The following is a 115,343-nucleotide window of genomic DNA, read 5'->3' on the forward strand; positions in this document are numbered from 1 at the left end:
AAATTTCCGCAATTTCCAGCGTTCGGTTGTCGCTTAAGGAAGGCACTCGCATGAGCTGCAGGTAATCCACCATGATCATGCTCAGTCCGCCCCGCTCCCGGGCCAGCTTTCTGGCACGGCTACGCACGTCCATGGGCGTCAGACCGGACGAGTCATCCACATAGATGTTGTCTTTTTCTTTGAGCATGGCCATGGTGTTTGAAATGCGTGCCCAGTCTTCGTCGTCAAGCTGCGCGGTTCGGATTTTGGTTTGATCCACCCGGCTGAGTGATGCCAGCATACGCATCATAATCTGTTCGGAAGGCATCTCCAGACTGAACACCAGCACCGGCTTGTCTTCTGCCAGCATGGCGTTTTCCGCCAGGTTCATAGCAAAGGTCGTTTTTCCCATGGAGGGCCGTGCTGCAACGATGATCAGATCGGAAGGCTGCATACCACTGGTTTTTTTATCCAGATCGGAAAACCCGGTGGTCACCCCGGTCACTTCCCGGTTGTCTTTAATGAGCGCCTCAAGACGGTCGATGGTCTTACCCAGTACCGACTCAATACTCTGCGGCCCTTCCGAAGCCCCGGTGCGGCGCTCAGCAATTTCAAACACCTTACTCTCGGCCATATCCAGAATATCGGCGCTGTCGCGTCCTTCCGGATTGTAACCCACTTCGGCGATTTCGTTAGCCACGCCAATCAGTTCGCGGGTGATGGCCCGTTCCCGAATAATTTTCGCGTAGGCGGTAACGTTGGCAGAACTTGGCGTGTTGCGGGCCAGCTCACCTAAATAGGCAAAGCCACCAGCGTCTTCGAGCTGGTCGTTATTTTCGAGTAATTCAGATACGGTAATCAGGTCGACTGGCTGACTTTGCGCCAGCAAATCAAGGATCGCCTTAAATACGATTTGATGTGAGCGATTATAAAACTCTGCATCGGTAACCAGCTCAGATACCTTATCCCAGGATTCCGGATCGATAAGCATACTGCCCAGCACAGCCTGCTCAGCTTCTATGCTGTGCGGCGGTACTTTGAGTTTTTCTACGCTTTTATCGGAACTGGCCGGAACAACTTTCACCTGACGATATACCTGAATAATTTGCAAGGGGGTTATTATGCGATATTTAGCGCTCGCTTGCATCGTTTGTTGGGGGAAAATGATCCTTAATCATGGCTAAGCCGATATACTAAAGATCAAGACTAAGGCCGCTCGCCAAACAGGAATGTTATGAAGAAAACCTCGTTATTACTGCTAATTCCCGGGCTTGTTTCAATGAGTGTGAATGCCAGCGAGACACTGGTAGCGCTAGAGAGTTATCCTGAGCCAGGCGCATCGCACCCCATGCCAGAATTTAAAGTAGATGCCAGCTGGCCTGATTTACCCGATACCTGGATTATTGGCCAGGTGCCGGGGCTGGCGGTGGATAAGGCCGATAACCTGTGGTTACTGCACCGCCCCAACTCGCTGAGCCCGCTGGATCTGGCTCTGGAACAAACGCCCCCCACCGGAGTCTGCTGTGAAGCGGCTCCCCATGTGGTGCAAATCTCACCGGCCGGAAAAGTGAAAAACAGCTGGGGCGGCGAGTCCATCGCACCGGAAATTGACGGTATTAACCAGTGGCCGCAAACCGTACACGGCTTATTTGTTGACGATAACAACACGGTTTGGCTGGGCGGCAACGGCAAAGGCGATCATGTGGTACTTAACTTTACGGCGGAAGGTAAATTTATTCGCCAGTTTGGTAAGCGCAACAGTACGCAGGGCAATCAGAGCAAGCAGTCGCTGGGCAACCCGGCTGATATTTATCATGACGCGCAGACTAATGAAGTGCTCATCGCCGACGGCTATATCAATAAGCGTATTATTGGTTTTAACAGCAACGACAATGCCTTCTCACAATACTGGGGCGCCTACGCATCTATCCCAGGTGGCGGTACCCGCGCTGGCGATTTTGATGTATCGCAGGCCACCGCGGGTGCCGATAGCATTAATACCGAAGCGCCCAACTTTGGCGATATTGTGCACTGTGTTACAAAGTCAGATAACGGCCTGATTTATGTGTGCGACCGGCGCAATAATCGCCTGCAGGTGTTTAAAAACGATGCCAATGGCCAGATGACCTTTGTGCGAGAATTAGCAATTGCTGGCAATACCATGGGCCTTGGCACCGCCACCGATGTCGCTTTCTCTCCTGACAATCACTACATGTATGTGGCCGATATGATGAACGGTCGTATCTGGGTACTCTGGCACGATACCTATGAAGTACTCGGTAGTTTTGGCCGCCCCGGCCGCTACCCCGGTCAGTTTACCTGGTTGCACAGCGTGGTGGCCGATAGCAAAGGAAACCTCTACACCTCTGAGGTCTCTACCGGCCGACGGGTTCAAAAACTGGTTTTGGTTTCAGAATAAGCCAGCGGAGCGGTGCCAGCTTACGGCGCCGCAGCAACCGGAAAGTCTGCTAATACCCCCGCCAGAGACTGATCGCACTGACTAAATACATTACCTTGGGGGCGGTAGGCGATGGATTCCACACCGGTCATGCCCAGCAGCATATCGAAAACATTATCATGAGAGATGTTTTGTGAGGCGAATTTTCCATCACAATCCCGGTTAACCCCAGCATAATCAGACTGCAGGTTTTGCCAGTACAACATGGGGACATGGGTTTGCGATTCAGGTGCCAGGGCATAGGGAAAGCCATGCAAATACAAGCCTGACTCGCCCAGTGATTCGCCGTGATCAGAAACATATAACAGCTGGGTATTACCGATGTCACTGCGCTTCAATACCTCGATAATTTCGCCCAATACATAATCGGTATACGCAATGGTGTTATCGTAAGTATTAATCAGTGCCTCATTGCTGCAATTTTGAATATCACTTTGCTGGCAATCGGGCGTGAAACGTCGAAAGGTTGCAGGGTAGCGTTGATAGTAGGTCGGGCCATGCGAACCAATCATATGCAGCACCAGTAGTTTGTTGGGTCGGTTTGAATGGGTAATATATTGTTTCACTGCGGTTACCAGCACGCTGTCGTAACAGGTGTCTTTATTACACTCACCGGAGTCCTCGCGCGGCTCAACAGTAAAACTGGGCACGCGCTTACAAACGCCTTTACAGCTGGAGTTATTATCAACCCATGCCACCTCAACGCCGGCACGCTGGATAATATCCAGCGCGTTATCCTGATGATCAGCGGTATAGTGGTCGTACTCGTCACGGTTTAAGCGCGAAAACATGCACGGCACAGAAACCGCCGTTGCCGTGCCACATGAGGCAACCGAGTTAAAGTAATGCACATGTTCACGATCCAGATTAGGTGTTGTTTCCCGGGGATAGCCTTGTAACTGAAAATGATCCGCTCTGGCGGTTTCCCCTACCACCATTACCGTGAGCGTTGTCGAGTTGGCGACATAAGGGTTAATTCGCGGAGCCGGATCAAGCACTTTAAACGGCGTAGGCTCAGTAAAGTAAGTATCACGCACATATTTATAGGTAGAATCATAAGCAGTTGCCGGCGTAATGTATTTGGTAAGTTCTTTGTGATTACGAAAAAACGCCGCGTAATCTTTATAAAACAGCGCAGCAATAGCAATAACGCCCAGCATTCCCACAACATTTACAGCAAACACCGACACGACACGTTGCTTAAAGGTATCGCTAAACCGAGTCCTTGCCAATATTACCATGGGCAATACCACGGTTAGCAGCACATAGCCGACTATCGATATGTTTAAATAACTGAGCGCCTCTTGAGAATTGGTTTCAAAAATATTGCGTAGCATTTCCTTATCAAACACAATGCCGAATGAAGACGTGGCATAACTCACCAGTGCAGCAAACAAAAAATTAATCATGATTGCCAATCGCAAGCCCACGACCATTGAGAGCAAAGACGTCAGCAGGGTCATTACAATGACCATAAAAACCGGCACACTCAGAACAAACAGCATGTCATGCACCGAGCTGATATTCACCGCGGCCCAGAACATGGTCAGAAAGGTTTGATTAAACAAAAAGATATTCACCACACTTACCAGCAGTAGCAAATGTACCGCTCTGCATTGAAATTGTGGGATGCCAGGCAATCGGAATACAGGTTGAGTTTTCATTATAATTCACTTTGTGGTGTTAAAAGGATTGTTTTACTTGCAGACGCCACTGCCAGCTATCAACGTTTTCGCCATTGCTGAACGGGAAAGCCATATCCACATGGATAACATTGCGGTGACTGGAACGATTAGAGTAAAACCGGGCCCCAAGCCCGGTGCTGGCGAGAATGGCGCTATCTTCGTTGTCGCGGCTGCTTTCACCGGACCAGGCTTTACCCGCATCCAAAAATGCCACCATGCCCATATCGAGCACCCGATAGATATTGATCTTTGGATAGTAACGAAGCTCCACGGAAGTCAGCGCCCGGTTGTCGCCATGCTGATATTGCAATGGATAACCACGGACACCGCTCTCGCCCCCCAGCGTAACCGGTAAATCTGCAAACGGATGACGACTGGCTGATAAGATTCCTGAGGTATAAAACGCAAATTTACTGTTGAGCCGGTTAAAATACTCACCATGCAGGCTGACACTAAAGTAATCATCCTCCAGCACCCCTAGCGCTGACGAGATATCAGCTCCCAGCAGCAACAGGTTACTGCCCCACAAAAAGCCCCGTGAAAGCGAGCCTTGCAGATGGGTACCGAATGCACTTTGTGGCGATTGGGTCTCGATCCCGAGTTTGAGCGTGGCCGCCCACCCCAGGTTAATATCTTCATTCTGATTGGTAAGGTAAATATCCTGCAATACCTGAAAATCGTTTTGCAAATACTGGTATTCCAGCCAGGGATAAACAAAATCGCGGGTGAGCGGTAGTTGTTGGTTAAAACCCGGTTCCGCATTATCTGGCGGCCAGTCAAATTCATCAGACTGATCGGTCACTCCCAGCGTGAGTCGGTGTAAATGATCACCTTGCCGTTGCAATAAAAAACCATAGGCTAAATCGTACTGATGGCCTTTATGGGCAAATACACTGCGAGTACCACCGTTCTGGAAGATTTCATCCACCCGCTGGTAACTCAAATAATTGGCCAGAAAACGGTTTTCGCCAGACAACTGATAAAACGGTTTATCAAACTGCAATTGCACAATGCTGCCGTCATCATTGTCTTCAACATCCAGAATCACGTTACTGTGCGGGATAAACGAGAGCGGAGCACGTACCACAAAGCGGTATCCGGTTCGTTGCTCATCACTTTTATATTCAACGCTGGTATGAATTCCCCGGCCAAACAGATTGTCTTCCTTAAAGCCCACCTCGAAGCGGTTTTTGCCGCCTTTTCGGCCAAAACTCACCGCTGGTAATAATGACCAGTTATCCCAGGTCTCCACCTGAATTCTGGCCATATCGTCTATGTTACAGGTATCAATATAGGTGACTTTCGCATCACGAATATACATTTCACGGCGGATAATTCGTTCTGCTTCAGCGAGTTGCTCAGGAGTAACAACCTGCCCCTTTCTAAAGGGCAGTCGCTCGGCAATGACATCCGCTCCAGTAGTAATATGCAGACGATTGGCCAGACGATGAATAAACCCGGTATCCTGTTTCGACTCGTCAAAAATATCCCGGCTGTTAATAACAATTTCAGCCACCTTTTGCGGTTGTTCGTGACGAACGTCCGAACCACAGCCTTCTTTCGGGAACAGCACTTCACAGACAGCGTATTGACTGAACAGGCTGTATACAAAGAAGGCAGTACAAAGCCGCTTGTAATGTGTAGAACGTCGCATAAACCTTACCGCACGATTCGGCAACAAAATTCAGTTGCACTGAGGATATGGTGATTTATGCCACAGGATTCTTAAGGCAGGCTTAACGCTTTTACCGGGCCGGCGTATACCTCGGCGAATACGGCTTAGCCTGTTGCAGCATACTGTCGATAAATACGCGGACCTTACGCGGGATATACTGACGGTCGGAATAGAGCATCTGCACCGGTTTTTCCGGTGCTTGCCATGCGGGTAACAGGCGGTGCAGTCCGGCATCTGTCAGGTTTTTTGGCAGCATATAATCAGGCATCAGGCTCACCCCCATGCCCCGCTGTACAGCTTTTAACAAAGTACTCATTTCATCAACCACCAGGCGGCCGCTAACATCAATAACAAACAGCTCACCATTTTGATGGGTCAATTGCCATGTAGAAAGGCTACGGGCTGCCAACAAGGGGAGTTGGTGCAACTCATTCGGATGCGATATCTCGGGTAACGTAGCCAATCGGTCGGTCGCAGCAATTAATGAGTAGGACGATGAAAACAAGGTACGTACCACCCAGTCTTGTACCGCCTGATTACCAATCCGAAAAGCAACATCGACCCCCTCCTGCTTGAGATCTATTTGTTTATTCACCAAATTAAGCTTTAGCGCGATATTCGGGTAAACATCCATAAAGCTGAAAAACCAGTTATCCAGCACTTGCGCGGACAACCCAATGGGCGCGGTGATGGTGAGTTCACCAGAAGGCGAATGCACCTCCTGCTCAACACTAAGCGAGATATTTTCCAGTTCGTTGTAAAGCGCCTGACTGCGCTGAAAGAGCAGACTACCGGCCTGGGTTAAACTCAGGTGTCTGGCCGTACGGCGAATAAGCCTTGTGCCTACTGCGGATTCCAGATATTGAACACGACGACTCAATGTGGAGGTCGACATATTCAATCGTTTGGCGGCTTTTGAAAAGGAACCGCATTCAACAACCTTTATCAGCAGGTAGAGGTCCTGATAATTCATCATTAATCCCATTTTTGGGATCAATGATTGCATTTTTACACTTATTTTTACAATTCGATATTCGTTAAACTTTTCACAGTGAGTTTTTACAGGTGTTAAATGTGATGAGTGATTTAAAAGTCAGTATTGTCGATCAGAGTCCGGTGCACGATGACCAGGGTCAGGCACAAGCCTTACGCAATACGCTGGAGCTGGCCAAGCAAGCTGATGAACTGGGCTATCACCGATACTGGATTGCCGAACATCACGCCACCCCCGGCTACGCAAGCCCGTGCCCGGAAATTGTCATTGGCCAGATTGCCGCTCATACCCGGCGCATTCGGGTTGGCAGCGGCGGCGTAATGTTGTCGCACTACAGCCCCTACAAAGTGGCAGAGGTATTTAAAACCCTGGAGGCTTATCATCCCAATCGAATCGACCTGGGGTTTGGCCGTGCCCCTGGGGGCAATGAAGCCTCCTCTCAGGCACTCGCTTATCCTCATGCACCAACACATGCCCAGCAGTTTCCTAACCAGGTGGCACTGCTCACCGGTTTTGTGGATGGCGATAGTTTTTCCGACACCGTGTTTGAGGGATTAAAAACTACCCCTCAGGACAGCCATGCGCCGCAACTGTGGACCTTAGGTTCCAGCGATGGCAGCGTCGATCTGGCGGCTCATTTTGGCCTTGGATTTGTACTGGCATTATTTATTGGTACTCATGAGCGCCCGGCCTCCATCATCAGCCGTTACAAAGCACAATTTAAAGCTCGCCCTGAAGGCTTTCAGTCACCGCAGGCCATGATTGCCCAGGCGGTTATTTGTGCCGACAGTAAAGAAGAAGCCGAGCTGTTGGCGGCATCCCATACCTACTGGAAAGTACTGGCGTTTCGTCATGGCATTCGTGAGTCACTGCGACCGCCCGAACAATGTATGGATTTGTACAAGCAACTCTCGACCTCTGACCAGGCTTATTTTAGGGAAACCCGTGACTCCATGATCACTGGCACCGCAGAGGAATGTGCCAGTGAACTGCACCGCCAGGCGGCATTTTACGACGTGGATGAAGTACTGGCCGTGGCGGTAACCCACAGCTTTAAGGCCCGCTGCCAAAGTTACCAGAAATTGGCTAATGTACTGCAACTTGGCGGCAATTGATCCGGGGGCTTTTAGCCCTCGGATTATTGAGATCAGCCTATTGAGACGTTAAGGATGTATCATGAACCCTTCTCTGCTCAAGGATTACCCTAAGATCCGGTAGCGTTTGCAAATAGGCCGACACGGTCTGAAATAAATACTCTCCGGCCAGATTGTGCCGGCCCTCACCTTCGGTGAAAGCGGTAAACCCGTCCCCACCATCCGCTAAAAAGTTATTTGTGGCCACCTGATAGGTTCTGGTTACATCCAGCGGTTGGTTGTTAAGCAATATACCAGTGACACGCTGCCCTTTTGGCAATGAACTATCGTACTGATAATACATGCCCGAGGACGTTTGCAGTACACCGTTTGTCAAACCAGCCGCATGTTCCAGCACAGCCCTGATTTGTGAGCCTTTCATAGTCATCAGCACCGGATAGTTCTGAAATGGCAGGGCGTCAATCACCTCGGCGACAGAAACCTCACCGGCGTTGATATCGGCGCGAATACCGCCACTATTTGTAAACGCCAGTTGCGCACCAGGAAACCGGGTCAGCAGTGCATCGGCAACCAGGTTACCCAGCGGTGAGGATTCACCATAAGAACGGGTTAACGGCGCCGGAAACGTCGCAACCACCTTTGCTGTACGTTCAGCCATTTGCTCATCCCAGTGTTCGATAACCGCCTGGGTTGCCGGATCGGCCTGCCATTCATCGTCCCAGATGGTTTTAAGCTCAAACTGGTACCCGGTAATACTCGCAGTGGCAGTGTCAAATGTCAGCGCTAACCTGCCCACATTAATGCCGTAAGCATCGGTCGACACGATCAGCGTATTATTCACTTCAATAGGAGCAGGAGTGCCTACATGCGCATGCCCGGTGACTAGCACATCCAGTCCCTTAAGCTGTTCAGCCATCCGAATATCTTTATCCAGTCCGCGGCGCACATCGGCATTGCCGTAACTGGACTGCCGTGCCGGAGTACCCTCATGAACCAACAGTACGGTAATATCTACCAGCGGACTAAGTTCATTAATGAACTGCTGCGTTAGCCTGACTTCATCGCGGGCTTCGATGTGCTGACGCATTTCTGCAGACACCGTATCGTAAAATGCAAACACGCCGTGCATGCCTATCACACCAACTTTCAGGCCGCTGCGCTCAACAATGGTGTAAGGTTTGTCCCACAGAGGTTTATCTGATCCGGCGTAGAAGACGTTACCCAGCAGTACATCATACTTTGCCCGGCTCAATTGAACCAACATGTTGTCCCAGCCATAATCAAATTCGTGATTGCCAATAGACACCGCGTCGTAACTCATCTGATTCATAATATCGATAATCGACTCACCCTGACTCAGAGTATCCATAGTGGAGCCAGCAAAATAATCTCCCGCATCCAGAAACAATGTGCCCGGATATTCGCTTTTGTATTGTTTTACGTAGCTGGCAATGTTGGCGAAGCCGCCTACTTTTCGGGAAGCATCAACATAGCGCACAATATGTGGATGCACTCTGGCGTGAATGTCATTGGTATACAACAGGGTCAGCTTTTTTTCCTGTGCAGCTGCGGAGACGGCTACCAGGCTGAAAGTGCAACACAATAATACGAACACATGTTTTATCAAGGTAGGACCTCGCGAGATGTCAAACCACCGGGATCGGTCGCCGACTAAAAACTAGTGAGTGTACGTCAATCTTTATAGTCGGGCTGGCAAAATCAGTGAAAGTAACAAGCTGTCAGGTTCAATAGCAGATTAACCGCGCTTACCCTTTTACAACATGCCGCCCGATACAGGTATGATTAATGACTAAGCGGACGTTACTCAGCGTTCATCCTTCAGCCTATCGGGAACAATCTATGCGTACTATCACATCATTATCCAGGGCTCTCATCGTTATGGTAATGGTCAGCCAAAGTCTCATGGTGCAAGCTGAACAACTCAGAGCTCGTGAGCTGGATGTTAAACCAGGCGTACTACAGACCGGGCCGCTCAACGCTATTACTGACGTTGCCGGGGTGAAAGTAGGCCAGGTCACCCTCAGTGACGGCGTAGCTCAGCATACCGGCGTAACCGCGATTATTCCGGCTCCGGGCAACCTGCGCAAGAATAAGGTACCGGCCGCGGTGTACGTGGGAAATGGCTACGGCAAGATGGCGGGCATCAGTCAGATCCTGGAATTAGGTGAGATAGAAACGCCCATTATCCTGACCAACACATTGAATGTGGCAGAAGGCATTGCCGGGGTTGTGGAGTGGACACTGAGCCAACCGGGAAACGAAGACGTCCGCTCGGTGAACGCCGTAGTCGGAGAAACCAACGACGGTTTCTTAAATGATATCCGTAGCCGTTTTGTGAAGCCCAGGCATGTTATAAGGGCAATTGAACAGGCAGCCAGCGGCCCGGTTGCAGAGGGCAATGTGGGCGCCGGAGCGGGCACCCGGGCCTTCGGTTTTAAAGGTGGTATTGGTACCAGCAGTCGTAAATTGCCACAGAGTCTTGGCGGCTATACGCTTGGGGTTCTGGTGCAAAGTAATTTTGGAGGGATCCTGCAAATAGATGGTGAGCCGGTAGGCGTTAAGCTTGACCAGTATTATCTGTCTAATGCGTTGAATAACGACTCAGCGGCAGATGGCTCGATTATGATTGTTATTGCCACTGATGCGCCGCTATCAGACCGAAATCTTTACCGACTTGCTAAGCGGGCTATGGGCGGAGTGGCCAGAACCGGCGCCAGCCTGACCAACGGTTCCGGCGATTATGTCATTGCATTCAGTACAGCCGAGGCCCTACGCCGCAGCGAAAGTGAACAGCTTCACCATACCCCTTCTCTTTCGAACAATACTGTTTCGCCGTTGTTTCAGGCTGTTATCGAAGCGACCGAAGAAGCTATCTATAACAGCTTGCTGATGGCTGAGGACGTGAAGGGATTTCATGGTGAAGCAAATGCTTTACCCATCGATAAAGTAAAAGCGCTGCTTAGCCAGTAACCCGCCGAAAACTTAAACCGCCTCACTTCATGTGTACTTTACCGCCTATCATCTTATAGGCGGGCACGCCCCGAATAAGGGTTGCCCGGGCAAATTCCTGACCACAGCCCGGGCAGTGGCACGGGGCTGTGGTGTGATCTTCAACAATTCGCTCTTTAAAGCACTTCACCAGTGCACCTTTACCGCCCTTTCGATACTTAAAGAGCGGTGCTTTACAGTGTAAACAGGCTATCTGGACAGTTTTTACCGGCCCTTTTTTATTCGGTTTTGCCATGAAATTGTGGAGTGGTTAACAGGCTGGTCAGAGTAACAAATATTTCCGTGGAGATCCCGGGAGACATTTCTTACCGTCATACCAGCCTCCGAGCCAGTATCTCCTTAATAGCCTGGCTACCTGCAAATGTTCTTTTGGATGAGTAACACTTTTGGGGAGATACCGGATAGATACTGCGTATCTTCCGGTATGACGGCAAAAGAGATCCCGGATGATTTCTTTCGAAATCTCTGGGATGAATGAGTGACTGTGTCACTCATTCACTTACTAACCGTTACCCGGCCGTTTACTGTGGAGACTCTTACCCGGCTGTTGCCGCCACCTTCGGTGAAATCGATCCACTGGCCGGGCCGTATTTGGCCTTGCTGACTTTGCTATCGTTGATGTTATGACGAATGCTGCCACCCGCGTGTGCTTCCAGCTCAAAGCGGGCAGACACATCCTGTTTAAAGATAAGTGTAATACTGCCGCCTACGGTATCGACTTCTACGTCAGCACTATCAGACAGGCTCATCGATACCCGCGCATCACCGTTTACCGACGTCATTTCAAGACCGACGACCTCGCCCAGCTCCAGCGTTGAATCGCCATTTACCGTTTCGACACTCACTTCACGACTACTGCTCTTTAGTTCAATTTTACCATTTACACAAACCACACTGAGTGGCTCAGGATTGTCATGTTCTGCTTCAATATCGCCAATGGTTTGCGGGCGTTCATTACTACCCGTTGCAGGATTACAATCGCTGACAGGCAGTGATTCGCCAGAGGCAGAAAAATGAATAAGCGCGCTGCATAGACATTATTTTGATGTATAGAACGCCGCATAAACTCTAACCGCACATTTTTCGCAACAAACACAGGCTGCGTTGAGAATAGTGCTATTTATGCCACAGGTTTATTAAGCCAAGCTTAACGACAGTAAGTAAGTTTATTGGTTGTTTTTATAAGCCAACATTAAGCGGAATAAGTTTGCCATTTTTAATGCGAATACAGACCACTGCTTTCTGCTTAGTAATGAATAATCAATATCTTTGCCTTAAAATGCGGTCCGTTTGTGCTATAAAGAGACAGCCAGTTAGTCTCTCGCTCGAAGTATAAACTGGGCAATTGAATTTACCAGCTTATACTCTAAAACTAATGATATATATCGTTAATTTTATGAAATACGATTAATACTTAAGTTGTTAAAATTAGCGATTCTAAACCTAAGAACCTGGTATTTATCTACTACAGGAAAAGCCGATGCCCCCATTTGTGTCAGTTGTCATGCCTTTACTAAATGGCAATCCAGTGCATCTCAAGCAATCCATAGAAGGCATACTCAATCAAACTTACAATAACTTTGAATTCATCATAATCGACGATGGCAGCAATCAGACGACGAAGCAAATTTTGATGGCATACGCTGAATCCGACGCCCGCATCAGATTAATAACTAACGAGCAAAACTTTGGCGTAGGTTATTCGCTTAACAAGGGATTAGCGCTAGCCAAAGGAGAATATTTCGCAAGAAACGATGCTGATGATATTTCTCACCCTGACCGACTAGCGACATTAGTTGATTATCTCCAGGAAAACCCACAATTGACTTTCTGTGGTTCGGATGTCAAATACATTGATATGGAAGGGAATTGCATTGGCGAACATCCAATTAGCACGGATTCTGATATTCTAAAGGCTGAACTATTACTGAATAGCAGGATTTGCACACCGAGTACGATTGTCAAAACTGAGGCAATAAGAGATGTTGGCGGCATTCCGCAAGTAAGAAATGCGGAAGACTACCTCCTTTTCCTCAAGCTAGTTGAACGAGGCTTTATATTTGGTGGTATCAAAAAGCAACTCTTGAGCTACCGTATTAATGATAGCAGTCTTACCCGTAAGTATCGAAAAGAACAACTCAATATCGCGATAGAAGGTTCATATGAGCATGTCTGTCAAATGATACAGAATATCGACAAGCCCGCTTTCGAGCGATTTTGGCTGAGTGTAGCAAGTCAAGGTGAAAATCAAATGATATTGCCGGATCTGATTAAGATCCGTCCTATCTTGAATTTTATAAGGAAAAGACCAGCTTATTCTTTGGCTTGGGGGGGCATTCTCAAGTGGGTGTTTTGGGCTAAACCAGGCAAAAAATCGTCAATCAATGATGTCATTATCGCTTATTATTTTCGATTCTTTTTTAGATCACATTAATCGCTTTCAACGAAGGAAGATGTAAGCCTATGAAACTTTTTTATTGGGAGTCCACACATGGCAACGTTGGAGACGATATAAACCCGTGGCTTTGGAAAAGAATGCTTCCCGATGAGTTTAACGACGATGATAGTACATTATTTATTGGTATAGGTACGTTACTCAATCATCATATACCTGAAGCTAAACGCTATATCGTAGCGACTTCAGGCTTTGGATACGGTGAAAAACCTAATATAAATAACCAATGGGAGTTTATTGGAGTTAGAGGCCCGAGAACAATAGAAGCGCTTGGGTTGCCCAAAGAGACACTTACTTTGGACGGTGCATATTTACTCTCTAAGTATTTAGACATTTCAAACATTGCCAAAAAACATGAAGTTAGCTATATACCTCACGTTTTTAGTATGAATAATGCGGACTGGGAGCATTTTTCTGCACTCACAGGTGTCAATGTTATTGACCCAAGACTATCTGTCGAAGCATTCATCACCGCACTAGCACAATCTGAACGGGTTATTTGCGAAGCCATGCATGGTGCTATTATCGCCGATACCTTTGGCATTCCTTGGCAACCAGTCAAAATGTACGACCATATTAATGAAAACAAATGGTTTGATTGGACCGAATCTTTCTCATTACCGATTCAATTTTCTTACGCAGAACCTATCTGGATAGGAGACAAAAAAAAATCTTCAAAGATTAAGCTAAAAAATACAATTAAGCGAACCTTATCGAATTTGAATGTATTCACCGCTAAATTTGACGCTCCTCCTCCGAAAACGTCTTCTAATAAGAGTTTAAAAATGCTGGCCGAGCATCTTAAGCAACTTCAACAACGTCAGTTTTATTTAACTGATCGAATTATGATGGAAGAAAAATTAGATAAGCTCATAGAAGTGATTGAAAAAAAATTCGGACACAAAGTTTGCTTTGAAAAAACTGCTCTATAATTCAAAATATCTTAGAAACAATAAAGTTAAGACACAAATATAACAAGTCCACGCTGAATGACGCCCGAATTCAGATAATAAGTGCACCACTCATTGATAATGGGTGACAGTTGGCTCATGAGCTAACTGTCACCTTACCGTTTACGGTAGACACTCTTACCCGGCTGTTGCCGCTGCCTTCGGTAAAGTCTACCCACTGACCAGGGCCATATTTGGCTTTGTTTACTTTGGTATCGTTAATATTGTTAATAATTTTGCCACCAGCATGCGCTTCCAGTTCAAAGCGGGCAGACACATCGCCACTGAAGTTCAATGTAATGCTACCGCCTACGGTGTCGACCTCAACATCCGCATTATCAGCCAGGCTCATGGACACCCGGGCGTCACCGTTTACTGAAGTCATCTCCAGATCATCCACTTCCAACAGTTCCAGGGACGAATCACCGTTCACGGTTTCCACACTGACTTCCCGACTGCTACTCTTCAGCTCAATTTTACCGTTAACACTGACTACCTCGAGTGGTTCTGTGCTGTCGTGCTCTACTTCAATATCGCCATTAACCGCTTCAACAGTCAACATGCCGGATATCCCTTTGAGCTCTATGTCACCATTAACTGACTCAACGTTGACCTTACCGCCCAGATTACGGCCCTCAATATCGCCGTTAACCACTTCAATGGATGTGCCGCCCTGTGGTCCTTCTATCTTTACGTCGGCATTCACCGTTTCATAGGCAAAGCGGCTGCCTACCGGTACAAATACGGTTAAATTGTCCTTCGCTTCGTCTTTATCTTCCCAGCGATAGTGATTATTTTTGACCTCCACATCAATCACCACTGAGTTACCGCGTTTTTCAAAGGTAAACTCCTCCGTCAGCTCTCCCAGGGTACCGGTTATTCTGACCTGATTTTTATCCCAGGTTTTGATATCGGCTTTGCCATACACGTGTTCCATTTCCACAAAGGGCTTGCTGTCGGTATCCAGCACCCGGTCGATTTTTTCCTGTGCCAGCGCACTCGCAGACAGTAGTACGCCTGCCACTGCTGCGCCCCAATAAAATTTCTTCATAAAATGTGTCGTCGTTAAAGATTGCATAATTCACCTATTAAATTTGTTGCCATTTGGGCGCGTGCACTCGCTCAATCAGGTCAATCTGTTGTTGATACACGCTTTGCAGCATTCGCAAGAGCGCCATGTTATTCGGATCGTTTTTCAACGCGGCCTTTATTGCATCGGCCGCCGACTCAAGTTCAGCCAGCTGCCCCTGCCAGTTATCAGCCACGGCGTTCTGGTCGCGGTAAGCCACCAGTAATGAAGCCTTCTGCGATTCAAATTGTTTACTCATCTGGGCTACCACCGTTGGATTGGTAGAGCCCACCGGTGGTAGCCCACTACTCATAAACAGCCATACCAGAACTGCCGGTAAAACCAAGCCAGCGGCAGCCGCCAGCGGCCACCAAGAACGCACCGGTTTTGCCGGCGTATCATGGGTAATGGCTAGTTCGATGCCCTGCCATAGATCCCGTGATGGCTTAATATCATCGGATAGCGTATCGAGTTGTTGCTTTAACTTGTCTGAGTGGTTATTCACTACCATCTCCCAACCATTCTTCTAATAACGTTCTGGCCCGGTGGTACTGGGCTTTACTGGTACCGGTGGCCATATTCAGCATACGACCAATCTCCTCGTGTCGATAACCTTCAATCGCGTGCAAAACAAAAACCAGTCGCGCCCGTTCGGGTAACCTCACAATACATTTATCCAGTTGTGTCAGATCGGTTGCCGGTTCTGCCAGTAACTGCTGTTCGGTTTCAGGCTCCATAGAGAACATCCGCTTTAACCATCCTTTTTGCTTTCGCAGATAGCTAATTGTGATGTTGGCTGTCACGCTGTGTAACCAGGTGGCGAACTGGCTCTTTCCTGAAAAATTGCCTAACTTCTGCCATACCTGAACAAACACTTCCTGGGTGGCATCTTCTGCCATCGCAGCATCGCCGGTTAACCGATAACTCAACGCATATACCTTGCCTACAAACCGGTCGTACAATTGCCTGTAGGCAACCATATCGCCCTGCTGTGCCGCTTCAATTTGCTGCTGCAGTTGATGTTGGGTAAATGCCGCCTTGGCATTTACTACATTTCCCTGTTCTACCGTCATACTGAGTGTGTCTGCTTACTTATCATTAGTGTTGTCAAAAGCTTTGTCGCCGGCTTTTATCAAAAGGTTTAAACGACTTAATAATATTTCTTGTATTTCGTTTAAAGCGAATTTCGCTACAATACGGAGCGCCCCGCTAATAAAAAGGAACTGTTATGAAAGTCGCCGCTCTGTATGCCGGAAAACCCGCCCCGCTCGGGCCCAGAAAGGCTCTCTCAGCCATCTGTAAACAGCCGGTCTATTTTCTTACCGTTCATCAGGACAGAACCGACGAAGACTCGCAAGCCAATAAGCGCTTACACGGCGGCCCGGAAAAAGTCCTTCATCAGTACAGTCTCGCAGGTTACGAGTTGATAAAGCAACAATACCCCGCTTTGGCTGATCAGGCTATCGCTGGTAGTATTGGCGAAAATATCACAGTCGATGGTATGACCGATCAAAATGTGATGATTGGTGATGTGTACGCCTTTGGCGAAGTCGTCGTACAAGTGGCTGCTCCCCGAGCACCGTGCAATAAAATTAACCACCGCTTCGACATGCCCAATCTCGATCGTTTTACTGGTAACCATGGGATTACCGGCTGGTATTACCGGGTGCTGAAAACAGGCATCATTCACACCGGCGATAACGTTGCTCTTGAACGTCGGCCATCTCATACAGTTAGCGTCGGCAACTTGATGCGTAGCGTTTACAACCCGGATTATTTTACCAAAGCCAGTGACTACCTGAGCCTGGGAGTACTGGATGATGAATGGCGTGGTAAATGTGAAAAAGCCACGGCTAAAGGCCGGCGCTGACACCCTGGCCGTGCCACACACATCAACAGCTGTATTTTGTTACGGTACATTGCTGCTCCCGCGCTACCAGCGCCGCTTGTTTGGTGACGGTGCCCTCTTCTCCGGCGGTTTTATACGGATGGCGCTTGCGCATGGGTGACGAAGGCTATCGGTTTATTCAACCATCGCCGCACAACACCGTGCGCGGTTCAGTTATCTGGTTAACCCGCCTACAACTCAACACGACAAACAACTGGGAGGACATACCCTATTATCAACGGGAACGTGTTCGTATACGTTCACGTAATAAAGCCATCCAGGCCTTGGTCTATACACGTCGGCAGGGCAAAGACCGCCTATGCCAGGCGCAACTGATTACCACCCACACCAGTGTCCGCCTGGTGTTGCGAGCATACCGCCTCCTGTTCCAGGCTTAATCGTCCACCAGCTGTATATTAATTAACCGCAAAAGTGGCAAACTACCCGGTTTATGTGTTTAATTATTAATCAGCACGCGACAACCTAAAGCCGGAGGCAACATGGATGTAGAGACTATGATCGACGAAATCCTGGTTAAGGAAGGTGGTTTTGTGAATCATCCGGCAGATCGTGGTGGGCCGACTAATTTCGGCATAACCCAAAAGACGCTCTCCCGCTACCTGGAAGTCGCTGTAACCGCTGACATGGTAAAAGCGCTGGATGTGGAGACGGCCAGAGATATTTACGAACTCAATTATTACCGTATCCCTCGCATCGATAAATTGCCGCCCGCTATCCAGCCTTTCCTGTTCGACAGTGCTGTGAATCACGGCCCCCGACGAGCCATAAAATTTTTGCAGGAAGTCTGTAACGATGCAGGCTACGGCCCACTGGTCGTGGACGGCCTGATGGGCCCTAAGAGTAAAGCTCAGGCCTATGCTTGTTTACAAGAGCTAGGCGACTGGATGATTTTAGCATTAGTGGAAGAGCGCCAGATGTTTTATGCCGACATTGTGACGAACGATGCCAGTCAGAATGTCTTTCTTAAGGGCTGGCTGGCCAGGGCCAGAAGTTTTCTGCCTGATTACCGTGTGGCCTAGGAGAGTCGGGTATGAGCAAATTGTTTGAAAACCCTATTTCAGCCATCACCGACTCCGTCTCCAAAGGCGTAGAAACCGTGGCCGGCGTTTTCACGTCCAACAAAGAAAAAGACGCCCAACGTGCTGCCGATGAACAGATGGCACTGTTAAAAGCCTACCAAGCCGAGTTTAACGCCCGTCAAAACCGCACCTGGGCTGACTCTCTGGCTGATGCCTTCAACCGCCTTATCCGGCCCATGATCGTCTCGCTGATTCTGTTTATTTTTGTGATTGCCTATATTTCGCCAATCCATCTTGCCGAGATCACGCTGGCATTGAGTTCGATCCCAGACGGCTACTGGACACTGCTCAGCGTTATCATTGCCTTTTATTTTGGCGGCAGAATGCAGCTTAAAAGTCAGCAATTTAAGTTTAATGAAACCCAGGCGCAGGCGGTTAAAGCACTAATTGAAACCAAAGCTGAATTCAGAAAGCTGGAGATGAATAACGATGAGCCCGATAGAGTATTTGGCGATACCCTGGCCAAACAATCCGACTTTGACACCTCTCGGGCTAATCAGGTCAACCCTGTGGTTGAAGCGGCGTTGATTCACCTGGAGAAAGGCGGCGAAACGAACGATCCCGACAGTAACAGCCAACAGGTACTGAAGGCCAAAATTGCTGAGATGCAGCGGGAAGATGAAGAGCAAGTGATTTCTCGTCGACGCTTTGGACCACGAAAATTAGGCCGCAGATAGGCTCACTAATGTTGACTTATGCATAATGCTACTGAAACGGCGTATGTTTTTTTTCAGTTAATAATACCTCGATATAACCAGCCAGAGTTTGTGCTGCATTAGAGGCCGTTCCGGCGATCAGGAGATACGACTCTACACTACCCAACGCCGGAAGATCATCAACAACCTGTATAGTGGCCTGTCGTTTTCTGATAAGCGATTCTGGCACAGCAGCGACTGCAAGGTTAGCTTCTACCGCCGCCAGTTGCCCCATGGAAGTATCACTGGTATAGGCAATTCTGTAGGGAATGTTGGCGTTGTCCAATGCTTCTAGCGCCAGCTTTCTCCAGGAGCATCCAGGCTCGGCAAGTGACAGAAGCAATACGTTATCTGCAGCAATCGTACTGCCTTTTTGACAGACCCAATAAAGAGGCTCTGAGCGCAAGAACTTGCTACTTTCTTTTAGCATGGCGGTCTCATTGGTTGATATAATTCCAATATCGATCTCACCGCGGTTAAATTTATGGCTAATGTCAACGCTGCGCCCCAGCTCGACATCCAAATTAACGTGGGGAAAACTCAATCTAAATTGAGACAGAATAGCGGGTAATTCCGTTACCCCAAACTGTTCAGGAAGACCGAGCCGTATTGTTCCCTCAAGCTGCGGGGCAATAAATGCATCCATTAAGGAATGATTTAGTGCGAGCATTTTACGGCCGAAACTCAGTAGCACTTCGCCATCACTGGTGAGGTTGATCGAACGGGTGTTTCGCTCCAGCAAACTTTTATCCAGCAATGTTTCCAGTTTTTTGACCTGCATGCTGACTGCAGCAGGTGTCCTGAATACCATTTTTGCGGCCTTTGTCATACTGCCGGTTTCTGCGATGGCAATAAAGGAACGCAGCATATCCAGATCAACGGTTGGGCTGCTGAGCAAAGACAGGCTATTTCCGGATTTGTTGCTATTCATCAGTGCCCCAATTATTAAGATTAACTTAAAACAGGAAAAAGAATTATTAGATTAAATAAATAATAAAAGATTATTAAGCTTTAAGCAATTAAAGCTAACAGGTCAACGCGATGACAGATAAAAAGAACGAAGACAGCACTCAGGTTTACCCCAAACGACATACCCAGAAAAATTTACCTATGCCGTATATGCCTGCAATGCCACCGTTGTTGTTATGGCAGGATTTAAAAGCTATCTACCAGCACATTACCCGACTTTGGCGAAATAAAATAAAGACAAAAAAAAACCGCGCCTGAGCGCGGTTTTTTCTATATCACTTAGCGCTTACGCCTGAGCGATGATAACTACTTTAGCAGTTGCCATTACATCAGAGTGTAATTGCAGGTCGATGTCGTACTCGCCAGTTTCACGCAGTGTACCGGTAGGCAGTTTAACTTCTGCTTTCGCTACTTCAACGCCAGCTGCAGTAATCGCATCAGCGATATCCTGAGTACCGACAGAACCGAACAGTTTGCCTTCTTCACCTGCTGGTGCAGCAATAGTTACTTCGCCAAGCTCAGTAACTTTGTCGGCACGCGCCTGAGCAGCAGCCAGCTGTTCAGCGATTTTTGCTTCCAGCTCTGCGCGACGCGCTTCAAATTTTTCAACGTTTGCTTTGGTTGCAGGAACCGCTTTACCTTGTGGGAAAAGGAAGTTACGTGCAAAACCAGCTTTAACAGTGACAGTGTCACCCAGACCGCCTAAGTTGGCGATTTTATCCAGTAGAATGATTTCCATCGATGCTACCCCTTATTCTTCGCCAAATTACTTATGAGAGTCAGTGTACGGAAGCAGTGCAAGAAAACGTGCACGCTTAATAGCACTAGACAGTTGGCGCTGATATTTAGCGCTGGTGCCGGTAATACGGCTAGGTACAATTTTACCGCTTTCAGTTACGTAGTTTTTCAACGTAGCGATATCTTTGTAATCAATCTCAACAACACCTTCTGCAGAAAAACGGCAGAATTTACGACGTCTGAAAAAACGAGCCATGATTAATTCTCCTTATTCTTCGCTTGCTGCAGGTTTTTCTGCACGCTCGCCACGAGGGGCAGAATCTTCACGACGTTCACGACGCTCTTCCTTCATCATAGGAGAAGCTTCGGTTACCGCGCCTTTAGTACGCATAACCATGTTGCGCAGGATAACGTCGTTGAAACGGAAAGCAGTTTCCAGTTCTTCAACCGCAGCAGCAGTTGCTTCAGCGTTGATCAGAACATAGTGTGCTTTGTGCAGTTTTTCGATTGGGTAAGCCAGTTGACGACGGCCCCAGTCTTCCAAGCGATGGATTTGTCCGCCATCTTGCTTCAGGATAGTGGTATAACGCTCGATCATACCGGGTACTTGTTCACTCTGGTCAGGGTGAACCATAAAAACGATTTCGTAATGACGCATTTAAACGCTCCTTACGGTTGTAGCCTCGCGCAGTACAGCCATCTGCATGGAGACAAGGAACTTAATTTGGGCGGCTGTAAGGGCGCGCATTATATAGAGCTTCTTATCACTGTACAAGCTTTATTCAACGAATATTGCAGACCTCCCAGCCTTGTCTGATCCACTCGCGTGCTTGCCCGTTAATCCTAATTCAGCATCCCAGGTAGAAACCGGACTACTGCATCCCCATACCATCAGGTACGGACACTATTTTTCTTACTCATCTCAGGAGGTTTTATGAGTCGTATATTCTTTATCGGTGCAACCGGTGGTGTTGGTTATCGTCTTCTGCCGCAACTGATTGCTCAGGGGCACGAAGTAACAGCGTTACACCGTAAGCCTGAACAGGCCGATTCACTCAATCAGCAAGGCGCGACACCTGTTGAAGGCGATATAATGGAACTTGACCGAAGTGAGTATAAAAAACTGCTCGACGGACACGACACCATTATATTTAGCGCCGGCGCAGCAGGCAGCGGTAAAGATCGCACCAACAAAATAGATGGCGACACCCCGGCACTACTGACAGAGCTGGCCGAGGAGCTAGGCATTAGACGCTTTTATTTAGTCTCCGCCTTCCCAGAAGCAGGACGTACCAAAGGGTTGGGCGAAGGGTTTGAACATTACATGCAGGTCAAGAAAGCGGCCGATGCCAGCCTGGTTAAATCATCACTGGACTGGGTAATATTACGCCCGGGCACTCTGCTCGATGAGGATGCCAACGACAAGGTCAGTCTCGATTATGCACTCACCTATGGTTCGGTTAAACGCGGTAATGTGGCGAATACCCTGGCAGCGATTATTGCTAACCCTACCATCCGCAGGCAGATCATTGAGCTTACCGATGGTAACGACACTATTCGTGACGCAGTTGAAACACTCAGCAGGAATATCTGAATTCTACTCGATCTCAGTGCCGCCCCCACGCAGCAGGCTCAAGTTCTTAATGAGCAATGGGATCAGGCCCAGCGTGGCGGTGGCTATACTTAGCAGTGAATTCAGAGAGCTGCCGCTTGAATAAATAAAGATGGCCAGTAGTACCAAAAGCACTGCAAAAATAGGAATACGCAGCACGCTCCATACGCCACTGCTCGAATTGTCCATCCAGCCCTTAACGACGGAGTCTGGTTCAGCCGTTATTATAAACTGTCTAAAACTCTCATTAACAATATGCCAACCTTTATCACGGAATAAGTAACAGCGCCGAACCAACCGTTCTATGGTCACTGCACTTTCTGGATTAATACTCGCACCATGCGCCATTTTCCACAAGATCAACTTTTCTTTAACCGTACATTCTTCCCATTTACGCCGGTATAGGGGCCCCGCATGAACCAACATGAACTCAATCAACTGCTCTGGTTCCCAACATTCATTATAAACGGGGGCTTTTAAGTCTCTCACTCTAATTTGTTTGCTTACCCGTTGATTAAAGTTACTTTTAATCGTGTGGGTTATGAATGCCTCTTTAAGCGCTACAATTTCAGGCCACGCCCAGCACTCGTGATGTAGAAGTTGTTTAATATCAAAAGGATTCCCCACGCGCTGTTTACACACTGGTGACCACGCGTAGTGTTTTTCACATTCAGAAAAAAGTTTAGTCCAACCGGTCTTTTCATCTATATCAGGCGCTGCCTGACATGCTTCGTAGGCTTCCGGATGGAGCAGTCGGTATAAAGGTGCCGTTTCAGCCACAATCACCAGCAAAACCCGGCTATGTAAGTGCAGCTCATAGAGCAGTCCGAGAGCGTCTTTTCGTAATTCCTCGTTGCGGCTGACCTGCTCAAGGCCGGAAATGGCAACGACAACGGTTGGCTCATTATGGTTAACCAGCCACTTCTTAAGCTCCGACATAAAATAAAAAACATCACCGTGCTGTGTTGAGCTGTAATATTTATTCAGGCTGTCGACGACTCTGAACACATTATTCTCATACAACATACAAGGGGTGGATGATGCTGCTTTTTTTAGCTCACGTTCGGCGCAAAGGCGAGTTGTATTGAGTACCAGTAAAGAGTGTCCATTAGACGATACGTTAAACCGCGGAAATTCCCTAGCATATAACGTATCGTTATCGCACCCTTTTCGCACTCTGTATTGATCCTGAATGTGTTCCCCTAACAGGCGCTTGACAATAAGTTGGCGCGTTACCATATAAAGACCGTAAGGCAAGCCAAACATCATCAGTAACATGATCATTGCACCAGAATTGTTGCTAATGGCACTCATCATCAATAGGTCTGTTCGATAGCGTAATTCATAGTCGTCTGCATCGGTATGAACCGCTGAATGACTATCTTGTTTTACTTTCAAATCCTGTTTCGCTGCATAAGACAGGTGACTGATAAACTCTGTTTCGCTGGGTGTTTTACTAAATAACAAGTCAAAAACATTATCGGTGTTCTGCTGAATAGTTTTCGACATCTTCTCGTGTTTATACAAGCCAGCCCAGGCAGATTTGCAACCTTCCAGATCTTTTGGGCAAAATGCCCCGCGCGGAAAATAGGTTCTCAACAAATCGTTGAAATCTATTTTGAGTGTTAAATTGCATAGCGTATGATTATCAGGCGATTGGCATACGCCTCTCGTGATGAATTTTATATACTCTGCAAAGCCCTGTTCTTTCTGTTCTATTTCACTGCGGATGTGTGCTTCTTCAAACTGTGATTGGCGCTGCAGTAAATAATCATGGGCACTGTAGGCAACTAATGAAGCCGGTGTCGAGGCTCCGAGGTACACCATGCCTGTCAAAAAGAAAACATAACCTTTAGAAAATCGGGTCGATTCCCTTCGATATTTTTGCGTTTTCGTATGATCGGATGACTCTGCTTGCGCAACTACCATCGCATTATTAGTTGGGCTGATTAGATCTATCGACTTTTTCGTCGCTTTTATTTTTTCAATCTTTTTATACCACTTTTCTGCCTTCAGGCTGGCAACTAGAACGACTATCAAAAAGCCAACCCAAATGAATATCTTAAGTAAACGCCAAACAAATTGGATCACTGCACTCCAGTCAGTCTCCATATAAATGCACACAATCAAACCACAGACGATTGAGAATAATAGCGTTAAAACAAGCTTGTACTTCGACTTTACCCCCATCCATGCCGACAAGAGCGCCACCTTAATCCTAATCCATAGCCATATGCGCACTGCGCTTGTCGATTCTATTTTTCGCAAAAAAAATGCAATACTTCCAATAAGGAATAATCCACCTAAGCCGGCACTGACCCAGTTTACAGTTTCTTTCTTAAAATTAATGCCGGAGTCAAATAACCAGTTCATTGTAATTAATGGCAGTAATAACAGTGAGAATGCTAGCAAGGGCTGTCGCCACCAATAGAAAAAAACAAGACGAAGTTTAAATACAGCGACCAGCAAATAAGCTATAACCGCACACAGAATAGCCCAGAGCAACAAGCGGCCTAAAATACTCTGCACCCATCCCATTTGGAATTGCGTAAATACGCTGGCAGCAAACAATAGAAAACCAAGCGCAAGATAGTATTTTTCCCTTTCAGTATCATAACCACAGACTTCCTGCCAAAATCGTTGATGGGTAACATAACGCAACAGTATAAAAGACGGGATAAGCACTACTAAAAACAACAATACCGCCACAAATACCAGTACCATATTATTAGTTTGAAGTCCTTGGGGATTAAAGTAGATAATGAGTTTCCACGGGATACCCGAGACTACGTTTGAGTACGAGTCTTGCTCCGCCAGCGAACCTATCACCAGCTTAATCGGTTCGCCCTTGTATTCAACATTTATCAGTGTGGGCGTGGCTGAATGCTCATGTTTGCTGGCAAGCAAAAGTTCAGGATTTTGGTTTGATTCGGCAAAGAAATTCTCGATCAAACTTAAAGAATCGTCACTATGGAAAAGAACATCCCCATCTTTTTCAATCACTGCATAACCAAAGCCGATAGGTAAAACTCTGTCGATCAGCGCGGATAACCGGGTGCCAGCAATGAACATATGTGTTGGTTTTTTAGCGCCTTCATGAGCGACTCCCAGGCCTGGGTTAATCGCTTTATCAAGAGCGAGCATTAAATTTCGACGACCATCCTCAATGTTGAACACACGTTGAAGATATAAATGATAAGTGTCGACTGACTTTACCGGCGTCGCGCAAAGATTGCTATAAAGCGCAGGATAATAAGTGTCAACAAGCCAATTGAATAGTGAGACGATGCCTACCGGGCAGTAAAACAATGAACAATAGGGCAAATTGTCATCTAGCAATTTTGTTCGTTCGTACATCTCCCATACCGGTGTTTCACAGAAAGGGCGTGTTTTCGAAAATTTCCAATAGTCCCCATTCTGGCCAGCTTTTACATATTCTCGAGGGGTTAAATCTATGTTTTGAGTATACTTAACCACCTCAGACATCATTATAATGGGCTTCTGTTCTGTATTATTTATTTCGCCGTCTTTATCCAGGCTGGTAATTGATTCCACAAACGCTTTTCCTGGAGGGCTATCCTTAAGAAAAATGAGCGGTTCAGGATCTAAAACACTTTTATAATGTGCGCTAAATTTTTCCTCGCTTTTTTTATCTGACTTTACTTCTGAAATTCCTGTTAGCAACGTACCGAGTTCGGTATTAAACTCCTGTTTAGTATTTGCGAATATACGGGCTAATTGCCTCTCTTTTACGCTCATGAGGTAATCAAAGAAAAAGTGCTGCGAGAACCCAATGGTAATAACCCCAACAGACACCATTAAGCCCAGGACTATCTGACTTTTATCTCCCTTTTGAATTGCAGATGTAGCACTGATAAAACGCAATTTGATTAAAGGTATAACGGCAATCAACAGTAATAGGACTAAAATTAGCCACATCAATAAATCCGGCGCCAGCTTGAGCTTTTGTTCGTTGACTTCGCTTTTCTTGAGCACTCCCAGTAAATAGTAACGCGTTTTATCTGCACTAAGCCCTTTACTCGTTACCGGATGAAGATAAACCCGGTAATCACTATCATTTAACCGAACATCTTCGAAACGCGTACCTTCTAACTTCAGTTTAGCGTCAGCTCTATCTTCCAGGCTTTTAATTTGTGCGTTGGCCAAGCGCGCCCCTGAATTTTCTGATTGCGCAACCACTGCACCATTCTGACCTTGTGAAATATTCAAAACGTCCCTGATAAATAGCTCACTGGCGTTGTTCAGATTACCGGAATGATTGACCACTGACTTCACTTCGCCGTTGCCGTTTACCAGAGCAACCGTTTGAAACCGGTTTACTCGTTGTTTTAAGGAATAATGAATGCTACTTTCTAAGGTTAGCACTAAAACCTTATGCTCATTGGGATAGTGCTTCGAAAGCGTAAAACGGACGGTATTAAACTCGGGGATAGTAAACGAAAAAACACCTTGCTCCTGACCTTTCTCCCCGCAGCTGTAGCTTTCATCAACGCTATGTACTTTAATATCGGCAAGGTCTGATGAAGAGTTCTGCAATTTATTAAAGTTGGCCTTGCTAGCTTCTTTTAACACTTTCAGACGTGCTTCACGGTCAGTTAAAGTCCCTGTTTTACTCTCCTCAGCACCGGCTTTTTGGTAGTCAACATACTTTTCCGGCAACGTATATTTAGCGGTTGCCTGTACCTTTTCCAGGCTACGCTGAATCGTGCCTTCAACTTGCTGGAGTTCACGAAATAACAGAGTATTGAGAGTATCCTCGTTACGATCCATCTTGAGGTAATAAACAACACCAAAAATGGCACCGCCGAGGGTGAGTACAAGGGTGAGAAACAAAAGCCTGGAAAGGTTTCGTTTTAGTGGTGTCATAAAAGCATCCTGCTTTAATAACGTTGCATCCTATCGATATCGAACTTCAGTAACCACTAAACGTTATTGGTTTACATTTGTTTATTTTTTAAACAAATAATAGCCATGTATTGTAACAACTTCAACTGTTAACATTAACATAACAACCTTCCTTGACGGTTATTATGCACTGGCCAGCCCCAGTTTCACGGCGAAGTACACAAACAGGCCGCCTGCCGCTTTGTTTAGCCAAAAGCTCACCCTGCTTATACCAGCCAGACGTTTTCGTAACCACACTGTGCCGATTACGAGTAGCAGGCACCAGGACGTGCCGGTGAGTGTAAAGATTCCTCCCAGAGCCAGAAACATCTGCGTTTTGTCCGCCACTTCAGCGGGAATAAACTGCGGCACAAAGGCCAGAAAGAAAAGCGCCACCTTGGGGTTTAACACATTGGTGAAAAAGCCGCCGGCAAATATCCGTTGCAGGCTTGTGGGACGGGGTAACTCAATACTCTGCGCTTCAGCGGGCTGGATTTGTTGTTTTGCTATTAACATGGAAAAGCCCAGGTACAGCAGATAAGCACAACCCGCAATCTTAACCACCGTAAAAGCCCAGGCAGAGGTAGCCAGTAAGGCGCTTAACCCCAGCGCGGCTGCCACAATATGCACGCTAACCCCCGACATGATCCCCAATAGCGCCACCACGCCGGCACGAGCGCCCTGGGTAGCACTGCGGGCAATAATGTACAGCGAGTCCGGCCCTGGCAAAATGTTGAGTAATAAGCAGGCGAAGATAAACGGGATAACATTGATATCATCAAACATGGTGCGGTCCGAAAGAAAAGTGATGTAATTAAATTACTCCAGCCACACCAACATAGCAATCCCGGCGACAGCAAGAGCAGACCAGACGCCCGCTCTGTGATTGATTTTGTCTCCCAACATCCAGCCAATAGCGAGGGAGAGCAACACACTGGCTGCCAGCAAAGTTTGCGCAATTGCGGCTTTGGTATGACTGAAAGCCAGCATTTGTAAGGTCAGCGCCATAAAGGTGCCAATCAACACAGCAAGCGTAAACAGTCGCCAGGTTTTGCCTTTGTTGGCAGTTGTTGGCAGCCAGCGCTGTTTGGTAATCACCATAAGAAGACAGATGATCAGCAACCCACCGAGCAACCTGATCAGGCTGGCATTAAAAGCATCAATCTTAAAAGAAGTCAGCACATCGCGACTGATAACAGCACCAGTTGCCTGGCAAAGTGCTGCCAGCGCGGCATACACATATCCGGTTGGCGAAAATAAGGTTAACGCCGCACGCTTATGGAGCTTAACAATCATATCCACTGAGATGATCACCAGCGCTACGGCCAGCCATTGCTGCCAGCTCAGCCACTCACCAATCCATGCCATGGCGATTAGCGCGGTTAACACCGGGGCGAGCGTTTCAGCAATTAAAATTGACTGGGCATCGCCAATTTTATTCAACGCCTGAAAGAAAAAGGTATCTCCCAGGCCAATACCGATAATCCCGCTAAGCAACAGCCAACCCCAAGCCGGCACCGGTACTTCCATGGGTGGTATAAATACCAGGGAAACAGTGAACAGCAAACCGGCGGACAACAGTCCCTTCCAGAAATTGAGCGCCAGCGGTGTAAACGCACTGCCCAGCACTCTGAATAAGCGGGCAGACACCGCCCAGCATAACGCCGCAGCCAGGGCAGCGAATTCGCCAATCATAGTCGGATCCAATAATTCATAGCAAAAAAATACCCGGCGGAGCCGGGTATTATGTAGCGCTATTTTGACAGCTTAGAGTTCGCGTAGCCAGATATTCCTGAAGCTCACCAGGTTATCATGGTCCTGTAGCTGAATCGGCGCACAGCCATGGGCTTTATATTTTGGCGCACCAATCCACTCGGTTGTGCCCTGGAGTTCCACGTGGTTCTGTACCACCACACCATTGTGAATAACCGTCACGTACCCTGGCGACTCGAGCGCTTCACCGTCGAACCTTGGCGCGGTAAAGATTATGTCGTATTCCTGCCACTCGCCAGGCGGACGGGTAGCATTCACCAGTGGAATGGTTTGCTTGTAAACCGAAGCAGCCTGTCCGTTGGGATAGGTTTTATTCTGGTAAGAGTCAAGCACCTGAATCTCATAGCGTTCCTGGAAGAATACGCCACTGTTGTTGCGTAACTGTCCGTCCATACCGTCTTGAGGCTGTGGTGCACGCCACTCAACGTGTAACTGCACATCGCAGAAAGACTGTTTGGTGCGGATATTACCCGTTCCTGGCTTCACCGTGACCGTGTCACCACCAAGGGTCCAGGCCGCTTCACCACCTTTCACTGACTCCCAGGCTGACAGGTCTGTACCGTCAAACAGCACAACGGCATCAGACGGTGCTTTGCCTACCGGCGTTGCTACCGCTTCTGGTACAGGTTCCCAGACTTCGGTTTTTTGTGCCTGTTGCCAGGGTTCCAGCTTTTCTTCCTGGGCAGCACAAGCCGCCAGAGCCGGCGTTAACAACGCCAGGCTGACGATTGTTGCTAAACTTTTGTTGCGCATAAGTTGTATCCTTTTGTTTGGCAATGGGTCAACGACATGAAATCAGGTCGCCCAGGCTCTGTCGCCTTTCTCATAGGGTAGATCGCCATCGTACTTGCCAGGAATACCAACGTATCGAAGGACTTTGGTAGCCCCCACTTCCGACGTAAAGAAGGTAAACAAGGTTAGCTGTTTAAACATCGTGAAGTAGTGCGGTAACGGGTCAGTATCGCTTTCATCACGGCTGTTTGGACGCTTATTAACCGCGCCCCACAGGTTACGCTCAGTATTATATTTCTTTGCTTCGGCATCCAGGTCAGTCAGCAATTCAAAACGCTGTGCATTGCTTAACGCAAGGAACGGCGTGTCGAAGCGTTCATCGCTGGCCAGGTTCAGTTTACGCAGGCCGTCTTTAAACGCCTGTTGCTGAACGGGCGTGTAACAATCCGCTACCAGCACCGCCATCATATGCGCACACTGGGCATCTTTCGCTCCCGGCGTGTCAGTGCGTGGCATGATGGTTTCCGCCACTTCGCTGATTAAGCTGATGTCGTCCTTACTGAGGCCCACTTTAGAAGGGTCCGTCGCGGGTACCTTTAAACCCCAGGCCATCGCGTTACCGCCCACAAAGGCCGCACCGGTAGAGGCCGCAATCATTTTAAGAAGGTCGCGTCTATCCATCTCAGATATTCCCCTTTTTCAGTTCTTCAACAGCAAAGTTAGCAGCTCGGGCGGTTAATGCCATGTAAGTCAACGACGGGTTAACACAGGAGGCCGAAGTCATTGCCGCACCGTCAGTTACAAATACGTTGGGCGCATCCCATACCTGATTGTTTGCATTTAGCACTGAAGACTTAGGATCGCGGCCCATGCGCGCACCGCCCATTTCATGAATACCCATGCCCGGCGCGTAATCCGCGTCGTACCCTTGGACATTTTTAAGGCCCATTTTTTCGAACATTTCCACCGCGTCGTTCATCATATCTTTACGCATGGCAAATTCGTTCTCTTTGATCTCAACGTCCATCTCCAACACAGGTAAGCCCCACTTGTCTTTTTGCGCTTTGTTGAGATAAACCTTGTTGTCGTGGTTAGGTAACATTTCACCAAAGGCCGTCATACCAATAGACCAGTTGCCTGGTTCGCTCAGGATGTTTTTCAGATCGGCACCAATGCCCATTTCGGCCACGTTGCGATTCCACCCCTGACGACTTGCAGAGCCCTGATAGCCGAAGCCACGCAGATAGTCACGCTTATCATCGCCCCAGTTACGGAAACGCGGGATGTAAAAACCAGACGGACGGCGCCCGTAATAATACTTATCTTCAAAGCCTTCGATGTCGGCCGACGCGCCCACGCGGAAGTGGTGATCCATAATATTATGACCCAACTCGCCACTGCTGCTGCCCAGACCGCCGTCCCATACGTCGGTGGCTGAGTTCATCAGCATCCACACTGAGTTAAGCGATGACGCGTTGAGGAACACAATTTTACTCTTGAATTCATATGTCTGATTGTTTTCTGAATCAAGGATTTCAACACCGGTAGCACGCTTTTTGTCTTTGTCGTACAGCACACGGGTGACGATAGAGAAAGGACGTACGGTTAGATTACCGGTTGCCATCGCCACTGGCAGTGTTGACGACTGTGTAGAGAAGTAACCACCAAACGGACAACCCAGCCAGCACTTGTTACGGTACTGACAGTTCACCCGGTTTTGCTCTGGCTTGGGCTCAGTCATGTTGGCACTACGACCATTGATAATATGACGGGTGCCTTTAAACGCTTTTTGCAAACGCTTGGCGAGGTCTTTTTCCACCACGTTCAGTGGTATTGGCGGCTGGTACTGACCATCAGGCAGCACGTCCAGGCCATCTCGGTTACCACTGATCCCGGCAAAACGCTCTACATAATCATACCAGGGCGCTAAGTCGCTGTAGCGAATTGGCCAGTCTACACCAACACCTTCTTTGGCATTGGCCATGAAGTCAGTCTCATTCAGACGGTAGCTTTGACGACCCCATAATAGTGAACGTCCGCCCACGTGATAGCCGCGATACCAGTCGAAACGCTTTTTCTCCACATAAGGCGAGGTCTGGTGACTTTCCCACATACCATAAGTGGATTCATTGAGTGGGTAGTCACGTTTGATAACCGGCTCCAGCTCTTTCATTTCCTGAGTAGCCAAATCACGGTGCGGGTAATTCCACGCTTCATTATGAGCGTTCACGTAATCCTTGATATGTTCAATATTACGGCCACGCTCCAGCATCAGAACCTTTAGCCCTTTTTCAGCCAGCTCTTTAGCTGCCCAACCGCCGCTGATCCCTGAACCAACTACGATTGCATCATAGACATTGTCTGCCATTACTTGTCCCCTTTAATCGTGTCTTTTGTAAGCCCGATTTTGTGTGTTGCCCAATCACACATCACAAATCAGAATGGCTTCGCGCAGCGATTCAATCTGATCCTGAATGGTTTTTGGGGTTGGTAAAAACTCCTGAGCTACATATCCGCTAAAGCCGGTTGCATTAATCGCTTTGATAATCGCCGGATAAAACAGCTCCTGGGTATCATTTATTTCGTTTCTGCCGGGAACGCCGGCAGTGTGGTAATGACCAAAGTACTCATGGTTCTCCCGGATGGTACGAATAATGTCACCTTCACTGATTTGCATATGATAAATATCATAAAGCAGCTTAAAGTTAGCTGAACCAAGCTGTTTACAAAGGGCTATCCCCCATGCGGAGTTATCCGCAAAGTAATCTGGGTGATCCACCTTGCTGTTAAACAGCTCCATTTGCAGAATAACGCCGCGTTTTTCAGCCTGTTTAATAATTCGCTTTAAGCCGGTAACAGCATGTTTCAAACCCTGCTCCGGACTAACGCCCCGTTTGTTACCGCTAAAACAAATCAGGTTGCGGTAACCAGCATCGGCGACTAAATCGATATGCTTTAAATAGCGCTCCGTCAGTTGGTCATGAAACGTTGGATCGGCCCAACCATCTTCAAGGTTGAGCTCCGCGCCATTACACATCGAGCTATCGATGCCGTACTTTTTCAGTGTCGGCCAGTCAGCGGGACCAACCAAATCAATGGCGTTAAAGCCTATGGCTTTAGCGGCAATACACAGTTCTTCAATGCTTAACTCGCCATAAGTCCAGCGAGCGACCGAATGATTAATATTCCCTTTTAGTTTTAACCCTGCAATGTTATCCGGCAATGCCGCCAGCGTCGACGAACTAAAACTGGCACCGGTTACCCCGAGCACCATTTTCTTGAGCAGGTCGCGACGCGCTATCAGCGCGTCGGACAAAGCAGAATCCACCGCTTTATCAGGCATCTGCCTTAACCTCTTCTTTCTTAAAGATTAACAGGAACAATACCAGTACCACTGCCGCGAACGCCGCCGGGAACAACCAGATTTGCTGCCAGGCGTGGCCTGCATCACCAGCATAGTTGTCGGTAATCTGACCCGCCACCCAGAAACCTACCAGCATACCTACACCGTAAGTCGCCAGCGTAATCAGGCCTTGAGCGGCACTTTTCACTTTGTCACCCGCTTTGGCATTGGTATAGATTTGACCTGACACAAAAAAGAAGTCATAGCAGATACCGTGCAGGGCAATACCGATGATCAGCAGGAATAAGCCGGACTCGGCGTCACCAAAAGCAAACAACGCATACCGCAATACCCAGGCCGCCATACCCAGCAACAGCGTCATTTTGATACCAAAGCGATTGAGGAATACCGGCAGTGCCAGCATAAATAATACTTCAGACACCTGACCCAGCGTCATTTTACCGGTCGCGTTTTCAACGCCGATTTCGGTAAGAAACGGGTTGGCATTCTGGTAGTAGAAGGCCAGCGGAATACAGATCAGAACGCTTGATGCGAAGAACACAAAGAAGTTACGGTCTTTTAATAGTGCCAGGGCGTCCAGGCCCAGTAACTGACCAAGGCTGGCCGCTTCTGAACCTTTTGCGGCCGGTGGCGTGGCAGGCAGCGTAAAGCTGTAAATTCCCAACGCAAGTGATGCTATTGCACACAGCATAAAGGTGTTGCGGAGCATGCCATCAGCAATACCTTGCTGAGAATCCCACGAGAACACATAGCTGATTACCAGACCAGCAACGATCCAGCCGATAGTACCCCACACACGAATTTTACCAAACTCTTTAGACGGGTCAGACATTTGCCCGAACGACACCGAGTTAACGAGTGCAAGTGTTGGCATGTAAGCAATCATGTAGCCCAATACGTAGGGGTAGAAGCCGGCAAAGTCGGTCGACATGTACATCATGTACATTAATGCCGCGCCCACCAGATGCAGAATACCCAGGATACGCTCAGCATTAAAGAACCGGTCAGCAATCAGACCAATGATAAACGGCGCAATGATCGCTCCCCAAGACTGAGTTGAGAACGCCATACCAACTTCACTGCCCGATGCACCGAGCGTGCCGCCAAGAAACGTTCCCAGCGTCACAAACCAACCACCCCAGATAAAAAACTGGAGAAACATCATAATACTCAGACGTATTGTTATTGTGTTCATAGGCTCCTCGCCAACTGTCTGTACTATTTGTACTAGCTACTTGTTGTTATTAATCTGTTAAACCCAGAATCCGGCGGTTGCGCTCTTCGCTCGCTTCAGCGCCGGCAAAATCATCAAACGCATGCTTGGTAGGTTCAATGATATGGCTGGCAATAAACGGCGCCCCCTCGGCGGCACCCTGGGCTGAATCTTTCAGGCAACACTCCCATTCCAGTACTGCCCAGCCATCAAACCCGTACTGGGTGAGCTTGCTGAAAATACCCTTGAAGTCCACTTGTCCATCACCCAGCGAACGAAAACGCCCTGGACGGTCCACCCAGTCTTCGTAGCCACCGTACACGCCAGAACGACCGGTAGCGTTGAATTCGGCATCCTTAACGTGAAACATCTTGATACGGTCGTGATAACGATCGATAAAATCCAGGTAGTCCAATTGCTGCAGTACAAAGTGGCTTGGATCGAACAGGATATTGGCACGCGGGTGATTATCCACCGCTTTCAGGAAGCGCTCGAAGGTGGCGCCATCATGCAAATCTTCTCCTGGGTGAATTTCGTAGCAAACATCTACACCAGCCTCATCAAACGCATCCAGAATTGGCTTCCAGCGTTTGGCCAACTCGGCAAAGCCTTGTTCTACCAGACCAGCCGGACGCTGTGGCCATGGGTAGACAAGATGCCACAGTAACGCACCGGAAAAGGTTGCATGAGCTTTCAGTCCCAACCGTTCGCTTGCCTTAGCGGCAAATTTTAATTGCCCAACAGCCCATTGAGTACGTTCCTGCGGTTTACCATGCAGGTGTTTGGGTGCAAAGTTATCAAACAGCTCGTCATACGCTGGATGCACCGCCACCAGTTGACCTTGCAGATGGGTTGAAAGTTCGGTGATTTCAATGCCGGCATCGCGACAGATGCGCATCACTTCATTACAATAGTCCTGACTTTTAGCAGCCAGTTCTAAATTAAAAATATCGTCGTTACCGGTAGGCATTTGAATGCCTTTGTAGCCATTCTCAGCAGCCCACTTAACAATGGTATCAAGCTTATTAAATGGCGCTTTATCACTGACAAACTGGGCTAAAAAGATAGCCGGGCCTTTAATCGCAGACATGGTTTACTCTCCTGCTTAATTCGTTAATTAGGTGCGTGTTATTCAACGTCGAAAAAATCGGTCCATTTGGCGTCACTGGCGGTGCTCGCCAGCATGGTTTCGATAAAGGCATTACCACGCAAACCGTCTTCCAAACCCGGCACCCCATCGGCTTTACCTGTTTGCCCGCTGCGAACCGCTTTGGCAAACAAGGTATATAAGTTAGCCATGGCTTCCAGATAACCTTCCGGGTGACCACCCGGAATGCGGCAGCGAGCGTTGGCTTCTTCACACAGGCCAGGCATACCGCCACCTGCACGCAGAGTAACCATTGGGCCGGTTAACGAGCGTACCAACAGTGAGTTTGGATTCATCTGCAACCACTCTAAACCACCTTTTTCACCGTAAACGCGGATTTTCAGGCCATTTTCTTCACCTGCACACACCTGGCTGGCCATCAACACACCAGACGCGCCGTTTTCAAAGCGCAGCAGTGCTGCGCCATCATCGTCCAGACGGCGTCCTTCAACGTGGGTATGCATGTCGGCGCACAGCTTGGTTACCCTGTCGCCAGCAACAAATTCAGCCATGTTTAGCGCATGCGTACCAATGTCGCCCATGCAGCCGCTGCCGCCGGATTTGCTCGGATCAGTACGCCAGCCAGCCTGCTTATTGTCCTGCAGTTCGATGCCTTCGCTCAACCAACCCTGCGGATACTCCACAAATACTTTGCGAATTTTACCCAGCTCGCCGTTAGCGACCATGTGCCGCGCCTGCCATACCATGGGATAGCCAATATAGGTGTGCGCCAGGCCCAGTAATACCGGTTTTGCCTGCAACACCGGCTTGAGTGTTTTGGCTTCGTCCAGAGAAATAGCCAGTGGCTTTTCGCAGAACACGTGGATACCGGCTTCCAGCGCAGCCTTGGTGACTTCAACGTGCAGGTGATTCGGCGTAACCACCGCGAGCACCTGTATACGTTGGTCTTCAGGCAGTTTGGCCTCCTGTTCGATTAAAACCTGCCAGCTCTCGTACGCACGGTCCGCTGAAATACTCAGCGATTCGGCAGTTTCAAGGTTATTTTCCTGGTTGCGGCTAAACGCACCACACACCAGTTCGTAATGTCCATCCAGCCCGGCTGCATGACGGTGCACCGCACCAATAAAAGCGCCCTGACCGCCGCCGATCATGCCTAAGCGAATTTTCTCAGTTTTTGCCACGTTCAAACCTCGATTTGCGATTTTAGCCCAAAACGCACTTGTGTACTTTTTGTTAATCATGTAAAAATGTAACGGATTACATCGGAGTATATCAAGATTATTCTCCAGATCTAGTCCAAATTAATGACAAATATGTTAACAGAGTCGGATGATTTTTGTTTAAAGCGCGAATAACACGCAATTTTAGCTAGCTGTAAACAAAATTTTTGTTAACATAAAAAACAACAAATGTTATCGGTTACATCACTTTTCCAAATGACGTGAGGGCGATTAGTTGTCGAATATAAGAGCAGTTGCTGACCTGGCAGGCGTGTCGGTTGCTACGGTGTCGCGTACGTTACAGCAGCCAGAATTAGTATCGCCAAAAACCCGGACCAAAGTGACCCGGGCCATTGAACAGCTCAATTACAAGCCTAATTTAATGGCGGTTAAATTTCGCTCCGGCAAAACCCACAATATAGTGGTACTGGTGCCCACGGTCGCTAACGTATTCTTTGCCCGTGTGATCCGCGGTATGCAGGAGGCGGCAGCCGCTGAGGGTTACTCTTTATTACTGGTGAATACCATGGGCGACGATGCCACTGAGCAAAACTACGCCCGAATGATCCATACTTCGCAGGCCGATGGTGTTGTACAGCTGCGCGCCTTTAACCCCTTTAATGAAAATGATACGAATACTCAGGGCTTGTTACCCATGGTCAACGCATGCGAAATTCTCGATACACCGCAATGTCCAACCGTGTCGCTGGATAACCGCCTGGCCGCCACTGCGATGACCGAACATTTGGTTAAGCTTGGCCACCAGCATATCGCTATGATCAAAGGGCCGGCGGCCAGCCCGTTAACCCGTGAGCGTATGCTCGGTTTCAAGGATGCTCTGCAGGCCGCCGGACTCAATTATTGTGACCAACTCATGTTCGATGGAGACTTCACCCTGCAGTCCGGCTATGACGCTGCCGATCGAATTCTCAGTCAGTCACATCCGGTCAGCGCGATTTTTTGCGAAAACGACGAGATGGCTCTGGGCGCCATCAGCCGCCTGAAAACTGCCGGATTGCGCGTTCCCGAGGATATTTCGATTTCCGGCTTCGACAATATCGCGTTTTCAAATTTCAGCGATCCGCCATTAACGACTATCGCCCAACCGGCTGAAGAGTTTGGCGAGACCGCAATTAACCTGCTCATTGATGTATTAAAGGGCAAGGCCAAACGGGCAGTAAAAGTCATTCTGCCGTACCAGTTAATTACCCGTAGCAGCACAGGGCCAGCCCCCATGCAACCGGTCAACTTAACCCAGTAAGGCTGTATACATGCCAGTAAAAGGGAGAAAAACTATGTCGCAACACCGTAAAAACGGCTCTATCGTCCCCCCCGTCTCTGCCAGCTCACTAAGCCGTCGTCGCTTTATGCAAATGTCGGCCACCGGCGTTAGCGCGCTCTTTGGTGCCGCAGCCTGTGGCGGAGCATCCACAGTGACCACAGCCGCCAAAGACAATCGCGTTGGTCTGCAACTTTACACGTTGCGCAGCATGATGGAAAAAAGCGTTACTGACACCTTAAAACTGGTTGCCAGTGTCGGCTACAAAGAGCTGGAGTTTGCCGGTTTCTACAACAACGAGCCGAAAGACGTTAAAGCATTAATGGACGAACTGGGTTTAACCGCTCCTTCCTCACACGTGTTACTCAAGTTTATGTCCACTGATGCTGACGTTGAAAAGCAAATCGAAATTGCCAACACCATGGGCCACAAATACGTGGTAGTACCATATATCTTCCCGGAAGATCGCAGTTCTGATATCGCCGGTTATCAGCGCCTTGCCGAGCGTTTGAATAAACTTGGCGAAACGTTCAAAGCGAACGGTATTCAGCTCGCCTATCACAACCACGATTTTGAGTTTGAAAACATGAACGGCCAGGTGCCTTATGACGTGCTACTCGATGAGTGTGAGGCCGACCTGCTCGCCATGGAACTGGATTTATACTGGACTGTGAAAGCAGGCCTTAATCCGGTGGATTATTTCAAGCGTAACCCCGGTCGCTTTAAGCTGTGGCATGTTAAAGATATGGATGCCCAGGGCGAGTTTGCCGATGTAGGTAAAGGTACAATTGACTTTGATGACATCTTCGCCCACGGCGAGCTGTCAGGTATTGAACATAAGTTTGTTGAACGCGACAAAACCAACGATATGGTGGAAACCATTAAGCAAGGTTACCTGGCGGTCAGTCGTCTGAATGACAAATACTAGGATTGCTGCTGTGTAAACGTTAAAAACGGGCCTTAGCCTAATGCCAGTCAGTTAAGCTGACTGGCATTTTTCTTTTTATGGGGATAACGACTCACTTTTGGCTTTATACATCTCGGGTAGACCCTGCCTTCTCGTCGAGCTGGAAGTTCGTTAAACCCTAGCTGATCAATGAGTGAGTTATAGATTACCGGGAGTTTACCCGGGCTGGTGAGTTGGAGTGTCATCAGGAACGCAACAACTGCACTTGAACAACCGCTGAAGCTAAACTGGTTAGGCTATATCCCTTTTCTGCTAGCGGCCTCTGTCATTGCTGAACGAATAAGATTATAAGCGAGTAATACCCCCCCATATTTCCTGCTCAACCATTTCAGGTAGCTTACTTCTGAAGGTATATTCGCTGTTCAGCAGTGTTTGTTTTATTTCTCTGAACCCAAGCTCGATTTCCCATCGATAGCTATATAGCTCAACGATTTCATTCCCGGGGAAGCGCATAGCATCGACCATTGAAGTAAGCACTTCACAGGTTTTCCCTTTTATCGACTTCGTTATCAGTCGTGCTTCTACGTATTCTGGCAGGTCATCGAAGCGTTTACGCGCTTGCGTTGTTGTTGCTAACCTGACTAATTTATCTTTTCGACCCAGCGCACGTATTGCTTCGAACTGAAGGTCCTTTCTGGCGGGAATTAGCCAGTGACGCTCTTCGCCCCGACTGTTCCAACGGTTTAATAAGCCCAGTGAGTAGTAACCTTTATCAAACAGGGTAAGTGAATGGTTAGGCGTATCATCAATAAGCTGTTCCGCCAATACCATCTCATTCGATTTGTATTTATCAAAGACACTGTTGATTAGCTGATGGCTAGTCAACGCCATATGACAAACCATCCTTATTTGAGGGAAGCTTGTATCACCATACTGTGTGCTGGCTGAGCCATATTTCTCACGGTTTTCAGGCGTATCCGTTGTACGCCAAACCACGCCATCCACTGCTAACAGATTAAGCCCGTTCCACGTTTCGAATTGCTGTGACTGATATCATTGCGCTGCCATTTTCATAAATACTGATTTAACAGCATCAACTCCCAACCTCTGTCGGGCCTGTACCATCGCACTAGGAGCAACCAGCGGATTCTTACCCGGTAACGCAATATCCATTTTGGTCGCGATATTCCAGACAGATTCCTGCCTAAACAAGCTCATTCCAACGACCGTCCACATAACCGCTTCGAGTGGAAGCCTGCGTTTTCTAACTGTCGCTACGCCAGCTTCAACGAAAGCTTTATCGATAATCGCCGGGTCGAGAAATGAGGACAGTTGCTCAAACGAACTGCACTGGGTGCTGGCATTGAATGCTGTATTAAGGGCTTGTTGAAGTTGCATAAAAAAATCCGATGACCTTACGATCATCGGATTTTGATCCTCTTACAGCTACTGTCAATCTCTTAACTGATCGGCATTAGGCCTTAGCCCCTTTTTTATTACGCTACTTACGCCTTAAGATACTCCCGGATCACATAGTGCAAGATCCCGCCATGCTCATAATAAGTGAACTCATTGGCGGTATCGATGCGCACCGTTAATTCAACAGTCAGGCTACTGCCATCCCCCTTGGTAACGGTCATTTGCGTGCTTTTTTGTCCGCGTTCCACCGGTTCGATGGAGAAGGTCTCATTCCCCTCCAGCCCTATAGCGTCGGCGCTATCGCCCTCGCTGAACTGTAGTGGCAGGATCCCCATACCAATCAGGTTTGAGCGGTGGATACGCTCAAAGCTTTCAGCAATGACTGCTTTTACGCCCATCAGCGAGGGGCCTTTGGCCGCCCAGTCACGGCTCGATCCGGTGCCGTACTCCTTACCACCAATAACAATAGCAGGCACGTTTTCTTCCTTGTAGCGCATGGCAGCGTGATAAATTGACATCGCATCACCACTTGGGAAGTGCGTAGTAGCACTGCCGCTGGTGCCGGGCGCCAGCTGGTTTTTAAGGCGCACATTAGCGAAGGTGCCTCGCATCATCACTTCATGGTTACCACGGCGTGAACCATAAGAGTTAAAGTGTTCCGGCGTCACGCCCAGTTCCTGCAGGTATTCGCCCGCCGGACTTTCCGGCGCAATGGCACCCGCCGGTGAAATATGGTCGGTGGTGATGGAATCGCCCACTTTCACCAGACAACGGGCGTCTTTAATGGCTCCAATGGGATCCGGCGTAGTCGACATGGTCTCAAAGAATGGCGGATGCTCAATGTAGGTTGAATCCGGCCAGTCATAGACCGACGTATCAGCAACTTCGAGTTCGTTCCACACACCGCTGCCCTTAAATACGTCGGCATACTTGGCCTTGAACAGCTCGCCGGACACATTATCTTTTATGTATTGCTGCACTTCTTCAGGCGTTGGCCACAGATCTTTGAGGTACACATCGCTGCCCTGAGAATCTTTACCGATCGGGCTGTTAGCGATATCCATTTTCATGTTACCTGCCAGTGCATAGGCCACCACCAGAGGTGGTGAGGCAAGGTAGTTGGCTGCTACATCCGGATGGATACGTCCTTCAAAATTACGGTTACCGGAAAGTACTGAGGTCACTGACAGTTTGGCTTTGCGGATGGCGGTTTCGATGGCGTCAGGCAGAGGTCCCGAGTTACCAATGCAGGTAGTACAACCATAACCGACCAGATTAAAGCCCAGCTGTTCCAGGTAAGGCATCAGGCCAGCGTCTTCCAGATACTGCGTGACCACCTGAGAACCCGGTGCCAGTGAGGTTTTAACCCATGGCTTACGGGTAAGCCCTCGTTCAGCGGCCTTCTTGGCTACCAGACCAGCAGCAATCAGAACCGATGGATTTGAGGTATTGGTACAACTGGTAATCGCGGCGATCACAACCGCGCCATCTTCCAGGTTAAATGTGTTATCACCGAGTTTTACATAAGACGCGTGATCTTCGTCGACCACCGGCGCATCGCCGCCTTCGGCAACAAAGTTGGCCTCTTCCGTTACATCAGCAACGTCGATTTGCTGCGACAACCATTCATTATAGGCCGCTGCGGCGTTATCCAGCGCGATACGGTCCTGCGGGCGTTTCGGCCCGGCGACAGAAGGAACAACTTCACCCAGATCGAGTTCGAGGGTTTCATGATATTCCGCATCTTTGCAGTTATCGTCGTGCCATAAGCCGGTTTGTTTAGCATAAGCCTCCACCAGCTCAATTTGCTGTTCATCACGCCCGGTCAGGCGAAGGTAATCCAGCGCAACATCATCGAGCGGGAAAATACCACAGGTTGCGCCATACTCAGGAGCCATATTGGCGATGGTCGCGCGGTCAGCGGTAGTCAGTGAGCTGAGTCCCGGGCCGTAAAACTCAACGAACTTGCCAACTACACCATGCTTACGCAATTGCTCGGTAATCGTGAGCACCATATCGGTGGCAGTAACGCCTGCGGGCAGCGCGCCGGTTAGTCTGAAACCGACTACCCGGGGCAGTAACATTGTCACGGGCTGCCCCAGCATCGCGGCTTCGGCCTCGATACCGCCGACCCCCCAGCCCAATACGCCGAGACCGTTAATCATGGTGGTGTGTGAATCGGTTCCTACCAACGTATCAGGGTATACCAGGGTTTCGTCCCCCTGGTCTTTCGCAAAGACGCAACGCGCCAGATATTCAAGGTTGACCTGATGCACGATCCCCCGGCCGGGTGGCACAACCTTAAAGTTGTCGAAAGAGGATTGTCCCCATTTTAAAAACTGATACCGCTCTTTGTTACGCTCTACTTCAATGGCGGTGTTCTTTTTAAGCGCATCCTTTTCGGCGAAGTAGTCTACCATCACCGAATGGTCAATCACGAGTTCCACCGGATTGAGCGGATTGATCGCCTGCGCATCACCACCTAATCGATTAATGGCGTCACGCATGGCTGCCAGATCGACAATCGCCGGCACGCCGGTGAAGTCCTGCAGGATCACTCGGGCCGGTACAAAGGAAATCTCATGGTCATCGCCATCGCTGGTATCCCACCTGGCAATGGTTTCAATATCGGCGTCGCTAACAAAGTCTGTGTGCTCGTGCCGTAGCAAGTTTTCGAGTAAAATTTTGACGCAAAAAGGTAGTCTTGCCAGATCGTATTGTTCGGAAAGCTTGTCAAAACTGATCGCAGAATAGGAATGGTCATTCACCTTAAGCGGTGAATAGGTTTGATATTTCATTTTTTACGCTTCCTTTTTCATTGCTGTGATTACTTGTCTTAAACCGTTCATGCATTTTTCTAACCAGACAATAACTCTATTAAATACTTACACTTACAAATTTAACACTAGTATATTTGAACGGCTTGATGAAATTTATACGTACCAGGGTGTGTAATAAGTTCAAATCCTTATTTTAACCCCAATTCCGTAGCAATAAATTAACAATATTTTAATAAAAGTGATGCACATACCGTTTCCCTTATGTATGCTTAATTCTTAATCAAGCCGCTACGGCCTGTATTTAAGACTTTTCTGCCAATAATGGGAATATTGGTCATGTCCCCCAGTGGAGTAATAAATGCATCCTTTAGTTAATAAACTCGGTCTGGAACCTCATCCGGAGGGTGGCTATTTTCGTCAAATCTACCGCTCTACAGCGGAGGTCAGTTCGCCCAAGCACGGTTTGCCCCGTCCTGCTGTCACGCATATTTACTTTTTGCTTTTGAAAGGTCAGGTCAGCCGCTTTCATAAAGTACTGCATGACGAAATCTGGAATCACTATGATGGCGCACCGCTTACGCTGTATCAGTTGCACCAGCAACAGCTACATGAGAAACGCATTGGCGGTCCGGAGGATGAAATGGCGACGGCCGTGCCTGGTGGTCACTATCAGGCGGCCACAACCACCGGAGGCTATTCTTTGGTGGGTTGTTCGGTTGCGCCAGGTTTCGACTTTGCTGACTTCAGCTTTATTGATGAACCGTGTTTGAAACAGTGGATCGAGCTGGCACACCCTCACCTGAGTAAATTTGTTTAACCTATCAGCCCATTAATTGATCACAAACATCTGATGCATGTACGCGGTTTGAAGCTGGCTTTTCCGACCGGGTAAGCGAGCCCGTGGAACGGGCTAAAGCTGTTAGAGCAACTGGCCGGCGACTCGCACAACCCGACACCTGATGTTGAAGCCGGGAAAAAGGGAGTAACCGCCCATCCACTCTCCTTGAGCAGCATACCCTGTCGCATCGCTAGCACCCTGTCGCATCGCTAGCACCCTGTAGAACTTTTGCTCTGAAGCTGGCGGGCCAGGATTGGGTAGGCGCTGACCAAAGCAATAAACACCGCTACCGGATTTTCATGGCCTCTCATCAGCCAACTGCTCGTTAGTATCGCGGCGGCAAACACCAGTGAGATAATTAACCGGCTTTTAGCCTTACATTTTAGGTTGTACATTAATTTCTCCGCTTGAGAATAATCATTCGTCCTGAAATATTTCTTCGATAGTTAATCCAAATAATCGAGATGCTTTAAATGCCAGGGGTAAGCTGGGATCGAACTTTCCTTTTTCGATAGCATTTATAGTTTGCCTGGACACGTCCAGCCGCTCAGCTAAATCGGCTTGGGTCCAGTCGTGCTCAGCTCTAAGCACCTTTAAACGGTTTTTCATTGGTACTTCTTCACTCCCTTTACTGTGCCAAACAAATACGTCAGCGACATCAGTACGGCAAGATGTGAAATTTGCGGCGCAAAAGGCAATATGCCGGTCTGGCTCAATGCAGAGTAAGCAAACCCTGCAACCAACCCTGTTCCCAAAGAGAACGCCATGGCCTCAAGCTGAACCTTCTGTTCCAGCTCATCCAGCCCGGACAACATTTTCTTATTTGCCCAAAGCATTGACACGCCCGCTATCAGGTTAATAACCACCATTCCTACAGTGAGCATTTCGGCGCCATTCCACAGGTAGCGGTGGCCAAAGTAAACCAAAGCCAGGGTTATCAACCATATAAAAGTTAGTCCTGCGAGGCGGCGACGATTTATCTGATTACGTTGCCTTCTGCTTAGCTGTTGGGGATCATTCATGTCAATATAACCTTCCTTTATGTAAAGCTTGCTTTACCCAAAGTAGCATAAACAAGACAAATGTAAAGTTTATTTGTCTTTTTCAGTAGTTGAGAGTGAACAATAACCTTAGCGTTGTGAGTGCAATTGTGCCCTGGTAGCTTGTTCTATTGGCCTGGTCGACTGTTAAATTTCCTCACATACCTGCTCAGGGATACGATCGATGAAGCGCTTCGGCCGGGCAAAAGTCCCCATGGGAAGACCCCTTCGACGAGATTCGGTCATTCAGCGAAAATCCACCTTATCTGTTTTACTCGCCGCTGATTGGCCAGCTAATTAACCAGCCATCGCCTCCTGCCATCACGCCATGGTGGCAGGACGTTGACTAACGCCTAAGTTTCTCAGCCAAAGATCAACGCGGTAGGAGCATAATCTGTGAGATCCGTAAACCAAAACAACGCTTGTTGCACCAGCATCAATACCCAGTAAAGAAAATCAACCATTCGCTGCTCCTTTACTGGCACTAGTTGAAACTAACATCGAGTTCGTCATTCTTTCCTCCAGTTGGGCTCATGCTGCCGTGGCGAATAACAAGGCACTCAGAGTGGCACTTACTGTTCGTATATGATTAAAAAATTGCCAGCGTCTGAGGTAGCGGCGCCAGGTTGCGGGGATCTCGCTATCTTTGGCCTGTTGCAACTGATTGTTTAAAGGCACATTGACCAGTGCCGTTACGCCCAACATACCGGTCAGGTAAATAGCGCCCGCAAGCATAGTCCCCCCTGAATGACCGGCCACCAACAAAATCAGACTCAGTAGACTGGAAGCCCAGAACATTGGCATAAACAAGGATCGCAAAATAACCCGGTTAATTTGCTGCATTACCCTGGCCCCCTGCTCATCTCCAAGGCACTGCAGAGAGGGCATTACTACCACAGAAAAAGCAAAATAAATTCCCGCCATCAGGGCAGAAAGTAAAGCGGCGAGCATCGTCAGATAAAAAAGCACTAGCACTCCTCCACCGTTTTTGGCGGCTGTCCGGCGTTTGCGTTTGCAGTGCTTGTCCCGAAAGCGCAGCCTGCATAATGACTAAAAGACACCGGCGGCCTACCCAGCAATGTCTCCAGCGTATCGGTTGTATAACTATTGCGGCCATCGAGCACCTCACTGAGCAACTGTTGCCAGTTATGGGGGCTGTCATGCCAGTGAAAAACCGGCCTGGTGGTTCTGAAAACCCCGCTGACCATTTCACCTTTTCGGTGTAACTGTTCAACAACCCGTCGGCCGGTTTTACCCGAGCCACCAAGTACCCTAAAAGGTCTAAGGGAATTAACAAGCTGTGTCATCTGAGCTCCTGCTACGGCAATACCATTTATGTCGAGCTTATAGTATGAACAGACCGCCTTAGCGGACATAGCCAGGTGTCCGCAATACCTGACCGTTCGTCCAGCGATGGGGAAATTAGACTTGGGCAGCCAATCAATCGTATAGTTAACAGGCAACTTGCAAGGACCCAGCTGAGACGCGCCCATGACTAACCCGATAAACTCACCGGAGTTCCCCGCCAACAAAGACCCTTTTGGTCCGTTCATCGAGCAATTGAAACCGCAAAATAGCCTTTACTGTTTTTCAACCCTTGCCGCGCCCTGGGGATTAGCCTTACCCGCCATGCCGGGACGGCTGATGCTGCATGTGGTAATGAGCGGTAACTGTCTGATCACCACCGACACATCGCAAATTACCCTGTCTGCCGGGACACTGGTGTTAATCCCTCACGGTAAGGGGCACAGTCTTAAATCTTCTGCTCACGTCAGGGATGTGCCGTTTTTTGACTCCGGTGTAAAGCAGCTATCCCCTAACCTTGAAGTGCTGACGATCCCCGGTCAGGGTGAAACCACACAACTTATTTGCGGTGTTGTGTCCTTCGATCCGCTGATTGGCCATTATCTGCTTGATCAGTTACCCGAAATCATTTGTTTAACGGCTGATGATTATCAGGATCTGGCCTGGCTGACATCCACCCTTGAATTAATCAAGCGTGAAGCCTCAGACCTGATGGGAGGCAGTGAAACCATTCTTACCCGGCTGGCTGAAATTATGTTAATTCAATTACTCAGGTACTGGCTGAACAACGATCCACTGGCAAGTGAAGGCTGGTTTGCAGCCATGCGCGATAATCGAATCGGCGCCGCGCTTAAAGCCATTCATCAGCAGCCGGAAGAAAAGTGGACGGTAGCAAGTCTGGCTGCCATTGCCTGCATGTCGCGCTCAGCATTTGCGGCAAAATTTACCGAACTGGTTGGCACCAGTGCCAAAAACTACCTCACCGAATGGCGCTTGACTCTGGCCTATTACCAGCTTAAAAGCGCTAAAATCCCGCTTATTGAGCTCGCTCTGAAATGTGGCTACGAGTCTGAAACCGCCTTCTCCAGGGCGTTCAAACGAGTGATAGGCATGTCCCCAAGTCTGGTAGAGCGAACCACGTTTTTATAATTTCAAGCCACCCCGACATCACATCAATTTTAATACAGATTTGTATACCTCACTATCTAAACAACACTAATTAAATTAAATAGCCATAAAAACAAAAGCAGACAGAAAAGTATATTTTCTGAAAAAACAAGCGCTTCCCCTTGCTCTGCAATTTTTCTTGCCTCTGCCCATTGCACAAAGTAGACAGATCTGTGTATTTTAAATAACACCACTTGAACGGTCGCTCAAAAGCGCCTCAGGTTTATCTACAGTTTCAATTTGGAGAAATGTTATGTCAGTGTCAGGTTTACATGTACCCGCTTCTATCGATGATGCACCAGCTGCTTCGCAAACCCCATTACAGGGCGTACTTAAGCAACTCGGTAGTGTGCCTAATTTATTTCGCATGATTGCGAATAGTCCAGCCGCCCTTAATGGTTACCTTGAAATGTCTCAGTCACTGAGCAAAGGCGTGCTGCCAGCCTCCGTCCGCGAAGCTATTGCGCTACTGGTTGCACAGCTCAACGAGTGTGATTATTGCCTGTCCGCGCACGCTTTTCTGGCCACGAATTTGGTTAAGGTGGAAGACAGTGAAATTACGGCTAATCGCAAAGGGCTGTCCCGGGATCGGCAAACGCAGGCGATATTGCAGTTTACCGGCGAAGTGGTTTCGCAGCGGGGTAAAGTTAGCCAGGACAACCTGGCAAAAGTGCGTGAAGCCGGTCTTAACGACGCAGAAATTGTTGAGGTGGTGCAGCATGTCGCACTGAATATCTTTACCAACTACCTCAATAATACCGGCCGTACTGAGGTTGATTTTCCTCTGGTTCACCCCGTTTAACACTGGCGAGGATACGCAGATGAACAACACCGAGCAAACTCGTCCGCCACTGCCGCCGTTCACGCTGGCAACGGCGACTGAAAAAGTGCGACTAGCCGAAGATGGCTGGAACAGCCGTGATCCGGTAAAGGTCGCCCAGGCTTACAGTATCGACACCCAATGGCGTAACCGTGCGGAGTTTATTCACGGCCGCGATCAGGCTGCTACGTTTCTTGCCCTCAAATGGGACAAAGAGCTTGAGTACAGATTGATCAAAGAACTGTGGGCCTTTACTGAAAACCGCATTGCAGTGCGTTATGCCTATGAATGGCGTGATGATTCGGCTAACTGGTTCCGCTCTTACGGCAATGAAAATTGGGAGTTCAACAACCAGGGCTTGATGGTTAACCGCCACGCCTCATTGAATGATCTGCCGATCACGTCGCAAGAGCGTTTATTTAAGTGGCCACTGGGACGACGTCCCGATGACCATCCGGGTTTGTCTCAACTGGGACTCTAGCCCCTTGTTGCGGGGCAACACTGCCCCGCTTGTTAAATTTTAATCGTTATAGCAAGCGTTGTAAGTATGGCATTCAACTTAGTTTGGTGCTCACAAACCCACGTTTTCTATACAGAACTGTTTACTTTTTAAGATAACGGCTGTCACGCTGTGATTCGTTTCCGTCTCTCAGCGCTGAGGTTATCTCAACACACCTGTAAACCGGTAAAAAGAGATATCACATGGACAATTTAAGCGGCATTCTTAATCAACATTCATTTGCGACTACCATTAATCACAGCGGCCCGCTGAGCGGCATTAAGCACTTTGGCCAGCATGGCCAGTTACACTTACTCGAGTCAGGCACCGTCCGGCTCAACCGATCAGGACAGCGTGAAATCCTGATGGATCGCCCTTCAGTAGTTTTGCTGCCTAAAGGCGCCTCGCATTATCTGGAATCGGTTGGCGAGAAACCGGCCAGACTCATCAGTGCCAGCGTTACATTTACCATTACCAGTTCGTCACTGCTGATCAACGCCTTGCCGGATATCGTGTATCTGCAGGTTTCACCGGAGTGCTCTTTGTCATGCACCGTGCAATGGTTATTCAATGAAGTCTTTGAGCAGCGTTTTGGCAAAGACATTATGATCAATAAACTCGGTGAAATTTTCATGTTGCAGGTACTGCGTCATGCCACCGAACAAGGCAGTTTGCATCAGGGGGCCATTGCCGCCCTCAATCATCCGCAAATGCGTAAAGTCATCGAAGCCATCCATAACGAACCGGGTCATCACTGGACACTGAATGAACTTGCAAGTATTGCCGCGATGTCCCGGTCCAAGTTTGCTGAATGTTTTAAAGCACTGGTAGAGCAAACGCCAAACAACTACATCACCGATCTGCGTCTGGCCGTTGCCCAACAACTGTTGAAGCACAACAAGCCGGTTAATTTTGTCGCCGGTGAAGTGGGCTACGAGCACGGATCGGCGCTGGTCAGGATTTTTAAGAAAAAACTGGGGGTTTCGCCACGCCAGTGGTTGCAACAAAGTCGCGGTAATCAGGCGTCAGTAGCGGGGGCGGTGGTTTAACGGCCTGTCGATTAAGAGGAATCAGATGGACAACATAGCCAATATCGTTAGACGGATTTCATTAAAAGCCGAGGTATTTTTCAGTGGCAAACTATGTGGGATCCAGTCGTTCAGCAACGACGAGAAAGGTCACCTGCACCTGCTAAAATCCGGTTGTTTAACCATTGTTATGAAAGATGGCAGTAAACGGGTTATCGACAAGCCATCAGTGATTTTTATACCAGGTCCGATTGAACACCGAATTCTGGCAGAACAGTCAGCCGGTGCTGAAATGGTCTGTGCCACGATCAGCATGGAATCGGCACATCAAAAGCTGCTGCTTGAGGCTTTCCCGCCGCTAATCACCCTGGCGCTGGATACCGAGCAATATATCGGGCAAACCGCACAGTGGCTGTTTGATGAAGCGTTTAGCCGTTCGGTAACTCGTGGCGTGATGATCGACAAGTTAAGCGAAATATTTCTGCTTCAGGTCCTGCGCTACATTCTGGAAAACAACCTGGCAAAAGGCGGGGTACTGGCAGCGTTGAGTCATCCGAAGATGGCAAAGGTGATCAGTACGATGCACAACCAGCCCGAGGTCAACTGGACTGTGGATTCACTGGCTGACATTGCGGCGATGTCGCGCTCCCGGTTTGCTGCCACGTTTAAAAGTGTGGTGGGTCTGACACCCAACGATTACTTAACCGATATTCGCATTGCGCTGGCTCAGGAAATGTTACAGGACAACAAGCCGGTAAACCTGGTGGCCAACCTGGTAGGTTACGAGCACGGCTCCGCGCTGGCCAGGCTATTTCGCAAGAAACTCGGCATCTCGCCTAAGCAATGGCTTAAGCAGCCTGCAACCGGTCACAATGAACCGCTTAAAACGGCACATCAGCTCGCCACGGATAAAAACGAATAGATACAAAGCGCAGACGATTGGTCGCTTTTGCCCGCGTTGGATCCCTTACAGTTATCTCAATGGCAACAGGCCAGAACTTATTGATTAGCTTATTAACGTAGGAAGACCATTGTGAAACCATTAGCCTTAATGTTTGGCCGCTTAAGTGCCATCGCCGCCAACCTGTTTACGCCCTTACAGTCAGTCCTCTCCGTAGCCGGACGACTCTATGTCTCCTGGGTGTTTTTTGCTTCAGGACTCACCAAAACCAATGACTGGGAAACCACCCTCTTTTTGTTTGAATACGAGTACCACGTGCCGCTACTCCCCTTCGCGCTGGCAGCTTGTCTGGCAACCATCGCCGAGCTGCTGCTACCGGTTTTAATCAGCCTTGGCATTGTCAGTCGGTTAAGTGCCCTGGGACTGGGCATTGTGAATGTTGTAGCCGTGATAAGCCTGGAAGAGATTGCGCCGGCCGCCTTGTATGGCCATGTTATCTGGGGACTCATTTTACTGCATATCACTGTTTGGGGGTCTGGTAAACTGTCGTTGGATCACGTTATTACCCGCCATAAAGCCCAGCCACTGGCGGTTAATCCCACCGTAGCGTGAGACATTTTTCTTGACCAAGCTGCATTTATCCGGTGAAACACCCCTACCCGGCGCTCCGTCTGTCACGTTAGACAGCGGAGACCGCTGCATTCCACAGCACTACCTGGCCTATGCCCATACTCGCCAGACCGTCGAACAGGTTATCCGTGATTGTTACTTCGACGATGATTACCTGATTATGGCTGGCGAGGACCAGCAGGGATTATTCATTCAGATTGGTGTTATCGGGTTCGATACTTACCGGCCACGCCGGCAGCAAACAAAACGTAAACTGGTGTATGGCCGACGGTGGCGAATCGAACCCCATTTTCCGACTTCTGAACTCATACAAACCATTTTTCTGGCTGTCAAAAAAGCCCGGGAACATGAAGTTCGCGAGCGCTTTAAACTCACTATCAACGGGCAGTTAAGCGCGCCGTTCAGCACCCATCAGGATTTACCTTTATTTGTCCGTCAGGCAGATGCCTTACGCCACCGGCAAAACGGCCAGGCACTGAGTCAGTTTCATAAGGAAGCCGTCGCCTTGTGCGAGCAATTGCGTTTTGACCACGCCGCGATCTCGATACTCAATATCGAACAACGCCATAATAGCCATCTGCTTGTTGATTTTGCACTGCGACCGACAGCTCATTCCGAGCTACCTGAAACACAGGTGACTACCGATACACTGCTACTTAAATCGCCCTCAGCTAACCAACTGCTGTTTTCCCTGATGGACTTATTGATTAAACGCAGCGATGACTGGGTAACCGAACACTTTACCTACCAGGGCATAGCGCGCTTTAGCCCCGCCTACTGTGCTGCCAGCCTGGCTAAACTGTCGCAGCAAACCCGACAACGCAGCAAAGAAGCCGGACTCAGTGAATTCTATCGCCGCTTAGCAGCACATAATGAATGTATCGATCGCGATCGTGCCCCCTTTGTTATCGGTCGTAAACTGCACGCCGACGTTGAGACCCGCCTGAGCAGACAGTGTGACATCGAGGGATTTATGCCGGCGCCAGCCGATGATGATTAGTCGCGACTTATCGCGCTTACTTTGCCAGGCAGATAGGGCGATATCCATTGTTTGGCAGCATCATCGGAGGCCTCTTCCCTGCCATTCACCCGGTATTGATAAATGACTTCACCATAAGAGGCACTGATAACCAGCTGCCTGCCGTCGTTCTCGCTTCTCTCATGGTGGTATCTTCGGGCATAAACCGTATGTTTTGTCCATCCGCACTGAGGCGTATTTGCTGCCTGGTATGTTTATCCGGCGCTTCAATTACAATGTTTACGTCCTAGACCGTTCACTATCTGGCGGTGACCCGGCAGCGTACATGCGGTAACAAGGAAACCTGAGAGGATAACCATCAGTATGCGGGCCCTGATAAGCATGATTATTCCTGATTGATGAAAATTGCTGCTGGCGCGGCGCCTGCTATTAATGCGCCGCCTGAGTATGCAGGGTGAGTAATGATACGGCAATTTGCTTGGCTACCTGGGCCGCATTGCGATTACTTGTGGTATGGGCATTAACAATTGCGCCATCCGTCAGCACGGCTAATTGCACCGCTAACTCATGGGGTTCGGCCAACGCCAACCCTGACATAAGCTCTTCAATATACTGGATCACCAGGCGCTTATGCATGGCACAAATTACATGCACGGGATGGTCCTGGCGCGGGTATTCGGCCGATGCATTAATAAACATACAGCCGGAAAACTGTTTTGAGGTGGTCCATTCTTCGATGGCATCAAAATAAGCCAGTACTCGGGCGAATGCCGGGTCGCCAGTTTGCTTAGATTCAAATTTCTTAACCCCGGCTTTGAGCATGGCCATAAATTCCTGATCACGGCGCTGCAAAGTGGCAATAACCAGCTCATCCTTGGATTTAAAATGGTTATACAGCGTGCGTTTGGCTACGCCGGCATGCTCAAGCACAGTATCGATACCCGTGCCTTTAATGCCTTCGCGATAAAACAGTTGCTGCGCGGTTTCAACCAAATGCTCCCGCTTGCTTTTACGGCCCTGCGTCATATTGCCACCTCATCAAGTATACAGACCAGTATACACCAATTACAGACAAACAAAAGGGCTTACTAGCGGCTACTTGCAAGGCTTAAGCGCCCATATAAACACACCGAAAAAGGCACACAATAACTCAGTATGGCCTTAATTAAATTAAACTCAGCCGCCCCCATCACCGCTTCGTACTGATTAATCAGTAACAGCACACTCCCCACTACGCCAGCCGTTTTTAGCGCTCCGGTTAACTCACTCCATGATGGCATTTTGCGCGCAGTAGTCATTAGTTTGTCAGCGCCTGTTCAATACCCTCAGGGTAACGATGGCCCCGGTACAGTATCTGCCCGCTCTGCGACACAATAACAAACACCGGTGTACCAAACACATGGTAAGCCTGACTAATCTGGCTTTCGTGATCAAAAGCCACCGGGAAGTGGATATCGTAGTCGCGCATATACTGCTGCGCTTTGGCTACTGAATCATTGATTCCCACATTCACTGCCAGCACATTGAGTTGCTCAGAAAATTGCTCATGCAGCGTTACGACCCTGGGCGTCGCCTTCTTACAATATGGACACCAGGTTGCCCAAAAGTACAGCAAAGTGGGTTTATCTGCGCGCGGTACCGGAAAATCAAAGGATTCACCATTCAGCCCGCTAAAGTGAAAATAAGGTGCCTGCTGCACAGCAGGTTTATGCTCCTGAGCCACAGTTGGCCCTGTAACGCCAAGCAGCAATAGAATAATGCCAATTAAACGGCTTTTGGTGTTTTGCATGATAACTCTACTTTTGAAACTAACATTTGTGATTGGTAAGACCGCGATCAACCTGATTTTCTTTCTACCCGGGAAATGCGCTAGAGTTGCATAGCAAACGATAAGCTAATGAAATCCAGCCCGGGATTGGGCTTTTTTACGCCGCCATTGGAATAGTGAAAATAGCGCAGAGCGACCCGGTACTGATGCTCACGACCAAACTCATAACCCAGTCCCAGGCGGTCTTCAAACTGGTAATGGGTACTGACATCTTTTCCGGCAAAGGCAGTATCATCAAGTAACGATAAGCCAATGCCAAACTCTCCAAAGAAGCGTCCTTGTGGACGATGAAAAAAGGTTTTATGCAGTACCGGCGACAAGGCTACGATAAAGTTAGTGTCATGTTGCCGCTCAACACCGTACTCCCAGAAATTGACACTGGTTTCCACATAAAAATACAGGTCATCTGTATACTCTGTCACAGCTTGCTGGTAATACTGGTAGGCCACTTTAATGCCTTCCACATCACCCTCTCCGCGCAGATAATCCACGGCCAAAGACGCCGCCTGAACGTGCAAAGACACAAACAGAGTGATGGCAACGGCCGCGATACTCCGTCCGAACCGCCGTAAGTTTAATAGTAAAGAGGTCACGTAAATCTCCGTTAATAGGGTTAAGTAAGTGACCGCAAGTGTAGAGTGCAATCTGCTGTTGAAATTGCCCGTCCGTATGGAAAACTTATCCATTAATCAGACAGCCGGGCACGCGTTGCCAACAGGCAAAAAAAAGGCGGTGTAGTGGAACACCGCCAAAAGCAGGAGACAATGATTGCCCCCGACAGGAGTCTTACAGGTGTCAGTTAAGGCCTGTCACCCATTCATTTCTCAGCGCTGAGGATAGCCATTGAGCAAAATCCAGCGTAGGATAAACATCAATCAGTGCCCCCAGCGTCATACCTTGCTGCACCCCCTCGAGCCACTGATACGCTTCGGCATGAATCACATTCACCTGGGTTGTCAGGCTACTCTGTGAAATGACGTAACAACCACTTTCCTCAGTATGCATAACAGCCTCCAGTTCAGCTTTACCCGGAGCACGCCCCGGCTGTTGAGAACGATGTAATTGCCATAGGCCAAACACAGGAAACCGACTGCTGACCAGCGTTAATGAAGGTTGCAAGCAGATCCTGATATCATCCGGTTCGCACTGTGTAAGACGAGTCAAGGTTTCGGCTTTCAGCGCCGCACACCGGCTTCGCGAAGCCCGATGAAAAGCCCATTCAAAACTGGCCACATCAGCCAGATAAGGATGCTCAGCGTGCAATTCGCTTTCTCGCAGCAATGCCGCCAGGGTTTTGCCCCAGTCTGCCCAGTCACCGCTGCAAGGCTTTTCATGCCCCAACAAACGACGGCCCAACACGTATAGTGCCTCCTCACCCAGCATGGTCGCCAACACCGGAAAAGTCACATTCAAACTGCGCACCGCGGTCATCTGCAGGTTTTGCTGATACACCCAAATCCCCGAATCATAAGCGCTGCCAGTAAAAGACATGATGTCGGCTAACATCGCTGTCTGATAATCTGCCACAGCATGTAAACGGCTACTCATTTGGCAACCTCTAATGTCACCATATCCATTCGCCACCGAGCCTGATGCGCTTCTTCCAGCAACTCTTGCCAGGAGGGTAAATTGTTATCCCATTCAATCAGGGTAGCGGCATGGGGAAACCGCTCATGGGCTTCGTGGAATAATGCCCAGCAGTCATCCGATACCGGCTGACCGTGATCGTCCACTATCAGCATTCCCGGCCCTACCTGAGAACTGCCGGCCAGGTGCAATTCCCTGACCGCGTTGGCTGGCAGTTGTGCCAGCCAATCACACGCCAGGGACAGTGGATTGCCATGGGAAAAATTCCGGTAATTAACCAGAATATTGTTTAAATCCACCAGCAAGCCACATTGGGTTCTCTCGGCGACCCGGGCCAGAAATTCTGCTTCACTGAAATCACCCTGTGCAAACGGCAGATAAGTTACTATATTTTCTACCAGCAATTGCCTGCCCAATGCCTGCTGCACGGTATCTATATTGGTACACAGGATATCCAGTGTGGGGTTATCAAACTTAAGCGGCAGAAGATCACCACTGTGTACCGGTTCCTGCCCCACTTCACCCCATGTAAAGCAGGCGTGATCGGAGACCAACACCGGATCCACCCGATTGACCAGTTGAGTAAACTTTTTCAGGTATTGGCCATTTATTCCGCTGGCTGAGCCTAATCCCATGGCAGTACCATGAATGCTCACCGCGTAATGTTCGGTAATTTGATCCAGTAACCGGCTTGCCGCACCACCTTCGGCAAAGAAGTTTTCGGCATGGATTTCGATAAAATCAAGCGCAGGTGATGGCTGCGATAAAGCCGCCGAATAGTGCTCGTGACGTAAACCAACCCCCACCGGAGCAGGGCTGATTGGAGCCTGACTAAGTGGTTTTAAAGCCGCCATCATTATTCCTCCGCTGCTGCAGGTTAACTGTTACGGCGCTTTTCAGCTTCGTAACGTTTTTTCGCTTCGGCTTTAAGCATGCCGCCCAGATCTTCGCAGCTTCCTTTGGCTACCAGTTTCCATTCGCCCGGGTCTTTATCCATAGTCGACTGACCAGCACAGCTGTGGGTGCCTGCCAGGTTACCACAGTCGTTCTGACCGGCGGCCGCGATGCCATAACATTTCTCTTTGCCAGCTGCTTGGACCGGTGCAGCCACCACTGAGGTTAAAGCCATCGCTAAGGCTGCCGCTGCAATCGTACGTTTGTTAGTCATAGTTATTACCTCTTTAAGCAACTAAATTAATATGTGAATCAATCCACTGAGTGAGCTCAGCGTAACTCCCCGATCCCACTTTGGTATCGAGCCGCTTTTCGTGATCAAGCAGGATGAGGGTCGGAACCGCCCGCACGCCGAGGCGGTGGGCCAGCTCAAAATCCTCTTCGGCATCTACCTTTACCACTCTCACGGTGCCGGCGTAGCCTTGCTCAATCATGTTGATGACCGGCGCAATCTGCTTACACGGGCCACACCATACGGCACTGAACCACAGCATCACCAACGGTTCAGGGTATTGATGACCGTTAGCCGTAATGACCTTAGTACCAGCATCCATTGCGCTTACTCCTCAGCGTTGGCGTCGGCAACCGATAAGGCTTCAATGCCATCCCAAACCCGGTAAGCGGTTTTCAGGTTTGCCGGTACATCTTCCAGCCATTTTTTCTGGACAGCCTTGTTGAGGTTGAGATACAGCTTGTCGTCTTCGATGTAGAAAGCATCAGGATCGACATCCAGCTTTTTATTAAGGGCCACACCCATTGCGCAGTAGCCGCCAAACTGAGGGGCGTATTTCGCCGCATTGGCTTTAAACATGTCGCGGTTTTTAGCACTGCTGAAGCGGTAAATAGCACCTTCATAAGTCGCGGTGTACTTAGCAGCGCCCTCAACCGCTTTATGCTGGGTAAAGTAAGCCACCGGGTCGTAGCCGTGAATGGCCACATCGTTTTCAGCAATATTTACCGCTGAAGCAAAGCTCAGACTGCTAAACAGAATAGAGCCAGCTAAACCAGCCATTTTGACGAATCGTGAAATTTTCATAGACGTTTCCTTAAACCAATAAAAAATTAAACAGGCAGATAGCAAAGCCGTTTATGTATTGCTTGCTCTCTGTGATACATAAGGTAAGGAAATTGACGAAGCGTAAGGAAACCGATGCGCCACAAATTGGCGCTATTCGTCCACGCCTTTATGTTTTAGTTGATCCCAAATGATCTAACCTGCGTTAACAGCAGCAACCCAGGGAAAAATCTAACAGGCAAATTCAATGTTTGGACTATTCAAGAAAGACCCGACAGCAAAACTGCGTAAGCAGCATTCCGCCCTACTCGAGAAGGCCATGCACGCCCAGCGTAATGGCGATATTAAAACCTATTCAATGCTCACTGCTGATGCAGAAGCGCTATGGCAAAAGATAGAGGAAACGGAGAAAACAAACTAAACCGGTTCACGCGGCCAGGTGATAAAAATAAAAAGGGCACACCGAAGTGTGCCCGCATTGCTGTTTTTACGGAGAACAAGCAATAAAAACTATTCCTTGAGGGATTGTGCGTAGTCTTTTGCCTGTTGTAACAGGCGCAGCACGTTATTCCCCCAAATATCAGCTAAATCTTCTTCGGTATAGCCCTCAGCCAGTAAGCGCTCGGTGATTTTGGGCAGAGCGGCCACATCCATCATGGTTTCAACCCCGCCACCGCCGTCCCAGTCGGCACCAACGCCAGTATGCTTTGGCCCGGCGACATCAAGGATATGAAGGAAATGCTCCATGTAATCCTCAAAGGTCGCTCTGACCGCAGGGTGTTCCATATCAATTTGCTTGCGCTTAGCCTTAAGCGCTGCAATTTCAGCTTCGCTCATTTGAGATAGGTTACCCATTTGCCGGAACAACTCGCCGTAGGCTTTAGCGCGCTCCGGGTCCTGAGGCAGCTCCTTCAGGTAAGAGCTATAGGCATTAACATGAATTACCCCACCACTTTCAACCAGCTTTTTAAGCAGGCTGTCGTCCACATTACGTGGGTGGTCATAAATTGTTTTGGTACCGGAGTGCGACAGGATCACCGGTGTTTTGGATAACTCAATCATGTCTTCCAACAGGTCATCGTGGGCGTGGGAGCCATCCAGAATAATGCCCAGCTCATTGGCCTTTTTCACCAGCTCTTTACCCAGCGGCGAAAGACCACCGTATTTCTGGCCATCGGGATCCGTAGAACTGTCACCAAACTGGTTATTTTTAAAATGGACCGGTCCTACCATACGCAGACCCATTTTATAAAAGGTCTCCAACAGACTCAGGTCTTCTCCCAGCGGATACGCATTTTCCATGCTGACATAGACAATCTTTTTGCCTTGCTCTGCAATCGCCTTAGCGTCTTCCGGTTCGGTTGCCAGCGCGAAAGTATCCGGATTAGCGGCAACCATTTTGTGAATCGCCATTGCGCGCAATAATGCGGTGTCGCGGGATGATTTAAATCCCGCTTCGGTCACTGGTCCCTGAGGGGTATAGATCACCCAAAAACCGCCATCCAGTCCACCGCTGTTCATGCGTGGTACATCGACCTGGGAGAAATCGTCAGCAACAGTGTGCGAATGCATAATGTCGAAACCTGGCTGCACTAATAGCGCAGGCGTATCGAGATGTGTATCCATAACCACCAACGAATCATGCAGTTTAGCCGCGTCGGCAGCCCCGAGAGCCGGACTGCATGAAGCAGCCACAGCTAACGCGCACAATGTTTGTTTAATTTTTGTTTTCATTAGAAGTCTACCGTCAGGGTTGCCTGGAAGGTGCGTGGGCTAAGCGGACGACCATAGGTCGAATCGGTAAAGCCAAAGGACATCACTTCTTTGTCGAACACGTTGTCGATATTAAAGCGAAGACGCATATTTTCAGGCATACCAAAGTTGTTAGGACCGCCGATGTCTACATAGGCCTGCGCCACCAGGTAGCTGTCCAGTTCAATAGATTCGGCGAAGTCGGTGTAGCGTTTGCCGGTGTATTTGGCTGAGAAGTTAGCCACCAGCCATTCGGTTGGTTCGTAGGTTACACCGCCGGTCATCAGCCACTCCGGACTATCCGGTAACTGATTGCCAGCCGGGTTACCTCCAAAGCCGTCCACCAGCTCGGCTTTTTTGTAAGAAAGGTTTGCGTTGAAGTACAGCTCGCGCTCAAACACTTCGGGCTGGAATACTCCGCTTAACTCAATCCCATAGGCCTTAGACGCGCCGGCATTAACATAAAAAGGTTCAGGCTGTCCCGTTGCCGGGTTCATTACACTGCTGGCAATTAAGCGATTGTCGAAGCGGGTATAGAATAAGGCAACTGCACCATTATAGGTTTCGCGGTTGGTTCTGAACCCAATTTCGTAGTTATCGGCCTCTTCCCCTTTAGGGGCCGGGGCATCAAACGGTACCGCGTTATCAAAGATATCATCGGTGCCGGCTGGCAACGCGTAGTTTTGCGCGAATGAGGCGAAGATCTGGTCGGTATCATTTAACCGGTATACCGCACCTACCATCGGCAGGAAGTTATCACTGTAATCCGCTTCAACCGACTGCGGACCGTAACCCGGCTGGCTGTTAATTTCGTAATCATCGTAATCGCGATAGCCATCCAGTGAGTAATCGATAGACAGCGATTTAAAGCCGACTTCCAACATCAGATTGTCATCCATCATGCTGAAATTGTCTTTTAAATACAGCTGTGTAGTATCACGCACTGCCGTGTAGTCACGACGGTAATAAGCGACCTCATCGGTAATCACATCACCGTCGGCACTACCACCGGTTTTATTCAGACGGGCCTGGGTGCGATTATAAGTGTCGTCTTCAATCCAGCCACCGAACTCAATTTTATGGTCGCCCATAAACCAGGTCAGGCCGGCAACTAAACCTTCACGTTCTCCGCCCACCGTGGATAAACCATACTGCACACCGCGTGGATGCACCACATCCAGTCCTGCTGCCACTTGCCGTTTATAAATACTCAACGTATTTTCATAAGTGTCTGGTGACACACCATAGCCGTTTTTGTCTTCATAATATGCGGTAACATCCAGCTTTATATCTTCGGTAAAATAGGTACCAAAACCCAATGAATAGAGTTTATCGTCGCGGATATTGATGCGATCTTCGTAATAAAGGGTACAACTATCCTTGCCAGTTGAACCAGTAAATACCGGTGTAAAATCCTCGTCATTAATCGTCCCATCACCATTAAAGTCATACACGCCAGGCTTGGGCTCAACACAGCCTTCAGGAATACTGCTCAAATAGCTGTAGTAGTAATCGTCAGCAAATTGAGACGCTGGTGCAGACGGTGAATCGTAGTCAAAGAAATCATTGGCAACATAGGTGGCACGGATGTAGCTGTCACCGAACTCATACAACGCTTTAGCTTCGATATGTTCCCGGTCAATCGTACCGGGGCCACGCCACAGGTCGCTGTCAGTTTTAGAGCGACTGACATACGCTCTGAAACCGTCGATATCGCCGGTTTCCAGTTTTACGAAGGTCCGTTGTAAGTCGAAATCACCCACAGTGACGGCCACCATGCCACCCATGTCTTCAGATGGACGAACGGTGCTGTAAGACGCAATAGGGCCCAGTGAAGCATAAGTTGGTGCCGAAACATCGCCGGCACCCGGTGAGGCGATAACGGCGCCAAGGTTTTCATTGTCGACATATCGGAAAATAGGACTCCCACCAAAAGCGTCTGAACGTCCCATGGGAATGCCATCCAGTACAAAACCCATCTGACTTAACTGGAAAGCCCGAACCTGTACCGAGTTACCAAATTCATAAAGACCCAGCGCGCCATCAGTTTGTACGTTAAATCCTGGCAAATTTTCCAACATCTTGAGACCTGAAATGCCTGACGGAGCAGAAAGAAGCTCATCGCGGGTAACGGCCAGGGTGTTGGTCGCTTCATCGGTACCTATGGCGATGTCGGTTTGTGAAATACGACGGCCAACGACGACGATTTTCTCTTCTTTTTGTGCTTCGGCTTCGTCACTGGTTTGTGCGCTGGCCTGAGCTCCAAGCATTAGCTGACCAATAACCCCACCAGCCAATAGGGTAAGTGAAAAAGTGTTGCTTGTGTGTTTTTGTGCCATATCGTTATTTTCTCAGTCTTGTTTCAGGGAGTTTGCATTCGAGACCGTGTTGTTGTTCTGCGCCCTTCCTTAGGCGGTATTCACACAAGCGTTTCAAACCCTGTACCAATTCACTGATTCGACGGCTATTTTGGGATAAATCACCCGATGCAACCGACAGTCTGCATAAGAGATATCGTATACCGTATCTTTAATACAATTACTTAACATTCTATTCCCGGGTAATAATCAGGACTGCACATTTTTTGTGACGAAAAACTGACCAGTTGCACCACTTTAGACGAAAATATAACAAGGTATAATTCGTTATCTATCACTTAAAATTCAAGTATAGTGATGAGAGCAACTGTTACCGCAACGCAACGTTTAATAGGGTCAGAATGAATAACACAAAACAGATGTCCACTGGTGTAAAGGTGTTTGCCTGGCTGATGGTGTTATGGAATGGCATTGGCGTGGCGGCATTTTTCAGTCAGATTATGATGACGCCGGAAATGATTGCCCAACTTCCTGAGGCGCAACAGGCGGTCTACAGGGATATCCCGGTATGGACATACAGCGCTTACGCCCTGGCCGTTTTTGGCGGCTTAATTGGCTCTGTTTTACTGGCGCTGGGCAAAAAAGCCGCTTTCCCGGTGTTGGTTATCTCGTTCGCCGGCGTGATTGTGCAGCAGTATTATAATTTTGTGGTGATTGATACCATCAGCATTATGGGCTGGGGCATTGTGGTAATGCCTGTTATCGTCACCAGTATATCGTTACTTGTGATGTTAATCAGCCAGCGAGGTGTTCGTTCTGGTTGGTTACACTAAAACAATAGAGAGTCTCATGCAGTATTCTGACCGGGCCAAAGCCATTACCCCATTTTATGCAATGGCCTTTGGCGAGAAAGCCACGGCGCTTGAGAACGCCGGACACAGCGTTATTCGTTTAAACATTGGTGAACCCGACTTTGGTGCTCCGCCAGCGGTTCAACAAGCCATGCAGCAGGCCGTTGCAGAAAATCAGTTACCCTACACCGGTGCACTTGGCGACTATCGTCTGCGTGAAGCTATTGCAGGGTTTTACCAGACCCGGCACGGGCTGGAAATCGATCCGCAACGGGTAGTGGTAACCGCTGGTGCCTCAGCGGCGCTGCTACTGGTATGTGCCGCACTGGTAAACCCAGGTGATGAAGTGATGGTAGGCGATCCCTCTTATCCCTGTAATCGTCAGTTTGTCACCACGTTCGGCGGTAAAGTCAACCTGGTACCCACGTCGGCGTCCGATCGCTTTCAGTTAACTCCTGCGCTGGTTGAAAAGCACTGGCATAAGACGATCCGGGCGCTGATGATTGCCACGCCTTCAAACCCCACTGGAACAGCAGTATCTGCCAACGATCTCGCGCAAATGTGCGAGTTTGCCAAAGCCCGTGGTGCATGGCGCATAATCGATGAAATTTATTTAAATCTGAGTGACGATACCAACGGTCCGCCGCAGTCGGCGCTGTCGTTTGATAACGACGCTATTATTATCAACAGTTTTTCAAAATACTTTGGCATGACCGGCTGGCGGCTAGGCTGGATGATCGTACCGGACGACATGGTGGCAGTGATCGAGCGACTGGCGCAAAACTTATATATTTGCCCCTCCACACCGGCCCAACTTGCGGCTTTAGCCTGCTTTACGCCATCAACGTTGGCGCTTTGTGAACAAAGGCGGCAATCCTTGTTATCACGGCGTAAAATTGTTCTGCAAGGCCTGGCTGACGCCGACCTAAACGTTCCGGTCAAGCCTGACGGTGCATTTTATGTCTATATCGATGTTAGCCAGACAGGTATGTCAGCCATGGAATTTTGTGACCGCTTACTTAATGAAGCCCATGTTGCTATGACACCCGGCAATGATTTTGGTGTGGTTGGTGACCGTCAGTATGTCAGGCTGTCTTACGCCACGTCGGAAGCGCTGTTGCATGAAAGTCTGGCGAGGATCAAAGCATTTACGCACAAATTGAAACAACTCTAATCCACAGAAGGGATTGAAATAAGCCCCTCATCAGGGTCTACTGGTAGAGAAAGCAATTATAATTAACCACTATCCAGGGACTTACACCATGAAACGACTCTTTTTACTCAGTGCGGTGGCGCTTGCGCTGACCGCCTGTTCCGAAGCACCACAAACCAATACAGCTTCACAACCTGCCACCACGGCCGAGAGCGCCCAGCTTAGTGAATCTGAACGGTTGAATGCCTGGTTTGAAGAGAAATACGAACAACAGTTGCAGTTTTCTCCGCTGATGATGACCCGCCTTGGCCGCAAGGATCTCTACGACCAGATTGATGACATGTCGGAGCAAGGTCAGGAAAAACGGCTGCAATGGATGGCTGCAACCGTTGACGAACTGACAGCTAATTTTGATTACAGCAAGTTAGATGAAGACACCAAAATATCCTACGACATCTGGATGTTTCAGTTTGAGCAAGCCAAAAAACAGGCTGAGTTCCGCCGCCGTACCTACGTACTCACGCAAATGAATGGTATGCAGTCCATGCTGCCAACCCTGCTGATCAATTATCACAAAGTCGCCGATGCCTCGGATATGGACGCCTATATTTCAAGGCTGGAAGGCGTTGGCCGGGCCGTTGAGCAATTAACCAGCCGGGTTGCCATTAATGCAGATGAAGGCGTTAAAGCACCGTACTTTGCCTACGAGGGCGTTATCAAACAAAGCAAAGCGATTATTTCAGGCAAGCCTTTTGAACCTGACAGCGACCAGGACTCCTCGTTGCTGGCGGATGTGAAAACCAAGGTGGCAGCCCTTGAGGAAAGTGGCGAGATCACAACAGAACAAGCGGCAACCTTTATTGAGGAAGCCGAGACCGCACTGCTCGATAAAGTCATGCCGTCCTATGGCAAACTGATTAGCTGGTTTGAAAATGACCTGCCTAACATTTCCCGCCAGGCAACGGGAGCATCGGCTCTCCCTCAGGGCGAAGCTTATTACAACTCGGCCCTGGCATTACGAACCACTACCGATTTAACTGCCGATGAAATTCATCAGATTGGTTTAAACGAAGTAGACCGTATTCTGGCTGAAATGGAAAAAATTAAGCAGGCAGAAGGCTTCGATGGCACATTAAAAGAGTTCTTTGCCTACATTAAATCGGATAACACCGATGAACGCTTCTATTATCCGAATACGGACGAAGGACGACAGGCTTACCTTGACGATGCAACCGCCTTTCTGGAGAACATTGCCGAAAAATTACCGGAGTTTTTCGGTATTCTGCCTAAAGCCGATTTGGTCGTGAAGCGGGTAGAGCCCTATCGCGAGCAGGCTGGCGCCCCTCAGCATTACTTTGCGGGGTCGCCAGATGGCAGCACACCGGGTGTGTACTATGCCCACCTGATAGACATGACAACCATGCCTAAGAACGAAATGGAGGCGATTGCCTACCACGAAGGCAACCCCGGTCACCATATGCAAATATCCATTGCTCAGGAACTGGAAGGCGTGCCTAAATTCAGAACCACGTCGTTTTTTAATAGCTATGTCGAAGGCTGGGCGTTGTATGCGGAGCTGATCGCCAAGGAAATGGGCGGCTATCAGAACCCCATGTCTGATTTCGGCCGCTTAGTCTCTGAAATGTGGCGCGCGATCCGTCTGGTGGTAGATACCGGCATCCATGCCAAAGGCTGGACAGAAGAACAGGCAAACCAATTCTTTAAAGATAACTCGCCCATTTCTGATGGCGCGATAAAAGCCGAAGTTCAGCGCTATTTTGTTTGGCCTGGTCAGGCCACTTCCTACAAAATTGGCATGCTGAAAATTCTCGAGCTACGCGAGAAAGCCGAAACCGAGCTGGGCGAAAAATTTGATATCCGCGCTTTCCACGATGTGATCCTCGGCAGCGGCGCAGTGCCGCTTACTATTTTAGAACGTATGGTAGATAACTGGATTGCTAAAGAAAAAGCCGCTTAATTTCGTAGCAGCGGTAATAAAGCCGGCGTAGTTTGCCGGCTTTATTACCGCTACACTGGAAGTGGCAACCATTAATTGTTTAACCATGCCAGATTGCAATCCCCACGCGCCAGCAACAACCCCTTTCGCTTAGAATTTTAATAAAAAGGCGGTATACCCATAAACGGTGTCGTCCGGGTAATCGCCTTGGGCAAACGCATCACCTTTGGCCATATATGCGCCACCAAGTTCAAGGCGGAAGTTAGGCAGCAACTGGTGACGCCAGCGAAATTCAACCTGATTACCAATATCACTGGCACTCCCCACCGGGGTTTGCTGGTAGCTGAAATTTAAATACCGAATCAGCAGGTTATCTTTGTTGGTAAATTTACTCACCATTTTAAGACCCAGTGATACCAGGTTACGTCGCGGCATGGTGCGGTACACTTCCGTTGGTCCGAAGTCGAAGCGACGTACACCGTACAGCGTGTCGAAGTTAGTATTTTTACCATCGCTGCTATTGTTATCACCACTGATTAAATCAACGATGGCCTGTAGGGAAGTATCCTCGGTAACCATCTGACCAAACGCGCCGTGGAATAACCAGGCTTGGTGGTCGATTTCGGTGACATCACTGGGCGACGTTGACTGATGACGGGTACCGGATTGCACAATGACCTCTGCATCGGCACGCCATTTGGTGTCTTTCGGTAAGGTGTAGTGCGCACTAACAGTTAAAAATTCGCGGTTGGCAGTATTCAATCCCGGACCATCTTCTTCGTCAAACCAGTAAGTTTGCAGTTGCCAGGTTTTATTGGCAGAACTTGCATAGACACCGTAAATAGCCCGTTCTGAATACGACTTATCAAAGCCCCGCTCATTAGCATCGATACTTGCTGCATCGCCGGGTAAGCGAGTCACCGGCAGTAAATAAACGCCCTGCACATTCCAATCGTTCCATTGCCATTCACTCACCACACCATCGAAGGTGTTCATGGCATTACGAAAATACCCGCTGGAAATCACCCGACGGCTACCAAAGTCAAGCATAAACCGCCCAACACTGAGCTTCTGCATGTTCAGGGCACCGTCATGTTGACTATTACCAAGCCATGAGAAATTAAACTGCACAGGCTCCAGAGTGTTGACCTGCGAACGACCAAGGGTAGGATCGTCATTGTCCAGATATACCCGGGAATCGGCTAACTCGCCGACGGCTTCGAACTGCGACCATTTCATTACCGTTTTTACCTGCAACTTTGAGGAGACGCGCTGGTTATGCTGATTGAAGCGGTCGTCGGTAGTCGGGAATAACGGATTAGTGATATTTTCATAACGTAAGGCCCACTGCCCTGACACATCAAAAGTGGGCGACTCAGCCAACACTAATGGTGGCAGGAGTGAAGCAGCGCAGGCCACACTGAGCATGCTGGCAAATTTTACATACAGTGATTTCATAGGTGTCTCCGGTTTCTCTCACCTGGGAATTTAGAACGTAGGTTTTGATGTGATTTGGTGTCAGTTACATCACGTTTTAAAACGACTGACTTTTTGCCCCAGTTGTTGGACGGTGCCGTTAACACTGCCGGCAATATCCCCGGTATTCTCGATGGTTTTGAGATTCTGTTGACCCAGGGTATTGAGGTTGGTGACATTAGTATTGATATCCGTTACCACCTGGCTTTGCTCTTCGGTGGCAGCAGCTATCTGATAAATGGTTTCGTTGGCATCATTGACCGCTTCGTTTACCTGATCAAAAGCCCTCGCCAGCTGTTCAGAAACGGCTACCACAGAGTCTACTTCACTGGCACCGCGCTCAATTGCATTTACTGCATCATTCACACTGTGCTCCAGGCGACCAAGCATTTCGTTGATATTTTCGGTTGACTGCTGGGTGCGGCTCGCCAGCGTTCTGACCTCATCAGCCACCACAGCAAAGCCTCGCCCCTGCTCACCGGCACGAGCAGCCTCAATGGCAGCATTCAGTGCGAGCAGGTTAGTTTGCTCTGCGATGCCACGAATAACATCCAGCACCGCAATAATGTTCTGCGAGTCTTTGGCCAGGCTGGATATCACGTCGTTAGCATTACGAATGGAAGCAGAGAGGTTCGACACATTATTGACCGAATCGCTGACCACTTGTCTGGAAGACGTACTGATTTCTGAAGCGACTTTGACTTTTCCCATAGCGCCCTGACTGTTACGGGCAGTATCTGCCACCACATGACTCAGTTCGTTAACCGCCGTAGCAATCTGATCGAGATTGTCATTCTGCTGATGCGACGCAGACTTTACGGTATTGGAGGCATCATTTAAATTTGCTGCGGCAGCTTTCAGGTTTTCAGTATCCTGCTGGATCACCACAATCAATTCCTGCAGGTTTTCCATAAAGCGGTTGAAGGTTTTTGCCAGGATTGCCAATTCGTCCTTGCCGCTACTGTTCAGGCGGCTGCGTAAATCGCCATCGCCCTGACTGATATCGCGCATTACATCGATCAGCGTATTCAGACGATCAGTCACTAGCCGTGGGCCATACATAATGGATAAAGCGCTTACGATTAACACAATAACAAGCACCAGCAGCAACATGAACTGATTGTTTTGTGATGATGATTGCATATCGGCAGCAAGTTCATCAGCAGCGTTTTTCATCGCCTCACCAAAGGTATCGTAATGGCTTCTGACCTGCTCAAAATGATTAATTAAACTCGCCGAACGCAGTGCATTAGCACCTTTAATATCGCCAGCCGACACCAGCGACACGACTTCATTAGCATCACTAAACCAGTTGTCAAAATCACTTTTGAATTGAGTGCTACTACCCACATTCGCCACGCCCCCCTGCACAATGCTGCGTGCCTGACTCATGCGGTCGAGGGCTTGTTGAGCGTTATCTCTGAAGTCTGCTATTTCAGCCTCGATGGCCTGACCGCGCATGCCTGCACGTATAATAGCGTCCTGCAAGGCTGTTTGCGCCTGATATAAATCCCGATCGGCATTAAGAGTGAGAGTGACAGCATTCAGATATCGCTTGGCGATTTGCTCAGAGTCGTCACTCAGCTTACTAAGAGACAAAACAGAAATCACCGCTACAACACACAATAACGCTGTTACGACGACGAGAGGGAGAGCAAACTTACTTCTTATGGAGAACTGGCTGAAATCAATCATGGGCCGCCTCAACTTCACAAACGCTATACCTGCTCAAAGCGTGGCATATTATTTTTATTTTGCAAAAAACAACACATCCTTACACCTAAGCACCCAATGTCACATTTGTCACAATGTGCATATTTGACGCGAATTATGAATTTTATTCGCCGATTGTCAACGAAAATTTGTGCAGAACTAAGACATTTTAACCTTTCGTATAAGAATGAAAACGCGGCCATAGGACCTTAAAATTCCTCAATATCCAATAGATAAAAGGGAAAATAGAAATTATCACCGTTTATACTTATTGAAGGTGAATAGGGCAGAAAGAACCCGTTAGACATATACCACAAAGTATACTTTATACCTAATTTTTCTTCTCTTTGTGAGTGAATAACACCGACCCAATATAGGGTTAAATTTTGAAGAAACTCAAATGGTGGATAAACCAGAAAACTAGCTAAGCAGGCCACTGCGTTAGATGTGATACAGGCTACGCAACGTTAGCTTCAAATCAAAGGAAAGTCTGCTAAGCGCGTGAATTGCGCTTGAAACTAAACTGGCCTGAAATTACAGTAGCCGGTAATGAAGCAGTATTGAGCGAAGTATCTCTTTTTCATGATTAAATTTGTTGTTTTGCTGTGGCTGCTTTGCCTGCCCTTTAGTGCCCCCTTCGCCGTAGAGGTTGTAAAACGTTCCGGCTCGGGATTATGTCATGACAAGAACAGTCAATGGTACGAGCTAACCCGCAATTATACGGCATACAGCAATATGCAAAATTGTCTGGCGGCCGGAGGCAAAGCTTATTCCGGATATATCACTGCTCCCAGGGCCACCATTTCGGATGACTATAACAGAGACTTGTTCCCACACTGGCTGGATGAAGATGAAAATTGCCGCGATACCCGCGCCGAAACGCTGATCCGGCAATCAGAAATTCCGGTGGCATTTGCCGATGCCGCGGGATGTCAGGTAACCAGTGGCCGCTGGTACGACCCATATACTAACAATACCTTTACCGATGATGATGACCTCGATATCGACCACATCGTGCCACTCAAATGGGCTTATGAACATGGCGCAAATAAATGGCCTGAGAACGTCAGAGCCGCTTTCGCGAACGATACCCTGAACGTGATTGCTGTGAGCCTTTCAGCTAACCGCTCAAAAGGAGCAAAGGGCCCCACCGAATGGATGCCCGCCAATTATGGCTTTCGTTGCCAGTATCTCAAACGCTTTCAGCAGGTAATACGTAAATACCAGCTAACATTTAAAGCCAAGGAAAACCGGGTAATGAATAAGCAATTATCCACTTGTGCTTTAACCGGGGCGTTGTTGCCTAAATTGAACTTTGCGGCGTTTACCTGATCAGATCGTAATATTTCCTCGTGGCGAATAAGAATGGGTAAGGCGAAAAGTAAGATATCTAATTGGTCTGCGTACAACAATGCGTTGGTCAATCGCGGTTCGATAGTGTTCTGGATAGATGATAAAGCCATTGATGGTTGGCATTGCCAAACGCACCATGGCGGTCGGGGACGAGGGTTTCTTTTTTCTGATATCGCTATTGAAACAGCGCTAACCATAAAAGCGGTATTTAGTTTGCCGTTGCGTGCAACTGAGGGCTTTTTAAATTCTATTTTCAGGTTGATGGATGTGCCTTGCCGTTCACCCGGCTATAGCTGTCTGAGCAAGCGAGCAAAGACGGTAGAGATTAATTATAAAAGACGCTCTCGTGGCCCGATAGCGCATGTTGTGGTGGATGCCACAGGATTGAAAATCTATGGCGAAGGCGAATGGCATGCCCATAAACATGGAAGAGAGAAACGGCGTCGCTGGCGCAAACTGCATGTTGCAGTGGACAGCGACACGCACGAAGTGATTGCCGCCCAGATGAGTTTGGAAAATGTCGGCGATAATCAGGTATTGCCAGTATTGTTGAACCCGCTTCGACGTAGGATAGGCCAGCTCAGTGCTGACGGTGCATACGATACCAGAGCTTGCCATCAGTTGTTGCAAAAGAAGAAAGCAAAAGCCACTATCCCGCCACGAAGAAATGCGGGCTTCTGGCAAGAAGGTCATCCTCGTAACGAAGCGGTAGAAGCACAGAAAGCGGGTACGCTAGCAGAGTGGAAACAGAAAAGTGGTTATCACAAACGCTCGCTGTCAGAAACCGCGATGTATCGATACAAAACCTTAGTCAGCAACCGATTGAGCCTGCGATGTCATGATGCTCAGGTGGCGGAAGTGTTAATCGGAGTTAAGATAATCAACAAGGTGCTTGGGCTTGGTATGCCTGTTCGTCAGGAAACTGATTAATTGGCTGGACCGCCTGACAACAAAGGGATAGAGGCAATTATTTGATCAACAACGCCACAAACATATCTACCTTTGCCCGCTGTCAACCAAAGCTCAAACATTAGGTATAGGTCTTCTCTATCAACAAGAAAGCTATATGAAAAAGCCAGTTAGTATAATTTTTCCTTTTGCCGAGAGTTATGATAAAGAAACGTCAGTTGGCATATCAAAAATATGTATATACGAATTTGAGTTTGATCTTGTTCCCTGAGGAAAGCAGTTATAAATTTATATTAGTAACTGTTAATGTTGATTAACGTCACTTATTTCTCACATAAAAATAAATTATTCGCCATTTCAGACTATTACTACTTCGGTTAGAATTAACACTAAATCATAAAGGCCTCTCCCAAGGCCTTTAGTACAAGATTTCTATTCAACTGAATTGCTTTTATCCATAAATTCTTTGTACGGCTTGCTCTCGATCGTACCGACGTTAGAGTTCCGTATATCCTTTTTACCTCCGGTCCAATCTCCATTGGAGTTGTAATCGCGAATGTATATTTTTTTCGATTGAGTACCGCTTATGTTAATACGAGAACCAACAGCAACCTCGGTTCTCACTATTCCGTTAGGCTTTCTTGTCTGAGTAATCACTTTGTTTGTAGGCATGCCATTTAGACCCGATTTCGCATAAGCTTCAGTGGCCTTAACGTCCTTTGGCGTATTTGATCCTTTGATGAACTTTTTAATTTCCTTTGCCTGTTTGTCGGGTAAAGGCTTAGCATTTAGATTGAATTGTTTACTCGTACTAGGTAATTGAACTCCGCTGTTTTTAGCTCCTGCAATATTGACAGATGGTGATGTAGTTAATACTTCACTCTTCTTCGTACTCGATGGTAGTGATTCAGGCTTGGGGCCTGGAGCAGGTTTTGGTGGAATTGGTGGTTTAGGGATTGGAGCAGGCTTTGGAGTAATCGGAGGAGGAGTTCCTACACCGGAACCTCCGTTACCTTTAAGTGTAGCAGCGTTTAAGTAACCTGAAAAAACAAGAGCTACAGCTACTGAAATAGTGCGAATCAAATTTCTGTTTGCTTTCATTTGCTTATCCTCTGTATTTAAGTAACTACAATGCTTCATAGCTATGAAATAACACTGGTATCAGTGCAACACTAGTCAGCTTCGAATTTAATTGATATCCGACGCCTACTATTGCTTGGAAGCGCCCACGCTCGCCCATTTCTTTTAAAATGGCGTCCGTGGAACTACTAGGGTGAACTGTAAACAATGTTCTCAATGCTTCTTCAGAACCTTCCAATAACGCAGCTCTAGCTATGCGGTTAACAAGTTTTCTGTTCGAAAATAAAGAAACGTTTCCTATTAGTTTTTCAACTGAATTTCTTCCGATAAAACTTACACCGCCAAGAATCTCTCCAACGTAAGAAGACTGCGGACAAAATTGACGAAGCGCTCCATAAAGTTGTTTACGTTCAAACTGACAACTTTCTTGATTGTCATATCGTTCCAGCTTCAGGCTATTAACAATACAAGAGCCGCTATTTTGTAAATAGAAAAGATATTCGTTAAGACCCGATACCAGCAGCGATTGAACCGGAAACCGACAGCTACCAGTAGAGTCTTGAAACACCGATTGATAAATGTTCTCGTCAAAAAATAGAAAGACATTTGTAGAATAATACTGTCCATCACGAAGAAAAGTGATCTCTATAGGGGTCAAAATACCCTTTTGATTCGCAGCATCCAGAATACTAACTAGTAGTTCTTGGCCGTAAATCATTTTATCGTTAAACTGGGTTATTATATCGCCTACTTCAAGAGAAGTTGTCCCTCCTAACAAACTTGAATATGTTTTAATTTCAGATACTTCAATACCAAGGTTGAACATACCATTAGTATCATTAAGCCTTACGCCGATATCAGTAGCTAAAATTTTTGTTAGCCGTTTACGTTGTAGTTCTATCGCTTTTAATCTTCTGACAAGTGAATGATGAAGGTTTAGCGACCATAGAGATAGATTTTCAAACGAAGCGTTCTTACAATCGATATCATCACTTGCATCACAAATAGCGAAATCTGCTACCATATAATTTGCATGATTTCGATCAAAAGTCAGTGGCGAAGAAAACGTAACCGTTACGTCACCTGGATCGCAGGAGGCATCAATAATAGTATAGAAGTAATCTCGATGTTCATTCGAACATATACTTATACCCGTTTCAGAGTCGCCCCCCCATTCTGCTGGACCACCTTGCCAAAATGAGCGATAAAAGTGTTTTGATTGAAGATATAGGTAAATAGGGTCAGTCTTGACTGGCTCAGAATATATATGAATTGCATCTTGAAAGGAATTTTCAGGTATTTGCTTATTCAATGAAACGCATTCACCCGAAGCAACTCGTGCACTGCTAATGTTGCTTTCATTTACAGTGAAAGATAAGACATACATTTGCACTTCATAAACAGAGAAGTTGCAACCATTTATTACAAATTGTTCGGCCTTTACATCCTTGCACATGAAAATCGCCACACATGCAAGAATGCAGGCTAATTTTAGTTTAACCTGCATATTCTTTCTCTCATGAAATTTGGTTTTCGAAGATGCTTTGTGCAACTGCGCCGATTCCAACCGTGCCTATTGCTAGCTGCGCGGTTGCTTGTGCAGCTGTCGAAGCAAGCAGAAAATCTGATATTACTACCGCTACCAAAGCTGGAATAAATGCAATTAGTAAGGCCCCGAAAAATTTAAATGCCTTGATTGCTACCACAAAAAGCCCTTCTAAAATTTTCAAAGCTCCCCAGCCCACGACGCCTGTAAACAGTAAAAAAGGAATAATTTCCGCCATAATTCAGCCCTCTTAAGGTTAGATATTAACATTATGAAGCTGCCGCTAGACTTCGCGACTTATCTAGATAATTAGCAAAAGGGAGAGGCTCGTAAATCAATAAAACAAAAAACGTGACAAGAAATAGTGTTTTGTTGAAAAAGTAAACGACTTTTCTTAGAGTAGTAACAAGAACTTATTACAATGTAAATTGGTAGCGTTTCGTAAAGGATTGTGAGACATGTCCCCCAAGTCAAATACAAAGATCCCAGCATCAGAGTTCAATCGAAATTTTTTCGCACTTTGCCTATCAAAAAATACCAAATATTACAAAGTATTCACTACCTTGAAGAAAGAGCAAAAATCTAAGATAGTTGATGCAGTTTATCGTAGGCGCAATGAGATATGTGGTATGGAATACGAGCCCATGTTACACATTGCGAATATATTGAAGATAAAACCAAATTACATTTCGCAACTTAAAGTAAAAAAGCTTGGAGAGCCAATACGGCTAATTTTTGGAATATCAAGACAAACGTTAGCAAAGAATGCAGTCACGTATAAACCTTGTTTGCAATCAACACTCATTGAGCTTGTTATATGTCTATGGACATTTCGCGAAGTAATGCTTGAAGTTCCGGAAGGGGAATGCTTAAAGCAGTTATCTATACTAACTTTAGAAGATTTAAATCCAAAGTGTGAAAAAATGTATGCTCTATTCCCTCGCCAAAAACAAATTAACCCCAATAAAATCATAGATTTAGAGTCGCATCTATTCAACTTGGCTCAATTTAAATTAGGCTTTAAGAATGACGAGATAGATGAAATCGATTCTATTTCCAATCATAGGTTTGAATGTATAAAAGCAATTGATGATGTAGTTAATTCAAACATGGGACCAGGGCGAGGATTCTTTATGGAAAAAGAAAAAACAAAGAAGTTGCTTTCTAAATATGAGGGAGTCTACGCAATATACTATCCTAGTTTAAATTTAGACGGGAAGATCCGCGGATACTTTAGAGCCGCTATGCGGATATCACATACTCTGCAGATGCCTTTTATGAAATCTGCAGTAATGCGCACAAAGATTAATGTTAAAAACATCAAGGATAAAGATGGTCCTCGCTTTCAGTTTAGAGGGCATTTCTTGGGTATTGGAAACAAGAGTCACTTTGATGTCACCTTATATTTAGAACGATATACAATTGCCGCTGAGCAATATGCACTAAATAAATCAATAATATCGGGAAAAACTTCAGACCGCATAGATTCTGGATTAGACCCAGATGTAATGCATCTAATTTGTAGGAAAAGCCTAGGAGATGATGACATATTCGAAGGCATTTTATCGTCACTTTCTCAAGGAGCTAACAATACTGCAGTGAGGCCATACGCAGTAAAAGCATTAGTTTATAAACAAAGTTTATCAGAAACTGAGTCCATTCAATTCATGCGAGAACGTGGTTTAAATTACTATTTAAGCCTTAATGAAATGTACGATAATTTACAAAAAAGCAAATCTCCAGAGGCAAAAAAAGTCTTCGATTTTTTTAGAGAATTAGGAGACACGCGCTGTTCTCTAGTAAATAATATTTAAAAAAATAGAGACGTTAATGCATGTTAACGTTACTAATCGATATGTACTTTTTAGAGTCAAAATACAAACAACACAACTGCTCAACATTTGACCAAAATGATTTTTAACGGTTACCTACAAGTGGATGGTTATCAAGGCTACGAGCAAACGCAAGCCACACTCGTCGGGTGCTGGGCACATGCCCGCCGTAAGTTTATGGAAGCGAAGAAAGGCGCGGGTAAAAAAGGCAGTGGCAAAGCGGATTGGGCACTCAATCACATCCAAAAACTCTACCGCATCGAAACCCAGTTAAAAGATAAAACGGTGGAAGAACGCTACCTCACCCGACAAGAAAAGAGCCTGCCGTTACTCAATCAGCTCCATACATGGCTAGCGAAATCGGTTCAACAGGTGCTGCCGAAAACCAAATTAGGTGAAGCGATACAATACTGCTTAAACCAATGGGAAAAGCTTGCACGCTACACACTCGATGGATTACTGAATATAGATAATAATCGCGCTGAGCGCGCGATTAAACCGTTCGTCATCGGCAGAAAAAACTGGCTGTTTAGCCAAACCGCCACGGGCGCAAATGCCAGTGCGGTGCTTTATAGCATCATTGAAACCGCAAAAGCCAACGACCTCAATGTGTTCGAGTATGTAATGACATGCCTTGATGAAGTCAGCAAGCCCGACGCCGATATCGAGCAACTGCTACCATGGCAGTTTGATAAGCGCTAGGTGGTATTGCCGGACGGATACTCAGGAAACGTCGACATACACGCTAACGGCGTTCGCAATATCTGACTGAGGGAAAACATGAATACCACTGAGTTACGATTGGCAAGGCTTGCCGAAGCACGGCAACATTGATAGTGTGATTACGTCAAAATCGCTTGGTAATTATACCGTCAGTATCCCTTGGCAATCACACTAAATAATTGATCCTAACTCTGCTTCACCTTAGCCAATCCATGCTGGTTGCCTGGGAATGGCGATGCGGTCTCCATAAATCGCCGTACTTTTTGCAACAACTGCCACATTTCTGTGCATTTATGATTGCGAGTTACGGTTTCATGCAACGCATGCCACAGCTTTTCAATTTTATTGACCCAAGGGCTGTAGACTGGCTGGAACAGCAAGGTAAATTTGGGATTCTGCTTTAGCCATGCCTGCGTCTTTTTGCTTTTATGAATAATGTAATTGTCTACAATCAGCGTGATGGTTTTTGCCTTCCGGTACGTTTTTCTTAAATGCTCCATTAGCCGGATAAATATCTCTGAGCATTTTGAGTGTCGACCCACGTAAAGCACTTTCCCTGTGCCGGTATTTAACGCTCCGGCCAGATAGTATTTTTCATTCTGTCCCGGCGTTGGCACTAACCGCTGCTTTCCTCTGAATCCCCAATCCGCACCTATTTTGGGATTCAGATGGATATCCACCTCATCCTCGTAAAATACCGGATGCTCTGCAGAACATTTATCTAGCGCCGCTTTAATCGCTGCCAGTTTCTCTTCTTTGTGCGGGTCTCTTATCCGCAAAGTAGGCGCCGCTCTACGCCAAACAATACCGAGTTCTGGCATCCACCGTCGTAAAGTCGAGCTGTGTACACGGATCCCGGTATTCTCATGAATTACCTTCGCCAGTAATTCCGAACTCCATCGGCTACGCTGATAACCTAGGTCTTGTGGTGGGGTCCATAGAATCAGCAAGAAGAGTAACTGCACTATAATGTCACCCGGCAAATAAGCCGGTTTGCCATGCTCTGCATCTTTTAAACCGTCTATGCCTGATTCTTCATACCACTTGCACCAGCGACTGACCGATGAACGTGCTGCACTCAACAATAGTGCAACACGCTTACGGGATTGGCCCTTGTGAACCAATAGCACAGCATTTGCCCGACGACTAAAGCGTTTATCCTTACTGCGTTGAACGATTTTCTCTAAACGGCGTCGCTCAGCCCGGTCAATCAATGATATTCTGTTCATGCTCAGTGTGGTTCTCGGTAATTTCTTTTTGGCGATTGATCTGATCGCAGAAATCACACTGAGTTCCCCCTATGGGGTGATCTACACTTAGGAACAGTTATTTAGTACATGTTAGTTTTTCCACTGCATCTATCTAATTTTCATGAACTTACCAATCATTTAATGGATTAACACTTATGAGCATGGAATGTTTTAAATTGAATATTACTTCTTATGTAACACGTCATTTCAGAAATCTTGAAACTATGACGCCTTGGCATTTTTGTTGGCGTACAAGTGTTGAGTCGGTAGTAATTAGTTTGGTTATAGTCTATCTTTGGGATCTTACTTTGGGCACTGCTGATTCCCTCGAAGTTGATAAGTTTTTAGATTGGCCTTTAACAAAATTACTTTTGGTAGTAGGTTTAATAGTCCCAATATACGAGTCTCTTATTTTTCAGGTTTTGTTGATAAGCGTCGTAAGATGGTTGAAAGGTAATATTTATGTTCAACTGACTATCTCAATACTTGCGTTTGTGGCAATGCATGTACCTGAAGATGGAGCAATTGCGCTATCAGTGGCTGTTTCTGGTTTTTACCTTGGTTTTGCTTTTACTAGTTGGTATCCAAGGCACAAGTTGATAGCAGTCATCATGCCGATAGCTGTTCACTCCTTTCATAATTATTTAGTCACTGTATTACTTATAATTAGCGGTGAATACTCAATATGAGGGGTAGCATCTAACTCATTCCACCTGCCAAAGCGAAAGGCGATATATCTATATCGCCTTAAAAAAAATCAGTATTATTCTTGTAATGTAAAGCATTCCGTTGGGCAGAGAGCGATCACATCCCCTCCTTCCGTATACTCGACGGTACATGATTGGCACTGTATACATTGAGAAGGTGTAATAATTATTACACCCCCTTCAGCTCCCATTCCCACTGCACCATCTGCTGGAGCTTCATCCTCTTCATTTAATATCCATGCTAAAAATGCAGCACCTGCAATATATATATCATTGATAATTCCTTTCTTTTTCTTCTTTTTTGCAGCTTGCGCACCCGCGGATATAAACAATTGCGACTGCAGTGCTAGTGCTGATAGCACAGACCTTTTTATAAACGAGCGTCTAGTGGAATTATACACGCTTGGCGTATTTGATGTTAAATCAACCACCGGGATTAACGCTTGATTTTCTTTGGCGAGTTTCATCTTTAGATTTCCTTTTCTCTTTGCCTTCTAATAGGCACTCGTAGGTTGAACATTAAGGATTAACCGTGACCAATCCATAATTTAAGCATCCGTTTTTCCTGTCCCTGTCAGGGTGTATCTGTTTGGCATATCTTGACTGGTAATTCACTGCCCAATTTCAGGCTTGTTTTTATTCAGAATCCGTGTCGTGTATTACTCGACCCATTAATGGATAGAGCCAGCTCTGCTTACTTGTCGAGACCATGAATTTCGATGTATCGACGTCCATCATTCGTTGAATACTAAATTCAATAGGCTTCTCCACTGGTTATGCCAACAAACTGACACATAGCCGTTACCAATACCATCACGAATTCATAGGGTTTAACGATAGGCTCATGATGGCAGAAATAACACCGTCTACCGATATCGATAATATTAAATTCGTTTAGGAGTTTCGTTATTTTGTTTAGCTCGTTATACTTATTTCTTATGTTCTTAAATTTAAGCATTAATTTCTTAAGAGCCTACCTAGGAATAGGAACTAACTGCCGCTTCATTTATTCTCATACCTACGTCGCTAAGGTATGACATTAGTTCAATATTCTTTTTTAAATAGGCATGATCTATTAAGCTCAAACCAGATAAATCTGTTGCTCCATGTAGATTAAACCCATATTTTACAAAAACCGAAACAACGGCACTACTTTTGTGTGCCAGAAAGCGGACAAAGGTTTCACTATCGGGATATGCTCCAAGCTCAAGCAGTTTTTCAAACTCAGAAGCACCAGCCTCTCGGTCCAGAGTCAAAATAGCAAATGTAGGAGTATAGAATGGTCTATTTGGACAGAGTGATTCGTTAATATTCAAATCGCGATTTTCAATCTTAGAAGTAATTACTTGAAAAAGAGATTGACCGCTATCCTTTGCTTCCAACATTAACATAACAATCGCATTTTCCTTTGCTATGGCTCGAAATTTCGCTTCTTGCTTTTTCGAATTAAATTTTCCCTTTTTATTTTTCATTTATGAGTTCCTTTTCTACAAATCAATTGAATTCCATTATTTCAAGTATTACACAGTATGAGTGTGCATTTTTTATGCTACATGGTTCCATAAGAATCAACAAGTAGAACTTTGCTAAGCAAGTCTCAACCGAATCGATCTGACTTTATTCAAAAGGTTTTAGCTTAAATTCTTCTTGCTTTTCATAAGCAAATGGAGACACTTTTCACAAAGTCAAATACAATCAAAAGTTTCGAAAAATTATTTAAACACAATGGTAATGTTAATGCCCCGAATTCAGATAATAAGTGCACCACTCATGGTTAATGGGTGACAGACGATCAACTGCCTGTTGGTGGTATTCTAAAGTCGCCAAACAATTAGAGTATTACCATGAGTTACAAGCAGTTGATCGAAGGACAACGATACCAGATCGAGTCCTACTTACGCGAGGGTTTCAGTTATCGAGAGATTGGAAAGCGTCTTAATGTGAGTCACAGCACCATTAGTAGAGAAGTTAAACGTAATCGAATTCGAGATAGCCATTACCTACCAGAAGTCGCTCAGGCCAAGGCATTAAAACGACGTTGTCAGGCCGCAAAGTACAGGATATCTGAACTGACGATTACTTTTGTTGAGTTCGGGCTTAACGAAAAGTGGAGCCCTGAGCAGATAGCTGGTGTAGGTAAAATCATCGGTCATCACGTCAGTCACGAGTGGATTTATGGCTATGTCCAGCGCGATAAGTTAAGTGGTGGCAAGTTGTATAAACAGCTACGTCAGAGCCGCCGAAGATACCGTAAAGGTAGCCGCGCGAAGCGTGTGATTATCCCAAATCGCGTTGGCATAGAGCATCGTCCCGCTATCGTGAACAAGAAGAAGCGGTTCGGTGACTGGGAAGCTGACACGGTTTTAGGCAAGCAAGGAACGGGCGCGATTGTTAGCTTGGTGGAGCGTAAAAGTAAGCTGTATCTGATACGCAAAGTGCCAGCGAAAAGCGCAGTCGATGTGGCCCGTGCCATGGTTGGCATGTTGTGGAAATATCGCAGTCATGTCCGAACTATCACGGCGGACAACGGCAGCGAATTCTGTGACCACGAGCTGGTCGCAGAGAAGCTTAAAACGGATATTTACTTCGCGAACCCTTATTCATCCTGGGAGCGCGGACTGAATGAAAACTTTAACGGTTTGCTTCGCCAATACATACGTAAAGGTACCGATTTGCGGACAGTAACGGACAAGCAAATTGCTGAGATTGAACGGGCATTAAATGCCAGACCGAGAAAGTGTCTCGGCTTCAGACAACCTGTCGCGATATTCAATGAATTACGCAAGGCTGCCTAATTTAGCGAGTGGTGCACTTCGGAGTTGAATTCGCGGCTTATTAACGTCACTTATTTCAACCTGCTTTTTAAAAGACAAGTTTGAAATTCGCTGCCATAAGAGAAACTTTCTGGCTCAATGAGTGATATGACGTAAGGCTGACTTGAACGTTTCGATTTATAAGGTCAGCGAAGACGTTTGAAGCGAAGCAAACCGACCGAAAGCGCTATTGGAAAGGCTAAGGGATTATCAAGAGGATGTTTTGCGATTCATGACCCAACTTGGTGTACCGTTTACCAACAATCAAGATGAAAACGACATCCATATGACTATGGTACACCAGAAAATATAGGGCTGATTTCGCAGTATGTAAGGCGCGGAGATTTTTTGTTTAGTGAGAAGCTACATATCAAGCTGCAGAAAACAGCATGTTAGTGCATCAGAAGCGTTAACATTGCTGTTTAACCATAAGCTACCTGATATCTTTAATACTGATCCGGCAGAATAGTTACAAATATCATTTATTGAACATATCAAGCTTCAGAACTCTATTAGCAATAAATAAACTGGTAAGGCTGTTTTTACTAACCATTAATGCTAGTTTGGCTTTCGCTTCCGAATTAACATGCACTTCATGCTTGGTTATATATTTAAAAAGAGGGTCTAAGGAAGGGACCATCTCACTATACATGTCCCAAACTTTGAAGTAGAACCGGTTTGACAGGTTTTCGATAATCTCATCGTAATCCGTATTTTCATAATAGTATTTTTGGTAATTTAACTCTGGGTAATATTGAAGCTATGAATTCCGTGGAAATACCTAACTTGAGAAGTAGACTTTGCCATTTTGTTACACTGATACTTTCAATTATATCAGATAACAATCTAGGCTCTTCCATAGGAAGTAAGTCATCCAGTTCTTCCCCCTTCGTATAACCATTTTTATTCAAGAATATATAGCCTGATTTCATTTGTGCTTCAGATATAACCCCTAAAGACTTTGCTCGATACAGAAGAGCCTTAAAACTAACCTTAAAGTACTTTTTCAAACTATATAGACTTTGCCAATTTAAACTTTTAAGCCCCCGAACCAAAGGATACTTTTGCGTCGCTGACAAAAATAGCCTTCTAGGCATCAGGAATGCGCTAGCAAAATAATTGGCTTGCTTCTCAGTATGCTTGCAACCAGTAACCACACCATCATGCATTACTAGGTGCCCTAGCTCGTGAGCTATATCAAATCGATATCGACAAGGGTTATCTTTAGATGAGTTTCTAATGATTACTGGCCTTTTTCGAGACATAGAAAACGCATCTACTTTTTCATCTACACCTTCGACTACGGCTATAATGATTCCAGCGTTTTCTACCGCTATAGTTATATCCTCAACTGGCCCTTCACCTAACCCCCATACTTTTCTTATGCGCTCAGCTACCTTTTCGATATCTTCTACTTGCTCGAAGTCTAATTCATCAATATTTGGCAGCTCAAAAGTTGGCAGCTCAACAAGTTCTTCAAGGGAGCAAATAACCTGATCTAATATTTCAGCGCGAGCCATTACAGTATGCGTAAGGGCTTTAGTCCTAGATTTCAAACTTCGGAAATGGCATTGCTCTTCAATTACAGGTGTATTTCTATCCGTATAGAAGTAGCCACTTTCAACATTTAACGCCTTACATAGTAAAGGCATTTGATCAGATGTAGGCTCTTGACCAGCTTCCATCTTATGTATGTTTTGACGGGTAACATTTAGTCTATTCCCCAGCTCTTCCAGAGAATAGCCTTTGGCTAATCGGGCTAGTCTTAATTTATCTCCTCTATAGGGAGTTAGTTTAAAGTTGTTTTCCATTTTCTTTTGCCAAACCAGTATCTACTTCTTTTGATTTAACAGGCTTTCTTTCAAGAATATTTGCTTGAGGTAGTTCAGCTTCAATGGCAAAAGGTACAATGCGCGAGCTTGATTTAGATGCCACATCGACCGGATCTCTCCTGTCATTGCAGAAAACCCCACCAAAACTACTCGAAAATCATCTTCCAAGTCTTCTAGCTCACCATTTTCCAGATTGGTTTCAGGAGCCTGAATAAATAACCGCCAAGTTATCTGACTAGCCATCTGAGTGTCAAAATCATCAAACAATAAAGCCAATTGACTCTGTTCACAGTTATTTTTAAAGAAAACCTTTTTCTTTTTAGGATTAATTGGGTCATCCCTAAAAACTCGGACAGGTATATTACAGATGCTTGGGACATAGTCCATAGTTTTACTCTTAACGGCTATCCAAGGCTTACTTGGGTCATTCGCTAGCTGCAGAAATAACTGTCTCACACGCCCATAAATACATGTTTCCCGTGTGTAGTTATCGTCATATCCCGAATTTAAATTTTGCATTGTCATTTCTACAACCTTCAAAATATTAAATGACAACTCTTCCAGAATAGCTTCATCCAATTCAGGACATAACTCGAATGGGGATTCTAACTCAGCCTTAACCATAACTTTAAATAGCCTTAAAAATTGCAAATTTCGATATATGTCAACCAATATTATGCTAAATTAATACTATGTCAACCGAAATTAGGCTAAAATTGAATTAAGTCAACCAAGCATATTTTGACTTTTAATGCACCAAGCGACTTTAACATTTAGAGGTAATTAATCATGGCAAATCATATCAACGGTAACGCAGATGGAAGTAATGGACAAAATGAGACTTATACAATTCCAGGAAGGGGTGTGGTAAAAAGAAACCAGTTAGTAAACGAAGTCAAGAATAAAAAACACCCAAACTTTCACACAATTGAGGTGAATGGAAAGGAGTTTGTTAGAGCCAACCCAAATAAAAAGAAGATTGATAATGTAGATAAATGATGTATTACAAACAAAAAGCCCCGACCATTTCTGATCAGGGCTCATATATTAATGGTGCCTCGACCCGGGATCGAACCAGGGACACGCGGATTTTCAATCCGCTGCTCTACCAACTGAGCTATCGAGGCACATAAAACTGTGCAGTGTAAGCTTTAATTTTTCTTTGCAAAACTTTGCAAGTCAAATCTAAGTGCTTACTAACTTTGTATCTCTTATCCTAACAGCTTAGCTTGGTGAAGTTGACCGATAAAGCTTGCACTTTTCAATCCGCTGCTCTACCAACTGAGCTATCGAGGCTAAAACTGGTTAGCGGTAAACGTTGCCGTCTCGCTGTGGGTGCGTATTTAACGAGTTTCGCGCTTTTAAGTCAACCCCTTTTTTTAATATTTTAATCAACTGCGTGTTCTTTGTGCAATCTGTGCAGAATCATGGCTTTTGGGGCGGAACATAGCCTTCAATCGTCGGCTCTTTACCTTCAAACAGAAACCCTTCCATCTGTTCTTCAAGGAACTTGCGATCGGTTGGCTCCATCATATTGAGCTTTTTCTCATTAATCAGCATGGTTTGCTTTTTCTGCCATTCCGCCCAAGCTTGTTTCGAAATACTGTCGAAAATGCGCTTACCCAGTTCGCCCGGATAAAGCTGGAAATCCAGTCCGTCAGCTTCTTTATCGTAGTGCACACAATGTACCGTTCTCGGCATGGTCATTCTCCGCATTAATTTGTTGTGATTATAACTGTTTCGTTAAATCAGTTAGAAGTCTTTTTACCGGCGTTGGCACACCAAGTTGCAATGGCTCATGTAACGATACCCAGCTATGGCCGGACTCGGCAATCACCGCGCTTAACGACTCGCAATGTACCAGCTTAGGCTGAATATCTAAATGATAGTGGCTAAAAGTGTGCCTGAATGGCGCAAGCAGTTGAGTATCGAAATCACCGCCGATGAACTGCGCAACATCATTTGGCACGGTGTCAGGGTCTTCGCTCTCAATAAAGCTCCACAACCCTCCCCAAATACCGCTGGATGGACGTTGTTTAAGCAAAACACTGCCCTGATAAAACGGGATCCACATCACGGTACTTTTTACCGGCAGGGTCTTTTTCGGCTTTTTACCCGGGTAGTCAGTCTGGTTACCCTGAGCATAAGCAATACAGTCACTTTGTAACGGGCAGCGATCACAGGCCGGTTTGCTGCGGGTACAAATCATTGCTCCTAAATCCATCATGGCCTGGGTATAGTGATTGGTCCGCTTGGCTGGCGTATTCTGCGTAGCATACTGCCAGAGCTGTTCTTCTACCTGGCGCTTACCCGGCCAGCCTTCTACGGCATAATAACGAGCCAGTACACGCTTCACGTTACCGTCGAGAATAGGGTGTGACTGACCGCCGGCGATGGATAAAATAGCGCCGGCCGTAGAACGGCCAATCCCCGGCAGTGCCATCACTTCATCCAGTGTGGGCGGAAACTCGCCGTTATAGTGCGTGGCAATTTGCTGTGCCGCTTTATGCAGATTACGCGCTCTGGCGTAATATCCCAAACCTGTCCACAAATGTAACACATCATCCTGGGGTGCTTCGGCCAGTTCCTTCACGGTTGGAAAACGCGCCATAAAGCGCTCAAAATACGGGATCACCGTGGTGACCTGAGTTTGTTGCAACATGATCTCAGACACCCATACCCGGTAAGCAGAAATAGCCTGCTGCCAGGGCAGGTGCTTACGGCCATGTGTGTCAAACCAGTTTAATACCCGTGTAGAAAATGAATTCACGACTTTTTACTCCCAATTACTGCGGCGCAGTGTAACAGTGATTGCACTAATCCCGTAGAGCCTGATAGGCTCTGACCAACTTTTCCCCAGGAGCGTTTCATGCGATACGTTTTTTTACCCGGTACCTTATGTGATGAGCGTGTGTGGTTGCCCGTCTGGAAGCAACTCAACCTCTCTGCCCGTGCTTATGTTCCGCTGCAATGGGCAAATAGTTTAGAAGAAATGTTAGCGCTCACCAACGACCGCACCGACCCGGCAGGAAAAAACCACCTGATTGGCTATTCCATGGGGGCCTACATCGCCGCACTCTGGGCGCTCACCTATCCGGATAAGGTCGCCTCGTTAACGCTGATGGGCTACGCCCCCACCGGGCTTTCAGAACGAGAGCTTAAACGGCGTAAAACATTACTTGAGCAGTTAAGAGGCGGCAAGGTGGATGTCACGGCTAAAACCTATCTGGCTAATATGATGCTTCCTGAGCACAGCGACGAAATACTGCCAATACTTACCGATATGGCCAGCGATTTAGGCGCGGCAACGTTACAGGCACATGTGCAAAGCACCACCCCCAGAAAAGACCTCACCGGTAAACTCAGCCAGCTTAGATGCCCGGTGAATTTAATCGCCGCCCGTGAGGACGCGGTTGCGCCGTTTTCGGCCATGCAAACCGCGCAGCAAAAAATTAACGGTGCACGGTTGCTGACGGTTGATGACAGCGGTCATATGATGATGCTGGAACAACCAGCAAGTGTGGCGGCGCTGCTCAACGAGCTATTGGCTTAAATTAAGGTAACGCTGCAGGGCAAGCTGTGCGGAAGGAAACGCCAGCTTAAGCTCAGCACAATCAGATAAAGGCCGCCAGCTAAAGCCACTCACCTCACTGTTGTCCACCTCACAAACAGGCTTGCTGTGTAGCTCTGCAACGAAAAAGATATCCATGGTTGGGTATACCAACGTTTTATACGGGTATTGATTTGGCCATGCCCCGAGATATTGCAATGAGTCGCCGGGATCGATGCCGGTTTCTTCCCTGCACTCACGGCGCAGCGCCTGCTCGGCCGACTCATCGGGATTAACAAATCCGCCCGGCAAATCCCACTCACCGGCAGCCGGGGCTTTACTGCGCTTTACCAGTAGCACCTGGTGCTGACACACCAGAATCCCACCTACCGCTGCCGCCACATTGCGAAACACTTCAAACTGGCAGTAGCTGCACTGGTAACAGTTGTTGTCCTGGCTGGTAAGAGCCTGCTGACCACACTGGGGGCAAAAGTGAACTGACATGAAGTGAGTTTCCATTCGTTTGAGCTGGGTTTACGCTATCATACAACCAGCGACCCGTCGCGGCTCCGTATGCCTGACCGTTGCAATTTTGTACGCGTCGTGGATAATGCCGCGGCAATTAACAGGTGACAGATTATCATGGCAAAATTTAATTCCCAGGCCGAAGCCGAAGCGGCCGGCGTTTATATCAGTAAAGTAAAGAGTTTTGTGAAGCGCGAAGGGCGCTTAACCAAAGCCCAGGGCCGTGCGCTGGAAGAATTCTGGCCTACCAAAGGCATTGAATACCGGAACGAGCCGCTGGATCTGGCTGCTGTATTTGGTCGTGACGCGCCAGTGGTTGTCGAAATCGGTTTTGGCATGGGTAAATCGCTGGTCACCATGGCTCATGAAGCCCCTGAGCTTAATTTTATTGGTATTGAAGTCCATCGCCCGGGGGTTGGCGCTTGCCTGGCGGATGCCGGTGAACTGGGTGTAGAAAATCTGCGCGTGATGGAACATGATGCCGTTGAAGTACTTAAAAACATGATCCCCGATGCCAGTCTGCATCGCCTGCAGTTGTTTTTCCCCGATCCGTGGCATAAAAAGCGCCACCACAAACGCCGCATCGTGCAACCCGATTTTGCTGAATTAGTCCGCACCAAACTGGCCGTTAGCGGCACATTCCACATGGCCACAGACTGGGAACCCTATGCCGAGCACATGGCCGACGTCATGAACGCAGCAGAGGGTTACACTAACACTGCTACCGAAGGTAAGTATGTACCCCGCCCTGACTACCGTCCAACCACCAAATTTGAAGTACGCGGCCAGAAACTCGGCCATGGCGTTTGGGATCTGATTTACGAGCGTACAGCATGAGCCTGTCTCCTCAAAGCCAGTTAATACTGCGTAACGAAGAACAGTTTGAGCAGGGCAACTGGCTGGTCATTAATCCCGACGATGCGGCTTTATTCAACGCCTTAAGTGAGGTAAAACTCACCGTTTTGCATCAGTATTACGATGTATTTAAACTCTGTGCCCGACGTACTGAGGCCGCCCGTTTTGACAGCCGCGATCTGGTAAGCAATAACGCTAGCTTTGCACTAACCGTAACCTCTGGTAATCACTCACACATTTTTGCTCCTGCAGTAGGTGATATTGAAGGTATCACCGATGTGTTGATTTTTATGCCCAAAGCCAAGGCACACCTGGCGATGCTGGTGGCCATGGCGGCCGCGCTGGTTGGCGAAGGTAACCGCGTTCACGTGATTGGTGAAAACCGCGGTGGTATCAAAAGCGCCGACAAAACCATTCAATCCTATGGTGATGTAGACAAAATTGACTCTGCTCGTCACTGCAGCTGGTTAACCTGCCATCTCGACCAGGCGCCTGCTCAATTTACACTTGACGACTACATGAGCCGGGATATTTACAGCCGCAACAATGTCGACTGGACAGTGTGTTCCTTACCCGGAGTATTCAGTCATCGCGAACTTGATGCCGGCACCGCCATGTTGCTGGATAAACTGCCCTCCTCCCTGTCTGGTAAGGTACTCGACTTTGCTTGTGGTGCCGGGGTTATCACCAGCTACCTGTTAAGTGCCGGCAGTAAGGCCAGTGTGGAACTGCTGGATGTCAGCGCTCTGGCTGTGTGGTGCGCCGCCCATACGTTGCATGAAAATAATCAGCAAGGTGTTATTATTGCCACCGACACACTGCAGGGTGTTAGCGCTAAATACCACACAGTTGTGACTAACCCGCCGTTTCATACCGGGGTTAAAACAGATTACCGCATCAGCCGCGAGTTTATTCAGGCAACCCGACAACATCTGCAACCGAAGGGTAAACTTTATCTGGTCGCCAACCGCTTTTTACCCTATGCAGAATTGCTTTCTGAACAGTTTTCAAGCCTCTCAGTGCTAACCCAGGACAATCGCTTTTCTGTGTATTTTGCACAAAGTTAGCGTTTAAATCCCTGTCTTGTGTGATAATTTGTGCAAAGCATCAAATTAAACGCTGGAGAGTAGTGTGAACATTGTTTTTGCGATTTCTGAAGTTGAAGAGCTGGTCAAAACCGGTGGCCTGGCCGATGTGGGCAAAGCGCTGCCTCTGGCACTGAAATCGCCCGATCATACTATCAGCGTATTTATGCCCTACTACCGGGCAATCGCCGAACAGTTCTCACTTTCTGAAGCCTGTAGCAGCCAGACCCTGTTTGCCGAAAGTAAGGTTTACCACTATGCCGTTCGCCAGCTTAACTGGCATGGTATCGAGGTGTACTTTATTGACTACCCTGAATACTTCGACCGGGAAGGTCTTTATAACAATGCTTATGAAGCCTATAACGACAACGGCGAGCGGTTCAGTTTTTTTTGTGGTGCCGTATTAAATGCTATTCAGATGCTCGCCATGGAGCCGGATATTATCCATTGCCACGACTGGCACACCGCCATGTTGCCCTTTTTATTACGCAACGACCGTACCGGCTATTTCAGTAACACACGTTCAGTATTTACTATTCACAACGCCGCGTTTCAGGGGGTTCACCGCATAGAAGAAATTCCCTATCTACGCCATCATCCGGCCATCGTTGAGCAGGTCCATGGCGGCTACATTAACTTTTTGCAATCCGCCATCGAGTGCGCAGACAAAATCACCACGGTAAGCCCTAACTACGCCTCGGAACTCCTCACCGACCTTGGCAGCCACGGCCTGCACGACCGGCTCATGCAACGCCGCAACGACCTATGCGGCATTTTAAATGGCTGTGATTACAGCCAGTGGGATCCCATGACCGATCCCTATATTCCGGCCCACTTCAATGCTGAGGATGTCGGCGGCAAGGCTGAGTGTAAGCAGGCCCTGCAACGTAAATCTGGCTTACCGGCAGAACCGAATGTACCGCTGTTTGGTATGGTATGTCGCCTTACCGAACAAAAAGGTTTTGGTTACCTTACCCCTATCCTCGATCGCCTTATTCGTCACAAGCTGCAACTGGTGATTATTGGCACCGGCGATCCCAGGGTTTGTCAGGATCTTGGCGAGTTTGCCGAACAACACCCCCAGCAGTTCTCCTTTATAAATGGCTTTAGTACCGAACATGCTCACCTGATTGAAGCAGGTGCGGACTTCTTTTTAATGCCCTCTCAGTTTGAGCCTTGTGGTCTTAACCAGATGTACAGCCTGGCCTACGGCACAGTGCCTATAGTACGGGCAGTCGGCGGTCTCAAAGATACCGTGGTCGATCCCGAATACGCCCCCGATACAGCAACCGGTTTTGTGTTCGAAGAGCCTAGTGGCGAAGCGTTACTTAGCTGTATTCGCCGTGCGTTGTTAGCTTACTATGAATGCCCGGTGACTTTCCGGGCATTGCAGCAAAGGGGCATGCAAACGCGCTTTACCTGGCTGGCTGCCGCTGAACAATATCTGGCGCTCTACCAGAGCATCCGTTAATGTCACGCCGAGCATTAATACTGTTGGCCACGTGTGCCTTAGCAAGTCCTTCGGCGCAGGCTGATGTACCTCAGGAGTGTCTTCAGGCGCCGGAGCGACAAACCTACTGCCCACATACCCTGTACCGGGTAGCCCGGGTTGCAGTACCGTCACTGGCGATTAACCAGGGCGGTATGGTATGCCTGTGTTTATCCGACCTCACTGATTTGCCAGCCAGCCGTCAGCAAGCCGCCTTTACCAGCATAGCCCAGGAGTATGGCTTGCCACCGCTAGCACTTTACCGGCTGCTGGAAATACCGGCGCCAGACTGGGCTAAAGCAAATAAGCGTTAATCTGCACCAAAGCGTGCTGTTCTTTCTTAAAACTGCACCTTTAAGCCCTTGCAATACTTTATTTTTTGGCCTTTATGAGCCACTATTAACCTACTAATCCTTGTGGGCTAATTAACCTTCTCATGTCGCTGTCGGCCGCCAAACTTTCGATCAAAAGTATCATGATATGGCTTGTTATCGTCGTGTCGGGCAGCGCTATGTTGTTATCTACCCTGGTAACAAACTACCTGCAACACGCTGAGGTAAAGGAGCAGTTGCTACAAAACGTGCGCTCGCTAGCCGATATGATAGCCAGTAACGTGCGTCCTATCATGGCCACCGCACCCACCGATTTAGACGAAGAAATGATCCGCAGCGATCAGCTTGCCAATATGTTGCACGGGCTCAATAGCTTCCCGGACGTATTAAACGCGCATATATACAGTGCTCAGATATACGGGCAGACGCCGCAGATGCTCGCGTTGTACACCAAATCAACCAGTACCGCTGCCGAGAGTAAGATTAATGACCTGGCGCGCTACTTTACTGCCCGGTTAGACGAAGATAACCAGGTAATAGAAATCATCCGCCCTATTAACATAGAAGAACAAACGCTCGGATACGTCTATCTGCGGATGTCGTCCAAATCGTTTTTCAGCCACGTCAGTGGCACCCGCATGGTGCAAGTAGCCACAATAGGGCTGATTATCATTGCTGCCTTTCTGGTTGCACTCAAATATGGCCAGATGCTGGCTAATCCAATTCAGGACACCAACCTGATGCTGCAGAAGGTTGCCCGTAGCCGCGACTACTCCCTGAGATTCTCAGCTAGCAATGTCCGCGAGTACGACCATATGCTTGATTCCATCAATATCTTACTGTCGCGGGTTGAGGAATACATCTGCAAACAACAGCAGGCCGAATGTCAACTGCAAACACTAAACAGCCGTCTGGAAGAAGAGGTAAATCAACGTACGATCGCACTGAAGAGCGCTAACAATGAACTGATTCAAACTCTTGAGAAATTGCATCAGTTTCAGCGCCAGATTGTTGAAAACGAAAAGATGGCATCACTCGGCGATATGGTGGCGGGCGTTGCCCACGAGGTAAATACACCGATTGGGCTGGGCATTACCGCCTCGACCATGATGCTCGACCGACTGGCCGTTATCGATCAGCAGTTTCGGGATAAGACTCTCAAAGCCAGTGCCATGGATCGGTTTATCAATGAGAGCCGGGAAAACCTTAATATCATTTACCGCAACCTCGACCGGGCCGCGCAGTTAATTTCAAGCTTTAAGCAAGTGGCGGTAGATCAGACCAGTGAAGAAGCCCGGGAAGTCAACGTCAAGCAGTTGATTGAAGAAACCCTGATGTCGCTGCGGCCGCGGCTGAAAAAGGTAACACACACGATTAATGTGGATTGCTCTGAAACCCTGAATGTAATGTGCAAAGCCGGGCCGCTAAATCAGATTTTAATCAATTTAATCATGAATTCACTAATCCACGCCTTCGAAACGGTTGAAAACGGCAAAATAGACGTCATAGCTAGGTTGACGGATGACCAAAAACTGAAAATAATTTACAAGGATAACGGTAGCGGTATACCAACAAGCATCAGGAAGCGTATTTTTGATCCCTTTGTTACAACTAAACGTGGCCAGGGTGGCTCCGGATTAGGGATGCATTTGGTATTTAACTTGGTAACTCAGGCGCTTAATGGCAATATAAAGTTAGAAAGCGAAGAAGGAAACGGCGTTGAGTTTACGCTAACGTTCCCGGTAACAGTAAAAAAACCATAAAACCGTTATTTAACACATTTTTTCTTGAACTTAACCTGCCCTTAGGCGTACTTTTACGAATGTGGCAATTAATTTGCAAGATAAAAAGATCGATAACAATAAAATCTGATAAACTTTGTACAGAGTACTAATTTTTGTAAATAGAGTGTGAACATGCAGACGCCCAACATATTGATAGTAGAAGATGAAGTGGTCACCCGAACCACATTGAAAAGTTTGTTTGAAGCCGAAGGGTATAACGTTTTCGAAGCCGAAAACGGCGAACAAATGCATGATTTTTTTGAAAATCACACAATCAATCTGGTTATCATGGACATTAACCTGCCTGGTAAGAACGGATTGATTCTGGCTCGCGAAGTTCGCGACCGTAAAAATATCGGCCTGATTTTCTTAACCGGTCGTGATAACGACGTGGATCGTATCCTGGGTCTGGAAATTGGTGCAGACGATTATCTCACCAAACCATTTAACCCACGTGAACTGACCATCCGTGCACGTAACCTGCTTAGCCGCACCACCAGCAGCACCGAAGACGATGATTTACCCAGTCGCGTTAGCTTTAACGGCTGGACTCTGGACGGCGACAGCCGCTCTCTGATTGCGCCTAGCGGCAATGAATTCCGCCTGCCACGCAGTGAGTTCCGGGCGTTACACCTGTTCCTGAGCAACCCAGGTAAAATCCTTACCCGTGAACAGCTGATTATGGAAATGACCGGCCGTGAACTACGCCCGAATGACCGTACTGTGGATGTTACCATTCGCCGTATTCGTAAGCATTTCGAATCTGAGCCAAACGAAGAAGAACTGATTGTCACTATCCACGGTGAAGGCTACCGCTTCTGTGGCTCAGTAGACAGCTAAAACTGCCCAAATCGCTCATTTACGTACTGGGACAACAGCACAAGTATTAGCTTGCTGCTGTTGTTTTAGTGTCTGCGATTGACAACATTATTTTCTGACCCAACGCCACCTTGCTTGCTGAACTTAATCAGGCTCAGTCATTAATAGTTGATGCAGCTGTTGAATCTCTTGCGAATAAGTTGATGGCGCCTGCGTTTCTACCAGCGGCATAAGAAATTGTCGTGCTTCGTCACGCATACCCAGTACGTTGAGGGTGTGAGCGAGAAAATATTGTGTATCAGCATCCTGACCATTGCGAGTGTAAGCTTCGCGTAACAGCTTAAGGCCGCTTTCCATACGATTACGGTGCACCAGACCCCAACCTTTTAACGCCAGTATATAAGGGTCTGCAGGGTTGATCGCCTCGGCGGCTGCCACATACTCAATCGCCTTTTGCGGCTCAAAATGAAAGTACAACTGGGCAAGACGGCGTGCATAACCGGCCTTCTTCGTATCGTCTTCTGCGGTAAGGTAGAGCTTCTCATAGTAAGGTGCAGCTTCTTTAAAGCGCTGTTCATAGTAATAATACTGGCCAAGCAAGCTAAGGCTGAATACCACCTCGGGCGCCGCTGCCACCCGCTTTTTCAGAACCTCCTCGAATGCTACTTTACCAATATCAATCCGGGTTAAGCCATATAACTTAGCGTACGCAAGTTCAAAAGCAGGGTTTAACTGTAATGCATGATGGTAATATTCACTGGCTTTAATCGCCCGCCCCTGCTGTTCTGCAAGGCGCCCATTTAATAACCAGAGCTCGGCGACATTGTTAAAACCAGAGGCTGCCTGAAGTACCTTCTCAGCTTCCTCAGTCTGATTCTGATTGAGGTATATTTCGGCAAGCTTAATCGGCGGTAAAGGATCATCAGGATTAATTTGCCGGGCCTGCTGCAATGACTTCACCGCCAAGCGCTGATTCCCCGACCGGATACTCGCATTGGCAATCCCTAGCAACAATGTTGCATTTCCGTTGCTGAGGGGCAGCGCTTTGTAGAGATCCAGGTCAGCCCGGTTTGACTCCTGTTGAGACACATACAACTGCGCTCGTCGAATCAGATTTCTGGCGGTATCATGCTCCAGTTCAATAAGCCGGGAAAGCATTCTCATTGAGCCCGCTGTGTTCCCCTCTTTTTGATAGATCGCTATCAGGCTTTCAATCACTGAACGATCAGTACTATCCTGTTTATACAAGGTTTCATAGCGTTCTTTAGCCAACTCTGCCTGACCAGACGAGAGTAACATTCCGGCATACATTTGTTGCAATGGCAACTGGGCAGGATACTGCGCAGCCAGTTGCTCAACCCTTTCCAACGCTTCGCTTTTATTGCCCTGGTAAAAATCCAGCCAGGCCAGATTAGCCTGAGCCGGAATCATGTTAGGATCATGGCTCAGTGCATTGTCAAATGCCACCCTGGCGTTATGAGCGTCTCCCGACATCAAATGCAGAGTACCTTTAAAATTATACCAGACCGGCGCCTGGGCTGAGCGTTGTAATTGCTGTTCAACTACATGAAGTGCCTTAGTGTAATCGCCAGCAAAACTCAGGGCGACTGCCGATACGCGGGCGACTGCTTCTGAATCCGGAAAAGTCTGCTGCAATTGCTCGAGTCGTTGCATCGCGGGGTCGCGCATGCCCCTGGCAAATAGTATTTTGACTTCCAGCAAACCGGTTTCCAGGCGCTGTGGATACCTGTCGGCAAAACTGCGCCAGGCTGGCAGGGCTTTAAATACCTTCCCGTCTTCAATAAAAAGTTCAATCAGTAGAGCCATGGACTCTGGCGTTTCTGTCAGCAATGTATCCTGTACCGGCTCCAGCAGGCCAATCGCCTGGTCGGGTTGCTTTAACGCAACATGCGTCCTGGCCAACAAAGCTAACGTCTGTGGGTAAAAAGCGCGCTCTTTAACTAAAAATGTGAATGCCTTGAGTGCCTGTTCATAACTCCCTGACTGATAAGCAATTAAGCCTTCCAGATAGTACAGTGTCTGGTCATTCGCCTTAGTGGTTTCATCCAACTGCTCGATACGCGCTCTATAAGTTGCCAGGATTGCAGAGTATTTGTCATTTGGGTCCAGACTGTTGCGCACCAACATGGCGAAAGGATCCTCTGGTGCCAGACTGAGGATAAGATCCAGCGTATTGGCCGCCTCTTCACGTTGATTGGCAGCAAGATAAACATCCACAAGTGTTCGTAACACCAGCGGGTCCTCGGGTGCAAGTACCGACGCTTTATCCACAAATTCAAACGCCTCGTCATAGCGTTGTTGATAAAGCGCTAAGCGTCCCTTGGCAAGCAATACCCGAATATCATTAGGTGCCATAGAGGCAGCTAATTCAAGCTGTTTTCTCGCTTCCTGCCAGGCTTTGTTCTCAATGGCCAGCTCGGCAAATCCCAACGCCGCAGCGAGCTCTTCCCCCAGTTCCTTCAGAGCGGAATAACTTTCCCTGGCGCAGTTGTTATTGTTTGTTTCCCGGCATGCCACTGCCCGCTGTTTCAGCCAGTCTGCACGTATGGCTGGCGTAAACGTATGAAAACCGGAGAAGCTAATTAACGATTCAAACTGTCTTGCAGTAATCAGTGAGCGTGACCATTCCCGTGCAAATAGTTCAGCATCAGCTCCTTGCTCGAGCGCCTGTTGGAAGGTATCAACTGCCAGCTCATGGCGGCCATATTCAGTCTGTATTTTGCCCAGCAATGTGAGCGCAGGAAGGTAATCGGGGAGTTGCTGGCGGCACCGCTTCAGATAAATTAGCGCTTCTTCGGAGTTACCATCAAGATAAGCAAACTCAGCTTTCTCACAGTCAATAACCACGGCTTCAGTCTGCTGGCTTTGCGCCAGACCTTGACCAACAAAACAACACCAACAAAAAAGCGCAAAAAAGAAACGTCCGGCCACGTTAATACAACTCACTAGCGGTTAACCTGGAATATCTGAATGAATCCGGCTGACAACGACTCACCGGTGTTTGCCGGATGAGCCTGGCGCGTTCATGCAGCAGCGTGCTTACGACGTCTGCGCATGACTAACAGTACTCCACCCAATAACAGGGCTGCTGTGGAAGGCGCTGATACCGGCGTTTGTTCATCCTGCGGCGGCTTGTGGGTAAATAGTTTATTATGAACTTGTACACCGCCGGTGTAAGACAATGCTGCGATACCGCCATCCAGACTACCGGTATAGCTGGTGATATCAGCGTAAGGCGCCAGTACCGAGCCATTCCAGCCATCACCATTAAAGTTAAGACCGGTGTAATCGTAAAAATTCCACAGCACCAGTGGCGAAACCGAGCTCTTCTCGAAGTTCCCTTGCGCTTTTGCATTGATATTGAGTGTGCCGGTACCTGATACGTTAATGATCATTGGCACACTTGGTGTAAAACCGAATTCAAGCCCACCACTTTGTAAATCATCACCGCTAATATTAAACACCAGCAAATCATCTGTACTGGACGATTCGAACAACTTTTTGTTCATATCTGACGTATTAAACGTGCCGTTTGCGGCCAGCGTCTGGTAATAATCGCTGTCATCGATCACGCTTTGATAGATTGCATCGAATCGGCTTTGCAATAACAATTGATCTTCTTTAATAAGGGCAGCGTCGTGATCCTGAACGTCAATGTTAGCCGGATTAGCGTTTCCGCCATACACCACGTTACCATTGAGTGCCTTGAGGCTGGGGGCGTTAATATCTCCAACTACGGTGACTGCATCAACCACGGGGTCGGCAGGAATACGACTGCCTACGTCGGTTGAAGCACCGTTAATATCACCGCCAATCATGATCCGCCCTTCAATATCACTGGACGTATTCAGATCGTTTTTCAATATTAAGTTGTATGTACCAACGTTATCAACCGAGGCAAAGCCAGATGCAGCATAAGCACACAAAACGAGACCACTAATACGACTTAACATTTTCATTTTATTCACTTTTTCATTAAAGGTTGAACTGGGCAGATCAATGCAAAATTCACACCACAACGTTAACCTATTGTTTTGTAGTATATTATAACAAAGAGAACGCACCAGTTAGCATAAAGTGTAAAGGATGCCGACAATAAAGCCTGCGATTAAGCCCCGGCAATTTTCAGTTTTTCGAGCAATACAGCACCGGTATTAACACTTCCGCGAGCATCACGTTCGGCACCAATGGCAACAATATTGGCGAACATTTCCTGCAAAGTTCCAGCAATTGTCACCTCGTGTACCGGGTATTGTATCACACCGTTTTCCACCCAGAAACCGGCCGCACCACGGGAGTAATCACCGGTTACGATGTTAACGCCCTGACCCATCATTTCGGTCACGTACAAACCCGTGCCCATCGTTTTCAGCAGTTCTGCGTCTGACTGCCCGGAATCACTGACAATCCAGTTATGAATGCCTCCGGCATGGCCGTTCGTCACGGTGTTAAGTTTGCGGGCTGAATAGCTGGTATACAGGTACGTCGACAATTTACCGCCATCGACGATGGTCATGTCTTTGGTGGCCACGCCTTCGTGATCGAAGTTACTGCTGGCCAGTCCGCCTTTTATGTGCGGGCGTTCGACAATATTCAGCCACTCCGGAAATACCTGACTGCCGAGCTTGTCGAGCAGGAAAGAAGAACGGCGATATAATGAGCCACCACTGATAGCCCCAACATAATGGCCAAACAAACTGGAAGCCAGTTGCTTATCAATTAATACCGGTACGGTGGCGGTTTTAATTTTCTGTGCGCCAAGGCGGGCCACTGTGCACTGCGCGGCTTCCAGCCCGACCGCTTCGGCGGAGTCCAGCTTGCTGGCATTGCGACTAACCGTGTAGGCATAATCGCGTTGCATATCATCCTTATCACTGGCGATCACCATACAACTCAAGCTGTAACGACTGCTGGTATAGCCGGCATTAATACCATGCGTATTACCGTACACCCGCATGCCCATATTGGCGTTATAGCTGGCCCCGTCGGAATTGGTGATCCTGGGATCATAATCCAGGGCCGCCGATTCGGCTGCCACGGCAGTCTTAATAGCTTGCTGGGGATCCAGTGGAATAGGGTGATAGAGTTCCAAATCAGGAAACTCGCTGGCTATTAACTCTGCATCCGCCAGTCCGGTACAGGGGTCTTCACTGGTATAGCGGGCAATGTCGACGGCCTTCTCAACCGCCAGTGCTAATGCCTCCATACTCAGGTCAGCGGTTGAAGCACTGCCTTTATGCTTACCCACGTAAACACTAATTCCCAGGCCACCGTCGTTGGTAAACTCAATATTTTCTACTTCCCGTAAGCGAGAGGAAACCGAAATTCCCTCAACCTTCGACATGCTGGCCTCGGCTTGTGTGGCGCCTTTTTTCAGCGCTAACTTAAGCGTATCTGCCACTTTCGATTGAATTTCTGCTAGTTGTTGTTCGATCTGCATAGAAGTTTCGCTATAAATGTCCGTTGTTCATGGCTACAATTCACCATTATCAGTTATAAACGAGAGTCCAATGAACGACCCAAGTCAGCATGATGACGCGAATTGGGATAACGACGACAGCTATCCCGAGCACGATGAATTCATTAGTAAATCTGAGCTTAAACGCCTGTCTGCCCTACGTCAGCAGGTCGGCGAGCAACTCGTAAATTTGTCTGACGCGCATATCAAAACCATCCCGATGGATGATGAACTGGCCGATGCCGTAACACTGGCCCGCAGAATAAACCGTAAAAAAGATGGCTTCCGCCGCCAGCTACAGTTTATCGGTAAGTTAATGCGCAGTCGCGATTTAACACCTATTGAAGAAGCCCTGGCCAAGTTACAACACCAGCACCAGGCGCAAAATGCACGCTTCCATCAATTAGAAAAAACCCGCGATGCGATTGCCGACCGAGGCGACGATGCCATCCAGTCAGTCCTCGATGAGCATCCGACTCTGGAGCGCCAAAAACTCCGGCAGTTCCATCGGTCTATCGCTAAGGAGCGCAGCAAAAATGCGCCACCAAAAGCTTATCGTGAGTTATTTCAATATCTTAAAGAACATATGCTGGACCAGGATTAACTGGTCCCGCCGACGGTTAGCTCGTCTATTTTTAAGGTGGGCTGGCCCACACCTACGGGCACGCTCTGACCATCCTTACCGCATACCCCTACACCACGATCCAGCGCCACATCGTTGCCGATCATGGATATCTTTTGCATCACTTCCGGGCCATTGCCAATCAGCGTAGCGCCTTTCACCGGCGCGGTAATTTTGCCATTTTCGATTAAATAGGCCTCGGCACTGGAGAACACAAACTTGCCGGAAGTAATATCCACCTGCCCGCCGGCAAAGTTAGGCGCATAAATCCCTTTATCAATCGAGCTGATAATCTCATCCGGCGTGTACTGCCCCCCCAGCATATAGGTGTTGGTCATCCGCGGCATCGGTAAATGGGCATAAGACTCACGACGACCATTGCCGGTGGGTTTTACGCCCATCAGACGGGCATTCATTTTATCCTGCATGTAGCCGGTAAGAATACCGTCTTCTATCAGCACATTATGCGCCGTTGGCGTACCCTCATCGTCTACCGTTAACGAGCCACGGCGATTATCCAGCGTCCCGTCATCCACCACCGTCACCCCTTTAGAGGCTACCTGCTGGCCCATGCGGCCGGCAAAGGTAGACGCGCCCTTACGGTTAAAATCGCCCTCAAGGCCATGTCCGACCGCCTCATGAAGCAATACACCTGGCCAGCCGTTGCCTAGTACTACTGGCATCAAGCCAGCTGGTGAGGCGATTGCCTGCATGTTAACTCTGGCCATATGCAATGCATCATCGGCGATTTGTTCGTAAAACGGACGGCCATCTTCCTGGCGGGTAAAGAATGCGTAAGTATGTCGGCCACCAGCACCGGCGCTGCCACGCTCACGGCGGTCACCATTTTCCATCAGTACTGAGCAGTTCAGTCGCACCAACGGCCGAATGTCGGTAGCCAGCGTACCGTCGCTGCCAGCCACCAGAACCTCTTCATACACGCCGCTAAGCGACACCACTACCTGATTAATACTGCTGTCCTGTTGACGAATATAGCCGTCTACGGCTTTCAGCAAGGCTATTTTTTCTGCCTCAGCCATGGCCAGGATGGGGTTATCAGCAGCGTACCGCGGTGCTGGCGTGATGTCGCTTAGGGTACCAACATTTACCTGACCACCAGCGGGCGCAATGCTGCGAGCCGCTGTACAAGCCTTGGTAATCGCTTCCACACTGATTTCATCAGAGTAAGCAAAACCAGTCTTCTCGCCACTCACCGCGCGCACGCCTACACCGCGCTCCAGATTGAAGCTGCCTTCTTTAATAATACCGTCTTCCATTACCCAACTTTCGTGTTGGCTGGATTGAAAATATAAGTCGGCGTAATCGGTTTGATGAGAATGAATCGAAGCAAGTGCGGTATCCAGTGATTGTCGGGATAACCCTGAATCAGCCAGCAAATTAGTTTCAACTTGATTTATCAAAGTGACTCCTGAAACGATTGTGTTGAGCCAATGGCATGGCTTGTCGGTATTTATTGATGTCCGTCAGAGACACGGCATGCTGCACAATGCCTGTTGCGGTTTCCCGCTCTGCCAGCAAATCACCCCAGGGCGAATATATCACGCTGTGCCCGTAGGTTTCACGGCCATTTTCATGGATGCCGGTTTGGTTAGCGGCTACTACGAAACACTGCTTTTCAATCGCTCTGGCACGCACTAACGTATGCCAGTGCGCCGCACCGGTCACCTGGGTAAATGCAGCAGGCAACACCAGTACATCAATATCGCCCATGGCGTCGAACAAACCGGGAAAGCGCACATCATAACATACTGCAACACCAATTCGCCCATGTGGAGTATCAATGACTACAACCCGCTCACCCGCCTGCGTGTACTTCGACTCTTTGTAGGCTTTGGTATTATCGGCCACGGCGGCATCAAATAAATGGATCTTCTGATAGCAGTCGAGCGTTTTGCCCTGTGGGCCGAACACAAAGCAGGAAGCGGTAAATTTGTGCGCGTCGTTGCAAGCTGCCGGAATCGTCCCGGCCACCAGATAACATTGAAACCTGGCCGCAATCCGGGCCAGTCGGGCTTGGATGGGCCCATCACCGGGTGACTCTGCGATAGTCAGTAGAAAACCGTCACGGGTACCAAAGCAGGCAAAACATTCGGGGAGCACTACCACAGTATGGGCGGGTAATGCGGCTTCTGCCAGTTGGTCTTCAACATAATCCAGATTCGCATCAACATCCGGGCCGGATGTCATTTGCAGGGCGGCAAGATTAACTGTCTGCATCGATAGGCTCCTTTGACTCTGCGGGTTCTACCGGCTGACTATCGATACCTTCGGGCTGCGCTGGCTGACGTTGTGCAGGCAGCTCAATGTCGGTGCTATCGCGGCCGACTTCTTCGAGTTCCGGGTTATCGATGGTGCCGGTAATGTGGTAATTCACATTAGAGATCACCTTGGCTGAGGTCAATACCTGATCGAGCGCCAGTGCCGCCAGTGCGGTGGGCGGATTCACCATAAAATATACCAGGAAAGGCAGGTTGCCGGTTACATTCGGCGCGAAGCTAACATTGTAGTTTAGCGTCTTATTGGCCAGATCGGTATAACCTTTGATTTCAATCTCACCGGCGCCACCATCGATCACAGTGTCGGTAGTATTTGCCACCCCGTCAACAATCTCCAGACTGCCCTTGATATCATCATAGAAAAAGCCCTGGGCAAACACATCACGGAAATCAAGACTGAGTTTTCTGACCAGGGAGTTAAGGCTGAATAGGGTAAATATACGCGAGCCTTTATCGCTCACCTGGGTAAGGTAGCCGTCAGTCAGTTCGGTTTTTACGCTGCCGTTTAACGACTCCATGGTAAAATTAAACGGCGAGTTATCCCAGTTAAGCACAAAATCAATGTTCGCCTTAGAGTCCTTTATGCCGGAGTTGACGCCTAACTCTGACAACATCCCGCCTATATTGTGACTGTTAATATCACCTTCGAAGTGCGTCACTGAGGTTTTATTACCAGCTGTAATCCAACTGCCGGATGCCCGCAACTGACCGAAATCGTTCGTGGCATCAAAGCGTTTGATTAACATGCCGTTATCCGTGCGGGTAACTTCTAAGTCCACGGTGCCGAAATCCCTGTCGAGCAAATTACAGGCATCACAATGAAAACGAATGGGTGGCAGTGCATCGGGCTGGTAGTCATACTCCGCCTTTTCCTGTTCACCCTCGTCAGTTTGCCACTCGGCAAGCCGAATAAAATCGGCATCAATTTCTAGGCCCTGCTCCAGCCAGGCATCAAACAGTTTTATTTCCGCTTTAGCCTGGGACGAGAGCACATTCAGCGACCAGTTATTACTCTGCTGGCGTGCCGAAATTGTCACATCGGTGAGGGTCTGGCCGGCCACAATCAGGTTTTCAGTTTCAACGAATATCCGTTGCGGTACGGAGAAGTAGCCCGGCTGCTGCGTAGCCTTTGTTGTTTGGCCGGTGTCTGACGACAGCCCGCCAACCAGTAAATCAATAACCTGATACCAGCGGGCTACATCCACCTCAGGCATAGCCGCAGAAATACTGAATCCCGTTCCAAGCCCAACGATATCGCTATTGCCCAGGGCCAGGTGGGCACCGGCAAACTGTTTGGTATCATGGGGCAGAACGCCAGAGAAATTAATATCATTGCCAACACTCAGGGTTATGTCTGACGCATCCTTATTGCCATCCACCAACACCATAAGCTCTTTCACCGTCATCGCATCTTTGTAAAACGGCGCAGGTAAACGCGATTCAACACCAGACAACTCGCTGGTCAGACTGGCATTATACTGAAAGCCATCCTTACCCAGCGATACCGATACATCAGTTCGCCACTGCGCATCGCCACTAAGGTAATCGGCAAATGCCGGGTTCATCATTTTAATTAAGGGCTGCGCGGCCCAGTTCCCGCTGAGTTCAATATCCAGTAGATACTCATCGCTCAGTTGATTACCAGCAAGTTCCACTGCCACCGGCTGATCAAATAGCGAAGCAGTCAGGCCGTTAATGGCAATATTGGCATTAGAAAAACTCACTTCACCGCTGGCCCGGGTAAATTTAAGGTCCAGGCTGTTAACGTTAACCTGGTTACCGTCAAGCCGGGCTATGCCCGTGGCTTTCACATGCTTCCCGTTTAAGGGGATTTCAAGCTTAACCTCACTGGCAACCGGCCCGGTAACCACTACATCCTGGGTAAGGATTTTGCCCAGCGAATCCTTTAACCCCGAATTACGCATCAGCGCGGCCACCTGCCCGCCCGAGCCTTTCCCTTTCGCATCAATAGTCAGCACTGAAGAACCGCTAAGGCGTGGAATGCGGGCGTATAAGTCGGATAGTTCAATGTCCATCAACTGACTGGCCGGGCTGGTCATGGTGAGTGATTCATTTTCAAACATCAGCCGCATATTAAGATTAGCTAACGCTGGCCAGTCCGGAGCGAAAGTAAATCCGGCGTCAGTAACGTCTACCCGGGCCTGAAACACGCCCTGGTCGTCGGCAAACGGAAACTCTGCCGGGTTACCAAACCACAGCACGCTGGCATTCTGTACTTGTCCGCCGCCGCTAAAGGCCCGTTGCAGGTAATTCACCGTTCCCTCGCCCATATAGGCGGCCGGGAAAAATCCGGGTACGTCAGTTAATGCCATGTGCTTAATGTCCATCGCAGCACTCAGTAAACCATTACCAAACTGATAGCGGATATCCTGGGTAAAGCTCAATAACTCGCTCTCCACCTGCATATTTTGCAGGCTCAACACCCAATCGCCTTCATTTTCCGGGTATAAATAAACCCGTCCACGTATTTTATCGAGGGTGAGGTTCTGGGGTAACAGATTATTAATGGTAAGCTCTGAGTCCCTGGCTTCCAGTTCCAGTACACCATGATTTTGATGCCAGAAAAACTCGCCATCAATGGCACTGAGTCCAGGTACATTACTGCTCTGATTCCAGTGCATATCAAAAATCTTCGCCGCCACAGACAGGGCTTTTTGCTGCCATTGCAACTGTAAAGTCGCCAGCTCGGCCGTTGGGCTAAGCCGTTTAACCAGTTGTCCGCCGTTACCATCAGTAAACAGCGGTACAAGGGCCATAAGAGGCGCAAGAGAGATAGGTTTAACCGTATTAATGGTTAGCTCCCCGTCGCCATTCAGGCGTCCAACCAGGTCAGTGACCAGGGTATTGTTGTCGGCTTGCAGAATTAACTGATCCACCCTGACTGACCAGCCATCCGCCGATGGCAACGCCTGAATACTACCGCCGAGGATCTGCGATTGCAGAATATTATTGTCACCGGTCAGTCGCCAGGCAATATCACTGTCGTCAAACTCCACCTGCACAGCGTCGATATGATTGTTTTGCAGACTCGCCCAGACCTCAAAATTGCCACGACTGCGTTCAACCGGCGAACGGGTGGGTAGCAAAGCACTAATCCACGGCGAAATATCCAGTGACTCCCCTTTCACATACAGGGTGCCGGACAAGTCTGATTTACCGCCATACAAGTCGAGTATAAAAGAGGCAGAGTTATTGGCAATATCCTGTACCCGGATTTCGCCCCGCCCCTGGTGACGACTGTCGCGGTTGACCCAGTATAGCTGGGATAACTCAATGATTTCTTCTTCGGCAGGGGTGACCAGTGTCACCTCGCCATGCAACAGTGAAAAGCTTTGCAACTGGTCGAGAAACAAACTGCGCAGGGCCTCAACAATGGGAAAGTCCCCTTCGTTGCCTTTTTGCATGCGCTGGGTATCTAGCCGGGCGTGCAGGCCAACCAAGTCGAAACGCTTAGACGATAATTCCCGCTGTTGCAGGGATTGCCAGAAATCAACTTCTACATAAACCTGCTCGAGTTTGAGCTCTACCGGCGATAGATCGTTTTGTTGAAACTCAACGCCATTGAGCACGATACTCGGGCCAGTGCCTTGCCAGGTCGCGGACAGGCTGTCAATAGTCAGCTGAATGCCGTACTGGGCACTCAGGTAATCTTCAATGAGTTGTTTTTCTTCGTCGAGATAAGGCAGGGTGAAGCGCAAAGCGCTAAGTAAAACAGCAAACAGTACCAGTACAATAGCGCAGAACAGCCAGAGTTTTTTAACAATGTAAGCGGCAACAGAAAGGGGTCGGTTCACATCATTACCACATCGTACTTATCCTGGTTGTATAAGGTTTCTGTTTGTACTTTTATTTGTTTCGAAACGAATACTTCCAGTTCGGCCAACATGTGAGATTCCTCTCCCAACAAATAATCGGCCACAGTGGGCGACGCGTAAACCACAAACATATCGGCATCGTAAGCACGGTTTACCCTGACAATTTCACGCATGATCTCAAAGCAAATGGTTTCAATGGTTTTAACCGTACCGCGTCCTTTGCAAACCGGGCAATCGCCACACAAAATATGCTCGAGGCTTTCGCGAGTTCGCTTGCGGGTCATTTCCACCAGACCCAGTGAGGTAAAGCCATGAATATTGATTTTGGCCCGGTCTTTACTGGTTGCAGCTTCCAGGCTGTTAAGTACCCGGCGTTTATGGTCGTTATTCGTCATATCGATAAAATCGATAAGGATCATGCCACCCAGATTGCGCAGTCTAAGCTGACGGGCAATGGCCAGAGTTGCTTCGATATTGGTGTTAAAAATAGTTTCTTCGAGATTACGATGGCCAACAAAAGCACCGGTATTAATATCGATGGTGGTCATGGCCTCGGTTTGATCGATAATCAGATAACCACCGGATTTCAGATCCACCCGACGCTCCAGCGCCCGTTGCATCTCGTTTTCAACATCGTAGAGATCAAAAATAGGCCGGTCGCCGGGGTAATACTCCAGCTTTGAATGCATTTCCGGTACATATTCCTTAGTGAACTGACCAAGCTCATGATGCGAAAGGTTAGAGTCAATCCTGATGCGGTCAAGTTCGGTACCCACAAAATCCCGTAATACACGCCGGGCAAGGGGTAAATCTTCGTACAGCACATGAGAGCGCCGCTTCTTCATACGCTGTTGAATTTTGCTCCATAAGCGGCGTAAAAAGGCCGCATCTGCCTTCAGTTCCGGCTGGCTGACACCTTCTGCTGCAGTGCGCAGGATAAATCCGCCTTCCTCGTCGCAAAACTCAGCCACCAGTTCTTTTAATCGCTCTCGCTCGGTTTCATCTTCAATGCGCTGTGATACTCCAACATGAGTCACGCTGGGCATAAATACCAGGTATCGGGATGGAATAGTGATGTCAGTGGTCAGCCGGGCACCTTTGGTGCCAATGGGGTCTTTCACCACCTGCACCACAATGTCCTGACCATCGCGTACCAGGTCGCGGATGTCATGTTTTTCGATATGACTGGTTGAGACTTCCCCCACCACCTCGTTATGAATAACGATGTCTGAAGCATGCAAGAATGCGGCTTTATCCAGCCCAATGTCCACAAAGGCCGCCTGCATGCCGGGCAATACCCGGCTAACTTTACCGCGATAAATATTGCCTACCAGGCCACGTTTGGTATGACGCTCCACGTGGACTTCCTGCAGAATACCATTTTCTATCAGTGCAACACGCGACTCTGACGGTGTAACGTTAATCAGTAGTTCTGCACTCATTCCATCACTCCAAACTCTTGCAGTAGTTGTACGGTTTCATACAGCGGTAACCCCACAACGGCGCTGTAACTGCCTTCAATCGATTTGACAAACTGACCGGCAATTCCCTGAATTCCATAGGCCCCTGCTTTATCAGCGGGCTCTCCGGTTGCCCAGTAGCGGGCGATTTGTGCATTGGATAACCGGGCAAAATGCACCTGGGTTATCACGCAATTGGTTTTCTGCCTGGTACCATCAAGCAGGCTTACTGCGGTCATCACCTGATGAGTACGGTCGCTTAATGCTCCTAACATGGCAGCTGCATCGGCAAAGTCGACAGGTTTCCCCAGGGCTTTGTTATCCAGTACCACTACCGTGTCAGATGCCAGAACCACCGCGTCTCCTATATCAGAATGGTTCAATGCGGCGGCGTTTGCTTTCTCAGCTGCCAGACGTGTTACCAGCGTTTCGGGCTGTTCATCCGCTAACGGCGACTCATCCAGATCCACAGGCCTGATACTAAATTTGACCCCAATCTGAGTTAATAGTTCGGCGCGTCGCGGTGACGCTGAGGCCAGTACCAGTTTTCGCAGCTGACTCATGTGATCCTCAGTTGCCGTCTGACTTTACGTAATAACCAGAAAATCCAGGGCCATAGAGCCATCGAAGTCAGCACCGGCCAAAGCTCTTCAAAGCGAAAGGTAACGTCGGTCAGTAAACGCAGTAACCAGAACAATAACGAATGGTATAACGCCGACACCACGCCGATGATCACCGCTTGCTGCCACACCGAGTAATTTCGTAGGCGCTGGTAATTAGCCGCTAAAACATAAATGGAGATACTTAGTGCAAAACTGTGTACGCCCATGGCAGTGCCAAGCAGAATGTCCAGTGCCAGACCGCTGGTAAAGGCTACTCCCACGTTGGCGCGGTGCGGTAAGGCCATTACCCAGTAAGACAACACAATCAGTACCCAGTCCGGACGGTATAAATCCACCTGTACAGGCACCGGAATAATCTGAAATACCATGGCAATTAGCAGCGTAATTGCAATGGTGTAATGACGCACCTTAATCATCCGTCACCGCCGACGCCTGTTCATCAGGCCCAGAGGAACTTTGCGGCCACAGCAATAACAGGTATTTCAGCCGGTTTAGCCGAGCCTGTGGTGCTATGGTTACCTGTGCAAAAGGGCGCGACTCATCACGAATTACCTGAGTCACTTCAGCCACCGGGTATCCCTCAGGAAACACTTCACCCAGTCCGGAGGAGACCAGTACATCGCCTTCGCGGATATCGGCACTGTGGGCTACGTGAGTCAGATACAATTCATCGATAGCGCCGCTTCCCGAGGCAATAAAGCGACTGTTATTCCGGATAGAACGAACCGGTATGGAGTGCGTTACGTCACTGATCAACAGTACTCGGCTGTTGGTGGTACCTACTTCCATGACCTGTCCGACAATCCCTCTCTCGTCGAGGATTGACTGGCCAAGATATACCCCGTCGATAGCGCCTTTATTAATTACAATTTGCTGGCTGTAGGGCGTGTTATCCACCGCCATTAATTCTGCCACCATCTTACGCATATCCTGGCGCACCGGCGCATCGAGCAAACGACGTAGTTCTTTGTTTTCCTGCTCTAATGCCTCAAAGCGCTGGAGCTTTTCATTCTGCAACAACAAGCGGTTGGTAAGCTGCTCATTCTCTTCTATAAGCGCCTGCTGTGAAGTCAGGCGCTGGGCGCTGGCATTCAGTAGCTGTCCGGGTAAATTGGCCAGATACTGAACCGGGCTGACCAGAGAATTAAGCAGAACCCGGGTGGTTGAGAACGCGTCGAGTTTAAAATCGAGCACGATCAACATCACCGACATTGCCAGGGCTAATGCCAGCCGTATATTGAGCGAAGGGCCACGGGTAAAAATTGTATCCATAATGCAAGAAGGCAACCTTAGAAGGTTGCCTTGTCTATTTACTCGTAGCTAAACAAATCCCCACCGTGCATGTCTATCATGTCGAAGGCTTTGCCCCCGCCACGCGCCACGCAGGTGAGCGGATCGTCAGCAATAACCACTGGAATGCCGGTTTCTTCCATTAGCAACCGGTCGAGATCTTTAAGTAGCGCACCACCGCCGGTTAGCACCATGCCACGCTCTGAAATATCAGACGCCAGTTCTGGCGGTGACTGCTCAAGCGCCACCATCACCGCTGAAACGATGCCGGTTAATGGCTCCTGCAGTGCTTCCAGGATCTCGTTTGAGTTAAGTATAAAGCCACGCGGTACGCCTTCCGCCAGGTTACGACCACGAACTTCAATTTCGCGAACTTCTTCACCCGGATAGGCGGCACCGATTTCGTGCTTTATACGTTCTGCCGTGGCTTCACCAATCAGCGAGCCAAAGTTACGGCGGATGTAGTTGATAATAGCTTCATCGAACTTATCACCACCAATGCGTACTGAAGAGGAATAGACCACCCCGTTTAATGAAATAATTGCGACCTCAGTGGTACCACCACCAATATCGACAACCATTGAACCGGTTGCTTCAGATACCGGCAGGCCAGCACCTATCGCCGCCGCCATGGGCTCATCAATCAGATACACTTCACGGGCACCAGCACCCAGTGCCGATTCTTTGATTGCGCGACGCTCAACCTGGGTAGAACCACAGGGAACACACACCAGTACGCGTGGGCTCGGACGTAAAAAGTTATTGTCATGCACTTGCTTAATAAAGTGCTGAAGCATTTTCTCGGTCACGTAGAAATCGGCGATAACACCATCTTTCATTGGCCTGATTGCGCGAATATTGCCTGGCGTTCTGCCCAGCATGCGCTTTGCCTCAGCACCCACAGCGGCAACACTCTTAGGGCCGGCGGCACGTTCCTGGCGAATAGCAACAACGGAGGGTTCATTCAGCACGATGCCCTGATCTTTAACGTAGATCAACGTATTGGCTGTTCCGAGGTCGATGGACAGATCGTTAGAGAACATGCCTCGAAGTTTTTTAAACATGAAGTGGTATTTCCTGTAATAAGCACCTGTCACTGCGCCGTGAAGTGCGGGAATAAGGCGGCTGGACGTGATTTAACAACTATCCGCACACTTTAACAATGGGGGCTATTTTGAGCAAGTAAACTCCCTGACTAAACCGAAAAAAACCAGGCTTTGCCCTTATTTGCCCGTCGCTTTGACCATGGGGGCTGCTCAGCGTTCAACTATTATACAAGCTTAATTCCCAGGGCAGGTATTTCTGCTTATACAAGATTGCGCCGTCGCACTGCCAATCGTTGGTTTAAAAGCTCTCCCGAATGTGTATGGTGCGGTCGTTGCCGCGATAAATACCAAAGAAGGCTTCTCCGGTCGGCTTATCGTCCGTGTCGATGTCACCGTCACCGTCCCAGTCGATATTAAGATACTCCGCCCAGTCTGCGCCCGCTGCTGCTGGCTCCAGGGTTAATCTTACTGCACCACGCAAAGCCACGCCGTTGTGCATGGCCGGCCCCAGATTAATCATTGAGCCCGGGCTTTTACCGGCAGATAGCACGCCGGTACTGCTGATGGCGGGGAGATAACCGGTAATATCCTGCTCATCATTCCCCTCAGAAGCGCTGGCAACCGACACCTGACCACTACTCTGAGATAAACTTAAAGCGGTACAGTTGTCCTGCACGTTTATCATCCAGTTGCCACTATCGTAATATTCCGTGACCAGCGGGGCCGTCAGGGTTTCGGTTTCCGGCCCAAAAGTGTTTTCAAAGCGTATTCTACCGTACCGCATCTGCGCGCCCCGAATAGAGTTAAAACTAAACCCTTCACAACTTCCCGGATACGTACTTTGATAACACACACCATCGGCATCAGTTAAAAATGACGCATCGAAGGCCATTGTAATATCAGCATCAAACGGTGAGCCATTTCCGGCGCTGGGCGCCAGAGTAGCAATTTTGCTGTAAACCAATTTTGTATCCAACACAGTGATAGTGCCTTCGCCGTTATACTGTGTATAGTCACTGACCACTGGTACACTGCCGACATCCAAGGCGCTTACATCGCCGCTGTAAAGAGTGTTATCAGCCACCGTCACCGCCGACAAACCACTGCTGCCCGGATTGAGTGCCCATAAACTGTCAGAGTAATTCTGTGTGATCTGACCTAAAGCATTATAGGCCGTAATCAACAGTTCAGGTTCGCTGCCAATGCTGAAACCGAATGGCTGCCCGATGTAAGTAAACTGCCCGCCACACTGATTTTCAAGCTGAGGAGTGATCGCCGCTTCCACTGAAAAATATGCTGGAATAAACCGATTGAACGTTAGAGCGTCCCCACCAACGCTGTCTGCCTGAATACTATTACCTAGATAGTTAGCATCCTGACTATCCCATTCATAGCTACCCACTTCTGAAGACGCCGCCTGATTATAACTCCACTTACCACTTACAAACGGCTCCACTGATACGTCTTGCCAACTTGTACTAACACTACTGGTCACAGTCTGGTTATTCGCCACTTGCATCTGCGACTCTGCCGCCCCCATGGCCGCCGGCACTATACGCTTCAGTCGCATCTGTAGCGCGCCTGGCGAATAGCCTGATAACACTCCATCATGCGCACCCAATGCCGTAATCGACAGACTGAAACTAGCACCGGCAGTGTGAGGCAACGCTTCATTAGACGTCATTAACAGTCGCGCCGGAATGCTATCCACCAGAGCGTTGGCAGATTCAATGGTAGCGCCATTGACTTCGGCACTTAACGAAATTGCCACACGGCCAGCGTCAGCATACTGATAACCCGCCAGACTGGATTCACCATTGCTATTAAAGGTCACTGCAATGTCGCCGTGACTAGTCCCATCCGGAACGTTGGGAGCCACACCGGCAAAAGGGACAGTGCACTGGTCAGGAGAATAGCCAGAGCCAGCTGACACACAATCATAGTTTAAAGAAAGCGTTTGCTCTCCGGAGAGTAAGGGTTTACAAACGCCATCGTCATCCCTTACCAATCTAAAACCGATTCGTCCCAGATCGCTTTGGGCAACGATGTCTGGTAATACCGCAGAATAGGGAGAGGCAGTATCGTAAAATTCGAACCCCGCAGCCACAAAATCGATACTGCAGTCACCGGAACACTGGGCAGCATACTCTGGAGTCGAGACCGAATCAGTTGCGACGACAGACAAAACAACATTGCCTGGCGACGACTGCGTCAGGTTTACGGTCCTGCTACCGATAAAAGTGATGGGCATTGCTGGTGTCCAGCTCCTCCCGGACAGACTGATGCTGGTAGGGCTGGCAGACAACTCGTTACAATCTTCGTCTGAGCATGCCTTTACGGTAACTGCAGCTGAGCTGCAGGTTAACGCTTCTTCGGGGTGAACGATTTCGTAATGATGTACTCTGAAACATTCTTCGGTATCCAGCATATCTGCCCGAACCAGTGCCAGGGTTTGCTCGTAATCGTAAATCCGCACATCATCAAAAATACCGTTAGCTGAATTGCTGGTCATATCTGCAACCAGATAACTGGAAGCATTGTCGCCAATAATAAGTGTACCGAGCTTTCCAAATCCCGCTTGGGGTACAGAAGCTCGCCCACCCATAAAAATATTGCGACTGTTTACATACAGCAAGACCTCATTGCTGATAATGTCCCAACTGATAGCTATATGCACCCATTCTTCTGCGGGGTAATACTGAGATTCGGTGATATATTGCAAATCACCGTCATTAAAATCTTCCATCCCAAATGCCAGTTCGCCGTCATTTGTAAGAGCAAGATAAAAATATTTCCCGCTGTCGCTGTCACTATCACTGGCATCAAACAATTGCCGGTGGCCACCGTTTACCCAAGGCGTATTACTCCGATACCAGAGTGAAATAGTGCCACGTGGCCCCACATCATTAATATCGACATTGGTATTCAGTCCGGTTACACCACTGTCATTGCTGGCAGCAATATCCATAGCACGACAAGATACCGGTGCATCGGGTAGTACGGGCGTAACGCCTGAAAGCGCCGTACCATTATTATTGCGCGACGAGCTATCCGGCACTGCGCCATTGCCATTCCAAACAGATTCTTCAAATTTATAATGGGCCAGGGGCGCAACATCACCACAATTAATACAGCCATAATCTGAAGCGCCGTACAGCGCCTGGATTTCACCGGCAGACATTACACCATGGTAAAACTGGATATCATCCATACTGCCGGTAAGATAATCAGTCACCAGACTTTGGTTGCTAGTGCCCGTTGCAAAGTTTTCCCCTGAAGCGCCAAACAGCAAAGGCTGCTGGTTAAACGACCAGTCGTATTCTGAGTCGGTATAACCCCCCTGAAAGACGCCATCAATGTAATACTGCATACCATTGTTGTCCCATTGATAGGCAATATGATGCCATTGGCCGGCAGACAAGGTTTGGGAAGATATCACTTCATCACTGTTACTACTTGTTTCCTGATGAAAAACCAATTGCCCTGCACCATTCACATAGGCGGTAAAGTACCCTTCACTGTTGCGTTGTAAACCATCTTTAGACACCAAAGCCATTCGTTCGTTGACATTACCGGACAACGTCTCAAGCCTGACCCAAAAAGTTAGCGTTCCAGCCTCGATGGCAAATTCACTTTGGTGCGCCACTTCAACATAACTGTCGCCGTCAAAAGCAAGGCCCTGGCAAAAGCGCCCATTGCTATCTAAGGCAACATTGCCTTTAGCAGTGCCATGGAAACCACTCACGGTATCAACAATTTCACCGCTTTTACCACTGACGCTGCAAACATCGAAATCCCAATGTGACACGGCATAAGCCGATGATTCGCAATTGATACAGGACGCACTATTCAGATCGTAAAGTAAGCTAACCTGCTGAGCATTTAGCTGAGCGTTATAAAGACGTAAGTCATCTAGTTGGCCCTTATAAAAGTCTCTCAGCCTGCTGACATCCTGACCAGGGCCTGGCAAATCACCGCCATTGGCGGCCAGAGTCAATAACGCACTGTTGTTGCTTAAACCGGCTTTGTAACTGCCAGATGATGCCGCCAATGCATTATCAATATACAGCAGCATGCCATCTTTACCGACCGTGTACACGACATGATGCCACTGGCCTGGTGTAATAGATGGCGCAGACTGTAACTGGTAGCTGGTATTTGCAGATTGCTGTTTAACCGAAATCGCCCCTGCAGGGGTTACCGATATCGTAAAATGACCACCACTGCCAAACCCTCTTAAGTCTTTCGAAACCAGCGCCATACCGCCGTTAAGAGCTTCATTGGTAAAGTTTAAGTCATCGGTTTGCAGCCAGAATGAAATACTGAAGTCAGCCGCGGCATAACTACTTTGGTGAGGAATACTAATGATGTCACCATCGCCACGAAACTGCCCAGCCTGGCATAGCTTACCGTCGTCTTTTATACCGGGTAAATTATTCGATGTACCATGGTTTCCAGCAATAATGTCAGGTAGATCACCAGCTCTTCCGGTAAGACTACAAACATCAAAAGGCCAGTGCCCAACCGGGTCGGGCAAAGTCACCTCTGTATCACACATTCCCTCTGCTGGTAAAAGGCTTATTGATGATTCGGCATAGGTAACGGTAGCTTCATTATCAAGATGTACCGTTTTCGCATTAGCAGCGCCAGTATGACTGGCCCGATAATTATATCTTATGGTTTCAACGGCAAATAAAAAGCCATTTATCTCAACTTCATTACTGACAAAAATACTGTCATAACCAATTACCAGTAAATTCCCGGGTTCGGCATCATCCAAGCGGTTTAAGCCGCTTCGGTACTCGAGTTCCAAATTGTTTTTTGTCAGCAATACCACTTTCGCTCCGGGCATTAAGCGAATATTACTTTCATTTTGAAGCACTAATTTACCAATCCAATAAGTCCCTGAAGACAGATACAACGTTGAACGGTAACGTAGCGTAAGCTCGTTGATATGATAAATGCCCTCTTCAGTTGCAGTCAGGGTACTTTCATTGCTAAGCGTTATTACATCATAGTGGCCGGCGTCAAAGGTGTCGCTCCCCCTGTAGCCAATATCAATATCTTGTGAGCCTCTGGAATTCTCGAAATTACGAGGGTAGGTTATCTCGTTGGATGGATCGCCCGAAGCGATACAGTGGGCACTTACACAGCTTAACTTCGACGTGCTGGAGTCTTTGTCGTAATAAACTTCATCGACAGCAAGAATCCCGTCACTACCGATAGCCATTGCATTGAAGTCAAACTCCACGTCGCCACTTGGATGATAGGAGGAAACCGGATCAGGAAAGGCAGCTGAACAGG

At 48.0% G+C, this 115,343-nt stretch carries 105 protein-coding genes, 1 tRNA gene and 3 pseudogenes (2 of these 109 only partly in view); 41 read left to right on the top strand and 68 right to left on the bottom strand.

Annotated elements, in window-relative coordinates; all coding sequences use genetic code 11:
• On the bottom strand, positions 1 to 1,063 hold the 5' portion of the coding sequence (gene dnaB / locus AC2T0J_RS03035; protein WP_105935178.1) for a replicative DNA helicase. The gene continues 326 nt to the left of window position 1, outside the view; the window shows 1,063 of its 1,389 coding nt (coding positions 1-1,063); its start codon is at positions 1,061 to 1,063; its stop codon lies beyond the left edge, outside the window.
• 150 nt (positions 1,064 to 1,213) lie between these two features.
• On the opposite strand from dnaB, the gene AC2T0J_RS03040 reads away from it, so the two are divergent.
• The gene (locus AC2T0J_RS03040) at positions 1,214 to 2,398 is read left to right on the top strand and encodes an NHL repeat-containing protein (protein WP_489808712.1); all 1,185 of its coding nucleotides are present in this window, start codon (positions 1,214 to 1,216) and stop codon (positions 2,396 to 2,398) included.
• 20 nt (positions 2,399 to 2,418) lie between these two features.
• Here the strand turns inward: AC2T0J_RS03040 and AC2T0J_RS03045 are convergent, their stop codons facing one another.
• The 3 genes from AC2T0J_RS03045 to AC2T0J_RS03055 all read right to left on the bottom strand — a co-directional run bounded on the left by AC2T0J_RS03045 (position 2,419) and on the right by AC2T0J_RS03055 (position 6,803).
• A complete protein-coding gene (locus AC2T0J_RS03045) occupies positions 2,419 to 4,101 on the bottom strand; it encodes a phosphoethanolamine transferase (protein ID WP_489808713.1) in 1,683 nt (560 codons plus the stop codon).
• 19 nt (positions 4,102 to 4,120) lie between these two features.
• Entirely contained in the window at positions 4,121 to 5,776 is a 1,656-nt protein-coding gene (locus AC2T0J_RS03050; RefSeq protein WP_489808714.1) for a BamA/TamA family outer membrane protein, read from the bottom strand.
• A gap of 91 nt (positions 5,777 to 5,867) precedes the next feature.
• Positions 5,868 to 6,803: a LysR family transcriptional regulator gene (locus AC2T0J_RS03055; RefSeq protein WP_489808715.1), complete on the bottom strand. Its 936-nt coding sequence runs from the start codon at positions 6,801 to 6,803 to the stop codon at positions 5,868 to 5,870.
• 71 nt (positions 6,804 to 6,874) lie between these two features.
• Between AC2T0J_RS03055 and AC2T0J_RS03060 the strand changes: the two genes are divergently transcribed.
• Entirely contained in the window at positions 6,875 to 7,906 is a 1,032-nt protein-coding gene (locus AC2T0J_RS03060; RefSeq protein WP_489808716.1) for an LLM class flavin-dependent oxidoreductase, read from the top strand.
• A 37-nt stretch (positions 7,907 to 7,943) separates the two neighbouring features.
• On the opposite strand, the gene AC2T0J_RS03065 is transcribed toward AC2T0J_RS03060, so the two are convergent.
• Entirely contained in the window at positions 7,944 to 9,512 is a 1,569-nt protein-coding gene (locus AC2T0J_RS03065) for a bifunctional metallophosphatase/5'-nucleotidase (RefSeq protein ID WP_489808717.1), read from the bottom strand.
• A 179-nt stretch (positions 9,513 to 9,691) separates the two neighbouring features.
• Between AC2T0J_RS03065 and AC2T0J_RS03070 the strand changes: the two genes are divergently transcribed.
• A complete protein-coding gene (locus tag AC2T0J_RS03070; RefSeq protein ID WP_489808718.1) occupies positions 9,692 to 10,876 on the top strand; it encodes a DmpA family aminopeptidase in 1,185 nt (394 codons plus the stop codon).
• 22 nt (positions 10,877 to 10,898) lie between these two features.
• On the opposite strand, the gene AC2T0J_RS03075 is transcribed toward AC2T0J_RS03070, so the two are convergent.
• Together AC2T0J_RS03075 and AC2T0J_RS03080 are read right to left on the bottom strand one after the other, a co-directional pair.
• Positions 10,899 to 11,150, bottom strand: a complete 252-nt coding sequence (locus AC2T0J_RS03075; RefSeq protein WP_489808719.1) for a hypothetical protein — start codon at positions 11,148 to 11,150, stop codon at positions 10,899 to 10,901.
• A 301-nt stretch (positions 11,151 to 11,451) separates the two neighbouring features.
• Positions 11,452 to 11,808: a DUF4097 family beta strand repeat-containing protein gene (locus AC2T0J_RS03080; RefSeq protein WP_489808720.1), complete on the bottom strand. Its 357-nt coding sequence runs from the start codon at positions 11,806 to 11,808 to the stop codon at positions 11,452 to 11,454.
• Between the two features lie 587 nt (positions 11,809 to 12,395).
• Here AC2T0J_RS03080 and AC2T0J_RS03085 point away from each other — a divergent pair.
• Positions 12,396 to 13,349: a glycosyltransferase gene (locus AC2T0J_RS03085; protein ID WP_489808721.1), complete on the top strand. Its 954-nt coding sequence runs from the start codon at positions 12,396 to 12,398 to the stop codon at positions 13,347 to 13,349.
• Positions 13,350 to 13,378: 29 nt separating this feature from the next.
• Positions 13,379 to 14,302, top strand: coding sequence for a polysaccharide pyruvyl transferase family protein (locus AC2T0J_RS03090; protein WP_489808722.1), 924 nt, complete (start codon positions 13,379 to 13,381; stop codon positions 14,300 to 14,302).
• A gap of 115 nt (positions 14,303 to 14,417) precedes the next feature.
• On the opposite strand, the gene AC2T0J_RS03095 is transcribed toward AC2T0J_RS03090, so the two are convergent.
• From AC2T0J_RS03095 to AC2T0J_RS03105, 3 genes are read right to left on the bottom strand one after another with little or no spacing between them, the layout of a single operon-like run.
• Entirely contained in the window at positions 14,418 to 15,371 is a 954-nt protein-coding gene (locus AC2T0J_RS03095; protein ID WP_489808723.1) for a DUF4097 family beta strand repeat-containing protein, read from the bottom strand.
• A 37-nt stretch (positions 15,372 to 15,408) separates the two neighbouring features.
• On the bottom strand, positions 15,409 to 15,900 hold the full coding sequence (locus tag AC2T0J_RS03100) for a hypothetical protein (RefSeq protein ID WP_489808724.1): 492 nt from the start codon (positions 15,898 to 15,900) through the stop codon (positions 15,409 to 15,411).
• Positions 15,887 to 16,462 (bottom strand): RNA polymerase sigma factor, encoded by a 576-nt coding sequence (locus AC2T0J_RS03105; RefSeq protein WP_489808725.1) that lies wholly within the window; start codon positions 16,460 to 16,462, stop codon positions 15,887 to 15,889. Before AC2T0J_RS03105 ends, AC2T0J_RS03100 begins: the two co-directional genes overlap by 14 nt.
• Before the next feature lie 155 nt (positions 16,463 to 16,617).
• Between AC2T0J_RS03105 and AC2T0J_RS03110 the strand changes: the two genes are divergently transcribed.
• The 4 genes from AC2T0J_RS03110 (at position 16,618) to AC2T0J_RS03125 (ending at position 19,054) form a co-directional block, all read left to right on the top strand.
• Positions 16,618 to 17,259 (top strand): MOSC domain-containing protein, encoded by a 642-nt coding sequence (locus tag AC2T0J_RS03110; RefSeq protein ID WP_489808726.1) that lies wholly within the window; start codon positions 16,618 to 16,620, stop codon positions 17,257 to 17,259.
• Positions 17,260 to 17,390: 131 nt separating this feature from the next.
• Positions 17,391 to 17,675 carry a hypothetical protein gene (locus AC2T0J_RS03115; protein WP_489810427.1) on the top strand — a complete coding sequence of 95 codons (285 nt, stop codon included), beginning with the start codon at positions 17,391 to 17,393 and terminating at the stop codon, positions 17,673 to 17,675.
• A 102-nt stretch (positions 17,676 to 17,777) separates the two neighbouring features.
• Positions 17,778 to 18,317 carry a glycoside hydrolase family 108 protein gene (locus AC2T0J_RS03120; RefSeq protein ID WP_489808727.1) on the top strand — a complete coding sequence of 180 codons (540 nt, stop codon included), beginning with the start codon at positions 17,778 to 17,780 and terminating at the stop codon, positions 18,315 to 18,317.
• An 11-nt stretch (positions 18,318 to 18,328) separates the two neighbouring features.
• A complete protein-coding gene (locus tag AC2T0J_RS03125) occupies positions 18,329 to 19,054 on the top strand; it encodes a 3TM-type holin (protein ID WP_489808728.1) in 726 nt (241 codons plus the stop codon).
• A 28-nt stretch (positions 19,055 to 19,082) separates the two neighbouring features.
• Here the strand turns inward: AC2T0J_RS03125 and AC2T0J_RS03130 are convergent, their stop codons facing one another.
• Positions 19,083 to 19,940, bottom strand: a complete 858-nt coding sequence (locus AC2T0J_RS03130; RefSeq protein ID WP_489808729.1) for a LysR family transcriptional regulator — start codon at positions 19,938 to 19,940, stop codon at positions 19,083 to 19,085.
• 173 nt (positions 19,941 to 20,113) lie between these two features.
• Here AC2T0J_RS03130 and AC2T0J_RS03135 point away from each other — a divergent pair, with 173 nt between their 5' ends.
• Positions 20,114 to 20,299 carry a hypothetical protein gene (locus AC2T0J_RS03135; protein ID WP_489808730.1) on the top strand — a complete coding sequence of 62 codons (186 nt, stop codon included), beginning with the start codon at positions 20,114 to 20,116 and terminating at the stop codon, positions 20,297 to 20,299.
• Positions 20,300 to 20,327: 28 nt separating this feature from the next.
• On the opposite strand, the gene rplI is transcribed toward AC2T0J_RS03135, so the two are convergent.
• The 3 genes from rplI to rpsF are packed head-to-tail and all read right to left on the bottom strand — an operon-like array spanning position 20,328 to position 21,437.
• Positions 20,328 to 20,780 carry a 50S ribosomal protein L9 gene (rplI, locus tag AC2T0J_RS03140; RefSeq protein ID WP_296048160.1) on the bottom strand — a complete coding sequence of 151 codons (453 nt, stop codon included), beginning with the start codon at positions 20,778 to 20,780 and terminating at the stop codon, positions 20,328 to 20,330.
• A 27-nt stretch (positions 20,781 to 20,807) separates the two neighbouring features.
• The gene (gene rpsR, locus AC2T0J_RS03145; RefSeq protein WP_070178620.1) at positions 20,808 to 21,035 is read right to left on the bottom strand and encodes a 30S ribosomal protein S18; all 228 of its coding nucleotides are present in this window, start codon (positions 21,033 to 21,035) and stop codon (positions 20,808 to 20,810) included.
• Positions 21,036 to 21,047: 12 nt separating this feature from the next.
• Positions 21,048 to 21,437 carry a 30S ribosomal protein S6 gene (rpsF, locus tag AC2T0J_RS03150; protein ID WP_105934615.1) on the bottom strand — a complete coding sequence of 130 codons (390 nt, stop codon included), beginning with the start codon at positions 21,435 to 21,437 and terminating at the stop codon, positions 21,048 to 21,050.
• A gap of 276 nt (positions 21,438 to 21,713) precedes the next feature.
• On the opposite strand from rpsF, the gene AC2T0J_RS03155 reads away from it, so the two are divergent.
• A complete protein-coding gene (locus AC2T0J_RS03155) occupies positions 21,714 to 22,373 on the top strand; it encodes an SDR family oxidoreductase (RefSeq protein ID WP_489808731.1) in 660 nt (219 codons plus the stop codon).
• A 3-nt stretch (positions 22,374 to 22,376) separates the two neighbouring features.
• Here the strand turns inward: AC2T0J_RS03155 and AC2T0J_RS03160 are convergent, their stop codons facing one another.
• The 10 genes from AC2T0J_RS03160 to AC2T0J_RS03205 all read right to left on the bottom strand — a co-directional run bounded on the left by AC2T0J_RS03160 (position 22,377) and on the right by AC2T0J_RS03205 (position 36,637).
• On the bottom strand, positions 22,377 to 27,278 hold the full coding sequence (locus tag AC2T0J_RS03160) for a hypothetical protein (RefSeq protein ID WP_489808732.1): 4,902 nt from the start codon (positions 27,276 to 27,278) through the stop codon (positions 22,377 to 22,379).
• A gap of 162 nt (positions 27,279 to 27,440) precedes the next feature.
• Positions 27,441 to 28,082, bottom strand: coding sequence for a LysE family translocator (locus AC2T0J_RS03165; protein WP_489808733.1), 642 nt, complete (start codon positions 28,080 to 28,082; stop codon positions 27,441 to 27,443).
• 33 nt (positions 28,083 to 28,115) lie between these two features.
• On the bottom strand, positions 28,116 to 28,991 hold the full coding sequence (locus AC2T0J_RS03170) for a DMT family transporter (RefSeq protein WP_489808734.1): 876 nt from the start codon (positions 28,989 to 28,991) through the stop codon (positions 28,116 to 28,118).
• 72 nt (positions 28,992 to 29,063) lie between these two features.
• Entirely contained in the window at positions 29,064 to 29,822 is a 759-nt protein-coding gene (locus AC2T0J_RS03175) for a 3-keto-disaccharide hydrolase (protein ID WP_489808735.1), read from the bottom strand.
• 42 nt (positions 29,823 to 29,864) lie between these two features.
• The gene (locus AC2T0J_RS03180; protein ID WP_489808736.1) at positions 29,865 to 30,482 is read right to left on the bottom strand and encodes a gluconate 2-dehydrogenase subunit 3 family protein; all 618 of its coding nucleotides are present in this window, start codon (positions 30,480 to 30,482) and stop codon (positions 29,865 to 29,867) included.
• A 1-nt stretch (position 30,483) separates the two neighbouring features.
• Entirely contained in the window at positions 30,484 to 32,169 is a 1,686-nt protein-coding gene (locus AC2T0J_RS03185; protein ID WP_489808737.1) for a GMC oxidoreductase, read from the bottom strand.
• 54 nt (positions 32,170 to 32,223) lie between these two features.
• A complete protein-coding gene (locus tag AC2T0J_RS03190; protein WP_489808738.1) occupies positions 32,224 to 33,144 on the bottom strand; it encodes a hydroxypyruvate isomerase family protein in 921 nt (306 codons plus the stop codon).
• Positions 33,137 to 34,360 carry a nucleoside permease gene (locus AC2T0J_RS03195; RefSeq protein WP_489808739.1) on the bottom strand — a complete coding sequence of 408 codons (1,224 nt, stop codon included), beginning with the start codon at positions 34,358 to 34,360 and terminating at the stop codon, positions 33,137 to 33,139. The genes AC2T0J_RS03190 and AC2T0J_RS03195 overlap by 8 nt, the downstream gene beginning before the upstream one ends.
• Positions 34,361 to 34,409: 49 nt before the next feature.
• Entirely contained in the window at positions 34,410 to 35,468 is a 1,059-nt protein-coding gene (locus tag AC2T0J_RS03200; protein WP_489808740.1) for a sugar phosphate isomerase/epimerase family protein, read from the bottom strand.
• Positions 35,469 to 35,506: 38 nt separating this feature from the next.
• A complete protein-coding gene (locus AC2T0J_RS03205) occupies positions 35,507 to 36,637 on the bottom strand; it encodes a Gfo/Idh/MocA family protein (protein ID WP_489810428.1) in 1,131 nt (376 codons plus the stop codon).
• Between the two features lie 304 nt (positions 36,638 to 36,941).
• Here AC2T0J_RS03205 and AC2T0J_RS03210 point away from each other — a divergent pair, with 304 nt between their 5' ends.
• Positions 36,942 to 37,967, top strand: a complete 1,026-nt coding sequence (locus tag AC2T0J_RS03210; RefSeq protein WP_489808741.1) for a LacI family DNA-binding transcriptional regulator — start codon at positions 36,942 to 36,944, stop codon at positions 37,965 to 37,967.
• A gap of 34 nt (positions 37,968 to 38,001) precedes the next feature.
• Positions 38,002 to 38,913, top strand: coding sequence for a sugar phosphate isomerase/epimerase family protein (locus tag AC2T0J_RS03215; RefSeq protein ID WP_489808742.1), 912 nt, complete (start codon positions 38,002 to 38,004; stop codon positions 38,911 to 38,913).
• Between the two features lie 47 nt (positions 38,914 to 38,960).
• Here the strand turns inward: AC2T0J_RS03215 and AC2T0J_RS03220 are convergent.
• Positions 38,961 to 40,290, bottom strand: a pseudogene (locus tag AC2T0J_RS03220) (IS4 family transposase).
• A 107-nt stretch (positions 40,291 to 40,397) separates the two neighbouring features.
• Entirely contained in the window at positions 40,398 to 43,109 is a 2,712-nt protein-coding gene (acnA, locus tag AC2T0J_RS03225) for an aconitate hydratase AcnA (protein WP_489808743.1), read from the bottom strand.
• A gap of 340 nt (positions 43,110 to 43,449) precedes the next feature.
• On the opposite strand from acnA, the gene AC2T0J_RS03230 reads away from it, so the two are divergent.
• Positions 43,450 to 43,908, top strand: coding sequence for a cupin domain-containing protein (locus AC2T0J_RS03230; protein WP_489808744.1), 459 nt, complete (start codon positions 43,450 to 43,452; stop codon positions 43,906 to 43,908).
• 230 nt (positions 43,909 to 44,138) lie between these two features.
• Here AC2T0J_RS03230 and AC2T0J_RS03235 read toward each other — a convergent pair whose 3' ends face one another.
• The 5 genes from AC2T0J_RS03235 to AC2T0J_RS03255 all read right to left on the bottom strand — a co-directional run bounded on the left by AC2T0J_RS03235 (position 44,139) and on the right by AC2T0J_RS03255 (position 46,276).
• Entirely contained in the window at positions 44,139 to 44,324 is a 186-nt protein-coding gene (locus tag AC2T0J_RS03235; RefSeq protein ID WP_489808745.1) for a hypothetical protein, read from the bottom strand.
• A gap of 22 nt (positions 44,325 to 44,346) precedes the next feature.
• On the bottom strand, positions 44,347 to 44,538 hold the full coding sequence (locus tag AC2T0J_RS03240; RefSeq protein ID WP_489808746.1) for a helix-turn-helix transcriptional regulator: 192 nt from the start codon (positions 44,536 to 44,538) through the stop codon (positions 44,347 to 44,349).
• Positions 44,535 to 44,951, bottom strand: a complete 417-nt coding sequence (locus AC2T0J_RS03245; RefSeq protein ID WP_489808747.1) for a hypothetical protein — start codon at positions 44,949 to 44,951, stop codon at positions 44,535 to 44,537. Before AC2T0J_RS03245 ends, AC2T0J_RS03240 begins: the two co-directional genes overlap by 4 nt.
• Positions 44,952 to 45,500: 549 nt before the next feature.
• On the bottom strand, positions 45,501 to 45,944 hold the full coding sequence (locus tag AC2T0J_RS03250) for an anthrone oxygenase family protein (RefSeq protein WP_489808748.1): 444 nt from the start codon (positions 45,942 to 45,944) through the stop codon (positions 45,501 to 45,503).
• The gene (locus AC2T0J_RS03255; RefSeq protein WP_489808749.1) at positions 45,938 to 46,276 is read right to left on the bottom strand and encodes a hypothetical protein; all 339 of its coding nucleotides are present in this window, start codon (positions 46,274 to 46,276) and stop codon (positions 45,938 to 45,940) included. The genes AC2T0J_RS03250 and AC2T0J_RS03255 overlap by 7 nt, the downstream gene beginning before the upstream one ends.
• A gap of 184 nt (positions 46,277 to 46,460) precedes the next feature.
• Here AC2T0J_RS03255 and AC2T0J_RS03260 point away from each other — a divergent pair, with 184 nt between their 5' ends.
• From AC2T0J_RS03260 to AC2T0J_RS03290, 7 genes are all read left to right on the top strand, one after another.
• The gene (locus AC2T0J_RS03260) at positions 46,461 to 47,423 is read left to right on the top strand and encodes an AraC family transcriptional regulator (protein WP_489808750.1); all 963 of its coding nucleotides are present in this window, start codon (positions 46,461 to 46,463) and stop codon (positions 47,421 to 47,423) included.
• Between the two features lie 271 nt (positions 47,424 to 47,694).
• The gene (locus tag AC2T0J_RS03265; protein WP_489808751.1) at positions 47,695 to 48,243 is read left to right on the top strand and encodes a carboxymuconolactone decarboxylase family protein; all 549 of its coding nucleotides are present in this window, start codon (positions 47,695 to 47,697) and stop codon (positions 48,241 to 48,243) included.
• Positions 48,244 to 48,262: 19 nt separating this feature from the next.
• A complete protein-coding gene (locus AC2T0J_RS03270; protein ID WP_489808752.1) occupies positions 48,263 to 48,742 on the top strand; it encodes a nuclear transport factor 2 family protein in 480 nt (159 codons plus the stop codon).
• A 221-nt stretch (positions 48,743 to 48,963) separates the two neighbouring features.
• Positions 48,964 to 49,809 carry a helix-turn-helix domain-containing protein gene (locus AC2T0J_RS03275; RefSeq protein WP_489808753.1) on the top strand — a complete coding sequence of 282 codons (846 nt, stop codon included), beginning with the start codon at positions 48,964 to 48,966 and terminating at the stop codon, positions 49,807 to 49,809.
• A 25-nt stretch (positions 49,810 to 49,834) separates the two neighbouring features.
• Positions 49,835 to 50,710, top strand: coding sequence for an AraC family transcriptional regulator (locus AC2T0J_RS03280; protein WP_489808754.1), 876 nt, complete (start codon positions 49,835 to 49,837; stop codon positions 50,708 to 50,710).
• A gap of 111 nt (positions 50,711 to 50,821) precedes the next feature.
• Positions 50,822 to 51,301, top strand: coding sequence for a DoxX family protein (locus AC2T0J_RS03285; RefSeq protein ID WP_489808755.1), 480 nt, complete (start codon positions 50,822 to 50,824; stop codon positions 51,299 to 51,301).
• A 10-nt stretch (positions 51,302 to 51,311) separates the two neighbouring features.
• A complete protein-coding gene (locus AC2T0J_RS03290; protein WP_489808756.1) occupies positions 51,312 to 52,319 on the top strand; it encodes a hypothetical protein in 1,008 nt (335 codons plus the stop codon).
• 408 nt (positions 52,320 to 52,727) lie between these two features.
• Here AC2T0J_RS03290 and AC2T0J_RS03295 read toward each other — a convergent pair whose 3' ends face one another.
• The 9 genes from AC2T0J_RS03295 to AC2T0J_RS03335 form a co-directional block, all read right to left on the bottom strand.
• Positions 52,728 to 53,324, bottom strand: a complete 597-nt coding sequence (locus AC2T0J_RS03295) for a TetR/AcrR family transcriptional regulator (RefSeq protein ID WP_489808757.1) — start codon at positions 53,322 to 53,324, stop codon at positions 52,728 to 52,730.
• Between the two features lie 62 nt (positions 53,325 to 53,386).
• Positions 53,387 to 53,596: a nitrate/nitrite transporter NrtS gene (gene nrtS / locus AC2T0J_RS03300; RefSeq protein WP_489808758.1), complete on the bottom strand. Its 210-nt coding sequence runs from the start codon at positions 53,594 to 53,596 to the stop codon at positions 53,387 to 53,389.
• Positions 53,596 to 54,087: a TlpA family protein disulfide reductase gene (locus tag AC2T0J_RS03305; RefSeq protein ID WP_489808759.1), complete on the bottom strand. Its 492-nt coding sequence runs from the start codon at positions 54,085 to 54,087 to the stop codon at positions 53,596 to 53,598. The genes nrtS and AC2T0J_RS03305 overlap by 1 nt, the downstream gene beginning before the upstream one ends.
• An 80-nt stretch (positions 54,088 to 54,167) precedes the next feature.
• Positions 54,168 to 54,719, bottom strand: a complete 552-nt coding sequence (locus AC2T0J_RS03310; RefSeq protein ID WP_489808760.1) for an acyloxyacyl hydrolase — start codon at positions 54,717 to 54,719, stop codon at positions 54,168 to 54,170.
• Between the two features lie 202 nt (positions 54,720 to 54,921).
• Positions 54,922 to 55,674: an HvfC/BufC family peptide modification chaperone gene (locus AC2T0J_RS03315; RefSeq protein ID WP_489808761.1), complete on the bottom strand. Its 753-nt coding sequence runs from the start codon at positions 55,672 to 55,674 to the stop codon at positions 54,922 to 54,924.
• Positions 55,671 to 56,570 (bottom strand): MbnB/TglH/ChrH family RiPP precursor modification enzyme, encoded by a 900-nt coding sequence (locus AC2T0J_RS03320; protein WP_489808762.1) that lies wholly within the window; start codon positions 56,568 to 56,570, stop codon positions 55,671 to 55,673. The genes AC2T0J_RS03315 and AC2T0J_RS03320 overlap by 4 nt, the downstream gene beginning before the upstream one ends.
• Before the next feature lie 20 nt (positions 56,571 to 56,590).
• On the bottom strand, positions 56,591 to 56,881 hold the full coding sequence (locus AC2T0J_RS03325; protein WP_489808763.1) for a BufA1 family periplasmic bufferin-type metallophore: 291 nt from the start codon (positions 56,879 to 56,881) through the stop codon (positions 56,591 to 56,593).
• 13 nt (positions 56,882 to 56,894) lie between these two features.
• The gene (locus AC2T0J_RS03330) at positions 56,895 to 57,221 is read right to left on the bottom strand and encodes a thioredoxin family protein (RefSeq protein ID WP_489808764.1); all 327 of its coding nucleotides are present in this window, start codon (positions 57,219 to 57,221) and stop codon (positions 56,895 to 56,897) included.
• 5 nt (positions 57,222 to 57,226) lie between these two features.
• Positions 57,227 to 57,703 (bottom strand): YHS domain-containing (seleno)protein, encoded by a 477-nt coding sequence (locus tag AC2T0J_RS03335; protein ID WP_489808765.1) that lies wholly within the window; start codon positions 57,701 to 57,703, stop codon positions 57,227 to 57,229.
• A 226-nt stretch (positions 57,704 to 57,929) separates the two neighbouring features.
• On the opposite strand from AC2T0J_RS03335, the gene AC2T0J_RS03340 reads away from it, so the two are divergent.
• Positions 57,930 to 58,103 (top strand): DUF6435 family protein, encoded by a 174-nt coding sequence (locus AC2T0J_RS03340; RefSeq protein WP_489808766.1) that lies wholly within the window; start codon positions 57,930 to 57,932, stop codon positions 58,101 to 58,103.
• An 89-nt stretch (positions 58,104 to 58,192) separates the two neighbouring features.
• Here the strand turns inward: AC2T0J_RS03340 and AC2T0J_RS03345 are convergent, their stop codons facing one another.
• Complete coding sequence (locus AC2T0J_RS03345; RefSeq protein ID WP_489808767.1) at positions 58,193 to 59,416, bottom strand: dipeptidase; 1,224 nt, start codon at positions 59,414 to 59,416, stop codon at positions 58,193 to 58,195.
• Positions 59,416 to 61,773, bottom strand: a complete 2,358-nt coding sequence (locus tag AC2T0J_RS03350; protein WP_489808768.1) for a TonB-dependent receptor — start codon at positions 61,771 to 61,773, stop codon at positions 59,416 to 59,418. Before AC2T0J_RS03350 ends, AC2T0J_RS03345 begins: the two co-directional genes overlap by 1 nt.
• A gap of 380 nt (positions 61,774 to 62,153) precedes the next feature.
• Between AC2T0J_RS03350 and AC2T0J_RS03355 the strand changes: the two genes are divergently transcribed.
• The 3 genes from AC2T0J_RS03355 (at position 62,154) to AC2T0J_RS03365 (ending at position 65,734) form a co-directional block, all read left to right on the top strand.
• A complete protein-coding gene (locus AC2T0J_RS03355; protein ID WP_489808769.1) occupies positions 62,154 to 62,585 on the top strand; it encodes a hypothetical protein in 432 nt (143 codons plus the stop codon).
• 16 nt (positions 62,586 to 62,601) lie between these two features.
• Positions 62,602 to 63,777, top strand: coding sequence for a pyridoxal phosphate-dependent aminotransferase (locus AC2T0J_RS03360; RefSeq protein ID WP_489808770.1), 1,176 nt, complete (start codon positions 62,602 to 62,604; stop codon positions 63,775 to 63,777).
• Positions 63,778 to 63,865: 88 nt separating this feature from the next.
• Positions 63,866 to 65,734: a DUF885 domain-containing protein gene (locus AC2T0J_RS03365; protein ID WP_489808771.1), complete on the top strand. Its 1,869-nt coding sequence runs from the start codon at positions 63,866 to 63,868 to the stop codon at positions 65,732 to 65,734.
• A gap of 129 nt (positions 65,735 to 65,863) precedes the next feature.
• Here the strand turns inward: AC2T0J_RS03365 and AC2T0J_RS03370 are convergent, their stop codons facing one another.
• Together AC2T0J_RS03370 and AC2T0J_RS03375 are read right to left on the bottom strand one after the other, a co-directional pair.
• Complete coding sequence (locus tag AC2T0J_RS03370; protein WP_489808772.1) at positions 65,864 to 67,171, bottom strand: alginate export family protein; 1,308 nt, start codon at positions 67,169 to 67,171, stop codon at positions 65,864 to 65,866.
• Between the two features lie 69 nt (positions 67,172 to 67,240).
• Complete coding sequence (locus AC2T0J_RS03375; protein ID WP_489808773.1) at positions 67,241 to 68,884, bottom strand: methyl-accepting chemotaxis protein; 1,644 nt, start codon at positions 68,882 to 68,884, stop codon at positions 67,241 to 67,243.
• 600 nt (positions 68,885 to 69,484) lie between these two features.
• Between AC2T0J_RS03375 and AC2T0J_RS03380 the strand changes: the two genes are divergently transcribed.
• A complete protein-coding gene (locus tag AC2T0J_RS03380; RefSeq protein WP_489808774.1) occupies positions 69,485 to 70,234 on the top strand; it encodes an HNH endonuclease family protein in 750 nt (249 codons plus the stop codon).
• Positions 70,235 to 70,267: 33 nt separating this feature from the next.
• Complete coding sequence (locus tag AC2T0J_RS03385; RefSeq protein ID WP_489808775.1) at positions 70,268 to 71,185, top strand: IS5 family transposase; 918 nt, start codon at positions 70,268 to 70,270, stop codon at positions 71,183 to 71,185.
• A 411-nt stretch (positions 71,186 to 71,596) separates the two neighbouring features.
• Here AC2T0J_RS03385 and AC2T0J_RS03390 read toward each other — a convergent pair whose 3' ends face one another.
• Genes AC2T0J_RS03390 through AC2T0J_RS03400 form a run of 3 tightly spaced genes read right to left on the bottom strand, consistent with a single transcriptional unit; the run spans position 71,597 to position 74,028 of the window.
• Positions 71,597 to 72,265, bottom strand: a complete 669-nt coding sequence (locus AC2T0J_RS03390) for a hypothetical protein (protein ID WP_489808776.1) — start codon at positions 72,263 to 72,265, stop codon at positions 71,597 to 71,599.
• Positions 72,266 to 72,290: 25 nt separating this feature from the next.
• Positions 72,291 to 73,751 (bottom strand): hypothetical protein, encoded by a 1,461-nt coding sequence (locus AC2T0J_RS03395; RefSeq protein ID WP_489808777.1) that lies wholly within the window; start codon positions 73,749 to 73,751, stop codon positions 72,291 to 72,293.
• A 10-nt stretch (positions 73,752 to 73,761) separates the two neighbouring features.
• The gene (locus AC2T0J_RS03400; RefSeq protein WP_489808778.1) at positions 73,762 to 74,028 is read right to left on the bottom strand and encodes a hypothetical protein; all 267 of its coding nucleotides are present in this window, start codon (positions 74,026 to 74,028) and stop codon (positions 73,762 to 73,764) included.
• 220 nt (positions 74,029 to 74,248) lie between these two features.
• Here AC2T0J_RS03400 and AC2T0J_RS03405 point away from each other — a divergent pair, with 220 nt between their 5' ends.
• Both AC2T0J_RS03405 and tnpC read left to right on the top strand, forming a co-directional pair.
• Positions 74,249 to 75,604, top strand: coding sequence for a hypothetical protein (locus AC2T0J_RS03405; protein ID WP_489808779.1), 1,356 nt, complete (start codon positions 74,249 to 74,251; stop codon positions 75,602 to 75,604).
• Positions 75,605 to 75,706: 102 nt separating this feature from the next.
• A pseudogene (gene tnpC, locus AC2T0J_RS03410) lies at positions 75,707 to 76,324 on the top strand (IS66 family transposase); the annotation flags it as partial.
• Positions 76,325 to 76,530: 206 nt separating this feature from the next.
• On the opposite strand, the gene AC2T0J_RS03415 reads toward tnpC, so the two are convergent.
• Positions 76,531 to 77,574: an IS630 family transposase gene (locus tag AC2T0J_RS03415; protein ID WP_489808780.1), complete on the bottom strand. Its 1,044-nt coding sequence runs from the start codon at positions 77,572 to 77,574 to the stop codon at positions 76,531 to 76,533.
• 176 nt (positions 77,575 to 77,750) lie between these two features.
• On the opposite strand from AC2T0J_RS03415, the gene AC2T0J_RS03420 reads away from it, so the two are divergent.
• Entirely contained in the window at positions 77,751 to 78,284 is a 534-nt protein-coding gene (locus AC2T0J_RS03420) for a CPBP family glutamic-type intramembrane protease (RefSeq protein WP_489808781.1), read from the top strand.
• A 74-nt stretch (positions 78,285 to 78,358) separates the two neighbouring features.
• Here AC2T0J_RS03420 and AC2T0J_RS03425 read toward each other — a convergent pair whose 3' ends face one another.
• Positions 78,359 to 78,769 carry a hypothetical protein gene (locus tag AC2T0J_RS03425; protein ID WP_489808782.1) on the bottom strand — a complete coding sequence of 137 codons (411 nt, stop codon included), beginning with the start codon at positions 78,767 to 78,769 and terminating at the stop codon, positions 78,359 to 78,361.
• Between the two features lie 510 nt (positions 78,770 to 79,279).
• Entirely contained in the window at positions 79,280 to 79,774 is a 495-nt protein-coding gene (locus AC2T0J_RS03430; protein ID WP_489808783.1) for a hypothetical protein, read from the bottom strand.
• A 372-nt stretch (positions 79,775 to 80,146) separates the two neighbouring features.
• On the opposite strand from AC2T0J_RS03430, the gene AC2T0J_RS03435 reads away from it, so the two are divergent.
• The gene (locus AC2T0J_RS03435; protein ID WP_489807256.1) at positions 80,147 to 81,097 is read left to right on the top strand and encodes an IS30 family transposase; all 951 of its coding nucleotides are present in this window, start codon (positions 80,147 to 80,149) and stop codon (positions 81,095 to 81,097) included.
• Between the two features lie 162 nt (positions 81,098 to 81,259).
• A pseudogene (locus AC2T0J_RS03440) lies at positions 81,260 to 81,584 on the top strand (IS66 family transposase); the annotation flags it as partial.
• Between the two features lie 247 nt (positions 81,585 to 81,831).
• Here AC2T0J_RS03440 and AC2T0J_RS03445 read toward each other — a convergent pair.
• Both AC2T0J_RS03445 and AC2T0J_RS03450 read right to left on the bottom strand, forming a co-directional pair.
• Positions 81,832 to 82,926: a helix-turn-helix domain-containing protein gene (locus AC2T0J_RS03445; RefSeq protein WP_489808784.1), complete on the bottom strand. Its 1,095-nt coding sequence runs from the start codon at positions 82,924 to 82,926 to the stop codon at positions 81,832 to 81,834.
• A gap of 21 nt (positions 82,927 to 82,947) precedes the next feature.
• Positions 82,948 to 83,571, bottom strand: a complete 624-nt coding sequence (locus AC2T0J_RS03450) for a hypothetical protein (RefSeq protein ID WP_489808785.1) — start codon at positions 83,569 to 83,571, stop codon at positions 82,948 to 82,950.
• 165 nt (positions 83,572 to 83,736) lie between these two features.
• On the opposite strand from AC2T0J_RS03450, the gene AC2T0J_RS03455 reads away from it, so the two are divergent.
• Positions 83,737 to 83,946 (top strand): DUF3892 domain-containing protein, encoded by a 210-nt coding sequence (locus AC2T0J_RS03455; protein ID WP_489808786.1) that lies wholly within the window; start codon positions 83,737 to 83,739, stop codon positions 83,944 to 83,946.
• A gap of 52 nt (positions 83,947 to 83,998) precedes the next feature.
• Here the strand turns inward: AC2T0J_RS03455 and AC2T0J_RS03460 are convergent.
• The 3 genes from AC2T0J_RS03460 to mutY form a co-directional block, all read right to left on the bottom strand.
• Positions 83,999 to 84,074 (bottom strand) — tRNA-Phe (locus AC2T0J_RS03460).
• A 298-nt stretch (positions 84,075 to 84,372) separates the two neighbouring features.
• The gene (locus AC2T0J_RS03465; RefSeq protein ID WP_489808787.1) at positions 84,373 to 84,648 is read right to left on the bottom strand and encodes an oxidative damage protection protein; all 276 of its coding nucleotides are present in this window, start codon (positions 84,646 to 84,648) and stop codon (positions 84,373 to 84,375) included.
• Between the two features lie 28 nt (positions 84,649 to 84,676).
• Positions 84,677 to 85,717, bottom strand: a complete 1,041-nt coding sequence (mutY, locus tag AC2T0J_RS03470) for an A/G-specific adenine glycosylase (protein WP_489808788.1) — start codon at positions 85,715 to 85,717, stop codon at positions 84,677 to 84,679.
• A gap of 99 nt (positions 85,718 to 85,816) precedes the next feature.
• On the opposite strand from mutY, the gene AC2T0J_RS03475 reads away from it, so the two are divergent.
• Positions 85,817 to 86,500 carry an alpha/beta fold hydrolase gene (locus AC2T0J_RS03475; protein ID WP_489808789.1) on the top strand — a complete coding sequence of 228 codons (684 nt, stop codon included), beginning with the start codon at positions 85,817 to 85,819 and terminating at the stop codon, positions 86,498 to 86,500.
• Here the strand turns inward: AC2T0J_RS03475 and AC2T0J_RS03480 are convergent.
• Complete coding sequence (locus AC2T0J_RS03480; RefSeq protein ID WP_489808790.1) at positions 86,489 to 87,001, bottom strand: NUDIX hydrolase; 513 nt, start codon at positions 86,999 to 87,001, stop codon at positions 86,489 to 86,491. The genes AC2T0J_RS03475 and AC2T0J_RS03480 overlap by 12 nt on opposite strands.
• A gap of 138 nt (positions 87,002 to 87,139) precedes the next feature.
• Between AC2T0J_RS03480 and trmB the strand changes: the two genes are divergently transcribed.
• The 6 genes from trmB to arcA all read left to right on the top strand — a co-directional run bounded on the left by trmB (position 87,140) and on the right by arcA (position 93,407).
• A complete protein-coding gene (trmB, locus tag AC2T0J_RS03485) occupies positions 87,140 to 87,859 on the top strand; it encodes a tRNA (guanosine(46)-N7)-methyltransferase TrmB (protein WP_489808791.1) in 720 nt (239 codons plus the stop codon).
• Complete coding sequence (locus tag AC2T0J_RS03490; protein ID WP_489808792.1) at positions 87,856 to 88,944, top strand: methyltransferase; 1,089 nt, start codon at positions 87,856 to 87,858, stop codon at positions 88,942 to 88,944. Before trmB ends, AC2T0J_RS03490 begins: the two co-directional genes overlap by 4 nt.
• 64 nt (positions 88,945 to 89,008) lie before the next feature.
• Positions 89,009 to 90,433: a glycogen synthase GlgA gene (glgA, locus tag AC2T0J_RS03495; RefSeq protein WP_489808793.1), complete on the top strand. Its 1,425-nt coding sequence runs from the start codon at positions 89,009 to 89,011 to the stop codon at positions 90,431 to 90,433.
• Positions 90,433 to 90,765, top strand: coding sequence for a hypothetical protein (locus AC2T0J_RS03500; protein WP_489808794.1), 333 nt, complete (start codon positions 90,433 to 90,435; stop codon positions 90,763 to 90,765). Before glgA ends, AC2T0J_RS03500 begins: the two co-directional genes overlap by 1 nt.
• Positions 90,766 to 90,887: 122 nt before the next feature.
• A complete protein-coding gene (locus tag AC2T0J_RS03505; RefSeq protein WP_489808795.1) occupies positions 90,888 to 92,546 on the top strand; it encodes an ATP-binding protein in 1,659 nt (552 codons plus the stop codon).
• A 153-nt stretch (positions 92,547 to 92,699) separates the two neighbouring features.
• Positions 92,700 to 93,407: a two-component system response regulator ArcA gene (gene arcA, locus AC2T0J_RS03510; protein WP_070178677.1), complete on the top strand. Its 708-nt coding sequence runs from the start codon at positions 92,700 to 92,702 to the stop codon at positions 93,405 to 93,407.
• A 123-nt stretch (positions 93,408 to 93,530) separates the two neighbouring features.
• Here the strand turns inward: arcA and AC2T0J_RS03515 are convergent, their stop codons facing one another.
• The 3 genes from AC2T0J_RS03515 to pmbA form a co-directional block, all read right to left on the bottom strand.
• Positions 93,531 to 96,353, bottom strand: coding sequence for a tetratricopeptide repeat protein (locus AC2T0J_RS03515; protein WP_489808796.1), 2,823 nt, complete (start codon positions 96,351 to 96,353; stop codon positions 93,531 to 93,533).
• A gap of 77 nt (positions 96,354 to 96,430) precedes the next feature.
• Positions 96,431 to 97,366, bottom strand: coding sequence for a choice-of-anchor A family protein (locus tag AC2T0J_RS03520; RefSeq protein WP_489808797.1), 936 nt, complete (start codon positions 97,364 to 97,366; stop codon positions 96,431 to 96,433).
• 149 nt (positions 97,367 to 97,515) lie between these two features.
• The gene (pmbA, locus tag AC2T0J_RS03525; protein ID WP_489808798.1) at positions 97,516 to 98,847 is read right to left on the bottom strand and encodes a metalloprotease PmbA; all 1,332 of its coding nucleotides are present in this window, start codon (positions 98,845 to 98,847) and stop codon (positions 97,516 to 97,518) included.
• 70 nt (positions 98,848 to 98,917) lie between these two features.
• Between pmbA and yjgA the strand changes: the two genes are divergently transcribed.
• A complete protein-coding gene (gene yjgA, locus AC2T0J_RS03530; RefSeq protein ID WP_489808799.1) occupies positions 98,918 to 99,469 on the top strand; it encodes a ribosome biogenesis factor YjgA in 552 nt (183 codons plus the stop codon).
• Here the strand turns inward: yjgA and tldD are convergent.
• The 9 genes from tldD to AC2T0J_RS03575 form a co-directional block, all read right to left on the bottom strand.
• Positions 99,466 to 100,908 carry a metalloprotease TldD gene (gene tldD, locus AC2T0J_RS03535; protein WP_489808800.1) on the bottom strand — a complete coding sequence of 481 codons (1,443 nt, stop codon included), beginning with the start codon at positions 100,906 to 100,908 and terminating at the stop codon, positions 99,466 to 99,468. The two genes, yjgA and tldD, sit on opposite strands and share 4 nt — an antisense overlap.
• Positions 100,892 to 101,725: a carbon-nitrogen hydrolase family protein gene (locus AC2T0J_RS03540; protein WP_489808801.1), complete on the bottom strand. Its 834-nt coding sequence runs from the start codon at positions 101,723 to 101,725 to the stop codon at positions 100,892 to 100,894. The genes tldD and AC2T0J_RS03540 overlap by 17 nt, the downstream gene beginning before the upstream one ends.
• Positions 101,712 to 105,599, bottom strand: coding sequence for a YhdP family protein (locus AC2T0J_RS03545; protein WP_489808802.1), 3,888 nt, complete (start codon positions 105,597 to 105,599; stop codon positions 101,712 to 101,714). Before AC2T0J_RS03545 ends, AC2T0J_RS03540 begins: the two co-directional genes overlap by 14 nt.
• A complete protein-coding gene (rng, locus tag AC2T0J_RS03550) occupies positions 105,596 to 107,062 on the bottom strand; it encodes a ribonuclease G (RefSeq protein WP_123327143.1) in 1,467 nt (488 codons plus the stop codon). The genes AC2T0J_RS03545 and rng overlap by 4 nt, the downstream gene beginning before the upstream one ends.
• A complete protein-coding gene (locus AC2T0J_RS03555; RefSeq protein WP_489808803.1) occupies positions 107,059 to 107,643 on the bottom strand; it encodes a Maf family protein in 585 nt (194 codons plus the stop codon). The genes rng and AC2T0J_RS03555 overlap by 4 nt, the downstream gene beginning before the upstream one ends.
• Complete coding sequence (mreD, locus tag AC2T0J_RS03560; protein ID WP_377907574.1) at positions 107,640 to 108,119, bottom strand: rod shape-determining protein MreD; 480 nt, start codon at positions 108,117 to 108,119, stop codon at positions 107,640 to 107,642. The genes AC2T0J_RS03555 and mreD overlap by 4 nt, the downstream gene beginning before the upstream one ends.
• On the bottom strand, positions 108,112 to 108,975 hold the full coding sequence (gene mreC, locus AC2T0J_RS03565; RefSeq protein ID WP_489808804.1) for a rod shape-determining protein MreC: 864 nt from the start codon (positions 108,973 to 108,975) through the stop codon (positions 108,112 to 108,114). The genes mreD and mreC overlap by 8 nt, the downstream gene beginning before the upstream one ends.
• Positions 108,976 to 109,013: 38 nt before the next feature.
• Entirely contained in the window at positions 109,014 to 110,057 is a 1,044-nt protein-coding gene (locus tag AC2T0J_RS03570) for a rod shape-determining protein (protein WP_073316955.1), read from the bottom strand.
• Positions 110,058 to 110,337: 280 nt separating this feature from the next.
• A protein-coding gene (locus AC2T0J_RS03575; RefSeq protein ID WP_489808805.1) for a LamG-like jellyroll fold domain-containing protein crosses the window boundary here: on the bottom strand, positions 110,338 to 115,343 show its 3' portion. It continues 58 nt past the right edge of the window; 5,006 of the gene's 5,064 nt are visible here — the last part of the coding sequence; its start codon lies beyond the right edge, outside the window; it ends in the stop codon at positions 110,338 to 110,340.

It is taken from the genome of Alteromonas sp. ISO5 (assembly GCF_058105165.1).

Bases quoted from the DNA above. Each gene is read 5' to 3' on its own strand.
- AC2T0J_RS03040 (WP_489808712.1), top strand. From the start codon at position 1,214: ATGAAGAAAACCTCGTTATTACTGCTAATTCCCGGGCTTGTTTCAATG.
- AC2T0J_RS03045 (WP_489808713.1), bottom strand. From the start codon at position 4,101: ATGAAAACTCAACCTGTATTCCGATTGCCTGGCATCCCACAATTTCAA.
- AC2T0J_RS03050 (WP_489808714.1), bottom strand. From the start codon at position 5,776: ATGCGACGTTCTACACATTACAAGCGGCTTTGTACTGCCTTCTTTGTA.
- AC2T0J_RS03055 (WP_489808715.1), bottom strand. From the start codon at position 6,803: ATGCAATCATTGATCCCAAAAATGGGATTAATGATGAATTATCAGGAC.
- AC2T0J_RS03060 (WP_489808716.1), top strand. From the start codon at position 6,875: ATGAGTGATTTAAAAGTCAGTATTGTCGATCAGAGTCCGGTGCACGAT.
- AC2T0J_RS03070 (WP_489808718.1), top strand. From the start codon at position 9,692: ATGACTAAGCGGACGTTACTCAGCGTTCATCCTTCAGCCTATCGGGAA.
- AC2T0J_RS03075 (WP_489808719.1), bottom strand. From the start codon at position 11,150: ATGGCAAAACCGAATAAAAAAGGGCCGGTAAAAACTGTCCAGATAGCC.
- AC2T0J_RS03085 (WP_489808721.1), top strand. From the start codon at position 12,396: ATGCCCCCATTTGTGTCAGTTGTCATGCCTTTACTAAATGGCAATCCA.
- AC2T0J_RS03090 (WP_489808722.1), top strand. From the start codon at position 13,379: ATGAAACTTTTTTATTGGGAGTCCACACATGGCAACGTTGGAGACGAT.
- AC2T0J_RS03095 (WP_489808723.1), bottom strand. From the start codon at position 15,371: ATGAAGAAATTTTATTGGGGCGCAGCAGTGGCAGGCGTACTACTGTCT.
- AC2T0J_RS03100 (WP_489808724.1), bottom strand. From the start codon at position 15,900: ATGGTAGTGAATAACCACTCAGACAAGTTAAAGCAACAACTCGATACG.
- AC2T0J_RS03105 (WP_489808725.1), bottom strand. From the start codon at position 16,462: ATGACGGTAGAACAGGGAAATGTAGTAAATGCCAAGGCGGCATTTACC.
- AC2T0J_RS03110 (WP_489808726.1), top strand. From the start codon at position 16,618: ATGAAAGTCGCCGCTCTGTATGCCGGAAAACCCGCCCCGCTCGGGCCC.
- AC2T0J_RS03115 (WP_489810427.1), top strand. From the start codon at position 17,391: ATGGGTGACGAAGGCTATCGGTTTATTCAACCATCGCCGCACAACACC.
- AC2T0J_RS03120 (WP_489808727.1), top strand. From the start codon at position 17,778: ATGGATGTAGAGACTATGATCGACGAAATCCTGGTTAAGGAAGGTGGT.
- AC2T0J_RS03125 (WP_489808728.1), top strand. From the start codon at position 18,329: ATGAGCAAATTGTTTGAAAACCCTATTTCAGCCATCACCGACTCCGTC.
- AC2T0J_RS03130 (WP_489808729.1), bottom strand. From the start codon at position 19,940: ATGCTGCGTTCCTTTATTGCCATCGCAGAAACCGGCAGTATGACAAAG.
- AC2T0J_RS03135 (WP_489808730.1), top strand. From the start codon at position 20,114: ATGACAGATAAAAAGAACGAAGACAGCACTCAGGTTTACCCCAAACGA.
- rplI (WP_296048160.1), bottom strand. From the start codon at position 20,780: ATGGAAATCATTCTACTGGATAAAATCGCCAACTTAGGCGGTCTGGGT.
- rpsR (WP_070178620.1), bottom strand. From the start codon at position 21,035: ATGGCTCGTTTTTTCAGACGTCGTAAATTCTGCCGTTTTTCTGCAGAA.
- rpsF (WP_105934615.1), bottom strand. From the start codon at position 21,437: ATGCGTCATTACGAAATCGTTTTTATGGTTCACCCTGACCAGAGTGAA.
- AC2T0J_RS03155 (WP_489808731.1), top strand. From the start codon at position 21,714: ATGAGTCGTATATTCTTTATCGGTGCAACCGGTGGTGTTGGTTATCGT.
- AC2T0J_RS03160 (WP_489808732.1), bottom strand. From the start codon at position 27,278: ATGACACCACTAAAACGAAACCTTTCCAGGCTTTTGTTTCTCACCCTT.
- AC2T0J_RS03165 (WP_489808733.1), bottom strand. From the start codon at position 28,082: ATGTTTGATGATATCAATGTTATCCCGTTTATCTTCGCCTGCTTATTA.
- AC2T0J_RS03170 (WP_489808734.1), bottom strand. From the start codon at position 28,991: ATGATTGGCGAATTCGCTGCCCTGGCTGCGGCGTTATGCTGGGCGGTG.
- AC2T0J_RS03175 (WP_489808735.1), bottom strand. From the start codon at position 29,822: ATGCGCAACAAAAGTTTAGCAACAATCGTCAGCCTGGCGTTGTTAACG.
- AC2T0J_RS03180 (WP_489808736.1), bottom strand. From the start codon at position 30,482: ATGGATAGACGCGACCTTCTTAAAATGATTGCGGCCTCTACCGGTGCG.
- AC2T0J_RS03185 (WP_489808737.1), bottom strand. From the start codon at position 32,169: ATGGCAGACAATGTCTATGATGCAATCGTAGTTGGTTCAGGGATCAGC.
- AC2T0J_RS03190 (WP_489808738.1), bottom strand. From the start codon at position 33,144: ATGCCTGATAAAGCGGTGGATTCTGCTTTGTCCGACGCGCTGATAGCG.
- AC2T0J_RS03195 (WP_489808739.1), bottom strand. From the start codon at position 34,360: ATGAACACAATAACAATACGTCTGAGTATTATGATGTTTCTCCAGTTT.
- AC2T0J_RS03200 (WP_489808740.1), bottom strand. From the start codon at position 35,468: ATGTCTGCGATTAAAGGCCCGGCTATCTTTTTAGCCCAGTTTGTCAGT.
- AC2T0J_RS03205 (WP_489810428.1), bottom strand. From the start codon at position 36,637: ATGATCGGCGGCGGTCAGGGCGCTTTTATTGGTGCGGTGCACCGTCAT.
- AC2T0J_RS03215 (WP_489808742.1), top strand. From the start codon at position 38,002: ATGTCGCAACACCGTAAAAACGGCTCTATCGTCCCCCCCGTCTCTGCC.
- acnA (WP_489808743.1), bottom strand. From the start codon at position 43,109: ATGAAATATCAAACCTATTCACCGCTTAAGGTGAATGACCATTCCTAT.
- AC2T0J_RS03230 (WP_489808744.1), top strand. From the start codon at position 43,450: ATGCATCCTTTAGTTAATAAACTCGGTCTGGAACCTCATCCGGAGGGT.
- AC2T0J_RS03235 (WP_489808745.1), bottom strand. From the start codon at position 44,324: ATGTACAACCTAAAATGTAAGGCTAAAAGCCGGTTAATTATCTCACTG.
- AC2T0J_RS03240 (WP_489808746.1), bottom strand. From the start codon at position 44,538: ATGAAAAACCGTTTAAAGGTGCTTAGAGCTGAGCACGACTGGACCCAA.
- AC2T0J_RS03245 (WP_489808747.1), bottom strand. From the start codon at position 44,951: ATGAATGATCCCCAACAGCTAAGCAGAAGGCAACGTAATCAGATAAAT.
- AC2T0J_RS03255 (WP_489808749.1), bottom strand. From the start codon at position 46,276: ATGACACAGCTTGTTAATTCCCTTAGACCTTTTAGGGTACTTGGTGGC.
- AC2T0J_RS03260 (WP_489808750.1), top strand. From the start codon at position 46,461: ATGACTAACCCGATAAACTCACCGGAGTTCCCCGCCAACAAAGACCCT.
- AC2T0J_RS03265 (WP_489808751.1), top strand. From the start codon at position 47,695: ATGTCAGTGTCAGGTTTACATGTACCCGCTTCTATCGATGATGCACCA.
- AC2T0J_RS03270 (WP_489808752.1), top strand. From the start codon at position 48,263: ATGAACAACACCGAGCAAACTCGTCCGCCACTGCCGCCGTTCACGCTG.
- AC2T0J_RS03275 (WP_489808753.1), top strand. From the start codon at position 48,964: ATGGACAATTTAAGCGGCATTCTTAATCAACATTCATTTGCGACTACC.
- AC2T0J_RS03280 (WP_489808754.1), top strand. From the start codon at position 49,835: ATGGACAACATAGCCAATATCGTTAGACGGATTTCATTAAAAGCCGAG.
- AC2T0J_RS03295 (WP_489808757.1), bottom strand. From the start codon at position 53,324: ATGACGCAGGGCCGTAAAAGCAAGCGGGAGCATTTGGTTGAAACCGCG.
- nrtS (WP_489808758.1), bottom strand. From the start codon at position 53,596: ATGACTACTGCGCGCAAAATGCCATCATGGAGTGAGTTAACCGGAGCG.
- AC2T0J_RS03305 (WP_489808759.1), bottom strand. From the start codon at position 54,087: ATGCAAAACACCAAAAGCCGTTTAATTGGCATTATTCTATTGCTGCTT.
- AC2T0J_RS03315 (WP_489808761.1), bottom strand. From the start codon at position 55,674: ATGAGTAGCCGTTTACATGCTGTGGCAGATTATCAGACAGCGATGTTA.
- AC2T0J_RS03320 (WP_489808762.1), bottom strand. From the start codon at position 56,570: ATGATGGCGGCTTTAAAACCACTTAGTCAGGCTCCAATCAGCCCTGCT.
- AC2T0J_RS03325 (WP_489808763.1), bottom strand. From the start codon at position 56,881: ATGACTAACAAACGTACGATTGCAGCGGCAGCCTTAGCGATGGCTTTA.
- AC2T0J_RS03330 (WP_489808764.1), bottom strand. From the start codon at position 57,221: ATGGATGCTGGTACTAAGGTCATTACGGCTAACGGTCATCAATACCCT.
- AC2T0J_RS03335 (WP_489808765.1), bottom strand. From the start codon at position 57,703: ATGAAAATTTCACGATTCGTCAAAATGGCTGGTTTAGCTGGCTCTATT.
- AC2T0J_RS03340 (WP_489808766.1), top strand. From the start codon at position 57,930: ATGTTTGGACTATTCAAGAAAGACCCGACAGCAAAACTGCGTAAGCAG.
- AC2T0J_RS03345 (WP_489808767.1), bottom strand. From the start codon at position 59,416: ATGAAAACAAAAATTAAACAAACATTGTGCGCGTTAGCTGTGGCTGCT.
- AC2T0J_RS03350 (WP_489808768.1), bottom strand. From the start codon at position 61,773: ATGGCACAAAAACACACAAGCAACACTTTTTCACTTACCCTATTGGCT.
- AC2T0J_RS03355 (WP_489808769.1), top strand. From the start codon at position 62,154: ATGAATAACACAAAACAGATGTCCACTGGTGTAAAGGTGTTTGCCTGG.
- AC2T0J_RS03360 (WP_489808770.1), top strand. From the start codon at position 62,602: ATGCAGTATTCTGACCGGGCCAAAGCCATTACCCCATTTTATGCAATG.
- AC2T0J_RS03365 (WP_489808771.1), top strand. From the start codon at position 63,866: ATGAAACGACTCTTTTTACTCAGTGCGGTGGCGCTTGCGCTGACCGCC.
- AC2T0J_RS03370 (WP_489808772.1), bottom strand. From the start codon at position 67,171: ATGAAATCACTGTATGTAAAATTTGCCAGCATGCTCAGTGTGGCCTGC.
- AC2T0J_RS03375 (WP_489808773.1), bottom strand. From the start codon at position 68,884: ATGATTGATTTCAGCCAGTTCTCCATAAGAAGTAAGTTTGCTCTCCCT.
- AC2T0J_RS03380 (WP_489808774.1), top strand. From the start codon at position 69,485: ATGATTAAATTTGTTGTTTTGCTGTGGCTGCTTTGCCTGCCCTTTAGT.
- AC2T0J_RS03385 (WP_489808775.1), top strand. From the start codon at position 70,268: ATGGGTAAGGCGAAAAGTAAGATATCTAATTGGTCTGCGTACAACAAT.
- AC2T0J_RS03390 (WP_489808776.1), bottom strand. From the start codon at position 72,265: ATGAAAGCAAACAGAAATTTGATTCGCACTATTTCAGTAGCTGTAGCT.
- AC2T0J_RS03395 (WP_489808777.1), bottom strand. From the start codon at position 73,751: ATGCAGGTTAAACTAAAATTAGCCTGCATTCTTGCATGTGTGGCGATT.
- AC2T0J_RS03400 (WP_489808778.1), bottom strand. From the start codon at position 74,028: ATGGCGGAAATTATTCCTTTTTTACTGTTTACAGGCGTCGTGGGCTGG.
- AC2T0J_RS03405 (WP_489808779.1), top strand. From the start codon at position 74,249: ATGTCCCCCAAGTCAAATACAAAGATCCCAGCATCAGAGTTCAATCGA.
- AC2T0J_RS03415 (WP_489808780.1), bottom strand. From the start codon at position 77,574: ATGAACAGAATATCATTGATTGACCGGGCTGAGCGACGCCGTTTAGAG.
- AC2T0J_RS03420 (WP_489808781.1), top strand. From the start codon at position 77,751: ATGAGCATGGAATGTTTTAAATTGAATATTACTTCTTATGTAACACGT.
- AC2T0J_RS03425 (WP_489808782.1), bottom strand. From the start codon at position 78,769: ATGAAACTCGCCAAAGAAAATCAAGCGTTAATCCCGGTGGTTGATTTA.
- AC2T0J_RS03430 (WP_489808783.1), bottom strand. From the start codon at position 79,774: ATGAAAAATAAAAAGGGAAAATTTAATTCGAAAAAGCAAGAAGCGAAA.
- AC2T0J_RS03435 (WP_489807256.1), top strand. From the start codon at position 80,147: ATGAGTTACAAGCAGTTGATCGAAGGACAACGATACCAGATCGAGTCC.
- AC2T0J_RS03445 (WP_489808784.1), bottom strand. From the start codon at position 82,926: ATGGAAAACAACTTTAAACTAACTCCCTATAGAGGAGATAAATTAAGA.
- AC2T0J_RS03450 (WP_489808785.1), bottom strand. From the start codon at position 83,571: ATGGTTAAGGCTGAGTTAGAATCCCCATTCGAGTTATGTCCTGAATTG.
- AC2T0J_RS03455 (WP_489808786.1), top strand. From the start codon at position 83,737: ATGGCAAATCATATCAACGGTAACGCAGATGGAAGTAATGGACAAAAT.
- AC2T0J_RS03465 (WP_489808787.1), bottom strand. From the start codon at position 84,648: ATGCCGAGAACGGTACATTGTGTGCACTACGATAAAGAAGCTGACGGA.
- AC2T0J_RS03475 (WP_489808789.1), top strand. From the start codon at position 85,817: ATGCGATACGTTTTTTTACCCGGTACCTTATGTGATGAGCGTGTGTGG.
- AC2T0J_RS03480 (WP_489808790.1), bottom strand. From the start codon at position 87,001: ATGTCAGTTCACTTTTGCCCCCAGTGTGGTCAGCAGGCTCTTACCAGC.
- trmB (WP_489808791.1), top strand. From the start codon at position 87,140: ATGGCAAAATTTAATTCCCAGGCCGAAGCCGAAGCGGCCGGCGTTTAT.
- AC2T0J_RS03490 (WP_489808792.1), top strand. From the start codon at position 87,856: ATGAGCCTGTCTCCTCAAAGCCAGTTAATACTGCGTAACGAAGAACAG.
- AC2T0J_RS03500 (WP_489808794.1), top strand. From the start codon at position 90,433: ATGTCACGCCGAGCATTAATACTGTTGGCCACGTGTGCCTTAGCAAGT.
- AC2T0J_RS03505 (WP_489808795.1), top strand. From the start codon at position 90,888: ATGTCGCTGTCGGCCGCCAAACTTTCGATCAAAAGTATCATGATATGG.
- arcA (WP_070178677.1), top strand. From the start codon at position 92,700: ATGCAGACGCCCAACATATTGATAGTAGAAGATGAAGTGGTCACCCGA.
- AC2T0J_RS03520 (WP_489808797.1), bottom strand. From the start codon at position 97,366: ATGAAAATGTTAAGTCGTATTAGTGGTCTCGTTTTGTGTGCTTATGCT.
- pmbA (WP_489808798.1), bottom strand. From the start codon at position 98,847: ATGCAGATCGAACAACAACTAGCAGAAATTCAATCGAAAGTGGCAGAT.
- yjgA (WP_489808799.1), top strand. From the start codon at position 98,918: ATGAACGACCCAAGTCAGCATGATGACGCGAATTGGGATAACGACGAC.
- AC2T0J_RS03540 (WP_489808801.1), bottom strand. From the start codon at position 101,725: ATGCAGACAGTTAATCTTGCCGCCCTGCAAATGACATCCGGCCCGGAT.
- rng (WP_123327143.1), bottom strand. From the start codon at position 107,062: ATGAGTGCAGAACTACTGATTAACGTTACACCGTCAGAGTCGCGTGTT.
- AC2T0J_RS03555 (WP_489808803.1), bottom strand. From the start codon at position 107,643: ATGAGTCAGCTGCGAAAACTGGTACTGGCCTCAGCGTCACCGCGACGC.
- mreD (WP_377907574.1), bottom strand. From the start codon at position 108,119: ATGATTAAGGTGCGTCATTACACCATTGCAATTACGCTGCTAATTGCC.
- mreC (WP_489808804.1), bottom strand. From the start codon at position 108,975: ATGGATACAATTTTTACCCGTGGCCCTTCGCTCAATATACGGCTGGCA.
- AC2T0J_RS03570 (WP_073316955.1), bottom strand. From the start codon at position 110,057: ATGTTTAAAAAACTTCGAGGCATGTTCTCTAACGATCTGTCCATCGAC.